Origin of the sequence: Aquimarina pacifica, from assembly GCF_000520955.1 — a bacterium.
Classification (GTDB): domain Bacteria; phylum Bacteroidota; class Bacteroidia; order Flavobacteriales; family Flavobacteriaceae; genus Aquimarina; species Aquimarina pacifica.
Window position 1 is genome coordinate 57672 of record NZ_JACC01000006.1, and the last position, 115343, is coordinate 173014.

Below are 115343 nucleotides of genomic sequence, written 5' to 3' on the forward strand. Positions count from 1 at the left end.
ACGGCTACAAGTAATGTCTCATCGGATCTTTCTATTAAATCCCAGGTCTTTTCTTGTTCCTCTTTAAAAGATTCATTCTCGCTATTATACCTGTCATATTCGCTCCAATGCAAGTAGGGAATGGCGATTATGTTAACATCAATAATCTTTGCTATTTGGGATTTCCCCTGACTGTTATATGTGACTACCTCTGTATTAAGCACACTTTTTATGTTCTCAGGCATATTCTCCTGTTGATAGGTTGCTCTAGCCATAAACTCTCCATAACCCGCTTTTTGATAGCCGATGATATAACCAATATCAGTTGCGTCTGCCTCTATATCCAATAGCATATATCGATTTTCGTACACCAAAAAATGATTATTGATAATACCTGATAAGGCAGTTCCAGAAAACTTGATATAATTATTAATCTTATTTACCTTTAATGCCTCAGCTTGTTTTTGCGCACTTTCTTTCGTTGCGTGTAATACACAATTAATAAACCACCCATTATTAAGGCCTGTATAATCAGAGGAATTTAAAATTTCAGTCTCAAAATCGTAGTTCTCTTTGATTCTTAATGCTTCGGCATAAGTTTTACTTCCAGAAAGAACGACTAACCAAGAATCTGTTCGTTCTTTTTTGACTTTTTTTGTACGGGTTGTGACAATATCACTATGCGTTGTCATCGTATCTGATATGCTATCAATCAAAGTGTTTTGTAACTCTTTTTTTATTTCTGATTTCTTTTCTGTTTGGCATGACATCAGAAATAATGCTACAATTATAATTAGACACCCTATACTTTTCATCATTCATTTATTTTTATAAGTGATCTCAAATCCATCAGTATTATTAGCAAATATTCTAGCTCTTTTCTACTCTTTGAGATAAAATAAACTCGTTTTACACAATAGAAAAATATGTTATAGCGTGCACTAGGGAAATACATTTTCAATAATTTTAACCCTAAATAAACAACAAAGAAAATTATATTATTCCCCCTATAATATTGATTTCAAAAATATTATATAACAAGTAAACATACCTCCCTGAAAACAGTGAACTTGCTTCAGTAAGGTTGTGCCAAGTACATGTAATATTATATGTCCTAGGGTAACTAACTATTTTGAAGCTTTATACTTTATGTGATAAAAAATTTATGACGGATGCAAAAATGGATATCATACTACAAAACTTCATATAACGTGGTTACTATGATTCCTTTATTATCGTCTAAAACAACAGATGCTAATTGTTCTTGTTTTTTTATCCGAAAATTAAACGGAGGTGCCAATATATCGAGACCACTCCTTTTTTTTAATCGAATCCCTTGTCCTGAGATAATATCCTTATTTGCAATAAAATCTCCCTCGGGTACATGCTCGGTTAGAATAACATAATTAAAGACCGATAACTTCTCTATTACTTTCTGAACTTCTGTATTTGACAAATGTTGTAACACTTGTCGTAATAATGCACAATCTCCTGACGGAAAATCATCTACTGCAATATCTAAACAATGAAATTCTAAATTTTCTTCTTTAAATTTTTCTTTATTACGATCAATAAGATCTTCGACGATATCAACAGCAATATATTTTTCGGTATACCGTACTAATTCTTTTCCTATATTAAAATCGCCACAACCTAAATCACATACAGTAATAGGAGTACGAAACGAAGTTAAAAAGGATCGGACAACATCAGTGTATAGCTTAACTATAGTAGGATCATGAGATCCTATGCCCGAATAAAAATCAACATCATTTCCTCCCCAAAGCTTCCTTTCATAAATTTGCTCCATCACTGCTTTGGTAGGCCAGGGTTTTTTATTTTTTTTAGAGGTACTTTCTTTCTTCATAATCGGTATATATGATGTATACTTTTTAGGGTAAACCTAACTTTTTTTTACTAAAACCAACCATCTATTACTTCTATTTGACCACCTGTTACTTTGTATACACAAACAATGCGTATCTCTTGATAACTTAGACCATAAGATTAAAAAAAATAATTAAGAATTAATTTAAAAAAAATAGAAATTATGGCAGGATATGGAGACGATTTTTATACACCTGAGAATATTGTTGGATATACAGGTACCTTAGGAGATCCAGAAAACAGACCCACCGTTTACTTTCGAAAAACAGAGAACGGATTTACCACTTTCGGACATATCACACAGGATTATCATAAGAAAGATAATGTGGGAAGAGAATTAATACGTAAAAGAAAAGAGTATAAACAAGGAAATGAATGGGCTTACGAAGAAACCAAGGATAATTGGATAACGTTGGATAACATTAAGGACACTCTTGTATCTCAAAAAGAAAAAGATGGGGAGCTAATAACAATTGATAAAAGTGGTAAGGAAAGAGTCTTTAAGAATATTCATGTAGAAATATTTAATGGTATGATACAACATCCCAGTCGTAATCAATTTTTTCCGGCTAATGAGGGCAATATAGATGAATTAATGGCCTCCCTTAAAGATGAAAAATTGGAACACTTAAAAACTAGGACAACAGAGAAGGATATAGAAATGGAGACAAAGTTTCGAACATGGGATCTACAAAGTGAATCTCTGGATACAGATGTTGATAACATACTCGGGGCAAGTAAAAATGAGCTAAATATCGAACCATCTACAAACCCTGTAATGGTTGAGGAAACCATTGAATCTCGAAAAACGAAGAAGCCAGATCACTTTAAAAAAAATAACACATCGCAGAAGAAAATATTAAATAAAAAAACTGGTCTCCCGAAAATCGAAGTAGCTAGCAAAAAATTCGCGGAGAAACAAAATAATAACCCTAAAAAACAACCAACAACTGGTCTCCCGAAAATCGAAGTAGCTAGCAAAAAATTCAAGGAGAAACAAAATAACAACCCTAAAAACCAACCAACAACTGGTCTCCCGAAAATCGAAGTAGCTAGCAAAAAATTCAAGGAGAAACAACGTGATAATAAGGAAAATAACACTTTGGATACCTCTAAATTAAGGAATTTAGCAAAAAAACCACCTCAACCAAAAATAGATCGTAGACCTAGTAATGTTGACAATGAAAGAAATGCAAACAAAAAAAAGGGGGCAAAAAATGGAATGGGATGGTAAAATTCCGTAGATATAGTTTATCGTACAAAGACCATTTTAACGGTTTATGTTACCCTATTTTGAGGAATCGTATCATAAAATGTTAAGATTTCTACCCAGACTCTTCTTTCAAAACCTTCAAATAACAACCTATTGCCTCCTTGCAATTTTGAAGTATTTGCAACGGAAATAAAATTAGTTATAAAGTTTTTGACAGAAGAGGTATCATGGTTTTCTATTACTCCTTTTAGTAATCGGTGTCTATCGCCTTCTGCAGAATATCTCCATAATAACACCCCCGAATATCCATTGGTAATTGTCTGATTCATAACCGATCTACAACTTGTTGCTTGTTTTGATTCGTCTAATTCTTCATTTCCCGAATATTTATGACCTATCTCACCGATAATACAGTTTTTATAATAATGATCCTTATTTTCCCATTGTGGTAGTACCCCATGATGGGAATTTTTAGGCGTATTTGGATCATAATATCTATGATAATCAAAAAAATCAATAGCGTTTATAAAATCATCATTTTTAATATCATTGAGCTCATGATGGCCCGAAAAACTTGCAGTACAAGAATAGGGGTACTTTTTATGTATACATCCCAAAATATCAGTCATTGCATGTAATACTGTTGACTTTTGATATCCAGCTTTTCGCCATGTCCAATCAAATTCATTCATCACATCAATCCCAAATACATACTCTTGATAAGGTAACAATGCTTCTAAAAAAGGGGTAAGAATATCATTTTTGAAATTATCTCTTAATTTAGAGGATGTTAACACTAATCGCATTAAAGGAGCGTACCACTGAGGAGGTTTATTTGTCGAAAGTAAGAGTGCCGCATCTAATAGTGTCCAGTATATCTGGATTTCATTTTCTGCCGCTTTGATCATAATCATTTGTACTCGACTAAAAAACTGTTTTTGATCCGTATAGTCAAGTCTATGATCTGCGTTTAATTGATCCGAGGATGTATCATATCCTTCGATATGGATTCCTTCAAATTTTTCGAAAAGCCAAATTCGTACAACATTAATTTTGTATAACGATAGATGATGAAAATATGCGCTGATCAATTCGTCGAACTCATCATCTGTAAGATTCGGAGCTCCTTTACTGTTAAAATAGCTACCTATATCCCAGCCATAAGCTCCCAAAAACCAACCAAAATTAACACCGACATAAAATGTATTTGAATCAAAGGGCATAACAGGGTTTTTCTTTGACTACAATTTAATGATTTTTAAGACGGGATTTATAAATCCCGTCTTATTTTAATCTGATTTCAAAAATCAGATTTCGGGTAGCTAAGATTATCTATTGTATGCATAAAACTATTACTATAGCAAATCTATTACACCCGAAGACTACTTCAAATACTGGCGTTTGTTTCTTATCAAATCCTATGTATAACTCCCTTAAAATATAAACTTCTAAGAGAGTACTATCAATGCTGGATTTCGCTTGCGAGAAACAATTTTAGTCTTGATACGTATCTTGGATACCTATCTTGGCTACTTATCTTCTCCTTACTAATTTTATAGTTTGATGGTCATTGCCTTGAATTATTTCTACCAAATAGACCCCTAATGGTAAATCTACGACAGATATAGATTCATCATTCATCACTTCAATATCTTTTAAAATTTTACCATTGAAATCATAAATAGCCACTTGCGCTTCGCTACTTAATCCTGCGACCCATACCCTGTCATTGACCGGATTAGGATATAAAATAAATTCATCACTCAGGTTTTCATCTACATCTAAAGAGGCATTTACTGTGATTTCAAATACCGTACTGCTCTCATTCTCATCAGAATCTGCGGCAATAAGTGTGACACTATGCGTACCTGCTCCTAATAAAGTTCCTGATATCGGATCTTGTGTAATAGTGACTACTCCTCCAGAATCGCAATTGTCACTGGTAACAACATCAAGAGTAAAGTCTGGGAGTACATATGTATCTTCATCTGTAAAACCTACTTCGATATCTTCTGGTAACGAAGTTATATCAAATACTGGAGCTATGGTATCCTCTACTATAACTGTTGCTATACACGTACTACTATTCCCGTAGTTATCTACTGCGGTTACTACTACTGTATTCTCTCCAATAGTACTACAGTCAAAATCCGCAACATCAATTGTCAAGGATGCAATCCCAGAAATATCGGTGGTTCCATTGTCTAATTGTGTAGCAGTAATACTTGCATTACCCGTTTCATCTAATTGCACAGTAATGTTTTGGCATGTTACAATGGGATCGGTGAGATCTACTACATTCACCGTTCTGATTACTTGGGTTGCAGAACTACCAGACACAGGATTAACTGCATCATAGGTAACGGTATAACTCCCTAATTGATCCGTATTTAGAGATGTTGCATCAATGGTTAACGTTGCACCGTAGGTAACCTCTGCGCCTAGTTCTGTATAAGAGCCTCCTTGCCCTACAGTTTGAGGATTGTCGCCCAGTAATGTAATTACAGGGTCAATACATCCGAGTCCTCCATCATTGATAATCCAATTATATGTAGCACCTGTTAAGGTATTCACTGCATCGACACTTAGACAATGTGCTATGTCTGCATTTAATGTTAAACCCGTAGGGATTTCAGTTTCTCCTCCTTCTAGTGTTGCCCAACCGATTAAGGTGTTGTCATAATTTTCTTGAGTCATTCCTGAGCCTGTAAAGAAATCGTTCATGTATCTAACTTTACTAATGTCCCATGCGGAAAGATCCTGATTGAAAGACGATGCGTTTTTGAATAAATCCGTTGCATCATAAACATGGCTAAAGTCCCAATTACTTAAATCTTGATTAAAACTAGTAGCTCCTTCTAACAAACTACTGATATAGTCTACTGAATTTCCTAGTGTCCAATTGCCAATAGGTTGATTAAATAAAGTCGCATTTTTGAACATGCTATCCATATCTACAACGATAGACATATTCCAGTTTGAGATATCTTGGTTGAATGCAGTTGCATTTTCAAAAGTGCTATAAGTAAAAGCAAGATTTGTAAAAGTCCAGGATCCTATATTTTCATTAAAAATAGTACAGTCTTTAAACATATTCTGGATATAACGAATAGTAGTCATATCCCAATTCCCTATTTGATCCTTTTCATCTTCAAGATTGGTACAGCCTTTAAACATACTATTTACACTAGTTATTTGAGATAAATCTGGTACGTCATCAGCATTCAATTTTAAGTTGACACAATTTAAAAACGCATTATCTAAGCCTAACCATTGTTGCGTTCCCCATTGTTCAATCGTTTGTAAAGGATCTTTTCCTACTTGGTCTACACCGCTGTCAAATACAATCGCTGGATATTCTCCTGTAATAGTTATCGTATAAGTACCTTCATTTGCATACGTATGATATACCTCATCCGTTAGGTTTGCATCTTGTGTTCCATCTCCCCAATCAATATGATATTTATAATCAAAACTTGTATCTACAGGTATTAGAACACCTTGTCCAGCTCCAACGGACCAAGTAGTAATAAACGCATCTTCTGTACAACCTCTTCCTGCATCATTAATCTCCCATTCATAAGGTTCACTTGTTAAGGTATTACGAGCATCTTCCGCTAAACAATAGGTAGCATCTGCATCTAAACGTAAACCTATCGGAATTTGAGTTTCACCATCTTCTAGAGTTGCCCAACCAATTAAAGTAGCATCATAGTTTTCTTGAGACATATTGGTGTCTGAAAACGTATTTCCTATATTAGTTGCTTTACTTAGATCCCAATTCGCTAAATTTTGGTTGAAACTTAAAGCACCTTCTAACATACTGAGCATATAATCGGCATTACTCATATCCCAACCACTTATATCTTGATTGAAAGCTACAGCATCTCTAAACATGTTTGACGTATTTTCCACTGCTGACATATTCCATGCACTAATATCTTGATTAAATGTTTCAGCTTCATCAAACATGCCTGATGTTGTTTTTACTGATAACATATTCCAATTAGAGATATCTTGATTAAACTGTAATGCTTCCTTAAATGCATGATTAGCATTTTCGAGTTGTGTGAATGTCCAATCACCAATATCTTCATTAAATACTGAACATCCGCTAAACATAAACGATATATTAGAAATATTCGATAGGTTCCAATTCCCTATTTGATCTTTTAAATCTTCAAGATTCTCCGAGCCGCTAAACATACTTGACAATGAAGTTACACTGGATAAATTTGGCACATCATCTGCATTTAATTTCAAATTAATACATTGATAAAAAGCAGCTTCTAACCCTAACCACTCTTGTGCCCCCCATTGCTCTATGGTTTGTAGCGCATGTCTTGTTCCTTCATCAACTTTATAATTAAATATAATGGCTGGAAATTCTCCTACAATTGAAACTGTATACGTTCCGGCATCAGTATATGTGTGTACAATTTCTCCTGTTTGATTATTTTCAATAGTTCCATCTCCCCAATCTATCCTATAATCATAGTTGAATTGAGTATCTACAGGAATGGTAATCGATTGACTAGCTTCAACTGCCCATGTAGTTATAAATGCTTCATCAACACAAAATCTTCCTCCGTCAGTAATTGTCCATTTATATGTATCACTTGTCAAGGTATCATGAGCTGCTTCAGCTAAACAATAGGTAGTATCTGCACTAAGTTCCATACCTAGTGGGATTTGGGTTTCACCAGCTTCTAGAGTAGCCCAACCGATTAAGGTGTTGTCATAATTTTCTTGTGACATGGCTGTTCCTACAAAGATTTCTTCGATATATCTAATATTACTAATATCCCAACTAGACAGATCTTGATTGAATCTAGTCGCTCCTAAGAACATATCTTCAATATCTTCTACATTACTAATATCCCAAGTACTTAAATCTTGATTAAAAGAAGTAGCATTTTTAAACATACTGATCATATACTCAACTGTTCCGATGGTCCAAGCACCGATGGGTTGATCAAATGCTTCAGCTCCTTCGAACATGGATTCGAAATCTTCTACGTTACTTACATCCCAATTAGAAACATCTTGATTGAACGTAGTTGCATATCGAAAGGTATAACTACAACCTTTTAAGTTATCAAAAGACCATCCACTAACATCTTCATTAAAAAGAGTACAATACGCAAACATATTATCAATACGTTCTACACCAGATACATCCCAATATTGCATCATATCTTTTAGATCTTCAAAATTGGTACACTTTCTAAACATATCTTCTAAAGAAGTTAACTGAGATAAATCTGGAACATCATCCGCATTGAGTTTTAGATTAGGACAATCTTCAAAACCACTTACCATAGAGACCCATTGCTGTGTACCCCATTGCTCAATGGTTTGCAATCTTGGTTTGGCCTGATTAGCATTATCAAAATAAGGTTGTGGAAAATCTCCGTAAATTTTTACTGTATAGGTTCCTGCAGCAGCATATTCGTGGTTTACTGTGCTTGTTAAATTTCTAGAAATCGTACCATCGCCCCAATCCACACTGAAATTATAAGCAACACTAGAGACAGTAGGTATCCTAATATATTCATTTGCTGCTGTAGTTTGCCAAGTGGTAATAAAAAAATCTGTAGATGCACAAGTGGTGCCTCCATCAGTGATAATCCATTCATAAAGTGTGCTTACAAGTTTACTTTTAGCTTCTATGCCTAAACAAAAGGTGCTTGACCCTGCATTAAAGTTAATACCTGAAGGTATATCATCGATTCCATCATTAAATATACCGCTAGAATCTGTAGCCCAACCTATTAAGGTAGCATCATAATTTGTGGTAGAAAGAGAACTCTGTAAAAACATGTTACTCATATTTGAAACCTTGCTTATATCCCAACTCCCTAGATTTTGATCAAATTGACTATTTTGTGTAAACATGGCTCCCATATTAATGGTTCCACTTACACGTTCTCCAATATTCCAACTAGAAATATCCTGATTAAATGAGCTTTGGTAAAACGTCCCTACAAAATTGATAACACTTCCTACATCCCAAGTACTTAGATTCCCGTTAAAAGAATCAGTTGCGGTAAAGGCAAAATTCATACTGGTCACATTCGACACATCCCAATTTGAAAAATCTTCATCTCTAAAGGCGCGACATACTCTAAAAATATTATTTATGTTCGTTACATTGGAAAGATCCGGAGCATCCGTAGCTGTTATTCTTAGGTTGTTACAATCTCTAAAGGCACTTTCCATGCTGGTCCAGGCAATATTTCCCCATTGCTCGACGGTTAGAATTTTATCAGCATCTGCATTGTTGTTAAAATAAATCCTAGGGAAATCCCCCGTTATTTTCACAGTATGTGTTCCTGCCTCTGCATATTCATGCGGAGCATTTCCGGTAAATCCATTTTCAATAATACTATCTCCCCAGTCTACCGAATAGTTATATCCAGATCCGGTTGTCGGGATAGTAATAGTTTCATTAGCTGTTGTAGTTCGCCAAGTAATAATAAATTCATTTTGGGCAATTAGGATATTAAAAAAACTAACAATAAAAAGTAGGGTAATGTAAAAGTGTTTCATACGGGGCTTTTAAAATTCTTGTAGGTTTGGGGTAACAATATATTCTGAGTAGAATAATCAAAAGAGTATTTAGACTAATCTATTCTTGCTGCAAAATTAGGATAATACCCAGATCAACAAAAGACTAGGGGGGTTGCAAAAGGGTTGCAACCTACTAATTACGGGATATAAACCCGTTTAATTCACATATCCTTTTTTGCATTGAAAACTTATTTTAAAAGTTAAAGCTAAAGACAGAAGTTGTGTTTTACGGATCCTTTTGGGTTATTTTACCGCATTCATAATAAACTCGATAATGTCATCTTTTGAACTCACACCTATTTTTTTTCGAATACGAGAACGGGAAGATTTAATGGCAGAAACTGTCGTGCTTTGCAGCTTACTAATCTCTGTAGAATTGAGCCCTAAGGTCATCAAACATAGAAGTTCTTTTTCTTTATCATTGAGCATAGAAAATTGAGTGTCCAAAATCACTTTAAAATCTAGACGTACTTTATTGAGATAGGATTGTAAATCAGTAGTCGTTCTTTTGGTTGCTTTTTCTGAAAGTAAAGATGCAGATAGCGAATGTAATGCCTGTTTCCGTTCTTGCTCATTTTCTAACCGTATAATTTCTTTAATTTCTCCCAAAGTCTTACTGATTATTTCCTGACGAATAGAACTATCTACCACAACTTTTTGTAATTCTTTTTCTCGGGTTACTAAGGCTAGTTCTGCTTTAACTTTCTCTAGTTGTTCTTGTTTTAATTTATTTTTAGCCAAAGCTATACGATGCTTTGCATTTTTTCTGGTAAGCCAAAAAATAACACCTCCCAAAATTAATGCTGTTGCAAACAAGATAAAATATAACCGTTTCTTTCCTGTTTCACTTTCGAGTATTAATTCGGCAGCTTGCTTTTCTTTATCAAACGTATAGTTCAATTCTAGAGCTGTGATTCGCTTTGCTTTTTCGATATCATTAATAGAATCATTATACATTTTATAGATCTTGTAATCCTGTAATGCTTGCTCATACTCTTTTCTGGTTTCATTCAAGTTACTTTTACTATAATACTGCTTAAGCAATAACCCTTTATTTTTTTGTTCTTTGGCAATAGTAATTGCACTATCTAGGTATGGGACGGCCTTATCATATTCCTTTAGTGCATTGTATAGGACCGCTACATTTAGATAACTAACACTTAGTTCACTTTGATCTCGTATATCTTTAGAAATTATTATATTTTCCTTATAAATCCCAATAGCCTTATCAAATTCTTTATTGCTGTAATGAATTGCGGCCAAACTCCCATTTGCTTTAGCGATCCTTGTTTTAGAACAAGGCAATGCTTTTACTTTTAAAATATGAATCAAAGAAGAATCATTTTGTTTATTAGTATAGTACGTCACTGCTAACATATGGTGCGATACCGCCAAACTTTCTACATCGGTCATTTTTTCTTTAATCGCAATAGCTTTCTTAAAATACTGTTTTGATTTTTTATAATCTTGTTGTCGTCTGTAGAACATTCCCAGATTATGAAACCCCAGTCCTATCGTAGTAGAATCGTTCATGGTTTCACTTATATCCAACGCTTTTAAATACGTAGTTAGGGCTTTTTCGGCATTGCCTTGTTTATTTTCAATGATACCAAGGTAATTGAGTGCTTTTGCTTTATTTTTTTGATAGTATGGTGCAGCCCCCTGTATTTCTTCAATTTGTTTTAAAATATCATTGACAATAATTCTAGACGTGTCTAAATCAAACCGATGTATCTGTTTGACCAGTTCAATTTTGTAACCCATCCGTGCTGAATCGCTGGTTGCTCTTTCGATTTTATATTTTAATGAAGTTGCAATACTATCGTGATACTGAGAATAGCTGCTTAAACTCAATAGAATAACAAACAAATTTACATAGGTAGCCCTCAAAACAAACAAATTTTAATCTTTTACGAACACTTTTCGCCTTCTAGTCAAAAATACAAGATAATATCTTTGTTATTGAAATGATCTTCTTTTGCTATCTTTTTGAGATTACTTTATAAGAAAAACTCATATATCACAATGCTACTTTCTTCGGTACACCTTACTCCCAACAGAAAGATGGTTTTCTTATACCTTATAGATTATAAAGTGAGATATCCCCATTTTGAAAGATTTTGCTTAGATTAAATTAAAAAAATAGTAGCGCCAAAATTACCATGTGTTTTTAAAAGAAAATTATAGTAGAAAAAGACCCTATAAAATGATCCCCTTTTTAAGTTAAAAACCCTAAAAGTACCATGATAAAAGATGTTCAATTCTATAAGAAATCTTTTAAAATACCTTTTAGAACCAACGTATCATTCTCAGTATTCCGAATCATTTTTTTTGCATCATTGCGCTCAAACAAAGCATAGTCAACCTCAATTAGACGCAGTTTTTTATTACTAATAGCTTTCTTTTTAAGCGAATTATAATATTTTATTTGTTCCTTACGTGCTTGTTCTTTCTCATCAACCTCACCAGTTTCAACTTTATTTTTTTCGAAAAACGCTAGTACCAATTTCAAATCTTCGTAATATGCATCTAACGGAAGTTTTGTTCTTCCTTTTCCTCTTTTATGTAAGTTCCCTACCAAGGTATCAAACGTATGTTTTCTTGATGCTTTTTGTTTTAGCAATGAATCGCATAAGCTTACTAGATAATATTCATCACTGTTTTGAACCGCAAGTAGTTTTTGTTCTTTTTTGGTAAGAGGACTTATTGACTCTTTTGGCATGTATTTTTTTCCGGGTCTTACCAAATACCAATAGACTGTGTCTAGTCTTCTTTCTGCATGTACTGTAGGTATTTTTGAAAGATTCGATTCTAGATCCAATTTTCGCAATACTTTACGTATTGGCAATCCTTTTTTTTCATCCTTATTAAAAACTCCTGCCTCAATTAGTTTAGGCATTATTACCTTTACGGGAACCCAATCCACAGAAGTATTTGCGTCAAAAAAATGAGTTATCACTTCATTTATCTTTACTATAGTATCTTCACTCATAACATTTAATCTTACTAATTACTTCTGGAATATTATATAAAAAAAAGCCTCACATATCTGTGATGCTTTATCTACTAACTCCTGATTTCCAGAGTTCAAAATTTTTGTAGCAAATCTATAGGAAATAAGTGACTTATTTGAAATACGAAAGGTTTTTTTAAGACTACCTCTATTTTTATGTTATGATACCTTTTTAAATAGATTTATTTGTTTTTTTTTAGAGAGATATCTTCGTAAAATACCTCCTTTAATATGGTTAACATCATATTCTATTACAAAAGCATCTGAATCAATCTGATCAATAATTTTATTTATTTTTCCAATTTCGATACGATTTATAATCGTATGAATTACTTCAAAATCTTGCCTCTTTCCTTGATTACCATATCCATGAACTCCATTGAACACCGTCATCCCTGATCCCAATTTAGTGGTAATTCCTTCCTTAATCTGGTCGTATTTCTTAGATACAATCATAACTCCAATAAAATTTTCGAATCCTTCTATAGTAAGGTCTGTTATTTTTGCCGTTACCAAAAATGCCAGAATAGAATACATTGCCTTTTCTTTTGAGGCAATGATTGCAGTGATAGCAAAGAGCACAAAATTAAAAAGCAGTGTCACTTTTCCAATGCTAATACCAAAATGCCTATTGAGAAATATTCCTAAAATTTCTGATCCGTCTAAGACCGCGCCATTTTTTATAGTAATACCTATCCCTAAACCCAGAAAAAGTCCACCAAAAATTGAAGTCAATAATTTGTCACTGGTAACAACTTCAAAATTTTCAAAATGAATAAAGACTGCCAAACTAACGATACCCAACAAGGACTTAAAAACCATGTGCGTAGACATGGTAAAATAAGCTAAAATCAAAAATGGAATACTAAGAACTATTAATACCAGAGATATGTTAATATCAAACTGACTATTGAGTAAAATTGCAATCCCTGTAACCCCTCCATCTAAAAACCCATTAGGTAAAAGAAAAGCTTTCAGTCCTACACTTGCTAATAGAATTCCCAAAGCAATTTGAACACATTCATAAACATTATTAATCAACTGACTTCTTGGACTTTTATGTTGAGTTTTAGTCATTCTAATTTTTTATTTAAAATACAGTTATATAATCCGAAATAGCCTCTGATTGCTGTGAATCCATGTGTATGATAGGAATAGAATACAATATGGGCATATTCGAAGGATACATTTTTCTAAGACGCTCATTAAGGTTATTAAATTGTAGTGACCTTATGATTCCAGAAATTAAAGTGCTATTCAATCTATTTGTTTGTTTTTTTGTGCCAATTTTGGCCAGCACACAATTTTCTAACATCATAACTGTCAAAAGATACTTTCCTCTTAATAGGAATTCGGTGATTTCGGCGGCCTGTGATTTACTTTTAGGAATGATATATATTTTTACCATAACTTTTGATTTAAGATTTAAAATAGGAAACCTCTGATTTACTTTTTTTCAAAATAGAGGAAAGTTCTTCTAATGGTATTTCTAGAAAATAATTCCCCGAATATGTAGGGCATACTGTACAATCATCAAAATAGAATTTTATGTACTCAGAATTGATAACAAAATTGTTCTTAGACACTTCAAACTTGTCTTTAGTAAACTCCCAGCAATCCTTAAAAGAATCTTGCCCACCAATACGAGCCTGCAATTCTTGATTTAGTTTAAATAATAAGAAGGTATCACTATTGCTTTCAAATATATCTTGATATGTCACAAAGGTTCCTGTTTTTAGATTATAATTTAGGCCTCTGAACATAAAAGAGTTATGATGCTCTTCATCATAATAGTTTGTTTTGTATAGGAGAATGCTTAGAAATTGATTGTTCTTAGTATAAATTTTATAGTCAATATTCCTTCGCTTTCTTTCTGCATTCTTAAATAGGGGATCACAGGATAGATCCTTATTATGCAATACCTGCTCGATTGATTTGTCTGTTTTTAAATACGTTTTTTCGATATAGGAATTAAAACTACTAAATACAGGATTGTACTCTTCACTAAGATGGGGGTATTTATAATCAAGAACTAATGTGTTTTCTTGCTTATAAAATTTTTGTGTACTGATAAAATCTACTGGTTGCGTATTTTGACTTGCTAACCAATATTTTGACTTGTCATGTGATATTTGTACCCTGTTAGAATCTTGCTCAATCACTCCCAAACTAGAATTATTTGATACGGAATTACAAGATACTAGGATAACAACTAAATAAATATAAATTAGTTTTTTCATCTTTTATGGTTATTTGATATTCGTACTATGTCAATCAAATGTCCATAAAATATTTCATGTATTTTTATTTATAATTTTGATCAATTACATAAACATATTTTATGTAGTCAATTTTCATAAAAATTATTCATCAGAAGCTCTCGAACCTTTTTTCTATTATTGTCCCTTTTTCTTTTTTTAAATGTTCAAGAAAGGCCGTGGCAACTAAAGAGAATTTTTTATCCTTTAGCCAGATCATATGCCAGTTCGATTTAATAGGAAAATCTTTAATAGGGATAATCTGCAAAAGTCCTGTTTTAAGCTCGTTTTGTATCCCGATAAGGGGCATAATAGAATACCCAAGTCCAGCGATTACAGCCTGTTTTACCGCCTCATTAGAAGTAAGTTCCATTTTCTTGCTTACTGGCAAGTTGTTCTTTTCAATAAACCGCTCCATCGTATACCTGGTACCAGATCCTTGCTCTCTGTAAATTAAGGGTAATTTTGTAAAAATAGATTTATCATAGAGATCCTTTTCGAATTTTTCATCCTTGTTCCCGACTAAGTATAGTTGATTCTCCATTAATTCAATTTTATCTATCTGTAATTTATCCGGAAGAACAGATACGAGAGAAAAGTCCACTGTATTTTTCTCTAAACTCTGAATTACCTGTACTTTATTGGTTACATCAAGAATTAGCTCTACGCCCTTATGCTGTTTTATAAAATCAGATAAAAAATAAGGCATAATATACTTACCTGTAGATACAACAGAAATTTTCAATACCCCAGATAGCTGTCCCTGATATGCCAATGTTTTATAATTTATGTCCTTTACTTCCTGCAAAATTTTCTCTGCGGCTATGGCAATTTCTTTCCCAAAGTCTGTTATATATAGCTTTCTCCCAATTACTTCGGTTAAAGGAATAGGAAATTGATTCTGAAAATTTCGCAATTGTATAGATACCGCAGGCTGGGTTAGATATAACTCTTCAGAAGCCTTGGTAATACTCTGCTTTTCAACGATTTTAGAAAAGATCTGCAACTGGTGAAGTGTATAGTGCATAAAATAATTTTATATAATTGATTATAAATATAAATAAAAATATATAAAAGAATACGCACACCTTTGCAAAAAACTAAACAAATGAGATATCCTGATCAAAAGAAAAAAGAAGTACGTAAAGTAAAAGTGGCTCCATTGCATGCTGAAAAAAAAGTACAAGAACCTCGCCCCATTAACTTCGTTATAATTACTGTCCTTTTCCTACTTTTCCTTACACTTTCAATAAGAGCAAGTAATCTTTTTTTTAATGAAATCCTAGTCTGTTCAACTATTATAGGTTTGCTGTGTATTCCTCAATTGATATCAAAAAGTAATAAATAACCAAAGGTTTCTTTTCGAACAAATCATACGAGTAATACATAATAGTACATTAAAAAAAGAGAGATGGATTTACATTTACTGATAGACAATTTAACCAATCCTGCATTGCTTTTCTTCTTCTTGGGGGTGATTGCAGTTCAACTTAAAAGCGACCTTACTATACCCGAAAACTCTTCAAAATTCATTTCACTTTACCTTTTACTTTCAATAGGTTTTAAAGGTGGCCAGGAATTATCACACAGCACCTTTAATGCCGAAATACTTTGGTCATTACTGTTCGGAATATTTCTAGCCATATTCATTCCTTTATATACATATTTCATACTGCGAAGAAAATTTAATATAGAAAATGCAGGAGCTATTGCAGCATCTTATGGTTCTGTGAGTGCGGTAACGTTTGTAACAACTATATCCTTTTTAGAAATAGAACAAATTGCCTTTAGCGGACATATGGTAGCAGTAATGGCATTAATGGAAGCGCCCTCTATAATGGTAGGATTATTATTGATTACAATTTTTAGAAAGAATAAAAAAGAAGATAAAATACCCATGAAAACTGTAATACATCATTCTCTTACTAACGGCAGTGTATTATTGATAATAGGCAGTTTAATTGTAGGACTACTAGCAAGTGAAGCACAAGCTGAAGGAATCAAACCTTTTACAACCGATATATTTAAGGGTTTTTTGGCTGTATTTCTTCTTGATATGGGAATCACAAGCGGACGTAAACTTTCTGATTTTGTCAAAAAAGGGTGGTTTGCATTTCTATTTGCTATCATAATACCCATCATTAATGGATGTATAGTTGCTGTAGTTAGTGGGTTTTTTAGTTCTGGAGAAGGAAACCGATTGTTATTTGCCATACTGGCAGCCAGTGCATCCTACATCGCAGTTCCTGCTGCAATGAAACTAGCGGCTCCCAAAGCGAATCCAAGTCTTTATATTCCTATGGCACTTGCCATCACTTTTCCTTTTAATATCACCCTAGGAATGCCACTATATCTGTGCATTGTTCAAAATACATAACAACTATTTATGATTCAAATAAAATATATAAATAAAAACTTATAATATATTATTTCGATCTTTGTCGAATAAATCTTAACAGAATACATATGGAATCTATAGTGAAAGAACCAAAAACAACGCAGAAAATAAATTTGATTGATGGCCATTTTACCTCATCAGAAGCAGCAGACATTATTAATTCTGTACTGAACGTAAAAATTAATTTTCACAAATTAAATCGGTTATCAATAACCGAAGGAAATGCTACAGATACCTGCGAATATGATAGCGGAAGAATAGATGAATTATTACATGAACAAATCAAAGCTAAAGAATTCTTTGCCCAAGCAAGATTGCAAGGAAAGAAACTTAAGATGAGTAGTACAATACATATTTCTGTTGAAGATTAGATATTAAAACACTCCTATGTTATAGTATTGTTCCTTAATTAATAAAGAACTCAACTTTACTAATACACATTAATTAATTGCACATAGCGACTCCTGATAAGAGTCGCTATTTTTAGTATCAATAAATATCAAATTGTCTAACCAATTCCTTAGCCCTTTTTCTAAGTTAATTTTTTAAAAGCCCCAATAACATATTGCAAAAATTTCTTGTTTAAGAAGAGATACAAAATTGCACAAACACCCCCTTCAAAGGCTTTAAAAATATTTCACTCCTTAAAAAATACAGTATTTACATAAATTATATTTATACAAATCATTATAAATATAAATAAAAATATATGACCAATATTTATTAAATTAGTAAGGACGAAAAATAGTTTTCGAGAAATTAAAAACAATATAAGATGAAAAAGCTATATAACTTATTGATACTTTTCTCTTTTGTCGCTACCATAACATATGGCAATACGCACACTAATAAGGCGACTATAATTTCGAATAACTGTAAAGATTACTATAAACCATTATGCATCTATAAATGTAGTTGTGCATATAGCCTAAACAACAACCTTGTCAGCATCTCTAATTTTCAAAACTATTTTTATTCTCCTCAGAAGGATACTGTCTTTATAGAACAAATTCCTTTGGCACAGCTTAATAATAAAGTGAGTATAGCTATGAATAAACTAAAGATGCAAGAGGATCATCTAAATGACTTATTGAAAAAAAAGCGATCACAATATCAATTGTATAAAGTCAATGTGTTTGGGCAATTGACAAGCCCAGTAAATACCGAAATAAACTATCACAAATCACAACCGCCCAGAACAGAGGGTTTTGGCTTAAGGTTCCGATTTTAAAACTATAATTAATCATGAAAAATTTTAATACTGTAGCAAAACAATTAAAAATAAGAACTATGAATATTAATTTTTTCCTTCTCATTGGGGTATTAGGATTATGTGCTAATTGCGCAGTCATAAGGCCAGGCGAAGCTGGTGTAAAACAAACGCTAGGTAAATTTTCTGACAAAGTATCAACTCAAGGTACAATCGTCTATAATCCTTTGGTCAGTAAAATCATCAAAGAATCGACTCAAACAAATAATATAAAACTCATTCTAAGCTTACCAAGTAAGGAAGGACTTAGTGTAAATTCTGAAATTTCTATTCTATATCGATTAGAAAAAAATAAAATCCCCTCGGTACTAGAGAACTTAGGTCAGGGTTATGAATCAATCATTACCAGTGTATTCAGGTCTGCTTCTTCTGATGTATGTGCGCAGTTTTTTGCCAAAGACATGCATTCTGGAATGCGTGCAAAAATTGAAGAAGAAATTAAAATTAAAATGGAAGAAAATCTCAAAAAGCAAGCTGATGGTATCGAACTTATCGCCGTTTTGATGAAACGAATACAATTACCTAATGGCCTCGCCAGTTCTATAGAACGAAAATTACAAGCCGAACAGGATGCAATGAGGATGGAGTTTGTCTTGCAACAGTCAAAACTAGAGGCCGAAAGAAAAGTAATAAACGCTGAAGGTGAAAGAGATGCTCAAAAAATTCTTTCTGAAGGGTTGACAAAAGAAATCATTAAAATAAGAAGTATAGAGGCATTTAATAAGCTATCCGAATCTCAAAATAGTAAAATAATTATCACTGATGGAAAAACGCCATTGTTGATTAATTCGGACGACTAAATTTAATAGAAGAATCCAAAAATAAGACCATGTACATCATTTAAAAACAGTAACGTTATGGAATTAATAAAAAAAGCATTCGAATTTGAAAAAAGAAGTATGGGTAATATGAGTATTAGTGATCGTGTTTCGGCATCAAGAGAAGCAAAATCGCTAGTATTAGGTATTAACAAAATCTACAAAAAAACCAAAGACCCATCATTGATGGATATCATGAAGCGAATTACTAAGAAAAAGCATAGAATAGATAAAAGATTAAAGCTTGGATCTATTATTTAAAATTTTGCAATGTTAAAAATAGTAGCTAGGGCTTCTTTTCCTTATGTGATGAGTAGTACAATAGCGGTATCTATTTAGAATAAAGTAAACCTAGATAAGTACCTGTAATTCGCATCCTAGAAACTGTTAGTTTCATATGATTTCCTTCGAATGCAAAGCATAATATTAAACATCCTGAACCATTCTTTTAATTCTCAAATATTTGACCAACACTCAACCAAAGCACTGGAAGAAAATAGGCTAAAACATCCTATTCTGATACTTTACCCTATTTTATCTTCTAGTGTATGTAAAGTTCGAACTTTTTGACACAAAAACTTAGAGGAAATAAGTACTTTTTTTACAGCAAAAAAGGTGTTGCACGAGACCTGTTTTGATTAAAAACAGTTGTGATAGATAAAATTATCGAAAATTCAGCTCTTTAATTCAATTAGTTACTTTCCGTGCAACTCCATATTTGGTAGGTCATTAAGATCTTTCACATAAAAATCAAAAAAGCTTTTGGTTTGGGCAAAGAACTCTTTACGAAACTCCCTTATTCTGTGATCAGCTCCTTCAAATAAAATATAACGTACAGGGTGTTTATATTCATACAATTTATTCAACAACTCGAGTGATTCTGAAGCAGGAACACGCCAATCAGAACTACCTTGCATTATTAGTATTGGAGTTGTTTTACACATTTTATCAGCCCAGAACACAGCAGATCGTGCTTTGAGTTCTTTTTCTTTATTCTTATAATAATTCGGAATAAGTTTGGCATATACATTCTCCTCAAAATCGGGTCTATGAACAAGATGTTCAAAAGCGTTGGCAGCCCCCGCAAGGACAACGGCAGCTTTGAATTTACAGCTCTCTTTGAGGGCTAGATATGTCATCATACCTCCCCTGCTTGCTCCCTCTACACCTATTCTTGATGTATCAGCATTATCAATTTCTTCTAGCGTATTAACGAGACTTAATACATCATTCAAATCCTTTCCGCCTCTTTCTTCTTGTCCTTCTCCACCATCATTTCCGCGATATTGACTTGCTACTACCACATATCCCCAGCTGGCGAGTTTCCCTAAAAAGAAGCCCACCCCAATCTCATTCCATTTGCCAAATTCACCAGTTCCTCCGCGATTCGAAATAATACAAGGAAAACTACCTTCCTGAACTGGCTTGGCAACAAAAGCTTTTACCTTAAGAGAATCTGATAGATACGTGATTCGAAAAAACTCAATGTTTTTAAGCCCATGAATCATAGTCGAATCGGCTTCATGAATTTTGGCAATTGTAGCATCACTTAGAATTAACCTTTGTTTTTCGATAATCTTTCCATTCTGAGAATAAGAAAAAGTACACTTTAAAAAAGTTAAAACTATAATTATTGCTTGTTTATATCTCATTATTACATTTTACCTGATGATTTATAACCTGTACGCCGCATCAAAAGGCTTATTTATAATCTCAAAAAATTCTTTTCTAGTATCAGCTTCAACAAATTTGCCTCTATATTCGATGGTAGTAGTAAAACTGCTTTTATCCTTAATCCCTCTAGAGGAAACACATAAATGTTTAGCCTGTATTACCACAATAACATCTTCAGTTCCTAAAGTTTCTTGTAAGTCTTCCAAAATTTGCAGACATAATCTTTCTTGTACCTGAGGACGATGTGCATAATAATCAACTAGTCTATTGATTTTTGATAAACCAATCACTTTACCTTCGGGAATGTATCCTATATGAGCAGTCCCAACAATTGGTAAGAAATGATGCTCACAAGAGGAATCAACATTAATGTTTTGCTCAACTAGGATTTTTTGATATTTGTATTTATTCTCAAAAGTAGAAGTTCTGGGACGATTTTTGGGATCTAAACCATAAAAGAGTTCCTTTACATACATTTTGGCAAACCTGTATGGAGTTCCTGAAAGACTATCATCTGTTAAATCAAGTCCTAATTCCTTCATTATTTCTGCAAAGTGATGTTGTATGTTTTTAATCTTTTCGGTATCAGATGTATCAAAAGCATCTACACGCAAAGGTGTTTCTGTCGAATTAGAAATGTGCGAATCTCCAATTTGTTCTATTTCATTTTGATTTTTGGTACTCATGATAAATTAATTTACACAACATTTTTCACCTTTACAGTGACAGTTTCTTTTATTATAAAAATGTAACCCCACTAATAATATAGATACTACATAAATAGCTTCTTCAGGAAAATAGAATATTGATAATTTTTCATTAATTACAATCAATAACAACGATAACCAAGCAAACCAAAAAGCGTATTTTATTCTTGTGCTTATGGTGGTTTTTGTAGATCGATAAATAGCTATAAAAGAAAGTCCCAAGAAAATAAAATCCAGTGATTTCCACCAAACAGAATATCCACCTTCAAATAAGGCGGGCCCAGTATGCGCTAGAAATAAAAAAGGAGTTGCTATGCAATGTACTAAACATAAACTACTAGCTATTATACCTAATGTATCTGAGTTACTGCGAATGTCTAAAATGTTCAAAATAAAAGTATCTGTATTTAATATCGGCCAAAGATAGTACATATTTTACAAATGCAACTTTGTTGCTTTAGTAATATTTATTTATTTTTGACAAAAATCAATTTATGATCCGAACGACATCGTTAAGGTTTACCTATCAAAATACAAGAGCCCATACTTTTGATTTTCCGGATATAGATTTGTCACCAGAACAAAATGCCTTAATTCTGGGTCCTTCTGGTATTGGCAAGACCACTTTATTGCATCTTATGGCAGGTTTATTAACTCCCAAAAAAGGGAATGTGTTTATCGATAATACTTGTATACAAAAACTTACAAGAAGTCAACTGGATAATTTTAGAGGAGAACATATTGGACTAATTTTTCAAAGAGCATATTTCATTAAGTCATTAACATTATTAGAAAACCTGAGAATGCGGGAGAAACTCTCCAAAAAAACAACCGATCCACTCAGAAGAAAACGATTAATAGAACAATTAGAGTTAACCGAAGTTAGGAACAAAAAGGTACATGAATTAAGTGAAGGTCAGCGGCAACGTCTTTCGGTTGCTCTCGGGATTATACATAAACCCACAGTTATACTAGCAGATGAACCTACCTCTAATTTGGATGATGAGCGTTGTGCAAGAGTCATTTCATTATTAAAAAAAGAGGCTCAAATTTGTAAAAGTAATTTGGTTATGATCACCCATGACCAAAGAGTTAAATCGCATTTCCAAAAACACATAATTCTATAAAATTGTTATACTTAGCTTTCAAAAACATCATTTCAAAGCCTTTGGATACTATCCTTAGTATCTTGCTTTTAACGCTAAGCATTTTGTTGGCTACTTTTGTTTTACAAATAAACAAACAACTTAACCATCATCTAGAGACAAACAGTAAACCATTTGATATGGTAATTGGTGCAAAAGGCAGTCCATTACAACTTGTCTTATCTTCTATCTTACATATTGACAATCCTACTGGAAATATATCATTAAACGAAGTCTTGAAAATTGGAAAAAACCCTTTGGTCAAAGAAATTATACCTGTTTCTTATGGAGATAATTACAAAGGATATAGAATTTTAGGCACATCGCATTCGTATTTGGCAGCCTATGACGCAACTTTACAAGAAGGAGAAATCTATAATAAACCCTTCGAGGCAGTTGTAGGAAATTATGCAGCAAAAAAACTTAACTTACAAACGGGGCATACTTTTGAAAGTTCTCATGGTTTGACCAAAAATGGATTAGAAACCCACAATGAAAAGCCATTTAAAGTAACCGGCATATTGAAACCCACTGGGTCGATTATTGACCATTTGATCATTACCAATCTAGAAAGTATTTGGCATGTACACGAGCATCATGAGGAGCATACTCATCTCGAAGAAAAAGATGAGCAACGAGAAATCACCTCTTTACTGGTAAAATTTAGAAATCCTATTGCGGCATTACAACTTTCTAGGTTTATCAATAAAAAGACTACAATGCAAGCGGCATTTCCTAAATTTGAAATTGAACGATTAATGGGGTTTTTAGGAATTGGTTTTCGAGCAATTAATAGCATTGCTATTGTCATACTTTTGGCAGCAGGACTCAATATTTTTATTAATCTCATAAAAACCATAAGAGAACGAAAACAAGAGTTGGCTCTTTTGCGCACTTATGGAGCAAATACATTTCAATTGGTTAAACTGGTCTTTATCGAATCACTCTTCTTGTCTTTATTTGGAACCATTTTAGGGTGGTTTTTAGGAAGAATAAGCATCTGGTTTTTCTCAGTTTTTACTGAAGATGCATATGGATATCATTTTGTATTTGATGCTCCTACTAGCAAAGAATTATTGCTAGTAGGAGCGGTAGTTTTAACTACTTTTATTGCTGCAATTTTGGCTTCACTATCTATTTTTAAATTAAACGTTTCTAAAATATTAGCAGATGCATAAACTAATTTTTCTTTTTGCGGCATGTATGTGGAGTCCATCAACTCTTTTTTCTCAACAACAATTAACCTGGAATGATTTCGCTGATGTTCGTTTTCATGATATCTATAGCGAAAAATATGATGACTATTTCTTAAAACCAACATTCGGAACAATCATAAATTCTTTTGAAGGGTCCAGCGTTAGTATTAAGGGATATTTTTTAGATTTTTCTTCAAAAGAAGGCTCTTTTTATATGGTCTCTAGAAACCCTATGTCCTCTTGTTTTTTCTGCGGAGGCGCAGGTCCTGAAACTATTGTAGAAGTCATTTTTAAAAACAAACCAAACTATAAAACAGATCAGGTAGTAGAAATTACAGGAATACTAGAGCTAAATGCAGAAGATGTAGATCACTGTAATTATATAGTAAAAGAAGCTACAGCAAGTTTGGTACAGTAAATTAAAATTATACATTAGCTGTAAGAGAAATGACTCATCAATTTTCACAATACATGAATAAAATAACATATCATAATTGCCGCGCACAAAACATAATCCGTAACAGTTTCTTTTTACTTATTATGATCCTCGCTTTCTCTTCTTGTAAGAAAAAAGAGTATCTGGTAAAAGTAGAGGGAGCACGAATTAAAATCAATGATACTATTCCTGATAATTCTGATGTAGAAGCTTTTATAAAACCATATAGGGCACACGTAAATAAGACTTTAGATAGTGCATTGGCTTATGCACCAGAGACCTATTCTAAAAATGATGGAACCCTGAACACCGCAATAGGCAACTTAATGGCCGATATTGTTTTGGAGCAAGCCAATCCTTTTTTTATATCAAAGACCAAAAATGCGATTGATATGGTATTATTGAATCATGGTGGCATACGGGCACCTATACCAAAAGGTACTATTACGGCACGTACCGCCTACCAAATAATGCCTTTTGAGAATAGTATTGTTGTTGTTGAAATGAAAGGCACTCATATCAGGAAACTGATTACCTATTTACAAAAATCTCGAAAAGCCCACCCTATTTCAGGATTAAAATTGACTATTGATAAAAATTTTGATAGTGTAAAAGCCCTGATCAATAATAAAGAAATTAATGATGAGAAAACCTATTTTGTCGCAACTAATGATTACTTGTATCACGGTGGTAGCGAGATGTATTTTTTTGAGCAAGCTGGCAAAGCTCATAAATTAAATTATAAAATTCGAAATGCCATGATCGACTACTTCAAAAAAGCAGATACGATCGCACCGAAAATTGATGATAGATTTTTACAAACCAACTAAATAAACAAGGAAATGAAACGAAGAGAATTTGTAAAACAATCAGCATTAACAGCAGGCTTACTAACAATTGGCGGAGCTAGTCTATCATCTTTTTCTACAGGTAAAACAAAAAAAATAACAATCTTACATACCAATGATGTACATAGCCACATAGATGCATTCGGTCCCAATGATGGTAAAAATTCGAATAAAGGAGGTGTGGCAAGAAGAGCTACAATAATAGAAAACATAAGAAAAGAGAACCCAAACACACTGTTACTAGATGCAGGAGATATTTTTCAGGGAACCCCATATTTTAATTTTTATGGTGGTGAACTAGAATTCAAGTTGATGAGCATGCTTAAATATGATGTGGCTACTATCGGTAATCATGATTTTGATAATGGAATTGAAGGGTTGCACGCGCAACTACCTTATGCAAAATTTAAATTTGTCTCTGCTAACTATGATTTTACCAATACCGTTATGGATACGTTTGTTAAACCCTATGAAATATTCATCAAAGACAACATTAAGATAGGAATATTTGGCCTTGGGATTGCTCTAGAAGGATTAGTCATGAAAGATCTATATAAGGAGACGAGGTATCTTAATCCTATAGAAATTGCTCAGGACATGAGTAACCTATTAAAAAATGAGGAAAAATGTGATTTGGTAATATGCTTATCCCATTTGGGATATGATTACAAAAATGAACCGAATAAAGTAAATGATTTAAGTCTTGCAGGAGCTACAGAAAATATTGATCTTATTATTGGGGGACACACGCACACCTTTCTTGAAGAACCAACTATAGTAAAGAATAGGAAAGGCAATAATGTCCTTGTGAACCAGGTTGGGTGCTACGGTTTGTATCTAGGTAGAATAGATTTTTATTTTGATAGCCAAAAAAATAAAACTTCGTATGGACGTGCTACGTCAATATAAAATTGTATTAGTATTCTTTTATAAAGACAGCTTCTAACAAGTAGATAATTTTTAGCACACTACATATAATATAAACAAATCCGGTAAGCTATTGGCAAACCGGATTGTTCACTATTTCATACATTTATAGATAGCTACATTACATAGCTGACTCTTCATAATTAGGAATGGGCCAATGATCGCTCGAAACAAACTCTCCTTTTTTCCATTGTTCAATCTCTGACTCCGTAAGTAAACAATCATCTAATTGCTTAATGACTAGGTCTACATTTATGTTTTGACCGATAAATACCAATTCGATTTTTCGGTCACCAAAAGTAACATCCCATTCTGATTCGATCATCTTTTGATTATCTATAAACGAGGCATAACTGATTCTTTCGCTAAAAGACATTGAAGCCCACCAAACTCCAGCAGGGTCCGTTTTGAGCGAACCTCCTGCCGATCCCCAAATGAGAGCTTGGTTTGAACGAGAGGCAAGCCAAAATAACCCTTTACTACGAATAATATTTGATGGAAATTGATCTGTTGCAAAATCCAAAAATCGTTGAGGGTGAAAAGGCCTACGCTTTCTATAAACAAAAGAACCGATCCCATATTCTTCGGTCTCGGGGATGTGTTCATTTTCTAGTTCCTGTATCCACCCAGCTGATGCTTCTGCCTCCTCAAAATCAAACAAACCTGTATCAATAACTTCATGTAAAGAAACATGAGAATTTTGTGTGGGAATAACATGAGCATTTGGATTTAATTTATGGATAATATCATATAGATTCCTCAATTCAGCTTCTGTTATCAAATCTACCTTATTCAGCAAAATTACATTCGCAAATTCAACCTGATCAGTCAGTAGGTTAACAATGGTTCGGTCATCTCCCTCAATATTCGTTAGATCTCTATCTGTTAAATATTGTGAACTAGAAAAATCTTTCAAAAAGTTATAACCATCTACAACAGTTACCATGGTATCTACATAACTAAACTGACTTAAATCCAGTTGTCCATCTTCACTGGCAAAACTAAAAGTTTGTGCAACAGGAATAGGTTCAGAAATTCCAGTACTTTCGATAATCAAATAATCAAATCGTTGTTCTTTGGCCAGTTTTTCTACTTCTATCATTAAGTCTTCTCTTAATGTGCAACAGATACAGCCATTAGACATTTCTACAAGTTTTTCTTCAGTTCTAGATAGTGTGTTTTCGTTTTCAACGAGTTGTACATCAATATTGATTTCACTCATATCATTAACTATAACAGCAACTTTTAATCCCTCTTTGTTATGTAAAATATGATTTAACAAGGTTGTTTTTCCTGCACCAAGAAATCCACTTAATACAGTTACAGGTAGTTTTTTCATTGACTTTATTTTTTAATTTTTAAATCTTAATCTTTTAATGTGATTGTACGCGTTACTTTATTAAACGGTCCCGAAATTATATTCCCTGTATCATCAATGAGCTCTAATTGAATAGCAACTTCTCCCATTGGGAGTCCTTTGATAACATGTGGTGTCCACTCATTGATTATAAATTCTTGACCATTAATAGTAGCACGAACTTTATGACCACTTTCTGAAAGTGTTGTATTAAGTACAAAAAAGTCTAATAAAATGTGTGCTGCATCTTTTCCTTTGTATTCGCCTTTTGGTCTGCTATAGATAAGTGTTGGAGCTTTGATATCTAAGCCCAAAGAATCTTTGGGGTCAGCCCCAACAATAAGTTTACGAACAACCACAGAATTCTCATTTTTTACTGATTCGTGAAAGGAACGACTTAAAAAAGCAACCAAATGATGTATGCCACTGGGGATTTCTTTTTTAAATTGTGGTTCATAATGCGCAGAATACGGCTGGTTATCTAGGATAAAATGAATATGTTGCCCTTTTCCTGAGTTCGCTAACTTCTGTGCATTTACCCCTTCGGTTTGGGCACCCAATTCATAATTTTTTACATTAAAAGAAAAATCCATTTCTCCAGATTTTTTTGCAATTATTTCTTCAGAAGTATCTAAAACAAGCGCTGCATCAATATATCCCGGAGAACCTGATAATTTTTCTAAAGTAATTTTGGTGCTAACATCTTCTTCTTTTTCTTCGATATTATTAATTGTAACTCTTTCTTCTTGAGGTGTTTTTTTTTCTTGCTTACATGCTGTAGTAATAAAAAACAATAGAGATAAGACTATGACCAAACGATACGTTTTGTTATTCATTTTAAAGTAATTTTGATTAGTATTCATTGTTTAAGGGTTATTTTTATATAATTCGCCGAAATTCCAAACAGATTTGGTGCCTTGATTAGTAATGGTCAGGTTTCCTAATTGGGTTATTGTATAATCTTTAGTGTTGAGTTGACAGATGATCTGAGTAATTCTACTGTATTCTATGAGATCCGAAGGCTCTATACTTATGGTAACATCGCCTCCTTTTATTTTTAGTGTTTTGCCACTTCTCCTTAAAAGTCTGCATCCCAAATCATGTAACTCCCGAGTTATACGAGCGTAATCATTTAGGGTACAGATAAGCTGTATTTCTTTGATTCCATTAAAAAGTTTTTGGTCCTTATAAATAGATTCTAGAAAAGCTTCTCGCGAATATGAAGAATGATGTTTCCCGTATAGGCTATCCAAAAACACCGGATTATAGAAACCATACCACGTATGTACAGAAGTTCCTGGACTGGGCGTATAGAATGCTTTAAACCAAGTATGCTGATGACCATCAAAAGACATATGTACCGTTTCATTCGCATTAAAAAATTGGCTTTTCTTTGTTTTTAATTTCGGTTCAACACCTAAGTGAAAATGGGTGTCATCGTTTTTTAAAGAGAAACCAATACCACTCTTGCCCACAGGTTCGTTATAACTATTTTTGGGACTTAATATCTCGATGTAATGTTGATGTCCTCTCAAGTAGCAAGTAGTAGCCGAGTGGTTGTTTACAGGAGCAAAATCTGGCAACCCAAAATCTAAAGACCCATACATATCTTTCCACTGATTGTCTCCTGTCAATCGTGAGTAGGTAATACTATCTACCACCAGATACAAATGATCTAATACCACCTTGGACACATCCTTTCGGAAATCAGCATCAATCTTTTCACGGTCAATGACAACAGGCTGTTCTTGTTCTTCTTTTTGTTGCTGACAAGACATCAGAAAGATAGAGCATAACATAAATAAAATAGTACGGGTTAGCATAAGTAGGTTTTTTTGAATGATGTTAAAAAAAATGGTATTCCTAACCATAACATTATCAGAAGAAGCATGAGCCAATACTTTTTGTAAGACTATTGACCAGAATAATTCTGAACTCAGTTGGGACTTGTAAATAATATAAAAGAGTAATTTGTAATACGCTTGCAGACCGAGACCGATCTATGCTAATACAGCTTCTGTATAGAGTTGTAGCTATAAATAAAGGAACTGATTATTATTCGAAAATGAAATCAAAGAATACCATGCAGAATTATTGCAAATCAACATTAAGAGATTTGAATTCTAGACTTTTTAAAGCCAAGAATTAGAATGAAATAAAAACTATAAATACTCCTTTATACAGTAAAACCATATCCGATCTTTGCCGGTGGAGGTTTGTTATGAATACTTTTAGGAAGTGTAATGCTATACCCCCCTGTTTCATAAAAGAAATCAGTTCGATGGTCTTGAGTATCTAATACAGTTTCTTGTACTAGTGCTACAGGTGTATTACTAGCAAAAGGAACAATTTTATGTGATATCGTTATAATATCACATAATTCACAATGTATTTGCTCATCATCATTAGAAAAATGGGAAAAAGCATGAAGGTTAACAATTCTAAGAAGTAGAAAAGTTAAAACGAAAAAAAGAGAAATTATATTTTTATACGTGTTTCTTCCCATTGGCTAAATATAGCAAATAATTGGATTCTTAAATCTTAAGATATCCATAAGAGTTCTTGCTTAAAAAAATACAAAAATTCAGTATTTATATAATCAAGCTTAGAATTAGAAAACGATTACCAATTATACTTATTCACCTTTTGGTTAACATTGAGTTAATTAAAGTTAAAGTTTGTTAAGAAGTAATGTCTTTGATTTCTTGCCATTTTCCTACACTTTTGAGCTGAAGGATTTTTCCTATTAAATACTTTTCAATGTACTGAATTCATTAAAGCAACAAAGTTGCAATTAATTATTGTTTAAAACAAAAATTCCCTCTTAATTTTTGTCTTTCAGTAATTTACCATACGGTTTTCCCATACCATTTATTTTTTTAGAATTTATACTTTTGAGACTAACACAAACTTTAACTCAAATGAAAAAATTTAGTAAACTAGCTGTGGGTACTTTATTCACGGCACTGGCAATTACTTCTTGTCAGAATGAGAAAATTTCTGACGGAGTGGTAGAACCTGTTGTAGAACCTACAAGTGCCGAAGGGAACATTATTCCTGGACAGTACATTGTCGTTTTCAAAAACTCAAAAATTGAACCTTCCTCTAAAATCCTAGAGAAATCTTCATTCTCAAGTAGAACCGCAAAGTCCAAATCGGTTAGAGATATTTCTGAAGCTTCTATTCAGAAAATGAATACCGTGTTATCTGATAATAATTTAGATCAATCTAAGGTTCTAAATTACTATACTACAAAGATTTCTGGTATTACCATTACATTAGGTGATGATGAATTTGAAAAATTATCCAAAGACCCTAATGTAGCTGCTATTGAATTTGATCGCGTTGTAGAATTGCCAAAATTTGAAGTCGAACAAGTTATTTCTGATGATCAATCTCAAAAAATGACGCAACAAACTCCATGTGGAATTTCTCTTGCCGGAGGTGCCACAAATGGTTCTGGTAAAGACACCTGGATTTGGGTAATTGACACAGGGATTGATTTGGACCATCCTGATCTTAATGTAATTACAGATTCTAGATACGCACAATCATTTGTTGGGGGATCTGCTAACGATTGTAACGGACATGGAACTCATGTTGCCGGTACCGCTGCTGCTATTAACAATAGTGTCGGTGTTGTTGGGGTTTCTGCCGGTGCCAGTGTGGTGCCAGTGAGAGTTTTTGGATGTAGTGGTGGGACTACTGCTTCTGCAATACTTTCAGGAATTAATCACGTTGGCCAGTACGATCTTCCTGGTGATACAGTCAACCTAAGCTTAGGAGGATTCTTTGGTTCTGGATGCTCAACTAACTCCTCGTACCGTAGTTCATTATTATCCTTAGCAAACTCAGGAACATTGGTTGCGATTGCCGCCGGTAATAGTAGCGCTAATGCAGCAAATTATCAACCTGCCTGTGTTAATGGAACAAATATCTATACCGTGGCATCAATGACATGCAATGGAGGCTTTTCGTCTTTTTCAAACTATAATATGAACCCTATTGATGTAATTGCTACAGGAAGTAGTGTAACAAGTACTTATTTGAATGGAGGATATGCCACACTAAGTGGGACCTCTATGGCCTCTCCTCATGTTGCAGGAATTATGCATGCTAGAGGAAGTGGACCTGCAACTTCTGGATCCATAAGCAACAGAGGAGAAAATTACCCAATAGCAGTAAGATAAAAATATATTTTATTTTAATTAAGTAGGAGTGTAGTTTCAAAACCACTTGTTGGAGAACAAGTGGTTTTTTCATTTATTTTTTGCATTTATTGCAAATACCGATAACCAAAAACTGTGTTTCCTGAATCGTAAACCCTTCCAAATTAGGGATATGTAGTGTATTGGGTTGACACGTTACTTCTTGGCATACTTGGCATTCAAAATGAATATGATTATGAATTTTATGCGATACACTACAGCCATCACAAAGCGCATAATATGCTTTGCCATTTTTACCCGTTATAAAATGAACTTCTCCTTTTTCTGCAAATCGATCTAAAATCCTATATATCGTTGTTTTGTTTACTTTTATGGGCATGGCATCCATAATGGCTTCTGCAGACATGGTATGCTCGCTTTTAGATAAGATTTCTTTGACGAGATTTTGTTTTTCGGTATTCCGGCTTTTTTTGATTTCCATGATATACATATTCAAACTGCTTTCATTATCGAAATTAATGATTTTTTAGTCATTAAAGATTTTTTTCTAAGAAACAGAAAAATTTATACCTTACACGATGCCTTGTAACAAGTTATTTTTTATTACATAAAAACCCATTTAAAATTAGGTCATAAAAGGAAATAGGGGTTTTTAAAAATTTCAAAAAGCGATATCAAAATAATTTAGTGAAAATTTAGTTTTATATACAATTTAAATCTTAAACCCAATTAACCAAAATTATGAAAACACTTAGTAAATTAACAATAATTGCAACAGTTCTTTTATTTGTATCCTGTAAACAAAACCCGGCTCAAGCACCAGAACATCTAGCAATGGTCGAAAAGCATAAAGAGATGGAGACTTCTCACGAAGCCATGGCCAAAGAACATAGTACGATGAAAGATGGTCATCAAGAAATGATAGCTGCTCATAAAACTATTGAAAATGATTCTATCCATGTCATCACTGAAAAAAAACACATGGCTCTATTAGGAAAACACGGTAAACTTATCGAAGCTCACAAAGCGTTAATAGAAAAACATGCAGCATTAGAAACAAAACATGCTTCAGGAGAGATCACTTTAGAACAAATGACTTCAGAACATGCCTCTATGGAAGAGGAGCATAATAATATGGAAAAAGAACATGAACAAATAGCAGCTGAGCACAAACAAATTACAGAAGAAGATCAAAAAATGATTATTGAAGATCAAGAGAAAGCTACAGAAGAAAATTCTGACCAGTAAAACTTTTAATCATACCATAAAAAAATCCTTGAAATAACATTTCAAGGATTTTTTTTATGTGAAGCAACTGTAACTCTGCACTTTTTACAGCCCTATAAATGTGTGTTAGTATATATAAAAAGGGATTGAATAACCATAACCCAATCATAAATTAGCGTGTACACCTATCTCGAATTACTTATTAATCAAGCCTACAAGGTCTAAAAAGTTCTTTGACTACTTTTTTATCAGATTTGCCTAAATACTTTATGGCATCTTTCCAATACACCCACTTAATTTTTAAAAACTTATGAGGCTCTGCTACTTTAAATGGTTTGTTATCTTCTTTGCAAACAAAATAATGTCTAGAAAGTCGCTTTTTACCGTCTAAATTGACAGTAATAGAACAATAATAATTAAAATCCTCTTTAGAAAGTTGAACGCTAGTTTCTTCATAAGTCTCCCTAATCATGGCTGCTTCAGGAGACTCTCCAGCTTCTAAAAAACCACCAATAAACCCATACTGCAAATCTTTCTGTTTTTTTATCAAAACCAGTAACTCAATCCCTTTAAATACGATCAATCTCGATTTCTCTTTATGTTTTCTAATACGCATATTGGGCGAATTTTTTATTTTGGGACTGACGTTTTATTATAATAATTGTTTAATATAGAGTCCATTTCTTTTTCCCCTTTTCCTATTTTTACTGCTAATTGCCATTGTTCTTCATCCATTAACTGCAGTAGAGGTTGCTTTACTTTTGATAAACACTTAAAAGCTTTTAGTAATTTTTTATCCCAAGACTTATGATATTTAAGCAGATCATCTGGATATACAACTTTTCGTTTTGTTCCTTCTTCAATTCCTTTAAAAGGCTTATCTATATTTAAATATCCATAATCATCGGTTAGCTGTTCTCCTGGATGAATATCCCGAATAGCTAACTCAAAATTATAAGCAGTAGTAAGACAATTAGCATTGAAACTATGATTTACGAATCTTGCATTATCCCAACAGAGAACCATATTCCCCAAGTTATTTTTATAGGCATAGGTTTCTAATATTTTTTTATAGGTTTGTTCTAATCCGATATATTCGTCTGGAGTAAATTCTCGATCAAATTTATCTAACACCCAAGTGATAGTTCCCATAGGAATTAATTCTTTGGCACAAACACCATAACCCACTTCCTCACTAATAAACTTTATTTCTGTTTTAGGATGTATCATCTTTTAAATTTTAGCTTTTTTTCAATCGCTTCTACCATAATATTAGCAATATCCAATCCTGTTGCATTTTCTATCCCTTCTAGTCCCGGAGAAGAATTAACTTCTAACAATAGAGGGCCTTTATTAGATCGAATAATGTCAACTCCTGCCACAGGAAGATTCAGAATTTTTGCAGCTTTTATAGCCAGTTTGCGTTCTTCTGTAGTTATTTTAATTTTAGAAGCTGATCCGCCTTGATGAATATTGGCTCTAAACTCTCCTTTTGCAGCTTGTCTCTGCATCGAGGCTACTACTTTGCCATTCACTACAAAACATCGAATATCCTGACCATTAGCTTCTTTAATAAATTCTTGTACCAAAATATTGGTTTGCACACTCTTAAAAGCATTGATTACACTCTCTGCAGCTTTATTAGTTTCTGCTAACACAACTCCTTTTCCTTGCGTACTTTCTAAGAGTTTAATAATCAGCGGAGCTCCATTTACCATTTTAATAAGATCTTTGGTATCCAAAGGAGATTTTGCAAATCCAGTAATCGGGATATGGATATCATGTTTAGCAAAAAGTTGCGTAGCTAACAGTTTATCCCGAGACTGAGTAATTGCTTCAGCGGTATTTAAACAGTAAGCTCCCATAGAATCAAATTGCCTTATTAGTGCACATGCATAAAAAGTCATTGATGGCTTTATTCTGGGAATAATAGCATCAAATTCATCAATAATATTTCCTCCTCGATACCGTATTTCGGGTGCTATGGCATCTAATTTCATATAGGCTTGCTCAACATTTAGAAATGCCATTTCATGACCTCTTGCCATGCCCGCCTCAACAATACGCTTATTGCTATACAATTCTGGATTACTAGCGAGTAATGCAATCTTTAATCCTGATTTTTCTTTAAAAAATGGCTTGTACTTTATTTGAATTTCTTCATTTGTAAAATTTTGCTGTACCAAACTAACAGACGGATTTATAACGTATCGATTCTTAAGAGCTTCACGTCCTAATAACATTCTAAATTCCATAGCATCTCGATTGGCAAGGGTTAGCTCTATATCAAAGGTTAAATCCCCTAAAGTCACAGGTGTTTTGATCACAAAACGCTGTTCTGAAATACCCGAAGAACTTTTTACCACACGCTTATCATGCAATTTGGTTTCGCATCGAATCATTATACTTCTGTTGTCCTGGATAGGGTTTACCTCAAAACGAACCCATTCTTCAGTTCCTTTATGAATGAGTTTTATGTTATTGGCCTGAATAGAAGAGGTTTTTGCCCCAGAATCTACACGTGCTTTGATTGCAGGAATACTAAATTCTTCAAAGACACACCATTCTTCGCTTCCTATTATTTGTAGGTCTTTTGTTTCCAATATCTTGTTTGTATTTATATTAGTTTTATAATAAACATATCAATGACTTCTACCTGAATTAAAAATGATATTGAACCACTCAATTTTCACCTTCCTGACAGAAACATAATGTCTTTTAATCGCCTGAGTAATCTTTAAACTTAAACCCCACTTTACAATTAATCCTTTTCTAGTCACTAAGTAAATCGACCTCTTTATCTGGGTCATCATTATCATCATCATCATGATCTGCCATTGCACTAACCAGACGTTTACTAACTTTAACCAAGTATAAAGTATCCTCTGTTTTTACTTCTACACATTCTACGATTTCGTTTTGTGCATTTCTAAACGTAATAATATCTTCATCATCATATCCGTCAGGGTACTTATTCACTAATAGGTCAAGAATGATATTGTTTAATTTTTTGTAATCAACTATAACTCTTTTCAGATTTTCGTTTCGTTCTGTTCTCATATTGTTTACATATCTAATAAATAGGCAAATATTAATGGTGCCACAATGGTCGCATCTGATTCAATTATGAACTTAGGAGTATTTATATCGAGTTTACCCCAAGTAATTTTTTCATTAGGCACAGCTCCACTATAAGACCCATAACTTGTAGTTGAGTCACTTATTTGGCAGAAATAATTCCAGAATGGTGTATCCGTACGTTCCATATCCTGATATAACATTGGCACTACGCAAATAGGAAAATCTCCTGCAATACCACCACCTATCTGAAAGAATCCAATTCCATTTTTAGAATTATCAGTATACCAATCAGCAAGAAAGGTCATATACTCAATACCCGATTTTATAGTGTTTGCTTTAAGCTCTCCTTTTAGCACATAACTAGCAAAGATGTTGCCCATGGTGCTATCCTCCCACCCAGGAACTACCATAGGTAAATTGGCTTTTGCAGCGGCATACATCCAACTATCTTTAATATCTATCTCATAATGCTGTTCTAGAACACCAGACAACAATAGTTTGTACATAAACTCATGCGGAAAATAGCGTTCTCCATTTTCTTCAGCATCTTTCCAGATTTTAAAAATATGTTCTTGTAATCTTCTAAAAGCTTCTTCCTCTGGGATGCAAGTATCCGTAACTCGATTAAGTCCCTTTTCTAATAATTCCCATTCCTGTTGCGGAGTCAAATCTCGATAATTCGGCACTCTTTTGTAGTGGCTATGTGCCACCAGATTCATAATATCCTCTTCTAGATTGGCTCCTGTACAAGACACAATGTGTACTTTATCCTGACGAATCATTTCGGCAAAAATTTTACCCAATTCGGCGGTACTCATAGCTCCAGCAAGAGATACCAGCATTTTAGAACCTGTATCAATTTGGGTCTCATATGCTTTGGCAGCATCTACTACAGACGCCGCATTAAAGTGTAGATAATACTTTTCTATAAATTGGGATATAGCCCCTTTATCCTTCGTACTCATCGTCAATAAATTTTAGGTGGTTGGTTTTATGATTTCCTTTAAACACATATAAATTTTCATTCTCATCATCAACATCTTGTTCTTCAAATTTGTAACTCAACATTTTATAGTACAATTTTGCCGCAGCAAAATCAGAGGATTTATCATCTTTATTAGGACATAGTTCTACAATATCAAATCCTACCACATTTTTCTCTCCAAATATTTTCTTAAGAAACTCAAGAGTCTCATACCACAATAACCCTCCTGGTTCTGGTGTGCCTGTCGAAGGCAAAATAGATGGATCTAGAGCATCTAGATCAAAAGTGATATAGACATTATCTGTCATTAATTCGATGGCATTATCCATCCAATAATCATCGGTTGCCATTTCATGTGCGAAAAAGACATTTTCTTGATTCATCACTAACTTTTCTGAAGCATCCATACTTCTGATCCCTATTTGAATAAGGTTTGTATTTTGACTAGCTTCATATAATGCGCAGGCATGATTATACTTAGAACCTTCATATTCTTTTCTTAGATCAGCATGAGCATCAATTTGCACTACCGTTAAGTCTTTAAAACATTCATCAAAAGCACGAATAGCTCCTATAGAAATAGAATGTTCTCCTCCAAAAAGAGTTACAAATTTGTTGCGCTTTATATTCTCTTTTACAGTGTTGTGCACTGCCGAAACCATTACATCGGGGGAGGTATTTTCATTCACAGCATCTGTCAGGTAAATGCCCTGTTTATATACTTCACTATTGGTTTCTATGTCATATAGCTCCATGTTTTCTGAAGCATGTAGAAATGCTGCAGGACCTTTGTCGGCTCCTTTACCCCAAGTACTGGTTCCGTCATAAGGAACAGGGATCAATACTACTTTTGACGTGTCATAGCCAGCATATTGTTCTGGAATTCTGGCATATGTTTTCTTAGTTTCCATTTTAAAAATGTTTGGATTTAATGAATTAGTTAGGATATATTAATGTCTTTTTTTGTGAATATTCTAAAACTTCTTCTTTTGCTGTTTTTTGATAACCAAGGATTGATAATAACTGTTCTGAGGTTTGTTGTGGAGCAAAAACCTCTGTAGTTGCTTTTCCGTTTTCGTCAAGATCTATCAAAATATGTTTAGGTTGCGGGATCAGGCAATGTTGTAATCCACCAAAACCACCAATGGTCTCTTGATATGCTCCGGTATTAAAAAATCCAATGTATAGCGGTTTATCCTTTTTATATTTTGGCAGATAAATAGCATTCATGTGTTGTTCTGAGTTGTAATAATCATCACTATCACAGGTTAACCCCCCTAATAGTACTCGTTCATATTCTTCTTGCCATCTATTTATTGCTAACATTACAAAACGTTTATTGATCGCCCAGGTATCTGGCATTGTTGTGATAAAAGATGAATTGATCATATTCCACTTTTCACGATCGTTTTGCTGTTTTTGATAGAGCACTTCATAAATAGCTCCTCCGCTTTCGCCCACGGTAAAACTCCCAAACTCTGTAAAGATATTAGGAACATCGACCCGTGCTTCTTCACAAGCAATTTGGATTTGATTTACAATTTCATTAATCATGTACTGATAATCATAATCAAAGGCCAAAGAATTTTTAATTGGGAAACCACCGCCAATATTGAGACTATCCAAGGAGGGACATATTTTTTTAAGGTTGATATATACCTTTAAACATTTTAGTAACTCGTTCCAATAGTAGGCGGTATCACGAATACCCGTATTAATAAAGAAGTGAAGCATTTTTAGTTTCACTTTTGGATTTTTCTTGATTTGGTTGTTATAAAAGGATACAATGTTTCGATAGCCAATTCCTAGTCTCGAAGTATAAAACTCAAACTTTGGTTCTTCTTCTGAAGCGATTCGTATACCTACCTGAAAACCCTCATTAATGACATCGCTTAACAGATCTAATTCTTCATAATTATCTATAATAGGAATACAATTATAATGTCCATCGTTAATCAATCGGGCGATATTTTGAACATATTGATTACGTTTAAAACCATTACTAATAATGTAGGTTGCATTATTAATTTTACCTTGAGCTTTTAAGTTCTCTACAATATCAATATCAAAAGCAGAAGAGGTCTCTATATGAATATCATTTTTTAATGCCTCGTTTAATACATGTTGGAAATGTGAGCTTTTAGTACAATAACAATAGTTATAATTGCCTGCATAATTATTCTTTTTGATAGCTTTATCAAACCAGCTTTTTGCTCGATTAATATTTTCTGATATTTTAGGAAGGTATGTAAATTTTAAAGGCGCACCATACTGAGCGATCAACTCCATAAGGTTGATACCATGAAACTGCAGTTCGTTATCTTTAAGTTTAAATTCCTCTTGAGGGAAATGAAAAGTTTGATCGATAAGATCGATATATTTTGTTTTCATCTGTTTTGTTTTTGATTTGCAGATGAAATTCACCATCAGAAACACAGGCTAAACTAGCCCTACAACCTATGGATCATTCCATTATTACGAGATTAAAAAAAATAGACATTGATAAGAGAAATGGCAATACCATTTATATCAATTATCTCATACCCGAATAATAGAAATAGTGTAGGGAACGAATTGTATTCGTTCTAAGAATCTTAGTGCAGTTGCATATTTTTTAGAAGTCAGCCTGAGAATTCGGTTCCCCATCCCTGAGGCAGCTTTTGGAGTAGACTTCTTTATGCTCCTAAGCCCGAATCTGAAAAACGTTTTCATTTATGTAGGCAATGCGTCCCCAATGGACTCATTATTAATTATATTCAAATGTAATAAAAAAGTGATATAAAAACTTTTTTTGAAAAAAATATTTTCAAAATCTTAATGTTTCGATTATCAATTCGATGGTAAGAAGAGAACTGAGTACACTTTTTTTGGTTGAGAATTAAATACTTCTTTACCGAATATAAGAAAGGGCAATTTCATAAAAACATACTGTGACCACAAAAAGTAGTAATTTTTTATTATTTATATGATATATCAATTATATTTATATCATATAAATAATAAAGATGAATATCACACTTCCTCAAAATACAGTTTTTTACCAACTAGAAAAGGCTATTAAAACATATCGAAAACTGGCACAAGACAGGATTAACGCATCTGGGCACGATGTTAGTGTTAACCAATTAATCCTTCTTATAAATTTATCCGAACACCCTAACGCCACACAAGCAGAGCTCTCAGAATATATATTTAAAGATTTTGCCTCGGTAGCTAGGATGGTAGATATTTTAGTAAAGAAAAACTATCTCGAAAGAAGAGAGAATACTGTAGATAGACGTAAAAAAGACTTAAGACCAACGGTTATTGGCGAACGTATGATTAAGGAATTAAGACCTATAATCAAGGAGTATAGGCAAACTGCCCTATTCGGTTTTACCAACGAGAACTTAGATGAAATATCCAGATTATTAAGAGATTTTATAACCAATTGTGAAAAAGGTTTAGCTACTACAAAAAAGTAATATCCCACAACGCTAAATAAGAATTTTTATGAAAACAATACGTATTCAAAAATTAACATTAGCATTATTTATAATATGCTGCTGTACTATTAAATCTAATGCTCAAAAAACGAACCTTACCCAAATACAAAAAGACAGTATAATTAATACTGCAGCCACCTATCTCACTAATTATTATGTTTTTAAAGAACTAGGAGAAAAGACGGCATCATACTTAAAAGATATTAATTCTCAAGGTCATTTTAATGCCTATAACGAATTAGAGTCTTTTGCATCTGAGCTTACTAAAGTAATCTATACTCAAACCTATGATAAACATATTACGGTCGATTTAAAGCCTACAAACCAAATAGCCGATGATGAGTTAAGCCGCTGGATTGAGAGTAGAATGGACGAAAGAAACTATTTCAGAAAAAATAATGGTAATTTTAAAACCATCAAAAAACTACATGGTAATGTAGGCTACCTAGAATTGCGTGGGTTTTATGGTTTGGCCTGGGGCGAAGACTTTGCAAACTACACTATGGAAATGCTCTCTACATCTGATGCAATAATCATTGACCTAAGAAGTAATTATGGAGGAAGAGGAGATATGACTGAGCATTTATTAAGCTATTTCTTTGAGAAGCCTGTTCCGACTTCAAAATCACTAAAAAGAGAAGGAGATGAATTCATAGAAACCCTTAATTATACTAAAGTTAATCCCGAGAATAAAAAAATGTATGACATTCCATTATTCATTTTGACAAGCAAAGCCACCTTTTCTGCGGCAGAAGCTTTCGCCTACCCTTTAAAAATTCATAAAAGAGCCACTATTATTGGCGAGATCACCAGAGGGGGTGGTAATGCGGGAGATATTTATTCTTTGAGCGAGGATTTAAATATATTTATCCCAGATGTTTCGGTCTCACATCCTACAGAAAAAGAAAGTTGGGAAGGTGTTGGTATCGAACCTGATATAAACACTAGAAGTGGAGATGCCTTTGATGTTGCTCTAGCATTAGCACAAAAGGCTGCAGAAAAGTTTAAAGTCGAAAATGATAAAAAAGCAAGAGGCCTTCTCGAAACACTGAGAAACACACTGAGCGATTTTGAAAAAAATCCCGACCCCCAAACAATCATAGATATCTATTTAGCATGCCGTGAACAAAACCTAATTTTTGAAGACTGGGAAATCAATTCTCAGGCCTATCTATATGCTCAGAACGGGAAAACTCTGACCTCAATGGCACTTTTTAAGTCTAATACCATATTGAATCCAGAATCAGCAAGTGTATTTTATTACTACGGTGAGGCATTATTAAAAAATAATGAAATAGCTATGGCCATCACCAACTACAAAAAAGCAGTATCTCTGGGAGAGAAATACAAGCATAGGTCCTTAAGCCGATTTAAGAATAAATTAGAAGAAGTAAGAGAACAGAAATAGGTATAATATACTAACCTATATTGTGACTTGCAAAACGTGTGACACTATTTCTGGATGGGGCAAAAAACACAGTACGTTTCTTATATATATCTTCTTAAAAATGTAATTTTCTATAAACTCTTTACTTTGTACTAGAAACACAGACGACTCGGATATGATAGCGCGGAAATTTTTTCCGTGCCGCGTTTGAGTGAGGAGTAAAAGTAAAGACTAGTTGTAATGATGTAATAGAATATATTAAAACTTTGGACTAGGTGGTATGAAAAATAAAAAAAACATCTTACTTTGTAATGGCCTTAAGGAATGGAAGATTCTCTTTTTAAGTCTATTAGATGGAGTTTTCGCAATAGATGAATTCGAGAATGAAATTTATAACTTAGTCAAATTAGAAAGTTATATTGGCAAAGAATCATATTCGAATTTAATTAGTTTTAATTACAAGGACTCTTCTCAATTCTCAAATATATTTGAATCCGTTAGGGATAATCTGGAGATTTTAGATATTCATAAATGGAATCTATGTAAGATTTTTATAGACGCAGGATTGTCTAAAGAAAATAGTAAACTTATTTATGAAAACAATGCTAATTTAACATTACCATATGTATTATTAGAGATTTATGGAGGGATGAAAATAGGAGATGTAGGACCTGGTCAAGAACAAGCTAAGTCCGATGTTTGCTTTATGAAAATTCCTATTAAATCAGATTTAGATGAATACTGGAAAAATAGTATCGGAGAGGTCATACAAGTGGGGTTTGCGCATCATGAAAATATAATACTCTTTATGAATAACGAGGGTATGATGTATATCTATATTGATCTTACAAATACAATGTATTTGGGAGGAGATTTTGAAACCACAATGATAAAATTGGTTTTTGGTTTAGATTATGGAGATCTAGTAATTCCCGATAGGTCATAGTATGTCGCTGGTTTGAGTTTGTAACGCGGACCTCGACCTCCATACTGATAAGCAATAATAAATAAAACAACTCGTAGGTTGATTTGCAAGAATATTTTTGGGTTTAAAATTAAAGCTTTTAGAACTCAGTTCAGAGGTGTCAAAAATGTAGAATTTTTCCTTTTTAGATTAACCAGAATTTTTGCGTAAACACAACAATTGGCCTTGATCCCTTTTATACCCTACAGTCTTTGATACACAGCATCAGATTTTCGGGTATAAAAAAACCAGTTGTTTTCACAACTGGTTTTCTTCGTAGCGGGAGAGATTGAAATATCTAACCATTCTATTAACAATTTATTTGAATTAGAAGCATTTATAAAAACCCATTCTATATTATTAATAGCTTCTTAAGGGTTACACTCTTATTTACTTTCATTGATACTAAAATTTTATCCTATTTTATGTTCGTTAAGTACTATGGCACATAGGATTGAACGTTTTATATTATGCAATACAAATGTCTTCAACCCTTTTTTACGTTCTAAAAAAATTTAAATGAGTTCAGTATTAGTAATTACGGAAAATCATGGATTCCAGGACTTTCCATTAAGAAACCATGGTACTATTCTTGTCTAATTCTAAAAATCGTTTTACTTCCCATACTTGAAATACTTCTTCTTAGATAAGCTCTATATAGTCCATCAGAATCCCATCAACCCAACTGATATAGAGGTCAACTTGATCCAGAATAATAGAGATCATTGCTTTAAAAAAAAGTAAATTTAAAAATGAACAGGTTATCTTTTTTATTTAAAGAGGTAGGTATCCGGTAGTATAGATATTGCCATATTTTCCGCCATTTTGATAAAGGAGCTTAGCTCAGTGTATCATGGTTAATCTAGTAGATATAAGAATCATAATGTGAATACTTATAAAATTGAATTCATAATGTTTTGATAAGTATCAGAATTAGGGTTTACTTCATAAGCGAATTTAGCAGCTTTTTTGCCCAATGAATCTTTTTTAATTTTTTTAAATTTATAATGATAATGTATTACATCGACTCTTGTTAGTTTATATTCTTTTATTGTTTTCAACACCTTTACTATTTTTGCAATCAAGAACAAACCTTGTTTTAATTTTATATGTTGATTCCAATCATCGAAATGAGGATTTAAAGTTATAAAGTCAAGTCCTCTGTTTGGGTATTGTAGCTGACTATATCCTGTTACAAGGGTATCTCTTTCCCTTTAGCTCCATTGCAAGGCGCATAGCTAACAACTAAATTCTTTGAAAGAAACATCCATCCAGGATAAGTATCTTTAGAAATAACATGTTCCAGGTGTTCATAGTGACCATTAAAATCAATTATTCATCTACAAAAAGCACATCTCTCTTTTTGAAATCTGAAATACAATTTCTTAATGTTTAGCTTAAAATTTACTTGAACATTATTTTGCCTATCCCAATCCCCTTTAACAGCTACATCATCTTCGAAAAAACCCAGATTATCATTATTATAAACATATTTTTTATCTATTAAAGAATATTTAATATCACCTATATTTTCTAATTAGCTTTTCCATTACTTCTCTTAACGGATCTTCTTTAGACAATTTATCTAAGTTCAAATCAATCAACTCTTTAACTTTTGAGTTATAATACTTGAATCATCTTCAAGTTCGCTAATCGCAATTAAATCTAGTACCTCTCCTATTTTGTTAGCAACAAAATAATTTCTGGTTGTGGGAGCTCGAAATACTTCTAATAATAATTGTTCTGCTGACATATTGCACCAAAGAAACTCAAAAACATTCATTTTCAATGATTTATACGCTTTGTCATTTTCTTTAAAGTCATTTCACATCAGTTGATTTCAGCATTTGTTGTACCTATGTTGTACCTAATTTGACTTTCGTACTCAAAACAAGTCAATTATGTCATCAAATGCAAAAATAGTTCTTTGTAAAAAACCGAACAGTTAAGGTCAATATCCATTAGCTATTCGAATTTCAAAAAACCGTCGTTCTACCTATCAATATGTTGGTCATTATATTGATATAGAGGAATGGGACGAAAAAAATCTTAGGGTAAAAAAATCAAATCCAAATGCCAATAGCCTAAACAAGCTATTATCACAACAACTTTCTGATGCCAATAAGGCACTTATTGATTTACAATCCGAATATAAAGATGCCTCAGGGAATTCCTCAACTTTCTTTGAACTGGCGCAAGAGCATCTGGACGAACTGTAAGTTGCCGAAAAGTTAAACTGTCTATCCACGGACAGCGCGTTGATTAGTTATATCGTAAAATATCACAAATCCAAACAACTTTCATTTCAAGAAATTGATGAGCGATTTCTTGAAAAATTGATGATATACCTCAAAGTTAAGCACGGCCTTTCAGAAACTTCAATAATGAATATCCTTGTTTTAATCAGCTTGTTGTTCAACAGAGCTATAAAGCTAAAAATAGTCAGCAGGGAATTGTATCCTTTTGGTGGTGACCAAATTAAAATCAAGTTTCCTGAGATTACAAAAATAGGGTTGAGCATTATTGAAGTAAGAGCCATTAAAGCCTTAGATTATCTAACCCGTAATGAAATTCACACAAGAAATGTTTGGCTATTCAGCTTCAATTTTGCAGGAATGCGGGTTACAGATATACTCTGGACAAAGTGGTCTGACATATATGACAATATGCTTCATAACGGAATGAATAAAAACTCAAAACTACTGTCCTTAAAAATTCCAGATAAAGTTCTAAGAATTTTGGATTTCTACAGAGATGATAAAAGATATGCTACCGATTTTGTTTTCCCTGAATTGAAAAAGGCCAATCTCGATGATGCAAAAGACATTTATAATAAAAGAAAAACGGCAACTAAGAAATTCAACGACAACTTAAAATCTATTGCCAAAAAAGCTAAAATAGACAAGAAGATAACAATGTATATCGCCAGACATACTTTTGGCAATATTGCCGGTGATTCCATTCATCCTTTAATGTTACAAAAACTATATAGACATAGTGATTTGAAAACCGCATTGAATTATCAGGCAAATTTTATCCATAAAGAAGCAGATGATGCTTTAGATAGCGTTGTTAACTTTTGACCTATTCCGAAGTAAACTACTCCCTTTTATGTGTAAACTACTTTTGAGATAGGCTTACTAATTTCTGATTAAAACATTTAACCAACATCTTGTATAATTCAGGATGTTTCTTTTTAAGCAAACCTGGACGTTCAAAAAAAACTCTGAAGCAACGGCAAAGAATTCAACTTGATTAATGTCACCATATTTTCGGATATCAAAGTGGTTATCATTTATCGCTTCCATTTCTTTATGGATTAAATTTAACCAAGGTATTGCGTATTGATGTTCTAATAGCCGTTCTAGCACACCGTCTGTTCTATCGTCCAACTTATCTATTAGATGTACAAATTCGTGTATTCCTGTATTACTTTTATCGGTTGTATTTTTAAAGCCGTGGTACAATGCTTTTTTGGAAAGTATCATCTGTTTCTCGAACCTTCCATTCCCAACGATTCCACCAATATTCCTTGAGTTATCCTTACTTCCAAATTGCATATCCTCATTAAAATTATCTGGATACAAAAGGATGCCACTTAAATTTGTGTAGTACCATTCTTTGAAGCCAAAAACAGTGATTACAGCGCTTGCTGCAATTAAAATCTTGTCCAATTCTTCTAATTCAAACTGCACAGCATCAATATAGACCTCACTTAAAAATAGCATCATTCGTTGCTGAAAAATAAGTTGCCTGTCTTCTGAAAGATTTCGGTAATAGAGAACATTCTCCATTAATAACTTGTGCTAGTGCTCTGAAAATGATTCTAAACTTTTTCTTTTTACTATTGAAAACAAATAAATGATAACAATGACAATCAATAAAAAAAATATAACAAAAAGCATCAAAAAGTAGTTTTCAAAATATAGTTATGTCTAAATTTATCCTTCTGTTAGAATGAGGTTTTAGGATGAAAAAAGATGTTAAAATCTATTTCGAATAATCCTTTAAAAGATAGTTCCAATGTCGCTTTTTGAATAGTCCTATGTACAAATAAAGGTTCAGTTTTTTTGCGTTCAATTTCTTGTTAACTTTTAAAGAAGATGAATTAAAATATGTGATTATACTATAAAGATGATTTATTCCATGTTCTTCTAATAGTTTATAACAATGATGTCTTAAAAAAGGTGCTAAATTTTTTCCTCGATAAGCCTGAAAGGTATAAACATTTAACAAATAACCTTCATTATCTTTAAGTGTAAAAGTCCTCTTTTTAAATACAAAATCCTCCAGTTCAACAAATAATAGAGTGGCAATCTCATTCTCTCGTTTGAGCCCGATGCACAATTGCCCCCTTTTCATATCAAGTTTCAATTGATTGGAATTCAACCCCATGTTGTTATCCATGATCAAAACATCTTCTAATTCAAGATAAACCATTTCATAGTCCTTGAAGCTATCTGGTATTTTCGGTTCGTCACAACCGTTCTTCACTTCCTTGAACCAATAATAAGGTTCTATATCAATTCCAATTCGTAACAATGCATTTCTCAAAGTAAATAAAAATAATCCATGACGAATTCGATACCACAATAACTTGACTTTATAGAATTTACTTTTTTCAACTACTTTCATAAATTATTTATTTAAACTTACTTTGAAAGAACCTTCTTTTTTAAAGCTTGCCAGATTTTAAAGAAAATTAGTTAATCTATTGATTCTGCTTTAAATCCCACTTTTTGCAAAGTCGCCTTTACATCTTCTTCGGTTGCACCATCGCTTTCGATAGTTAGGATTTTATTAGGATTGGCAGTATCTACTTCCCAACTTTCTAAACCTTCTTGTGTGTTTAAAAAAGGGGTTACTTTTGATACACACCCACCACAATTGATATTTGTTTTAAATTTTAAAGTTTTCATTGTATTGATTTTTTTTATTATTAAAGTTTTACTCGTTTAAGTCTTAAGCTATTTGCAACTACAGATACACTACTGAATGCCATTGCTGCACCTGCAATCATCGGGTCTAATAAAAACCCGTTTACAGTATAAAGAACTCCTGCTGCAATTGGAATACCAATGATGTTGTAAATGAATGCCCAAAACAGGTTTTGCCTAATCCCAAGAACGGTTTTCCGGGATAGTTTCAGTGCTTTTGGAATAGACTGCAAATCTGATGTTATCAAGGTCATTTTTGCTACATCCATTGCTATATCCGAACCTTTGCCCATTGCAATACTCACATTGGCCTGCGCCAAAGCGTGCGAATCGTTGATGCCATCACCAACCATTGCGACTATCTTTCCGTCTGCCTGTAATTTTTCAACAAAAGATGCTTTGTCGGAAGGCATTACTTCGCCTCGGTAATTTGTTATTCCTACTTGTTTTGCAACAGCTGATGCGGTTTTATTGTTATCTCCCGTGAGCATATAGACCTCGATGCCCCTTTCTTGAAGCATAGCTATAGCTTTTTTCGAAGTTTCTTTAATCTTGTCTGCAATGGCCAGTATCGCGAGCACTTGATTTTCGTTACCAAAGAATATGACTGTTTTTGCTCTTTCTTCGAGACTTTCTGCTGTTTGCATTAAAGTAGCGTCGATTTGAATATTCTTTTCGACAATTAGTTTATGGTTGCCCACATAATATTTTGAATCATTCTCTGATTGTGCCTTTACACCTTTTCCTGTAATGCTTTCGAAAGAAGAGATTTCTGCTTGTTCAATATTTTCTTCTTTCAAATGATTAACGACCGCTTCTGCCAAAGGATGCTCTGATTGCCCTTCAATAGCCAAGAGAATTTCCTTGTATTCATTTTGATTTTCAAGCTTATCGTTCCAGAGTATGTCGGTTACCAATGGTTTTCCTTCTGTAATTGTCCCTGTTTTATCAAGGATTACTGCATTCACTTTATGGCCAAGCTCTAAACTTTCGGCATCCTTTATCAAAATATTGTTTTCCGCTCCCTTGCCAATACCCACCATTATGGCGGTAGGCGTTGCCAAGCCCAAGGCACAGGGACAAGCGATAACCAACACGGCTACAGAGGTCAATAAAGCTTGTGAAAAGGCATTGTCGCCACCTACTGACATCCAGACGATAAATGTTATAATGGAAATACCCAATACCACAGGAACAAAAATACCGGCAATCTTATCGACCAGTTTTTGAACGGGTGCCTTACTCCCTTGTGCTTGCTGAACCATTTTAATGATTTGGGAAAGCAGGGTTTCTCCACCTACTTTTTTAGCGGTAAATTGAAAACTTCCTTTTTGATTCACCGTACCAGCGAAGACCTTTTCCCCTTGGGATTTCTGAACTGGAACGGGTTCTCCCGTAATCATACTTTCATCTACATACGAGCTACCTTTTGAAACTTTGCCATCCACAGGAATCTTTTCTCCGGGACGTACCAAAATGGTCTGACCCACCTGTACGGATGAAATAGGGGTTTCCCTTTCTTCCCCATTCTCAATGATTTTAAGGGTTTTAGGTTGAAGACCCATTAGTTTTTTGATAGCCGAAGAGGTATTTGATTTTGCCTTTTCCTCCAATAGTTTCCCCAAGGAAATAAATGTAATAATCACAGTAGCCGCTTCGTAATATACGTGAGGCTCGATGCCACGACTTAACCAAAATTCAGGAAAAAAGGTGTTGAACACACTAAAGAGGAAGGCGATTCCGGTACTCAAAGCCACCAAGGTGTCCATATTTGCTTTACCGTGTTTGGCCTGCTTGAAGGCATTGATGAAAAAGCTACGCCCAAACCAAAAAAGAATGGGAAAGGCCAATACCAAAGAAATCCATTTGCCTGGTTCCCATTGCATATAGAACATTCCCAGTACAAAAATGGGTAGCGTAAGTATCGCCGACCAGATAGTACGGTTTTTTATATCCTGATAATGCTTTTGCTGAAGTTCTTGTTGTACTTCCGAAGGGTCTTCGGCATCTATTATAATATCATAACCCACCTCACGAAGTGCGTTTTGAAGTTGATTAGGGTTCAACCCCTCGTCATACTCTACCAGAACAGAACTGTTTGCGAAATTGACGCTTGCATCAAACACACCTTCTGTGTGTTTTAATACAGATTCGACACTTGCTGCACAAGAGGCGCAGGTCATTCCCGTAACAGGAAATGATTCTTTCACACCCTTTTTATGATTCTTATTTTCGGTTTCAAATATACTGAATGCCTCCATAAACCCATTCTTATTTGTATGTTACAAATTTCAGGATTAAAAGAGTGTAATGTATTACGTTATATGCTGAATGATTTGTAGAATTTGCTGAATTCGTTACATTTTAAAAAGAGGTTGTTATTTAGTCAATCCCTTAAAAAATGATAAGTTTAGTTTCAGTACTAATAGATGCTTTGGTTTCTCATTATGAGACTTTAGTTCCAACTCATTCGCTGTAACCTAACAGCATTCAAAATTGCCAATAATGCCACTCCAACGTCTGCAAAAACAGCTTCCCACATTGTTGCTAAACCACCTGCCCCTAAAATCAAGACAACCAATTTAACTCCAAAAGCCAATATGATATTCTGCCATACAATTTTTCGAGTAGAACGACTTATTTTTATAGCTCTAACTACTTTTGACGGTTGGTCGGTTTGAATGATTACGTCTGCAGTTTCAATAGCCACATCACTTCCCAAACCACCCATCGCAATCCCCACGTTACTTGCGGCTAAAACAGGTGCGTCATTGATTCCATCGCCGATAAAGGCCACTTTATTTTCTGGATTTTTCTTCAAAATTTCAACCTCATTTAATTTATCCTCTGGTAATAGGCCGCCTTTTGCTTTTTCAACATTTAATTCTTTTGCAATTTGTTGTGTTATGGAATCTTTATCACCTGAAAGCATTATAATATTTTTAATACCTACTTTGTGTAATGCTGAAATCGTTTCTTTGGCATCTTCTTTTAATTCGTCTGCTATCACCACATAACCAGCGAACTTATTATCTATTGCTACTAATACAATAGATTCTACAATAGATTCGGTTTCAGTTGGAACATCTATAGCATTCGCTATCATTAATGCTTTATTTCCTACTAAAATAGCTCTACCATTTACAACACCTTTTAAGCCTTTACCTGCAATTTCAGAGACTTCCTTTGCTTCAAAGTCTTCACCATTTTCTTTATACTCCATAATGGCTTTTGCAATAGGATGCGTGGATTGTTCCTCCAGAGCCATTAGGTATTTCATAAATTCAGATTCTTCCCAACCTATAGCTTTAATTTCCTTGATTTTGAAAACACCTTTGGTAACTGTTCCTGTTTTGTCCATCACCAAGGTATTTATTTTGGTCATCGCATCTAAAAACGAAGCACCTTTAAATAAAATACCGTTCTTTGAAGCTGCGCCTAATCCACCGAAATAACCCAATGGAATAGAAATCACCAATGCGCAAGGACAAGAAATCACCAAGAATATTAAGGCTCTGTAAAGCCAATCTCTAAACACATAATCATCAACGAAAAAGTAAGGTAGGAAAGTAACTCCAATAGCCAAAAACACAACTATTGGTGTATATATACGAGCAAACTGCCTAATGAATAATTCCGTTTTGGATTTACGTGCCGTAGCGTTTTGAACCAAATCCAATATTCTGGCTATAGAACTATCTTCAAACTTATTAGTTACTTCAACTTCAATGACACTTTCTAAATTGATACTACCTGCATATACTTTGGCTTCTTTTAAAATAGAATCCGGTTTGCTTTCTCCCGTTAAGGCTGCAGTATTTAATGATGCTTTTTCAGATAATAGTAACCCATCCAACGGAATTTTCTCTCCTACCCGAATTTGAATCTTTTCTCCAATATTTACATCTTCTGGCGACACACTAGTGTAATCACCATCACGGAAAACATTAGCTTCTTTTGGGCGAACATCTAACAAGGCTTTGATATTACCCTTTGCTCTTTTAACTGCAGCATTTTGGAATAGTTCACCAACTGCATAAAATAACATTACAGCTACGCCTTCGGGATATTCACCAATTACAAATGCGCCAATAGTAGCAATAGACATTAAAAAGAACTCTGTGAAGAAATCACCTTTTTTTATACTTTCCCACCCTTCTTTCACTACAGGAAATCCAACAGGGATATAGGCTATAACATACCAAAGAATACAAATCCAACCAGAAAAACGTGGAAAGACATCAAAATAATCAATCGCAATTCCAGCAATCAGCATTACAAGACTAAAAATAGAGGGTAAGTACGTTCTAAAATTGAATATTGCATCAGGACTATGATGGTTATGACCGCTATCGTAACTGTGTTTGTCTTGGTGTTCTTTAGGTTTTAAGTCGCGTAAATTTATTTTTTTCTTTTTCATAATCTGTGCAAATAATTAAAAATTGTAGTGCAACGGAAGTGCATTTATTAAGTACTGCATTTCTCGCAAATTCCCTTTAACACTAAATTGGCATCTTCAGCCACATAGCCTTCTGGCAAATTAATATTTGGAATTTTATGTTCGGTAAGACAAACGGTCTCATTACAATTATTGCAATGAAAATGTAAATGCAAATCCTGTTCGAGTTCACAATTGCATCCTGTTTCACAGAGCGCATATTTTTGAACGCCCGTACCATCATCTATTTGGTGCACTACACCTTTCTGTTCAAAAGTTTTTAGGGTTCTGAATAACGTTGTTCTATCTGCTTTCGCAAAAGCGTTCTCAATATCCGTGAGGGCAATGGCAACTTCGCTTTCAGCCATATATTTATAAATCAAAATACGCATTGCCGTTGGGCGAACGCCATTTTCCGTAAGTCTTTGTTCTATTTCTTTCATTATTTAGTCTTATTTATCAATGTCCGTGTTCTTCAGATTCACCTTTTTTCATTTCTGCCATTAAATAGTAAGCATTGTTAAATGCGTATTCTACATTTGATTTTTGTTCTGTTAGAAAGTCAATGGCAATCCATTCTCCATCTTGAGTACTCTTTATAACTTCATAAGGCATAAAAGCCCAATTATCACCTTCCTTTTCAGCTGAAAACACAAAGAACCTGTTGCCATCAGCAGCTATGGCACTCTCGGGCATTGCCAATGTTTTAGTGTTGTCAGTTTGAATGCGTCCCTGGATATACATTCCGGGAATCAGGTTCCCTTCCTTATTTTCAATTTCAGCGTGTACATGTATTGCTTTTGGATTCTGTTCAAAAGTCTTTCCTACGGAATAGATTTCTGCGGTAAGTTCCTTGCCAGGAATGGATTGAACATTGAAAGTGATTTTCTGCCCTTCCTTAACCTTATATACGTCCTTTTCAAAAACCATTAAATCTGCGTGCACGTGATGCGTATCTACAATTTCCATTAGGTCGGTCTGGGGTTCTACATATTGGCCTGTTTTAATTTCTACCTTTTGTACAAAGCCTTCAATAGGACTTCTAAGTGCTACCCGCTGATAAATTGTTCCGTTTCTTACGCCTGAGGCACTAATGCTCAGCTGTTTTAGTTGAGCTTCCAATCCGTTAGCCATACTTCGGGATGCTTGATATTCGGCTTCTGCCTTTTGAAAATTTGCACCGCTGCCAACACCTGCTTCGTACAGGGTTTTTTGCCGTTCATATTCCTTATTGAGAAACTGGCTATTACTATAGGCGTTGAGGTAATCCGTCTGTTTTTGAATGATATTGGGGTGTGATAGATAGGCAACTGTTTGCCCTTTATTGACCTTATCGCCTTCGATAACCTCAATGGAAACTACATTAGCACCAACCACCGTAGTTATAGTAGCTTCGTTTTGTGGTGGGACTTCCAACTGACCATTGGCTTTCACGTACCCACTCATATTTCGCATTGGTAAGGTATCGATTTGTATTTGTAATGCATTAAACTGCTTTTCTGTCAATAGCACTTCCTCGGCCTCACCTTCGGAATGCTCTTCTTTCATTTCAGAATCTGTCTCTTTATTTTCTGCGGCACTACTTTTCGAATCGCCACAAGAGGCAAAGCCTAAAAGCATTGTCAGTAGTCCTATAATTGTGTATTTAGATAGATTTTTCATTATTGTTTGAAATATTGTAGTTCAAAAACTGATTTTAGGTAATTGTCGAGAGCGGCCAGCGCATCCATTTCGGTCTGTATGGCGTCCCTTATGATTTGAGTGAAAGCTGCGTAATCAACTGCACCTTCTCTATAAGCTAATAACGCGCCCCGTCTTTGCTCTCCGGCAAGTGGCAACGCTTTATCTTTATAAAATTGCCAAGATACTTTCCACTTTTGATAGGCTTGTACGGCTTGTCGATATTCTGATTGCAATTGGCGTTTTACAAAGTCCGCATTAGTCTTGGCAATTTCACTGTCTATTTTAGCGGCCTTGGCTTGACTTCGTTTTGTTCCAGAGAATAGGGGAACAGATATTCCTGCTTGATAAGTGTAAAACCCGTTGCTTCCATTTACTTGTTGTAATCCGCCTTGAAGATTTAGATTTGGTAACAAATCAGAACGAGCAGCTTTATAGCCAGCTTCGGCTTCGTCGATTCGCTTTTGTGAAAGTTCCAGTTCGGGATGATTCTTTATACTTGCGGATATTCCCAATACAGCAACTTCACTTTCGTCCAGTGTGTCGGGAACGGTGTAAAAAGTATCGGAAACCAACCAAAGGTTAAGCTTTTGCAGCGCAATGGCATAGTCGCTCTCGGCCTGTTGCAGTTTATTATTGATTTGCAACGCCTGATTGGTTGCAGATGAATATTCCAATCTTGAAATAGCCTCTACCTTATAATTGAGTTCGATTGCTTTTTCAAACTGTGAATAGATAGAATCCAGTTCACGGTAGAGTATAAATTTCTGTCTTTGTTGGTACGCTTGAGACCACGCCTTTTTCACTTCCTGTTCCACTTGCAGTCCAGAAAGGTTGAGCGCAGTTTCTGCCAATGCAATTCGCTTTTGCTGTAAACGCTTCTTTGCACCAATACCAAATAGATTGATATTCTGCTGACCTACACCCACTAAAGTGTAAATACCTTGACCATCGTTTACTTCCTCACCGCCTGTAAAAACTTGGGTGTTCCCTAAGTCATACGCTGTGCCTTTAAGGGCGTTCTGTTTTTGAATTTCCAACTGTTTTGTTTTCAATAGCGGATAATTTTTCTTTGCAATTTCCACTGCTTGTTTAAACGAGATAGCAGGTATTGCATCACTATCTTGAACTTGTTGCGCATTGGCGAAAGCCGAAGTAAGTAGTAAGCACAACATCGCTGTTGCGGTTACGAATTTAGGATTGAGCTTCGTCTTACGTTCAGAACGCTTTTCTACCCATTGATAAAAAATTGGAAGGATAAAAAGGGTCAATAATGTTGAAGTAATTAATCCACCTATAACAACAGTCGCCAATGGTCGCTGTACTTCAGCTCCTGCAGATGCAGAAACGGCCATAGGCAAAAAACCAAGTATATCGGTAAAGGCCGTGAGCATAATAGGCCGTACTCTTCTTTTTGTTCCCTCTACAATACGTTCTTTGAGATCGGTAACACCTTCCTCTTTCAACTCGTTCAGTCCACTAATCATCACCAAACCATTCAGTACAGCAACACCGAATAATACGATAAAGCCGACACCCGCGGAAATGCTAAATGGCATATCCCTAAGCCATAGGGCAAAAACACCACCGATAGTAGCCATCGGTATAGCCAAATAAATCATCAAGGTTTGTGGAAAAGATTTTAATGCAAAGTAAATCAGGATGAATATTAGCAATAATGCAATAGGAACAACGGTCTGCAATCGGTCACTTGCCCTTTCTAGATTCTCGAATGCACCTCCATAGCGTATAAAATACCCTGGTGGTAAATCAAGATTTGCATCCAGTTTATCCTTTATCTCATTGACTAATGATTCTACATCCCGTCCACGGACATTTACACCCACATAGGTTCTACGATTGGTATTATCCCGGCTTATCTGCATCGGTCCTGGTGTGTATTCGATATTTGCCAATTCTTGAAGTGGAATTTGTGAACCGTTTGGTAAATTGATGTATAGATTTCTGATGTCGTTGATATCTGTACGGTTCTGCTCATCGAGTCTAACGACCAAATCGAAACGCTTTTCGCCCTCAAAGATGACACCCGCATAACCCCCTGCAAAAGCAGATTGGACTATCATATTGAGTTGGTCAATGCTCACACCGTATTGCGCTAGTTTATCGCGATTGTACTTTATGGTCATTTGAGGTAATCCCGAAGTAGCTTCCGCCCTCATATCGCCTATACCATTAGTGCCAGCTATGATTTTGGTAATCTCATCCGCTTTGGCAGCAAGTACATCAATATCCTCACCATATATTTTAATAGCAACATCCTCGCGTATGCCTTCCAAAAGTTCATTAAACCTCATTTCAATAGGTTGGGTAAACTCATAATTGACACCTGGGATAATGCTTACCACTTCCTTCATCTTATCTATAAGTTCATCCTTTGAATCAGCTGACACCCATTCGTCCTGTGGTTTCAGTATAACGAATACATCTGCAAAGTCCATCGGCATCGGGTCAGTTGGTACTTCAGCCACACCGATACGACTCACAATTTTTTCCACTTCAGGAAATTCAGCCTTTACAATGCGTTCTACTTTAGTAGTTGTCTCAATGGTTTCGCTGAGCGAACTACCGGGTTTAAGGATGGCGTGGAAGGCAATATCACCCTCATCCAATTGTGGGATAAACTCGCCGCCCATTTTAGAAAATACAAATACGGCTACAGCGAATATGGCAACTGCAATACCCACAACCCACTTTCCTTTTTTCAAGGCTCGCATTAAAAGGGGTTCATACTTATGTTGTACCCATTGCACAAAACGGTCGCCCCAAGATTTTTTTTCCGTTTTGGGTGGTTTTAAAAATAAGGCTGACATCATAGGCACATAGGTTAGACACAGAATCATTGCCCCCATCATCGCAAATATGAATGTTAATGCCATTGGCTGGAACATCTTTCCTTCTACACCTTCCAATGCTAAAATGGGAAGGAATACAATTAGGATTATCAACTGGCCGAAAAAAGCAGCATTCATCATCTTTTTGGATGCATCGGCAGCGATTACGTCTCGGTCTTCCTTTTTTAAAGCTTTCTTTTTAAATATATAACTACCCATAAGAAATACGCTTGCTTCCACAATGATAACCGCGCCATCGACAATGATTCCGAAGTCGATTGCCCCTAAACTCATTAGGTTTGCCCAGACGTTAAAAACATTCATAAGTATAAAAGCGAATAATAAGGATAGCGGTATAGTAGAAGCTACAATCAATCCACCACGCCAGTTACCTAGCAAAAAAACCAAAACAAAAATTACGATGAGTGCACCTTCCAGTAGATTGTTGCGCACTGTACCAGTAGTTTCGTTTATAAGCTTACTTCTATCCAATAAAGGTTGAATGACAACCCCTTCAGGTAAAGATTTCTGTATTTCGGTCATTCTTTCCTTCACTCGGACAATGACCTCATTTGAGTTTGCACCTTTAAGCATCATTACCAATCCACCAACGACTTCACCTTCACCATCCTGTGTCAATGCTCCATAGCGTACGGCAGAACCAAAACGTACATCGGCAACATCACTTACGGTTATTGGTATACCATTTTCATTTTTGATAATGATTTTTTTAATGTCATCAAGGTTGCGTACCAAACCTTCGCCACGGATAAAGTTGGCTTGGTGATTTTTTTCGATATAAGCACCACCTGTATTTTTATTGTTGGCTTCCAAGGCTTCAAAAACATCAGTAATGGCAAGACCGATAGCCTTTAGCTCATTGGGGTCTACGGCTACCTCATACTGTTTTATTTTTCCGCCAATGGCATTGATTTCAACAACCCCTGGAACCATTGCCATTTGTCTTTGAACAATCCAGTCTTGCATCGTACGTAAATCGGACAAAGAATATTTATCCTGAAACTCAGGTTCAACTTTCAGGGTATATTGATATACTTCGCCCAAGCCTGTTGAAATAGGTCCCATAGACGGTTGCCCTAGTTCTTCGGGTATCTGCTCACGAACTTCAGTCAGTTTTTCGGAAACAAGCTGACGTGGTAGATACGTTCCCATATCATCATCAAATACCACCGTAACCACGGAAAGTCCAAATCGTGAAATCGAGCGGATTTCCTTTACATTGGGCAGATTGCTCATAGCAACTTCTATTGGATAGGTAACGAATTGCTCGATATCCTCTGTACCCAGATTGGGCGATTGTGTGATGACTTGCACCTGATTATTAGTAATATCTGGTACGGCGTCAATAGGAACTTGAGTCATACTATAGATACCTGCACCGATGAGTGCCAAGGTTAGCAGACCAATTATAAATTTGTTATTGATTGAAAAATCAATGATTTTGTTAATCATAGAATGAAAAGGGTATTAATTCAGTTTACATTCGCGTTGAACACTTAGAGTACAATGCAACGCACGACCTTGATATATCCAAATTGGGATACATCAGAACAGGACATAGTTATCCTTTAAAACTGAATTAAACCTGTGGTGGCTGTAAAAGGGAAAGGGAAATATCCTTACCTACACTATCAAAATGGTTAAAGTTATCTTGCGAAATTAGTGGTTGCAGGGGCTTAAACACCGCAAGTCCAAAATTTATGGTATGAACGTGGCAACAATGGCACTGGCAAAACGGCGAGCAAAGTTCGCAGTCTTGGTCGTGGTCGCCATCAAAATCAACCATTGTAACAACTTGGGAATCATCAGTAATGTTTCCAGTATCACTACAAGGCACTACATTTAGTGCCAAAAAGTAAATTGATAATATGAATGCGAAATATTTCAAGTTACAAAGATAAAAATATTATGATGCAACTGTGTTGCAAATATGATTAAGGTTAACTCGCACAACAACTCAACTTTGAAACATCTTTTCCAAAAGTGATAGCGGCTAATTTAATTCCTTCACCTAATGTCAAATATGGATAAAAACTTTCAGCTAAATCACTTATAGTGATTCCAAATTTAATAGCCATACTTAATTGTTGTATCAGTTCTCCGCCTTCTGGTGCAACTACTCTTGCGCCAATCAATTTATCGGTTTCTAAGTTACGTATCAGTTTTATAAACCCTCTGGCATCTTGAGCTGCCAATGCTCTTGGAACGTGAATTAAATCAAGTTTACTGACTTCAAAAGGAATTTCCTTTTTTTCTGCTTCTATTTCATCTATACCTGCTCCCGCGATTTGAGGGTCTGTAAATACTACCCAAGGCAATGATGAATAATCAATACTGGTTTTTGATAATGAAAATGCATTATTAACTGCTGCATTGCCTTCGGTTGCTGCTGTATATACAAATGCTGGTGTATTGGTGACATCTCCTGACGCAAAAATATTGGAAATGTTGGTTTCCATTTTCTCGTTGACTATAATATGGCCTCTTTCTGTTAAATTAATATCAATATTTTCAAGTCCTAATTTAGAGGTGTTTGGCTTCGTCCCTGTAGCCACCACAATATGTCCTTTTTCGATGATTTGTGTTGTGGAACCGTCAGGGCATTTACAATGTATAATTGTATTGTCTCCATCCTTTTCAAATTTAAAAGCTCTAAAATTTGGTAAAACCTCAATCCCTTCACTTTTCATTTGTTCTACCAAAACATCTGTAATATCTTTTGTTTGACTGCGTAACGGCCTATCGGTAAATTCAATGATACGCACTTTTACACCTAAACGATTATATGCCATCGCAATTTCCAAACCGATATAACCAGCTCCCATAATGGTCAGACTTTTGGGTTTCTCTTCTAAATCGAATAAGGACACATTGGTTAAATAATCAACCTCATTCAGTCCTTCAATATTTGGGATATTGGTAGTTGCTCCTGTTGCTATTATAATGTTGGTTGCTGTGTAGGTGTCTTTTCTATCTACAAGTATTGTGTTATTATCCACAAACTCTGCCCATCCTTTTAGCATGGTTAAGTTTTCAAAATCACTGACCACATCCAGATATTTTTGTTGCTGAAGTGAAGCAACCAATGCTTTTTTATCTTTTATGATTTGTGCAAAATCAATCTCTGCACCTTTAGGTTTTATACCCTTAAAATTGGAATGCGTAGCGTGACGTACCGTTTCGGCAGCTCTAATAAGATTTTTAGACGGCACACAACCCACGTTCACGCAAGTGCCACCAAAATCCAATCCTGCATTTACCATTAGCGTTGTGAGTCCTAAACCTTCAGCCTTAATCGCTGCTGAAAATGCCGCAGAACCACCACCAATAACTATTAAATCGTATTGATTTTTGCTTTTGGAATTTACAGCTGAAACCTCTTCCTCGTCGACATTATTTATGACCGAATAATCACCAACGCTGTTTACTGCATCTATTACATTTGCCTTACTCATCTTATCAACATCAATAGTAAATTCGCCCTTTCCGGTTCCGTGGTTAACTGTGGAACTTAAAACACCTTCAGTTGCGTTCATATCCTTTTCGATATGTGTTGCACAACCTTCACAGGTCATACCTTCTATTTCCAATGAAATTGTTTCTGTGTTTTGAGGCATTTGGCTTTTCATTTTAGCTGTATTTTTCATTGAAATTGGTACTGTTTACATATTAAAAATTATACCTTCCCTTATATTACCTCGGCTTTGAATCCTTTTTGTTCTATTATAGTTTTTAATGCCTTTACCGTTGTTTTTGAACCATCAAACTCAATAACAGCAATATCTCCTGGATATTCAACCGAATGCTCCAAAACACCATCTACTTCCTTTAATGCATTATAAATAGCATTAGAACAACCAGCACAAGTAATGCCTGTAATTTTAAATTTCACCGTGGTTGCATTGTGTTTCTTTGAAGCTACTTCCACAACTTGATTTGTAACCTCCTTGCTTTGTGATTTAGCCTGAAAAGAAAACAGCATTAAAGCCAAAATAGGCACTATTGATAGTTTTTTCATAATGGGTGATTTTGCGTTTATTTATCTTTTATAACTTTATATCCTGTTGAATTAATTGCCTTTTCAATAGCTACTTTAGAGGTTTTAGACCTATCAAACTCTACCATGGCACTTCCCTTTTCATACGAAGGGGTTACATTTATAATACCGTCCAATTCATTTACAGCGTGTTTTATGCTTTCTTCACAGCCAGCACAAGTCATTCCTTGAACATTAAAGTTTACAGTTTGAATATTTGATTGGTTTACAATGACTACTTCTTTTTTATTATCTGGATAAAAAATGGATGAATAATATGGAAATGCCAGCATTATAATTGCAAATACAGTTACAATTGCCAAAAAGGTTTTTGACTGTATGAATTTTGGTTTCTCGTCCGTATCGCATTCACAGTCGATTTCCTTTTGAGGTTTTAGTTTTTGATACCAAGCAAAGCCGAGCACTAAAATTGTTAGCCCGATTAGATAAGGTCTAAAAGGCTCAATCCAAGAAAATGTTGAGGCAATTCCGTTTGTTCCTGCAATTAGAGCTAAAACGGGTGTAATACAACATAAAGAAGCTGTAATTGCAGTAAGCAAGCCTGTACCAATTAATTTGTTTTCACTTTTCATATCGTTTCTAAGATTTTGTTCTTGTCAAGTATTTCAAAGAATGGATTGAGTATTTTTTCGTATTCCTCTGTTAGTGAATAAAAAATGGTTTGGGCTTCTCTATCGGTTTCCAATAAATTTCTATCCTTCATTTTTCTCAAATGTTGGGAAATAGCAGAAATATTCATTTCGAGAATATCGCTTAAGTCGCAAACGCAAAGTCTTTTTTCTTCAAAGAGTAAATAGAGAATTTTTAACCTGACATCATTTCCCACCATAGCAAGTCCATTTGCTAAATAATCAAATGTTTCGTTTAGTTTTGAAACTGTTTCTTTACAACGGTTTATCTGTTTAATATCCGCCTGTTGTCTTATACAAGAATTATTTTCCATAAGACAAAGTTACTATAATTTATTATTTAAGCAAATACTAAAATACCAACATCACAAGTAACATTTTAAAACAACCCTTCGTTTTTAACGTACTTTAATTAAATCTCATCCAATGATCTCCTGTTTTTAACTATGCTGCTCTTAAACTGTGTGGGTGTCATTCCTGTTACTTTTTTGAATTGAAAAGCTGTCAATTTATTTTCTTTGAAACCACTTTTACAACTTCATTTAAAAGCACTTCTGTATCTAATTCTTTAAATATTTTTAAAGTTTTTGCTGCTTCTGTTTCTAGTATTATAGAAATAAGTTTGTTAGAACCTTATAGCAAATAGATGCTTCTGATGGATGCAGGATATTCTGGATAATTCTTTAGAAGAATGTACTTTTTAAATTCGGCTAAAACACCTACTCGAAAGTATAAACTTCGTTTACAGATTCTGTAACCCTAAAATACCCAAAAGCGTAATTTTCTGGGTTTTCTAGATTTATATAATTACCTCTTAGCCTTGTTGGCAAGGTTGCAAAGGGATCTCCTGCATTATCGCCTTGCTCAATTAATCTATTCAAAAAATCGTAATATTCTTCGGATATACCAAATAAATTAATATCTACTTCATCTCCTGGTAAAATCTCATCTTCTGCATCTGCCTCATCTTCTTCATATAAAAGAGACATTTCATTACCATTTGTAAACTCATCAGACATTATTTCTCTTGTGGGAAGCCGATCTTCTCCTTCTAAAAAGGTAATGTAATAAAAATTCACTTCATTTGCCAGATCGTCAAAATAGATGGTTAGGTCCAGCTCTTCTTCATCTGAACCACCTTCACGAGATTGTTCAATTCTATTTATTTCAGAAACAGAGATTAACGTTTCTTGAGCAGTATATGTTTCGCTGTTGTAAATTACCTCTAAATTGTATGTGTTGTTAATTATAGGCACAAAGTTTGTAGTTGTATAACTACCATCTTGTTGATCATTAAAGATAAAAACGTCTCCATTTGAAGCATTTTCAACTATTACCGATGCTCCACTTACAGGGTTTGGTGCTGTATCGTAATAAGGTGTTGAAAGACTTAGCTTTATGGTCTGATTATTTCCTAAAGTTCCTTTTTTCCAATCTAAAGATGCCTCAATAACTAATCGTGGAGATTCAGTTGGCACAGCTAGGTCTATAGCTTCTGTACAAGAAAAAATAATGACACTTAATCCCATGAGGCTTACAATTTTAATCTTATTTTCTATTTTAAGTATCTTTTTTAAATACATCATGATTTTTAAAATTTAAAGTTATAGGTTACGGAAGGAATAATACCAAATATTGTAGTTCTCAAGGCCTCGTTTACTCCAGTATTATAGTCTTGGTTAAATGATATGGAGGCTGCATTTTGCCTATTGTAAAGATTATAAATACTAAATACCCACTCACCTTTCCACTGTTTATTGGGTTTGCGGTTGGGTTTATAGGTCGCTGAAATGTCTAATCTATGATAGGCAGGTAATCTGTCGGCATTTCTTTCATTAAAAATTACAATAGAGGATCCTTCATATTCAAATTGCCCAACAGGATAGGTTACAGGACGACCGGTTTGGTAAATTGCATTCGCACTAAATGACCATTTATCGGTTAATTTATAGACTCCTGTAATAGAAATATCGTGTGTACGATCAAAAGGTGTATTGTACCAATTGCCATTATTAATTCCAGGACCTCCTGCATTTCCTCCAAAAGAACGCTGCTCGGATTTAGCTAAAGTATATGAAACCCACCCTGTATAGCGACCTTTGTTTTTTCTAAACATTAATTCCAGTCCATAGGCTCTCGCCTCGCCATTTAAAATTTCGGTTTCGATATTATTGTTTCCTATTAAGCTTGCCCCATCAATATAATCAATACGGTTTTGGGTAGTTTTATAATAGGTTTCTGCTTCAAGTGAATATGCGTTATTATTAAATTTTTTATAGTAACCAAAAGCATATTGGTTAGATAATTGCGGTTTTACATATGTTCCGCTAGTTGTCCAAACGTCTAAAGGAGTCACTGAAACTGTATTAGACAGTAAATGCATATATTGTGCTGAGCGAGTGTAACTTCCCTTTATGGACGAGTTGTCTGTTAATACATAGGATAAGCCTAATCTCGGTTCTAAATTTCCAAATTTTTCAATAGTCTGTCCTTTTGAGTAAGCCGTTTCTCCTATGGCTTCTCCTTCTTGGTAAATACCCAACCCTTGATTGTAAATTACAGGTTGATTATTAGCATAATTTGTAATAGATTGCCCTCCTAAGCGGTTAAATGTGCTATAGCGCAAACCATATCTTGCAGTAAGTTTGTCTGTAATTTTATGTTCTGCACTCATGTAAAGCCCTCCTTCAAAAGCCCTTTTTTGGTCTAATATTAATGGATTAATTGGAGAGGTTGGGGTAGATGGTGTAATTTCTCCGGGATTGAGATTATATGAGATGCCACTTGCTCCAAAATCTATTTTTAGTTTATCGCTTGCATAATATCCAAAATCGTATTTTAGGTTATAATTTGTTATGTCAGATATCCAATCTAATTGATCAAAGTCCAGTATTATCTGATAGTCATATTTACTATATATAAGCGATAGGTTAGAAAACAACTTATCATTGAAAACATGATTCCACCTAAGATTTGCAGAGTTGTTTCCGTAATTACTATCTATTAGATTTACAATATTAAAAACATCTCGCCCAAAATAACTTGATAGATATATCTTATTGTTTTCATTAATTTCATAATTGGTTTTTAGGTTTACATCGTAAAAACTAATATTACTATTTCTTAAATCGTCTAATAAACCCGAAAAGAGTTGTGCATAAGTTGTTCTTCCTGCTAATAGAAAAGAGCCTTTCTTTTTAAACAATGGAGCCTCAACAGCGAGCCTACTTGAAATTAGCCCGATACCTCCATTGAGTTCGAGCCTTTTATTGTTTCCATCTTTTTGTCTTACATCTAATACAGAAGCTGTTCTCCCTCCAAATTTTGCGGGTATATCACCTTTGTATAGTTTTACATTTTTAATTGCATCGTTATTAAAAACAGAGAATAGTCCAAAAAAGTGAGATGTATTGTAAATAATAGCTTCGTCTAAAAGCACCAAGTTTTGATCTACTGCTCCGCCTCTTACATTAAACCCGGCAGAACCTTCTCCATTATTTGTAACTCCAGGCAAAAGCTGAATGGTTTTTATAAGATCTACTTCGCCCATTACAGCCGGCGCTATTTTTATTGTTGATGCGCTTAAAGTAGTAACTCCCATTTGAGGTTTTCTAATGTTTAGTTTTTTTGAGTCTTCTGTTGTTGTAATAACAACTTCGTCTAAGGTATTTAAGTCTTCTGTAATTTCAATGCTTAATCTTATATCTTTAACAAGCGATATTTTTTCTTGTACCTCTTTATATCCCAGAGACGAAGTAACCAAAGTATATTCTCCTTTTGGAGCTGTTATAGAGTAAAAACCATACTCGTTTGTTGTGGTTCCTATTGTTGTACCTTTAAGATATACCGCTATACCAAATACGGTTTCACCATTTGCTTTGTCGCTAATAGTTCCTCGTATAGTGTATTCTTCTTGAGCAATTATTATGCTACTGATTAGCATAAAAAAAAGTGATAAAAAAGGTTTGATGTACGATGGCTTAGCTAAGCTACGATAACTAAAACAACCTAATTGGTTTTTGCTATATGTTTGACAGTAATGATTGCTACAAGCCTCAATACATTTTTTTATTTTATTATGATTCATACTATTTAAAAATTAAATTTTTACTATTGATTACTTTATTAATTTTTTTGATTACGTCGTCATTGTAGAACTCATTAATAGATATATTTTTATTATCATAAGGGAAGTGCCAAGTGCAGCAATAGGTAGTGCAACCAAAACAACATCGCCGATTCTTTCTATATTTCGGAATTGTGGTGATTGTTGATTAATTTGTGCTTTCAGTTGTGAAAAACAAAATAGAATGGATATCATAAAAAAAGAAACCTTCATTAAACAGGGTTAGTAATGTTTCCCTAATGAACGTCGCTTTTTTTGGTAAAATACATTGTGTTAGTCCAGAATAAGTAGTTTGGACATATTTACAATCTTTGAGTCAGTGATTTTTTAAATTGAGAAGGTGTTAAGCCCTTGATTTTTTTGAAAGTAGCATTAAATGTTGATTTTGAGTTGAAACCCACCTCATTTGCGAGACCAAAAAGGGTGAATTGACCACTTTGGTCATTTTTTAGGTTTTTTACAAACGCTTCAACCCTATATTCATTTACAAAATCTTGAAAACTCTTACCAAAATGTATATTTAGGACTTCAGAAATATATTGTCTTGGAATGTTTAATTCTTGAGATAATTTGTGAATAGACAATTTCGGGTCTTTATACAATGCTTTACGTTGCATAACATCCAACAACGCTGTTTTGTAGTTTTTAACTTGTTCTTTATTTAATTTTGAACCTTTGTATTCAGTTGGTTTGGATATTGGTAATAATTCTTTAGGCCAAATAATTAAATAATAGGTCATACTATAAAAAAGAAAAGCATATACGAGGAGAAGATAACTTTGGTATTGCACACTTTCTGATACGGCTATTGGTTTAAATTCAGCCAACTCGGCCACTTCATTAAAGTAATTAAATCCCATTAGCAGCACTATTGGTATTGTGAGGTATAAAATCCAATACTTTGATTTATTCTTAAACAAATCAAAAATGATGTAGACTAAATAACCCAAAAATGCAAAATCTATTAATTCTTCAGCAACTTCAACAAACATGGTTTCTTCACCCTCATTTAGTTCTATAGATTCCATAATAAAGTAAAGAATATTTGGTAAAAAAAACCATAAATCTTTTTTGTTGAAATGTGTTTTTTCCGTTTTGTAATACTTAAAGAATAGAAATAAAAAAGTAATGAACAAAGTACTATCAGAAAGAAGCCAGTCTGCTCCTTCTTGAAAAAGATTATTGCTGTCATCACCAATTATGAATAAAAGAATAGAAATAATACTTCCAACAAATAACCAGAATGTTGGTGTCTTATATTTACTACGTTTATGAAATAAAACAAGCAGTATAAAGACCCCTTGTATAACAGCTATTATTTGTACAGTTTTTAACATCTTTAAATAAATATAAAATAATTTAGTTTTGGTTTTTCAAAAAAGTCTAATTTAAAATGCCCTCTATGGCAAAACCACAGAGGGAATTCATTTTGTGGTAAGGAAAAGTGCGACTTAATTCAGATTTACTCGATTGTTACATTAAAGGGTGCTGCAATGTCTGTATTGCCACCTGCATCATCAAGCCCCGTATTTGGTTTAGTAGGCAGATGTCGCAATGTAAAGGTCAATACCCCTGAACTTGCTGCCCCAGCCGTAAGCGTGAATTCTGTACCTAACGGATTACCGTTGACGTCAAAATTGCCATACTCCGTTGTCACTTCGAGACCGCCAGCAGAAGTATAGAAAAACTGATGGTCTACGTCTTCTAGTTCTATTTCATCAGTAATGTTTTCAGGAGGACTCACAGTTTCGTTAAGAATTACAATAGAACCATTGTAGGTAACTCCAGCACTTAGGTTGCCCGAAACGGTAACGACTGGTGGCTCTGGGCCATCGTCATCCAAATCGCGAGTCTGTAAAGTAATGGGTGTACCACCTCCATCCGGTTCAAGTGTTACCGTGAAAGTGGTTAGTGGTTCTTCTTCATTTACTGGTTTTGGCGCATCATCGTCATTTGAACACGATACGAACAAAACGGTTGCAAAAATTGCAGTGGCTAAAAATTTTACGTTTTTCATATGTTTTTGATTTAAAAAATTAATAATTGAGTTTGAGATTTAATAAAAAGTTCCTGCCCAAATCGTCTGCGTAAAAGCGCAGGCGGTTCAGGTAATTTCTATAAGGCGTATTAAATAGGTTTGTAATGCCAAAGCCTATCGTGAGTGTTGATTTTTCCGTAACCTTAAAATCAATACTGGAATTAAAATTGATTAAATGAAATGCATCAGGTGGCGTGCTCACGTCTACAACTTCCATCGTTTGGGTGACTGGTAGGAACACTTCAAAATTGTTATCTGGAAATTCGTTTTGACGAAATACATACTCGCTTTGTAGTGCCAGCCTTATATTCTTAGAGTTTGGGTTTTGATATACAATTTCGTTCTTTGTGTTTATAGGCGGCATGTTTATCAAGGGCTCATCCCTTTTACTGTCGTATCCCTTTACGAGAGAAAATTGGTGGTTTAACCGAAGGTTTTGGGCAAAGGCGTATGAGGCATCAAAATCTACTCCCAAAAGTTGGGCATCTGTCTGTCTGTATTCCCAAACTTGAAAGCTACCTCGTATGGTTTGTTGGATTTCTACAGGTTCTATAATGATAAAGTCTTTGATGATATTTATAAAAGGACTTATTGAAAAACTGAACTTTTCATTTTCACGCTGAAAGGTCAATGCGATTTTATTTCCGATTTCTGAATTGAAACTTAAATCGCCCAACTCAATACGAGAGGCAGATTGATGTAAGCCCTCACTAAAAAGTTCAGAAGGGTTTGGTGGACGAGATGCCAGTGAATAGTTAAAAAATAGCTTATATTCATCGCTAAAAGAGTACGTGGCACCCAGCGTTGCCGAAGCGTTGTAAAAATTAAGTTGTGGATTGGTCAAAATCTGATTTTCCAATTCTTCGACAACAATTTCAGGGAAGAGTTCTCCGTAATTACGGGATTCCCAAAAGGATGTTCGGTAAAATTTGAAAACGTCCATATATGTGAAATCAAAACGTCCACCTGCTTCTAAAAGAAACTTGTCGTTTAAGTTATAATCCGCTATGGCATATATCCCAAAATCATATTTGTCATAATCGGGTATCAACCTGCGCACTCCCGTATTGGGGTCAGCAAAGTTGTTTTGATATCTTACCATTAAACCGGTTTTTAGGTCTACTGCATCGGTTAAGCGTGAATCTAAATCGAGCATCAATGTGTGTGTATCCAATTGTAAATCCAATGAAGCCTTGTCCTTATCTGCACCACGCCTGATATCAAATTCCAAACGGTTATTACGCTGAAAATCATATTGTAGGCTCACTTTTCCGAAACCGTCGAACCTCTTAAAACCTTTTATTCGTACTAAATGGTGTGTGACATCTTGTTTTGGTGCAGCGATATCGTAGGTAAAGTCATTTATTATTAAAGGTCTGTCACTATTTAATGCCATAACTAAGTCTTGAATACCACCCAAATGAGATGCCCTTAAAATGCCAATTTCATTTTTAAAAAGTGAATAATACGCCTCGACGCCATAATCAAATTGATTTAAACCTACCTTCAAAGACAGGTTGCGCTCAAAAGTTCCCGTGTTACTCAGCGCATAGTCAGGTGCCTCAAAATCACCAAAGCGTTTTAATGTTCCCTGCAACGTTGCGTGCCATCCGTTTTGATAGCTTTTGGTCAATTGAGAAGTCAGGGAAGCACCACGACCGTTGCTTGCTCCCGTTAGGAAAGTCTTACCGTAAATACTATCTTTAACGGGAACTTTTGAAGCTTCGACAACTATTACACCTCCCACAGCGTCTCCACTATATTGTAATGCTCCTGCTCCTTTAATCAACGTTAGGTTTCCTACGGAATTGATATCTACATTTGGGGCGTGCTCTGCTCCCCATTCTTGATCTTCCATCCTAACGCCGTTGTTGATGATGACAACACGACTACTGTGAAGTCCATTAATCAAAGGTTTTACAACTGTATTTCCTGTGTTGAGGGAAGATACACCGCTCAAGCTATTTAACGCGTCACCGAGTGTGCCACTGCTATAACGTTCCAATTCATCTTTTGAGATTGTGTTTTCCTGTATTGTTTTCGTCTTATTACCGTAAGCTTTTCCCTCCACGGTAACTTGGTTCAATTCTTCCAAATGATGCTCCAGTTTAAAGTTTTTGACCATGTTGCCAGATACCTTAACGGTAAACACTTTTGTTAGGCAGTAGGGATGTGAAACCTGTATATTATAAGTATCATTGCAGAGATTTCGAATTATAAATTTTCCATCGAGGCTTGTAACCACAGCTTGTTCAGAACCTGCAACAATAAGTGTTGCGCCTACAAGGATAGACCCATCATGAAGGTCTGTTACTGTACCGGAAAGGGTGTTATCACAATTTTGTGAAAAAGATGTAATACTGCTCAATAGCAGTATCAATAATGCAGACTTGCGCATATAAATTCTTAATTAAAATAAAACGTATCAGTTAATTTGTCTATTAAGAAAAAAATGGGGGTGCGCGCAGCTGCTTATTGGTTATTTGAAGGGAATGGAACTGTGATGTCGTGAAGGTTTCATTAACCTTTACAAAAATAATAGGCAATAATAAATCAGGGTATTTGGCTATATCGTAGTTGAGGGATGTAAAAAGAAAACTACATATTTCACATTTTGAAATGGATTTATGAATATGCGTGACCTTTTTTGTACAGGTGATATTTTCGTGGCCTTCGAGTGTATGAAAAAACTGAATGGCAGAAGGTGTCATTAATGCTACAAAGAGCACTAATGCAACTATACTTTTACCAATCTGTTTTTTATAATTCACTGTTCTTTCTTTATGTTATAATGTACAAGTTGTAAATTGTCACGTAAGTTGACCATATATCTTATTCTTTCATAAAAGAATTTATTAAACATCGTCCAAAGATTTTAGGTTTTTGTCCACAGACTTCTTAAACTGTGTAGGTGTCATTCCTGTAACTTTTTTAAACTGATTACTCAAATAGGCTACACTACTATAATGTAGTTGAAAAGCTATCTCACTCAAGGTCAATTCATCGTAAACAATAAGTTCTTTTACACGTTCAATTTTTTGATTGATAATGTATTGCTCAAACGTGATGCTTTCTACTGACGAGAATAGGGAACTTAAATATTTATAATCTAAGTTGAGCTCACCACTTATAATATCTGCCCATTTTTCATTGGTTTCTTCATTGGAATGATGTACTTTTTCAACTACAAGATTCTTCATTTGCTCAATAAGCTGTGATTTACGGTCATTAATTATATTAAAACCAGAATCTTTAAGTTTCCTGGCTAACGCCTCTCTTTGCAATTCGTTAAGTTTTGAAATCAATTCTACTTCACCCAACTTAATAGCCTTGAAGTCCAGATTTAAATCTGACAAAATTTGCGATACTGTCGATATGCATCTCGGACATACCATATTTTTTATGTGAATAATTGAACTCATTTTTTTTAAAATAGATTTACTCCTGCTTTTGAAAGTGAATAATAATATGCGGCTACAGCAGCAATTATAAATATGGTAACTATAGCCAGTATGCAAATGATTTTATCTTTTTGAGAAATATCATTTTTAGACTGTCGCTTGTTCTTTTTAGCTTTTCTTCTATTTCTTCTACTTTCACTCATCGTCATTTCTCTTACCATTACCATTGCAAACTTTTCTTAATGTAGATATTTGATTTAGTTTATAACCTTATTATTCTAAAGTCTCTTTTACTTCACCACAGGTTAACATTGCTTCTCCGTAATATGGGTTACGAATTTCTTTTTCTAAACTCAACCAATAGGCTCCCTTATAATTATCTGCCATAGGGCAAAACTCACTATATACTGTTTGGTTAATCCCAAAAAGCCTTACGCTACTTATCATATGTGCAGAAAGATGTTTAAAATGTCCTCTTTGCGCCGCTATGTTCGAATTTTTCTCAATAGCACTGGCAGAGTTTTTTAATTCTTTTTGTATGGTCATCCAATGGTTATGTGCTTCGTTATCGGACAACAATTTCATATCTACTTTTGCTAAATTCTTTCCTATGTTTTTTGCAACTGTTTGTGCTTCTTCAGAGTTGTCATTAACAAGAGCATCTTTCAATAGAATATAATCATCAAAAACTTCCTTTAATTGATTTTGAAATTTATTGGGAACTTCGATTCTTTTATTCATCTTTGAATGGTTAGTATTTTCCTTCGCGTCTCCTGAACTATTCTCTTGCATACCTAGGTGTCCTTCGTGCCCAGTTGTTGTTTTACCTCCTTCGGTGTTCATCATAGATTTTTTACCCTGTAATTGGGCCGCTGCATCTACTGTAAATGTTCCATTAGTCACCACTTCATCTCCATTTTCAAGACCTTCTAATATTGTATAATTAGTGCCATTGGTATTACCTAAAAGAACTTCTCTCATTTCAAAAACAGACTCATTTGGCTTTGTTTTAATATAAACCACAGAGCGTTCACCTGTCCACATTACAGCAGTAGCAGGAACCGTAACCGTACTTTTAGAACTCGATTGAATCCCTTCAACTTTACCTTCAACAAACATTCCTGGTTTAAACTTATCTTTTTTATTGTTGAGCACTGCTCTTACAACGATAGTTCTGGTTGTTGAATTCAGTAATGGGTCTATGAAAGAAATCTTTGCATCAAAAACCTCATTGCGGTATGCATTTGTAGTAACCTTAATAGATTGACCTTCTTTTAGCAAAGCAATTTGATTTTCATAGGCATCAAATTCTGCCCAAACCGTATTGAAATTGGCTATTTTATAAAGAGGTTGTCCTTGTTTTACGTAGTCACCTTCTTCTACCATTTTATGAGTTACCGTGCCTGAAACTGTTGCAAATACGGGAAAGTACTCTTGTACTTTTCCAGCAGATTCAATAGCGTTTATTTGCTTTTCTGAAAGTTTCCAAAGTTTAAGTTTGTTTCTAACAGCTTTATATAATTCTGGCTGCGATTCTTTTAGGGATGAAGCCGTAAGCAATTCTTGCTGTGCAGCAACTAATTCTGGTGAGTAAATAGTTGCTAGACGCTGTCCAGCACCTACACGTTCTCCCGTAGAATTAACGTATAGTTTTTCAATTCTTCCGCCAAAATAAGTGACTTGTACTGCATTAGACTCTTCATTGGCCTTTATTTTACCTGATAACTTTAAAGAGTTATCTTCCATTTCTCCTTGTCCTACCACGGATGTTTGAATGTTAGCCAATGCTGTCGCATTGTCTGTCATTTTAATCTCATTTGCACTAAGACCATCTGCACCAGTTTCAGCTGGAATTAAATCCATTCCGCAAATGGGGCAATCTCCTGCTTCCGGTTGCATAATTTGCGGATGCATAGAGCAGGTCCACATTTGATTGGAAGCAATTTCTTCTGAATGATTGTGGTTATCCATAACCTCATTTGTTGCACTATCGGCAGAATCTCCACCAAAAATTAGAAAGCCGCCCAACAGGCCAACAATCAACGCAACACCTATATAAATGATGTTTTTATTCATAATATTTATTTTTTATTTTTTTTATTAATTTTTCTAATCGTTGGTGATGACGTATACCAAAGCAAGAATCCACTTAAAACGGTTATCAAACCTAAAAGTGAAAATGCTCTTAAAACAATGGTGTTGAAATTATCTCGTCCCTCATAGTCCATAGTATGCGTCATCCAAAGAAAATCGAACCATCGCCAGCTGCGATGTCTTACGGTTTGAAATTTTCCATCTTTTACAGAAACATATGCCTTTAGAGCGTCATCTGTTTTATAAGATATAACATAAGCAGGCAACAGTTTTTCTCGATACTCGTGATGTTTTCCAGTTTCTGTAATTTCCTCAACAGATTCTACCACCAAGTCGCTTTTCATATAGTTTTTGGCAATATAAAGTGCTTCATCCTTTGTAATACTATTTTTTGGACTTCCATCGATAGCGTTATACAATAGTTTATTGTTTACCCAATAATATGGTGTATTGCCAATATCTCTTAACTCAATAGTATTAACTCCTGCAGATGTTCCTAGTTTTGAAGGACTTATTAAATTATTAAACGTTTTGGGTTGATACTCCAAGTTTTTAAATTGGTCTCCATGTATTTCATCAATATCTGTCCAACTAAAATACAAGCCACTAATAGTCCAAAACAGGAATTGAATCCCTAAAAAGAGACCCAAATACCTGTGGGTTTTTCTAATTTTTAAAGCTGTATGCCTGTTTACCATTTTTTAATTTTTTACTACAAAAGGAAACTCGATTTTTACTTTTTCCCAAGCAAGAGATATAGTGCCTTCCGTTTCATTTTTCTTCGTTACCTCATACTTTAAATGTTCAGTGATTTCCTCTGAAATTGTAGGTGTTACTTTAAATCGAATAACATCATCTTTTTCGTCATATTCATCTTTACCGTGTTGCTCCCAGTTTTTATTAATCATCACTGTCCAGTCGCCTTTTGATGGAATTGTAAAAAAGCCATATTTCCCTTTAGGAATCGTTTCTCCATTTATGATTAAATCTTTATTGGTTTCTATCCAGGTAGCCATATGCGCGCCTGCCTGCCACACTTGGTCATACCCTACCAAACCACCAAAGATGATTCTATCTCTTACTCCTGGTGATGAATAATCAATATGGATATGAGCATCGCCTATCATTGCCATTGTTGATGTATGTGGGCTTAAAGGTTTCTTTTTATTTGGTTGTGTAGAAGTTTCTGAAGCTTTTTCCTCAACAACTACCTCTTTGACATCTTTTGTTTCTTGTTTGCAAGAGACGATTAGAAAAACGATTAGTAATACAGAAAGGTGGATATGTTTTTTCATTAGATTTTACTTTATATTTCTTGATGAAGAATGTGTTTTAATAATTTTCCATTTACCATCTATCTTCTTTAAAATTGATGTTGCCACTCCTTTTTTCTTTATAGTTCTAGAATTGCCCTTATCATCAGGGTTTAGAACGATGGTATAGATGTAGGTTTCTGTTGTAAATGCATAAGGTGCATCTACTTGTACATCGATTTCATAATCTGAAAATGTAAAACTTTTAAAGTGCCCTAATTCTGGACCCAAATGATGCTCTATATAGTGACTGTAAGTTCCTTCTACACCCCCAGATTCAAACACTTTAGAGTCTTTTGTAAATAACTCGAATGTACCTTCTGTAGTAAGGTTTTGTAGTGCGTCTTTATAGGTTTTCATTACAGAGGCGACTGCTTCTGAATCTTTGTTTTGCGACTGAATACTTGTGATAATAAATAAGGTGCATACTATTGTTAATGTTGTTTTTAAGGATTTCATCTTTTTTAATTTTTTTAGTTATTTATTTTACTCCTGTATAGTAGCAATAACTACCTATTTTTGTATTTATATAATCTATTTCTGAAACATTTTTAAACCCTGATTTTTTCATGTATTCTGGCATAAGTCCATTTACATTATCTGATGTTGTTTTAAACCCATCAAGCACTTGAACTATATAAAAAGTAAATCTCATAAACTTTGATTTCGCTTTTCCCCAATCCCCAATTATTATTTTTCCATCCGGTTTTAACACTCTATTGATTTCATTTAAACAAGAAGATTTTGTGTTTTTATCTAATTGATGAAAAACCAACGAGCTAAATACTTTATCAAAAGTATTGTCTGCGTATGGAAAAAGATTACCATCATATAAATCAAGCTTGATTTTCAATCCTTTTTTCTTAAACTTTTCCTCAGCAATATGTTTTACCTTAGGGTCTATATCTAAGCCCACATAATATGTGCTATTGTTTCGATTGTTTGCAATAATTAAATTTTGTCCAGTGCCAAATCCAAATTCAAGAATTGTGTCACTATTCTTAGGATTTAGATAGTCTATTAATCTATTTCTGAATTTGCTTTCAGGCATTGTTAATTTAATCGCCCAATCATATAAGTTTGTTAACCAATTATAGCCTAATGCAGGGATATATTCTTTGCTCATATTTGTTGTCATTTTAAATTGGTTATTTACTTGTTAATTGAATCATTAATGCACTAATAACAATTATAGCAATGATTATATATACTATATAATTGAACCATTTTTTAATAACAGATTTTTCTGCTTTGTTTTGGCAACCGTCCTTGCAACAATCTTTCATTACTTACTTTAGTTAAATTCAATTATAATTTTACTTTGTTATTATTTTCTCTTTAAACAGCACCTGAAAATGAGAGTTAGACGCTATCCATCAATCAAAAAACAGGTTCTTCTCTCAAAATCAAGTGCATTTAATTAAACTTCTCTTTTTCAAAAGCTTATGTTTTGCCTGACAAAGGAAGAGAGATACTATATTATAGGGGGATTATTCTCTCTCCCTTGCACAGGCTGCTATTAACCAAATCAACTTTTCTTTTTCAGAAAATTCATTGTGCCTAATTAAGAGAAAGGGCCTCATAACCAACCAACTAAAAACATGCGCCCTTTCTCTTATTAGGACTTTTATTTTTGCCTGTCACGGGAAGGAACTAACACTAACCATCAACTATTTTCCCTTCCCACGACAGGGCTTCTAACTATTCAGATATCCTTGTCATTTTATCATCTTATGTTAACTAATAAACCAGAAGAATGTATAAAGACATAAGGAAGGGATTATCTATTGAATAGTCTTTTGAACTTTCCCGCACTTAAGCATTTTACTTCCATAATATGGGTTTCTCACCTCTTCTTTTGTACTTAACCAAGCACTACCCTTATCGTACATTGGGCAAAACTGTTCATACAGCGTATTCTTAGTGCCAGTTATAGCTACCATATCCGTAATATCCTTACTTAATGTCTTAAAATGTTCTCTCTGATGGCCTATTTCACTTTTTGTAATATGCTCTGCGTGCTCTGTAGCATCTTCAATAATATCCGTCAATTCTTTTTGCTCTCCTGCGGTGTAATTTGACTTGTCAAATGCCTTTAGTGAAACCGCCAATTTAGAACCTGCCTCAGCTGCTTTTTTAGAATCATCTGCCACCAAAGCATCCTTTAAGCTGAAATAATCACTTAAAATCGCTTCAGATTTCATATTCATCATTTTACCATGGTCCATTTTCATTTTTCCTTTTTCCTGTGCATTGGTAAAGGAAACTGCTAACAATAGCATTGTTGCTATACTCATTTTTATATTTTTCATTTTTTATATTTTAATATTAACTATAAACTGTCTTTTAAATTTTCTATATACTCAACTAGCTGCTGGGTTTCTTCTTCTGAAAACTTTGCGTCTTTATGAATGAAAGTATAGGAACCTAAAGGCATCTCACCACTTTCAATCTGCTTAATCATAGACCTCAGTTTACTTACTTTCCTTCTACTTGAAAGAGAATCCCACTCATTAAAGTTTAACTCTGCTTTTCCTTCTTTGATATGCTCTTCTAGAAACCAGGCTACCGGTTGCACCTTGTTGTACCAAGGATATTTTGTATTGTTACTGTGACAATCATAGCAAGAGACTTGCAATTTGTTCTTGATATCATTTGGGACATCATTTACCAACATAAAGTCGGTTTTTGGAACACCTTCACTTTGGTTGTGGTCTACAGGCACAAATTGTATACCTACAAAAGCAACCAACAAGATTATTGCTATGATTTTTACAATCTTCATTTAATTGATTTCCTTTTGAACTTTTCCGCATTTCAACATTTTACTACCGTAGTACGGATTTTTAATATCTTCACTCATACTCAACCAAGCACTACCACCATCATACATTGGGCAAAACTGTTGGTACAATGTATTTTGTGTACCAGTAATGGCTACCATATCTGTAATATCTTTACTCAATACTTTGAAATGCTCACGCTGGTGTGCAATGTCACTTTCAGAAATATGTTCTGCGTGCTCTACAGCATCCTCAATAATATCTTTTAAATCTGCCTTTTGAGTGTCAGTATATTTTGAAATGTCAAGTTTTCCCAAAGTTGTTGCGAGGGTTGCACCAAGCCCTTTGGCTTTAGCATTATCATCTGCTACCAAGGCATCTTTAAGAATGAAATAGTCATTTAATACAGTTTGTGAATTACCATTTCCACTCATTGCCATTTCCTTTTTATCCACATCGTGGTGGCCATCGGAATTATCGTGGTTCATTTTTGAATGGTCTTCCTCAGTACCGATTTCAGAATTGGTACTGCTTTCTGTTTTAGCATCTTTACAAGACACTACTGTTAAGGTTACAAATGCTATTGCAACCACTCCAAATACTAATTTTAATTTGCTCATTTTTATTTGTTTAAAGTTTATCATTTATAGTTTTAAAATCTGGCTAAAAGGCCACCACCCCAACCATATACATTATTATAATTTCCTTGTATTGAAAAATTTCTTGAAAGGATATAAGAAGCTCCTACCAACCATTGGGTCTCACCTTCATAAGAACTATTATTTTCTAAATCATTGACCCAACCAAAGTCGGCTCTATATTCATATTCCCCTTCCAGAAAAATTCTTGGAAAAATCAATATCTCTCTATCCAACCGTATTCTTGGGCGCAATTGATGGTCAATACTCACATCTACGTTAAATCTGTAAGGCGTGAAATATTTTAAACCTACCAATCCTACGGTATTAAATTCATCATAAGAATTTGGGATTTCGGTTTCAGTATTTACACCTACATAAACACGTACCCAATCATTCAAATACCTGTTATAATTTACTTCTATTTCGGCATTTTGGTCATAATCAAATTCGGCACGTAATCCAAATTCGTTACGAATGTTGCTCGTCGTTAAAAAGAGTTCATTAAAGTTTGAACCTATCCGCGCAGCTCCCCACGAGTAATACAGGTCTGTTTCATCCACTAGCTTTTGAGCTGGAAATTCTTTCATCCTTTCGTCTCTTGGTGTATCATAACTAAATACTCTTGCCATACCACCCATCATATGATATAGTACGTGACAATGAAAAATCCAATCACCAACTTCTTCATTATAGAACTCTATAATCACTTTTTGCATTGGTGGCACGTTAACCGTGTGCTTTAATGGTGAACGCTCCCCATTTTCATTAATCACCCTGAAAAAATGTCCGTGAAGGTGCATTGGGTGATGCATCATTGTTATGTTATTTAAGGTGATTCTTGTAACCTCACCGCCTTTAATTTTAATATTATCGGTTTCTGACAATGGTACGCCATTCATACTCCAAATGTATCGTTGCATATTTCCGGTTAGATTAAGCAGTATCTCATTTACTGGCGCATCTGTCTCAAAAGTGGTATTCTCTTTTGCCTTTAAAAAATCATAGTTGAAATAGGTTTTACGAGTACTGTAATCGAAAACGGAACTGTCTTTTTTCATCTTGGACGTATCATGATTCATATGACCTTTCATTTTGTCCGATGTTTCGTTATGGTTCATTGACATCGAGTCCTTTTTCATCTCCATCGTATTGCCCATATTCATTTTCATCTGCCCATCCTTCATATCCATCTTCATCCCGTACTTTTGCATTAATACTTCTGGCGTTTTTTCCTTTTGATTGCCCACCATTGCAGGTGCACCCATCTTCATATCCATTTTTGCCATTTGCTTCATCATTTCCACTTTGTCTGGTCTGTCTATTACAACTGCGGGAAAAAGTGTTCCTTGTCCTAGATGTAAAGAGGTGTTACCAGAACCATCTTGCGTTGTGGCAGTAATCTCTAAAGTACCTTCCGGGATAGTTACTATCACATCATAGGTTTCGGCTATTCCAAAAAGAAATCGGCTTTTATGCACAGGTTCCACATCTATACCGTCACTCGCAACTATGATTGGGTTGCCTCCACCAAAATCCATCCAATAATAGGTGGATGCTGAAGCATTTATAAAGCGAAGTCTGACCTTTTCACCTGGCTTAAATTCTGGGTATTCCGCTACTTTTTTACCATTGGTCAAAAATGCTGGATAGTAGATATCCGAAATGTCCGCACCTTCCATACGGTCTCGCCAAAACTTAAATTGTGCGCCCAATGCACCTTCTTTAATGACTCTACTCAATGGCACTGATGTACCTTTTTTTACCTGATACCACTCATTACCTCGTTTAAGGTTTCGTAATACATTTAGTGGTTTTTCATTGGTCCAGTCAGACAGCATTACAATCAAATCTTTATCATAATCCAATGTTTTTTCTTTGGGCTGAATGATAATTGAACCAAAAACTCCTTTTTGTTCTTGAAGCATTGTATGGGAATGGTACCAATAGGTACCAGATTGGTTAATAGGGATTCTGTATTGAAACGTCTCTCCAGGTTCAATTGGCGGTGTATTTAAATAAGGAACACCGTCATAGAAATTTGGAAGTATCAACCCGTGCCAATGTACCGAGGTTTCTTCGTCCATTTTATTAGTTACATTGATTATGGCAAGGTCTCCTTCATTAAATTCTAACGTTGGTCCAGGAATACTGCCATTTAAAGTCATTGCCTTAGCGGTGACACCTCCAAGTGTCATTTCCTTTTGCTCTATGGTAAGGTTATACTCCTTAACTGGGCGACTTTCTTCTTTTCTGTCTTCACCATTTGTACCAACTTGGGCAAAAACTGAAGTGGTAAATAGTAATAATGTTATTATATTTATTATTCTCATTTTTATTATGTTAAGTAATTAATCAAGGCATATTGTATATAATAGCCTTTAATAGATTCAATAAGATTGATTTGAAATTTTAACTGTAACTCCTGTACATCTAATACATCATTAAAATCAATAGTACCCGTCTCATAATTTTTTATCAGGATTTGTTCAGCATCATTGGCTTGTTTCAAATTATCTGATTGAATATTGAACTTAATTCTTGTTGTCTCTCTACTATATTGCGCATCTGCAAGTAACGTCTCTAGTTTGTTTAGCCTATCTGCTTTTTGAGATTGTATTTGTAATTGCTTTAATTCATTCTGCTTTGTTACAGACTTATACTTGTTATTGAAAATTGGAATTGAAATAGATAGCATTGGCATTACAATGTCTTTTCCGTTATCACTGAAACTCAAATCAGGACGTTCAGAAACTGGCACATAATCCAAACCAAAACCTATGTTGGGTGCACTTTCTTTCTGATTTAATAACTCTGATTGTTCAACCGATTCGTATAACTTATCATACCTCAGCAGTTCAGGATTTAACTGAAGATTTTCGGTTAATATTAATGCATCCTCCTCTGGAATAAACATCTCCTCAACAACGGTTACCGCAATAGTTTCATCACGATTTAATAGATTGTTGAAAGCTACTTGTTCAGCAAGGTAATCTTGCTCCAGTACATCTTTTTTCTGTACAAGTTCATTTTGTCTTATTTGAAGGCGCAGTACATCCACTGCAGATGCCTTACCAACTTCTACCGAGGTTAGTGCAAGGCGTTCATAAGTTTCTAAAAGCTCAATATTCTCATCTAAAACACGTTGTTTTGCTCTGATGGCATATAGCTTATAATAAGATTGAGATACTGCTAGGGCAAGTTTTCGCTTGGCAATCGCAATATCTACATATTGAGTTTCTGCCATTGAACTTGCGTAATTTTCTCTAGCTGTAATGGTTCCAAACCAAGGCAACATTTGCTTTACTGAAAAACGTGCGCGTTGTGCTCCTGTGCGGGTTTCGGGTTCACTCACAAAATAGCCAGCACTTACTTGAGTATCTGGTAAGGTATTGACCTCATTTACTTTTTCTTCGGCTATGTTATACCGCAATTCAAAAGCCTGAATTTCTGGATTATTCCTTTCAGCTTCCTGAATATAAGACACTAACTCTTGTGCATTTGTTTTCGTGAAAGCGAAAACAACTATTCCTATTAAAATTATATATCTCATTTTGTAGCTCTTTTTAATTGAAACTCGTGTTTCCAGCTAAATAAAACTGGCACAACAAATAAGGTTACTAAGGCAATTAGCATTCCTCCAAAAGAAGGGATGGCCATTGGTATCATTATATCACTACCGCGGCCTGTTGATGTGAGTACAGGCAGTAAAGCAAGAATGGTAGTTGCTGTTGTCATCAAACAAGGTCGAATACGTTTCTCTCCAGCTTCGACCACAGATGCCCTTATTCCTTTTCTGTCTTTAGGTTTGTTTTTGTCAAAGGTTTGCGTTAGATAAGTTGCCATTACTACACCATCATCTGTTGCAATACCAAATAAGGCAATGAATCCCACCCATACAGCAACACTCAAGTTTATGGTATGCATTTGAAAAAGGTCTCGAAGGTTTTCACCAAAGAAGTTAAAATTCAAAAACCAGTCTTGTCCGTAGAACCAAATCATTAAAAATCCACCGGCAAATGCAACTGCGATACCTGTAAATACCATTAATGATGTACCAACAGAACGGAACTGGAAATAGAGAATAAGAAATATTATTGCTAGTGCTAACGGCACAACCACAGACAGGGTTTTTTCAGCGCGCAATTGATTCTCATATGTACCAGTAAATAGGTAGTTAATTCCTTTGGGAACAATTAATTCGCCGCTATCAATTTTTTCTTGAATGAGCGCTTGTGCATTTTCAACAACATCTACTTCAGCATATCCATCTAATTTGTCAAACAGGACATAGCCTACCAAAAATGTGTCCTCACTTTTAATAATCTGTGGACCCTGTTCGTAACGAATAGTAACCAGTTCACTTAATGGAATTGGATTACCTTTTTCTACAGGCACATAAATATCTTTTAAATCACTTGGATTTGCACGTAGCTCTCTCGGATATCGCACACGTATACCATATCGCTCTCTACCCTCAACGGTTTGAGTTAGCACCATTCCACCAACAGATACCTGAATGACTTGCTGTACTTGTTCTATGGAAATTCCATAACGCGCAAGCCGTTCTCTATCAATATCCAAAAGCAGATAAGGTTTCCCTACAATACGGTCGGCAAAAACAGCTTCATCCTTAACACCATCGGCTTGCTTGAGAATATCTTCTAATTGTACTCCAAATGCTTCAATCTCATTCAAATCTTGGCCTTTTACCTTAATTCCCATTGGTGCTCGCATACCTGTTTGTAGCATTACCAAGCGTGTTTCAATAGGTTGCAGTTTTGGCGCTGAAGTAACTCCTGGTAGTTTGGTGGCTTTTACAATCTCTTTCCAAATATCATCTGGGGATTCAATTTCAGGTCGCCAGTTTCTGTAGTATTCACCATCATCATCTGGTATCAGTTGTGAACGACGAACTGAAAATGGGTCTTTGGTTTTTGAAATATCGTAGTCAGCCGCTTCATTTATTTCGCTATTAGGGTTGACAACGAAGCTTCCATCTTTGAGAATGAATAGTCCGTCTTCATCTACTTTAAAACGTTGTCTAGCTCTTTTATCATTTAATATATATTCTGATTTATATTGAATGACATTCTCATACATTGATAATGGTGCAGGATCTAATGCCGATTCTGTACGCCCAGATTTCCCAACTACAGTTTCAATTTCCGGGATACTGGCAACTGCCATATCCAATTGCTGCAACACCCGTTTGTTTTCTTCAACACCGGCGTGTGGCATTGAAGTGGGCATAAGCAGAAAAGAGCCTTCATTAAGGGACGGCATAAATTCTTTACCAGTATTACGCATAATCATTACTCCAAAAATTACAATGGCAGTAGGTACTGAAAGAAATAACAGCTTATTGCGCAATGCCCAATTTAAAATTCGCACATAGTAATTTCTAAATAAGGTAAATACGCCAAGAAGACCAAAACAGATAAGACCAACGAAGATTAAGTTTATAAGAATGCTTCTATCTACTCCCAATGGTCTCCAATACTCTGCCAGTAAAAATATGATAGCGAAAGCCGAAACAAATATGTTAATGATATTAGCACGTTTTGGGGTAATTTTTTCTTTTAGTGAAAGAAAACCAACAACACCAAATGCTATTAATATTAACCCAAGAGGATAGCCAAAAATAATGGAAAGAATACCTAGAATAATCATTGCTCCATTGAGCATATAACTAAAGGAAGTCTTAATGTTTCGCTTTTTAAACAAATATGCTGCAAAGGGTGGTATTAAAAACAAGGCTACAATAAGGGATGCCGTTAATGCAGAAGTTTTGGTAAAAGCCAACGGTCTAAATAATTTTCCTTCCGCACCAATCATCGTGAATACAGGAATGAAACTTATAATAGTTGTCATTACCGCTGTCAATATGGCTCCAGAGACTTCGGCAGTTGCATTATACACAACGGTATTCATTGGTAGGTTTTCATCATTATCATCAATATGCCGTAGCACATTTTCGGATAGAATAACACCTACATCGACCATTGTACCAATAGCAATAGCGATACCTGATAAAGCCACTATATTGGCATCTACATTAAATAGTTTCATTGAAATAAAAACCATTAATACAGCTACAGGCAATAATCCCGAAATAAGCACAGAAGCTCTTAAATTGAATACCATTATTATAATCACGAAAATGGTAATCAAAATCTCTAACGTCAGTGCTTCATCAAGTGTACCCAAGGTTTCTTGTATAAGTTCAGTTCTATCATAAAAGGGAACGATGGTTAACTGCGATGTTCTACCATCACTCAACGTTTTTGATGGTAAACCAGAACTTAATTCACTTATTTTCTCTTTTACATTATTAATAACCGCCATAGGGTTTGCACCATATCGCGCCACAACTACTCCTCCCACAACTTCGGCACCTTCTTTATCTAAAAGTCCTCTCCTGGTTGCAGGACCGTGAGATACTTTTGCAATGTCTTTTAAACGTATTGAAGTAAAATCTTCTGATGTAACTACCGCATTCTCCAAGTCGGAAATGGACTTGACGTATCCTAAACCACGAATAAGATATTCTGCTTGATTGATTTCTAATGTTTGAGCTCCAACATCTCGATTACTTTGTTTAACTGCCTTTACAACTTCATTTAAACCAATTTTATATTGTTTCATCAACTCTGGGTTGACATCTACTTGGTATTCCAAAACGTAACCACCAATTGAAGCCACTTCTGAAACACCGCTTGCGGATGACAGCGCATATTTTACATAGAAATCCTGAATGCTACGCAATTCCTGTAAATCCCAACCACCAGTTACATTTCCATTTTCGTCACGGCCTTCTAGGGTGTACCAATATATCTGTCCAAGACCTGTCGCATCAGGGCCAAGTGCAGGATTAACACCACTGGGTAGCAAACCTGCCGGCAATGAATTTAATTTTTCGAGAATACGACTTCGGCTCCAGTAGAACTCAATATCTTCTTCAAAAATGATGTAGATACTGGAAAAGCCAAACATCGAAGAGCTACGTATGGTTTTAACTCCAGGAATTCCCAGAAGTGATGTGGTTAGTGGATAGGTAATTTGGTCCTCAATATCTTGAGGGGAACGACCATCCCATTTTGTAAATACAATTTGTTGGTTTTCACCTATATCGGGTATGGCGTCTACGGCTACAGGATTACGTGGTAAAGAACCAGTATTCCATTCAAAAGGTGCATTTACAACACCCCATGCCACGAATAAAGCTAGTAACAAAACAGCTACTAATTTATTTTCTATTAAAAATTTGATGCTTTTATTTAGCATAAAAATGAGTTTTTAAGTAATTATAATTTTTGTTTTAAAAAACAAAAGACAAGCAGCTTAGTCCAAACAATTTAATGTTGGACTACAGTACTAATTACTTAAAAATCAAATAAGGAAGGTTTGGTCTAAAACTTGAACGTCCCTGACCAAGGGAGGAGGAGAATAATCTCTAAAAGAAGTGTTTTCTGTTTGTTGTTCAGTAAACAGATTTATGTATGAATAGATGAAAGTAGCAACCAATAACTGTTGTTCCTTATCTAATTTATCGAAAGAAATTTTTAAATTATCTTGCCCATCAACAACCAACTGCTCATCACTACAACAGTTTTTCTTGTTAATAAGGTCACATTCTTTTGAAGATGGTTTCTGCTGAACTTCCATACCACAAGATTCAACTGAACCAAACACAGAAGAATCCACTAAAACATCGCCACAGTAATGACTCTCAATAGTGAAAGACAATGTTGAGACAAACACTAAAAGTGCCATGCAAAAAGATGCTATTTTAAGAAAAATCTTCTTCATTGATTGTGCAAAGCTACAAAAATTTTAACACTTTAATTTTGTTTAACATAATTTTAAATTCCTATTTGGCTGATTGACTCAATTCTATAATATAGTCTACAAGGCCTTTAATCTCTAATGGCGGGTTGCCGTGGTCAAAGCTAGGTGACTCATATAAATCATCTTTGTAAAGAACTTTTAACTTCGAATGAGCAGCGCCATCAAATTTTCGTTTTTCAGACGGAGCTTTTAAAGAAGATAGATTTTTGAGTTTAATTTCATCTACTAATTCTAGTATTTTATTCCATTGTTTATTGTTCAGTTTTACCGTACTGCTCTTTTTTACAGTTCTATCTTCACTAAAAACAAGTGTCTCTTTGTTAACCTTAATTTTCTGATAAAAACCTCGGGTAACAGCTTCATATTCAAAAGCAAATTCATTTATCTTTTCTTGAGATACCATTGATTGTCCAACGATAAGGACTAGGAATATTATCACTAATTTCTTCATGGGAAATACATTTTTGATTAAAAAACTGAATTCACAAATTTAATAAACAGCTTTTTAGCGAAATATGATAAAAATCACATTTATTGTATTTGTCTAGCTATTATCTAGAGATATAAAATATTATTTAGAATAATTATAAATAATACTTGGTTTTTAAAAATATCATTTTATATTTGCCCTTATTTAAAATCATTCTAAATAATTTATAACAAATGAGAACTCTATTTTTCCTACTATTTATCTTACAATTTACAAATATATGGGCGCAAACTAATCCCCCAAAAAAGGATACTGTCCAACAAAAAACGGAACAGTTAAAAGAGGTTATTGTCTCTGGAAATACTATACTCGGTAGTAGATTTGAAGTTAAAAACAAAACTGGCTCTGCAAGTTATATCTCCAAAGAAGAATTAAAAAAATTCTCTTATACTAATATCAATAGGGTTTTACAAACAGTTCCAGGAATTAACATCTATGAAGAAGATGGATTTGGATTACGTCCAAATATAAGTTTAAGAGGAACATCGCCTGAGCGTAGTGCAAAAATCAACTTGATGGAAGACGGCGTACTCATTGCACCAGCCCCTTACAGTGCCCCAGCCGCTTATTATTTTCCAACAATAGCTCGAATGGAAGCCATAGAAATATTAAAAGGAAGTAGTCAAATTCAATACGGACCCAATACTACAGGTGGTGCCATTAATATGATGTCTTCTCAAATCCCGGACAAATTTTCTGGAAAGGCTTCAATTGCTGTAGGAAATTATGATTCCAGAAACACACAATTAGTTATTGGTGATAGCTATAAAAACTTTGGATTTGTAACAGACTATTTCAACTATAATTCCAATGGTTTTAAAGAACTTGATGGCGGTGGCAATACAGGGTTTGACAAATCTGATTATTTGGCCAAGTTTAGGGTCAACTCAAATTTAGATGCAAAAATATATCAGTCGTTAACATTTAAAATCCAATATTCTGAAGAAGAGGCAAACGAAACTTACTTGGGATTGACGGATGAAGATTTTGAGGAAAACCCTTATAGAAGATACAGGGCCTCGTCCGAAGATGTAATGAACGCCGAACATCAACAATACCAGCTAACCCATTTTATACAGGTATCCCCGTCGTTAAATATAAGTACTACCGGTTACCTGAATAAGTTCAAACGGAATTGGTACAAATTGGACGACGTAAATTTAGGCGAAAGGGTGAGCATTAGTGATATTCTGTCATCACCAATGGATTACCCCTTAGAATACCAGTCCATTTTGGGTAATGAAAATACCCAAGACGATGTTATGGGCGTAAAGGCAAACAACAGAACATATACGTCAAATGGTGTTCAGTCCATTGCCAAATTACGATGGGGTTCTGATTGGCTACAAACTCTGGAAGCAGGGATTCGTTACCACGAAGATGACGAGGACCGATTTCAATGGGTGGACAGGTATGCGTTTCAAAATAAAGAATTAATACGGACTACAGTAGGCGAAAAGGGTGCAGATGCCAATCGTATAAGTAGCGCAAAAGCATTGGCGACGCACCTCTTGTACACAATTAAAATTAAGAACCTGACCTTAACACCTGGCTTGCGATATGAAAATATAACCCTTACCCGAACGGATTATGGCACCAATGACCCAAACAGAACTGGTCAGGATTTAGCTATTCGCGAAAACAATGTAGATGTGTGGATTCCAGGCATAGGTGCAAATTACAGATTCAATAACTATATATCGGTTTTCGGTGGGGTACACAAAGGGTTTTCGCCACCAAGCAATACGCCAGGACAAAATGCCGAAGAAAGTATTAATTATGAGCTGGGTTCTCGATTTGGTTTTAAAGGTTTTTCAGGGGAACTTGTCGGGTTCTACAATGATTATAAAAATCTACTGGGAAGTGATTTGGCAGCAACAGGGGGTACCGGAAGCCTTGACCAATTTAATGCAGGTGAAGTTCGCGTAAGCGGCATTGAATTTTTACTAAATTACAATTTGCTATATAATACCTCAGAGAAATTTAAACTTCCTCTATCGATTTCCTATACGCTTACCGATACCGAATTCCTGACCAGTTTTGACAGTAACGAAGATATTTATGGCGTAGTGACCAAAGGGGATGAAATACCATACATTGCAAGAAATCAATTAAATGCAATATTAGGTCTACAGCATAAGAAATTTGAAGTAAACTTGAATTCACGATATACTGGTGCATTTAGAACTAGAGCTGGTTCAGGAGCGATTCCAGAAAATTTCAAAGTGGATTCTAATTTCATTTTTGACTTATCTGCGCACTATTTTCTCAATGAAAATTTTGCACTAACAACAAACGTAATCAACCTGTTTGACACAGAGTACACTGTATCTCGCGTACCAGCAGGTTTACGTCCTGGTCATCCCTTTGGGATTAATTTTGCAGTCAGATATCGATTTTAAGTTAAAATCTAAAATATGATATATATCATATTTCTGTTTAACCTTTAACATTACTTTTGAATAATTAAAATATTGGTTGCAAACATAAATATCTGATTTTTAATGTGTTAAATATATTAATTTGATTTTATCAATTTTTCAAATGTTAAACAAAATTTCTTAACTTTACAATGTGAAAACATTTTTTACTAAAATATTGTCTTTCTTTTTGGCGGCATCTATATTGTTGTCAACTACTTCCTTTACGGTGAACATGCATTTTTGCTGTGACAAATTAGTAGATATGGCATTTTTCAGTAAAGCTAAAGCCTGTAAGGATAAGGTTCAAAAAAAAGATAATCCTTTTAAAAAGTGCTCCACTTTACAAGAAAAAGATTGTTGTGACAATCAGACTATTCTAAAAGAAGCTAGTGATACTTTTAAAAAATCAAATCCCATTTTAGAAGTAGACACTTTAGTTTTCTTAAATACATTTATTTACTCGTATATCAACCTTTTTGAAGGACTAGAAAAAAACACAGTTCCTTTTGAGGCGTATAGGCCGCCCTTACTATCCAAGGAGATACATATTCTACACGAGACTTACTTAATTTGATTTTCTTCCTTGCAGATTGAACGCATCAATCTGCACACTCAATTATAGCCAAAGAATTACTTCTGGCTAAGCGTTGTTGTACTCGTTTTCCAACAACATAATTTATCAAATAAATTAAACCTGTAAGGCCAATGCCTTACAAACTATTGAGCGTAGTGCGCAATGGCAATACCAGTTATATAATGAGTTCGCCAAAAGAATTTTGGATTAAGAATATGGTCTGCAGTAGATGTCTGAAGGTAATAAAGCAGGAGCTGCATGAATTGGGTATTACAGTACTCTCACTAGAGTTAGGAAGGCTATTGGTGGAAGCACCTCATGAAAATGACAATACAATTACCGAAAACGTGGCAAATGTGCTTCACGCTAATGGTTTTGAAATAGTTCAAAGTGAAGAGGAAATGATAGTTGAAAGAATTAAAATTCTTCTAATAGAAGAACTTGCTGAATTACCGTTGCACATAAAAGTAAAGACTTCAGAACTCTTATCCTCAGCGTTACACCGTGACTATAAAATGTTAAGCAAACTATTTTCTGCTAATGAAAAAATAACTATTGAAAAGTTCTTTATCAAATTAAAAATAGAAAAAGTCAAGGAACTCATTCAGCTAAAACAGCATTCATTTTCTGATATAGGCTACTTATTAGACTATAGCAGTGTAAACCACTTGTCAAGACAATTCAAAGCAGAAACAGGAATGAGCATGACAGACTATAAAAATACTGAGGATTGGGAACGAAGCTTCTACGATGAAATTATATAAAAAACAACGAAAGTTATGCAGATATAGGTTTAGTACAACCATTAATTTTAACAAATTAAATCAAACTAAAAATGAAAAAATTTGTCATTACATTACTGCTTATTCCATATTTTGGAATAGCTCAAACTCTAGAAAACTTAGATTATATATCACCTTTTCATAACGAGGTTGCATCTGTAAAAAAAGGAAGCCAATGGGGTTTTATTGACCTAAACGGAAAATTAATCGTTGATTTTAGAGATGATTTGGTACTCACCAAAACAGACAACGCCAACTATCCAATTTTTAAAAACGATAGATGTTTGATTACTCATCAAAAGGATGGGGTTCTATACTACGGATATATAAATAAAAAAGGGGTAACTATTATTAAACCCCAATTCCTTAATGCCATTAATTTTAATGAAGGAAAGGCACTAGCACTAACGGTACATAAAGAGATTATAGGCTATAATGATATTTTTAAAAAAGACGTTGTCAATTATCATTATTTTGAAGTGGTTATAGATAGTATTGGAACTACAATTGACCACTTAAGTCAACTAGCCATACATATTTCCCCGAAATACACAAAAAGGAAAAATCCACCGCCAATAACATCAAAACTTGTTTCTACCAATTTGGTTGCTGTAAAAGGAAACGACGATAAATGGCAGATTAAAAAAATAAACTAAACAACTAACAAAATCAATAATTATGAAAACAAAACAAATCTTAGTGAGTAGCATTTTTGCGAGCTTGATGTATGTCTTGTTTGTAAGTTTTACTCATAATCCCAAAAATGAATACGAAGCTGTACAGCAAAAAAAATGGGTAGCACCTGCTAGTGCAGATAAAATACAAAATCCTTTAAAAGGAGATGCAAAAACTCTAGCCTCAGGTAAGAAAGTGTATAAGATGTTGTGCTTTGTATGCCATGGGCCAAAAGGTAAAGGAGATGGTATGGGCGGAGCAGGGTTAACACCAAAACCAGCGGATTTGACAAGCCCAACTTTTCAGTCGCAGTCAGACGGTGCAATATTTTGGAAAATAGAACAAGGACGATCACCCATGCCCTCTTATAAGACATCGATTCCAGAAAAAAAGCGTTGGGAAATTATTAATTATCTAAGAACTCTTAAACAATGAAAAAGCTAATTCTAATAACAGTAATCATTGTATTTACTCAAATGGCATTTAGCCAAACATATAATGATTTTAATACTGATAGTACAAGAACCTCAGAACCTTTTAAACCAAGTAAAACTCAGTTTATGATTAGAGGTTATGGCCATACAGGTCTGAATACATTAAGTAATGATGAAGAAACCGAATCATCTTATGTAGGGTCTGCCTTTGCACCCATCTTTTTATTCAAACATTCTGATAGGCTTCTGTTCGAGGCAGAGTTAGAGTTTGTATTAGAAGGTAATGAGCTTGAAGTTGGTTTAGAATATGCTGACGTCATGTATGTGCTTAATAAAAACATGACCGTTAGAGCTGGTAAGTTTCTGCTTCCATTTGGTACGTTTATGGAAAGATTACACCCAGCTTGGATAAACAGGCTTCCCACAAGGCCATTGGGTTTTGGACATGATGGTATTGCACCTTCTTCTGGCATTGGCGTAGAACTTCGAGGCGCTTTTGATCTTGGAGGACCAAAATTGAATTATTCTGTGTATTCTACAAATGGTCCAAGACTAAAGGATGGCAGTGAAGAACCTGAAGAAGCAGGAATGCTATTGTTTCAAAATTTTGAAGACAACAATAACAGTAAAGCTTTTGGAGGACGTATTGGGTTATTACCTTTTGCAGATTCTTCAACTGAAATAGGTTTTTCTACATATTCAACAAGTAAAGTTGGCGCTAGAGATTCAGATTACGAAAATGTTGGTGCGTTCTTATATGCAATCGATTTTGCTTTTATAAAACAAATACCTGCTATTAAAGGGTTTATTGATATTAAAGGACAATACAATAATTCTAATATTGATGATGCTACTTTTACCGAAGTTCATGAAGATGGAGATGAAGAGGAATATACCTTCGACAATAAAAGCAACTCGTTCTATGCCCAAATAAGCTATCGTCCAACAATGGCTAGTAGTGATTTCATGAAAAAGTTAGAGCTCGTTGGTAGGTATTCAAATCTCAATACACCGGAAGGCGCTGAATGGGAAGAACAATCTGATCAATATGCCTTTGGGCTAAACTATTGGCTAACCTGGAGGTCAGTTATAAAAGTGGCATACCAGACAACCGACGCTGTTGGTGGTCATGATGGTGGTGGCACAACTAATGGCTTCTTTGTACACTGGGCAATTGGATTCTAATAAACATATAAATACAGAAATCATGAAAACAATATATAAAATAGTTTTAATCGGTTTAATGCTGCTTATAACAGGGGCGGTAATTGTAAGCTGTTCCTCTACAAAGGATAAATATACAGCTGTTACAGATGTTGAAGACGAATTTAAAATTGAAAAATCTGGCGCACAATTATGGGGAGAAACTTGTAACAGGTGTCATTTGGCACCTTCACCAGCAGACTATAATGATACTGATTGGGAGACCATAAGTTTACATATGAGAGTTCGGGCAAATTTAACAGAAAAGGAAAGTAATAAGATATTGGAATTTCTAAAATCTGCCAATTAATAGCTTATAACACATTTCCCTTACCTATAGTTTAAAATGGATTTTGGGAATGTGATTATTAATTACAAATGAATGTTTAACTAAAAACAAATATTATGAAAAAACTAGCAATTATTTTATCTGCGATTGGGCTTTTAAGCTTAAACAGTTGCAGTCAAGAAACTGATGTAAAGGCAATGCTTGAAAATTCTGAAACACGGAGTGAAATCATAAAAACCATTTCAGAAAACCACGATTTCATGACAGAATTCATGGCAACTATGCGAGGCAATAATCACGCCATGCAAATGATGCAGGGCAACAAAAAAATGACGGGAAATATGATGAACAATAATGATGAGGGTTCCCAACCAAATGAAGAAGACCATTCTTCACATCACTAATCTAAAAAAAGAGACAATGAAAAATCACTGGATATGGATGGTCATCGGATGTGGCCTACCACTACTGTTCATCTTTTTAGCGCCATCATTTGGTATAGGAGACGGTTCATCCCTCTTCATTTTCATCATTTTCATGTTCGCCATCCACCTATTTATGCCTCATGGCTCACATGGCCATGGAGGGCATAACCATTCTGAAAAACAGAATAATCATAAACATGGTGAAGGAACATCTTCGGCTGAGACAAAAAAAGAACACAAAGGGCATCAACATCACTAAATACTTAAAACAATGAAGCAAAAATTTCAAATAAACGGTATTAGTTGTGGTGGATGTGTTTCACGCGTCAAGAAAAACTTAGAAGCACATCCCAACATAGAAAAAGCAGAAATTTTTCTAGCACCAAAAGGGGCTACACTCATTAAGATGAAGGAAAACCTTTCAATTGCTGAATTGCAAAAACAGCTCAGCAAACTTAACGGATATACAATAACAGAAATAAATTAATAACAACTAAAAATTAAAGATTATGCATTTTTACGACGGACATTTTGGAGGCATGCACCTAATATGGTGGATTATATGGATAGCATTCATTGCTTGGATATTCTTTATCCCAGCAGACATCCCATATCAAAAAACAAAGAAAGACAGCCCATTGGATATTTTAAAAAAGCGTTTAGCAAAAGGTGAGATATCCAAGGAGGAATATGAAGAGTCAAAAAAGATTTTAAACGCTAACAACTAATTAAAAACTAGAAATTATGAATCGATTTAATGTAAAAAAACTAGGATTTGCCTTCGGTCTTACTGGTGCCTTAATTTATATAGGCTGTATGATTGTAATGGCAACGGCAGGTCAAGAAGGTACAATATCTTTTTTTAATAGCCTTTTACACGGGTTAGATACTACTAGTATTATAAGAATGGATGTACCACTATTGGAAGCGTTCTTTGGTATTGTACAAACATTTATTATAGGATGGCTTATTGGTGCTTGTATTGGAGCCTTTTACAATGCACAAATAAAAGTGAAAAAATAAAAAAGATAAGATGCAATACGTCTGGTTTATATGGTCACTTATAATTCTCGCTCTCTGGGCGGCAATCTATTTGTCAAAAAAAAGACATAGAAAAGAAATGCTCAAAATGAGCCTCATCACTATGCCTTTCGGGTTAACAGAGCCCTTATTTGTTCCAGAATATTGGTTTCCACCTTCGCTGTTCGATTTGACAGAAAAAACAGGTTTCGACATAGAGAGCCTTATTTTTTCTTTTGCTATTGGAGGGATTGGTGCGGTACTTTACAACCTTATTTTTAAGCGAAGCCTCGTTGAAATTCCGCATAGCGAGCGTGGTCAACAAAGACATCGATTGCATATTTATATTCTCTTTATACCAGCGCTTGTATTTCTTACACTTGCCCTATTTACTTCACTTAACCATATTTATTGTGGCATTATAGCCTTATTTATTGGTGGATTGGCAACACTCTATTGTCGCCCAGATTTGAAAGGAAAGATTTGGGTTGGGGGAATCTTGTTTACCATACTGTACTTCATTTATTTCGGAAGTATTCTTCCGTTTTATCCTCAATATGTGGAGCTGTACTGGAATCTCGACAACCTAACCCATATTCTTTTCTTGGGCATTCCAATAGAAGAATTGCTGTTCGCATTCACTTTTGGAATGTACTGGTCGGGATTATTTGAGCATTTGTATTGGCATAAACTAATAAGCATAAATAAAACTTATAATCAATAAAAATGAAACAAATGAAACAAAGATCATTCAAACAAAAGAACCAAAAAACTATAGTATTAACGGCAGAAAACCCAATCGGAAGAATATTAAAACTGTCCATTAGCATTCTAGTCCTACTAGTAGCCTTCTTAATATTTATTTCATGTTCCGACAAGAAAAAACAAAAGGCTGAAACAGCAACACTAACAGTCACAAAAACAAAACCCATTCAAACGAATTCAACTGTTTCTTCTCAAGTAACTTATGAAATCGTACCAAATGAAAAAGTCTGTATGGTAAACGACAGATTTATGGGTGTAAAACAAATACCTATAGATGTAGATGGAACAACTTACTTCGGGTGTTGTCAAGGTTGTGTTGAAAAATTACAGAAAAATATAGATGATGTCCGCTTCGGAAGTAATCCACTCAATGATAAAAAAGTAGATAAAGCTTCGGCAGTTATTGTTCAGGACAAAGGCAACGGAAGTGTTTTTTATTTCGCTTCTAAAGAAGATGCCCAAGATTTTATAAGTAAGAATAAAGCATAATAAACATAATTGATAAAACATTTAAATGATGAAAATAGTGTTAGCAATAGACGGTTCAGAATTTAGCAAAGCTGCTGTAGATGAACTCAATAAAATGACATTACCGTCATATACTGAAATCTACATTATAAATGTATATGAATATCCTAAAACAACCGGTTTGGGGTTGCATACTATGGGCGGAAGGACAGGAAATTACATAGAAGAAATTAGAAGTAACGCTCAAAAATTGGGAAACAAAATCGTTTCAGAAGCTTCCGATAAAATCAAAGCTGAAAACAAGGCACTCACCATAACCACAAATGTTGTTAGTGGACTGCCCAAAAGTGCCATTCTCGAAAAAGCTGAAGATTGGGATGCCGATTTAATCGTAGTTGGCTCTCAAGGGCAGGGAGCATTTTCACGCTTTCTATTAGGCTCTGTTTCCCAGTATTTGGCAACACACGCCAAATGTTCAGTAATGATTGTAAAAGACAAGGGCGTAAAGTAAACTATTGCCAACACCAATAATAAAAAAATAAATATGAATGTCAAACACGCAAATAATAGCACAAATAACTCTAGCTGCAAGGTAATGGATGATATCTGCCTTCCAGATTCTGATCTACCTCGCGTAGTTATCATTGGTGGTGGATTTGCTGGTCTGGCATTGATAGAAAAATTGAAACACAAAGAGGTACAAGTTGTGTTGTTCGATAAAAATAACTTCCATCAATTTCAACCCTTATTCTATCAAGTGGCAACAAGTGCCTTGGAACCTGACAGCATTGTTTTTCCATTTAGAAAACAATTTAAGGGCTATAAAAATGTAGTGTTCCGTTTGGCCGAAGTCGAGGAAATTCAACCCTCATCAAATACACTAATAACTTCAAAAGGAAAAGTTCACTTCGACTATTTGGTACTTGCAACTGGTACGACCACCAATTTTTTCGGAATGGATTCCGTAGCCCAGAACAGTTTGGGAATGAAGGATATTCGCGATTCCCTGAACATTCGTCATATGATGTTGCAAAACCTGGAACAAGCAGCCATTACCTGCGATGATGATGTACGGGATGCCCTAACAAATTTTGTTATCGTTGGAGGTGGTCCCGCTGGCGTAGAAATGGCAGGAGCTTTGGCTGAATTTTGCAAATACATTCTACCGAAGGATTATCCAGAGTACCCTTCTTCCATTATGAACATTTACTTAATAGAAGCTAATGAGGAGTTGTTAAGCACAATGTCAGACAAAGCATCATCAAAAACTTTAAAGTATTTGAAAGACTTGAATGTAAAAGTACTATTCAATGAGTCGGTAAGTGACTATGATGGCTCGCAGGTTACCACAAAAAATGGAAAGAAAATTTTAGCAAAAAACCTAATCTGGACAGCTGGCGTAAAAGGTCAATTCCCAAAAGGTGTAGAAGAAAAACACGTAGTAAAAGGCAACCGGATTAAAACCGATTCCTATTTAAAAGTAGAAGGTTTTGAAAACATTTTTGCCATAGGCGACATAGCGGCTATGATTACAGAAAACACACCAAAAGGGCATCCACAGGTGGCTCAAACAGCGATTCAACAAGGCAAATATCTTGGTGAATCCTTGTTGAGGCTTATGAAAAACAAACACATAGAACCTTTTCACTATAAAGATAAAGGTTCCTTGGCTACTGTAGGAAAGCGTAAGGCAGTCGCTGATTTGGGCAAATTCAAATTTGCAGGTTATTTCGCTTGGCTCTTATGGTCAATTGTACACTTATTATCCATAAGCGGATTTAGAAATAGATTGATGGTTGGTTTTAATTGGGCGGTAAGCTATTTCACTTATGAAAAGAGCAACCGCCTGATTATTAGAAATTTTAAGCCACAAACCGTTAGTCAACAAACAAAACTTAAAATAGATAATAAAGAAGAAGTTGAAAATATAACCCGATAATGTTGAAAACTAAAACATATAGTGGAATTCATAGTGTATTCAATGCTACCTCAAAAGGCTTGAACAACACAGGTATTGTACTTCTCATTGCGGTCATCATTGCAATGGTATGGGCCAATTCACCTTGGCAAGAAATCTACCGCGGTTTAATGAAAACTAACATCTCATTTACCATAGGCCGTTTTGAAATTACTGAACCGCTGTTACTTTGGATTAACGATGGGCTGATGGCATTGTTCTTCCTTCAAGTAGGACTAGAATTAAAAAGAGAAATATTGGGCGGAAAGCTTTCAACTCTTCAAAATGCTGTACTTCCTATTGGGGCTGCCGTAGGTGGCATGGTTTTTCCTGCCTTTATTTATTTTCTATTTAATACCACAGGTGAAGCTTCTCAAGGCTGGGGCATTCCTATGGCAACAGATATTGCATTTTCTTTGGGTGTATTGGCACTTTTTGGAAAGCGTTTACCCGTAGCTCTGCGCGTATTTTTGGTAACGCTTGCAATCGTTGATGACTTGGGAGGTGTCTTGGTGATAGCGCTCTTTTATACATCGGGCATTTCAACAATGGATTTGTTCCACGCACTACTTTTCTTCGGCTTATTGATAATTGGCAATTATGCAGGCGTCAGAAAAACTTGGTTTTATGCCATTATAGGGATAGGTGGTGTATGGTTGGCTTTCTTTTTCTCTGGAGTTCATCCTACTATTGCCGGTATACTGACAGCTATTGCTATTCCAGGACGTGTAAAAATTAAGGAAGATACTTTTCTAAAACGTTTAAGTACGCTTCATTCACGTTTTACGAAAATAAAACCAGTAAAAGGAGCACTCATTTCTAGTGAGCAACTCGAAATACTGGAAGAAATCAAGTCAACAAGTTCCCAAGCAGAAACACCTCTTCAAAAGCTAGAAAAAGCATTAAATCCTATTGTTAGCTTTTTAGTGCTGCCTCTTTTTGCGTTGGCAAATGCAGGGATTCACTTGCACGGTGAAGTTGGTCAGGTTTTACTCAATCCCATTAGTTTAGGTATTGGCGCAGGATTAGTTTTAGGAAAGTCCATTGGCATTGTATCAATTTCAAGGCTACTTGTGGCTTTAAAACTAGCCAAATTACCCGATGCAGTAAATTGGAATCAACTATATGGTGTCGCCTTTCTGGCAGGAATCGGATTCACAATGTCTTTGTTCATCAATGAATTGGCTTTTGTAAATGAAGAATTCATTTATACGGCAAAAATCGGCATTCTGTTTTCCTCTCTTATTGCAGGAATAATCGGTTCAATCATTTTAATTAAAAGTTCAAAAAAAATAATAACAAATAAAATAGTAAAACAATGAAAAAAATAGCAGTAATAGGATATGGTGTCATTGGTAAAAGGGTTGCTGATGCAATTGCACTACAGGATGATATGGAACTAACAGGTGTTTGCGATATCATAAGCGATTGGCGCATACAAAACGCCGTTAGAAAAGAGTATGATATCTACGCAGCCACTGAAGAAGCAGCTGATAAAATGAAGTCTGAAGGAATTTCAGTAAAAGGAAGTATGCAGGAACTTTTGAAAAAAGCTGATTTGGTAGTGGACTGTACGCCAAAAAACATAGCCGCTAAAAATGTAGAAATCTATAAAGCAAAAGGCATAAAATTTATTGTTCAAGGAGGCGAAAAACACAAAACCACAGGGCATTCCTTTAGTGCCGAAAATAATTATCAATCAGCTATAAACTTGGATGCTACAAGAGTTGTTTCTTGTAATACCACGTCTATTTTAAGAACCTTGACCGCTTTAAAAAGAGCTGATTTATTAGACTATGCAAGGGGAACACTTTTAAGAAGGGCTACAGACCCTTGGGAAAGTCATTTGGGCGGTATTATGAACACAATGGTTCCCGAAAGAGATATTCCCAGTCATCAAGGACCCGATGCCCAAACTGTTGATTCTGATTTAGATGTCGTCACTTCTGCAGTAAAAGTACCTGAAACCTTAAGCCATATGCACTATTGGAATGTGAAGTTGAAAAGACAAGCCACAAAAGAGGAAGTGCTTAACGCCCTTAAAACATCTAACCGTATTAAACTAATTCAATATGACCAAGGTCTAGTTTCAAACAATACCATTAAAGAAATGTTCTTGGATATGGGAAGACCGTGGGGCGATATGTACGAAGTGGCTCTTTGGGAAGATATGCTTAAAGTACAGGGAGACGAACTTTTTTATGCATACGTGGTCGATAACCAGGCCATTGTTATCCCTGAAACTATCGATGCTATTAGGGCACTTACAGGAATTGAAACAGATGGGGCTAAATCCATCTTGAAAACAAATCAAAGCTTATCTATTGCATAAAGAAATACGAATGTCCAACAATAGAAAAATAAAAAATCGCTACAACAGAATAGCCAAATATTTTGACTCATTAGAAAGACCAATGGGAACAAGTGGTTTTGCTAAATGGCGAAAGGAGATAGTGTCACAAGCAACTGGTAAAACCTTGGAGGTTGGCGTTGGAACGGGCAAAAACATTCCTTTTTATCCCGAAAATATTGACATAACTGCAATTGATTTTAGTAAAAAAATGCTTGAAAAAGCCAAAGCAAAGTATCAGAATAGTCCGCTCAAAATCAATTTCCTTGAAATGGATGTGCAAAATATGGACTTTGAAGATAACACTTTCGATACCGTGATTACAAGTTGTGTATTCTGTTCTGTTCCAGATCCTGTAAAAGGTTTAAAAGAGATTAAAAGAGTGCTAAAGCCAAATGGCCAGCTTATTATGTTGGAACACGTTAGAAGTAATGGTAAAGTGTTAGGCAAACTAATGGATTGGTTCAATTTCATACCACTAAATATTATGGGCGCTAACATTAATCGTAAAACCAAACAGAATTTAATAAAAGCTGGTTTCAACGATGTTAAGGTAACTGAACTATGGAAGGATATTGTAAAATACTTCTATGTGAAAAATGAAAATTAATATAAGGAAGCTATAAAAAATAGAATTATGAGTACATATGAAAACATAATACAAAACCTTGGTGAAAAAGCTGATTTCTACTTGAATCATATTTGTGAAAAAATAACAAAAGATGAATTGCAGACACCAAGTGATAAAAATCTTGATAAGGTTTTTACAAATAGTAACAGAAATCCACAGGTACTTAGAAGCCTTAACCAATTATACAACCACGGAAATCTTGGTGGCTCAGGCTACTTGAGCATCCTTCCTGTAGACCAAGGCATTGAGCATAGTGCTACTTTCTCATTCTATAAAAATCCGGATTATTTTGACCCGGAAAATATCATAAAACTCGCCATTGAGGCAGGTTGTAATGGTGTGGCTTCCACCTTTGGTGTTTTGGGACTGAATGCGCGAAAATATGCCCATAAAATACCTTTTATCGTAAAGATTAACCATAATGAGCTGCTTACCTATCCCAATAAATATGACCAAACGCTATTCGGAAAGGTAAAATCGGCTTGGGATATGGGAGCAATTGCCGTAGGAGCTACGATTTATTTTGGCTCACAGGAAAGTAACAAACAGCTTAAGGAAATAGCCGAAGCTTTTGAAGAAGCACATAATTTGGGAATGGCCACCATCCTATGGTGCTATACCCGAAATGAAGCTTTTAAAACTAAAAAAGAAGATTATCACGCAGCTGCTGATGTTACAGGGCAAGCAAATCATTTGGGTGTAACTATTCAAGCAGATATCATTAAGCAAAAGTTACCTGTAAACAACTTTGGTTTTAAAGAGATAGGCTTCGGAAAATATGATGATGATATGTATAAAACCCTCACTACCGACCACCCTATTGACCTGTGCAGATTACAAGTCGCAAATTGCTATATGGGTAAAATAGGACTGATAAATTCAGGAGGCGGTTCCAAAGGTGAATCGGATTTAACCGAAGCTATTACAACAGCAGTAGTTAATAAGCGTGCAGGAGGCTCAGGACTAATATTAGGAAGAAAGGCTTTCCAAAGGCCTTTTGGTGAAGGAGTAGAGCTATTGAGGTTGGTACAAAGTGTTTATTTGGATTCAAAAATTAATATTGCTTAACAAAACAAAAAATGTTTGATACGGAGATAAAATCACTTAAATCACTCAATCACTACCTTTTAAAACTGGTAGAAAGTCGTCTATGGCTAAAAGTTATCATTGCCCTATTCTTGGGTGTTGGATTTGGTCTGCTATTGAGTCCACAAAATGGCTGGATAACGAAAGAAACTGCAGATGTTCTAGGTAACTGGTTGGCATTACCTGGTGTCTTATTTCTAAAATTGGTACAGATGATTATGATTCCATTGATTGTGGCTTCCATCATCACAGGAATCGCCAGTAATGATAAGGATAGTCTAAAGAAATTAGGTGGTGGCGTATTATTATATTTTCTGGGCACTACCATAGTTTCGGTTAGTCTCGGAGTTATACTATCACAACTATTCAAACCTGGACGTTTTCTACATCAACAATCTTTAGTAGAACATAACGATGTAACCGCAACCAATAGTGAAAGTGCTGAACTATCCTTCGGAATCGAAACGATTCCAGATGCCATTTCTAACCTGCTTCCTGAAAATCCTCTGGCATCAATGGTAAGTGGTGAAATGTTAAGTATTGTGATTTTCACAATCATTATTGGTGTAGCTGTGCTATCTCTTGAAAATGCTTTACTGCGCCCAGTAAAGCTTCTTTTAAGTGCTATTCAGGAAGTCTGTATGACGGTGGTAAAATGGTCAATGCTTCTAGTGCCTATTGCCGTTTTTGGTCTTATGGCGCAGCTTACCTCTAGTGTTGGTTTGAGTTCTCTATCTGGTCTTACCTACTATGTAGTTGTTGTCCTGCTTGGTCTGTTGTTTTTGGTAATTTTCTATTTAGGGCTGATTGTTCTTCTGGGAAAAGCAAACCCTATGCATTTCCTTAAAAAAATAAGGGATGTTCAATTATTGGCTTTTTCAACCACAAGCTCTGCTGCTGTGATGCCACTTTCTCTTCAAACAGCCGAGGAAGAACTAAAAGTAGACAAGACTATTAGCAATTTTATCATTCCCATAGGCGCCACCGTCAATATGGATGGAACAGCACTCTATCAAACCATAACCACTCTATTCATAGCTCAAGCCTATGGATTGGAAATGAGTTTACTAAACATTATTGTGGTCATCGTTACCATCGTTGCTGCTTCCATTGGCACACCTGCAATTCCAGGAGGTGGTGTGGTGATACTCGCTTCTGTTTTGGGAAGTGTCGGTATACCAGCCGAAGGCATCATCATTATTATTGGTGTAGAAAGATTACTCGGAATGTTCAGGACTGCTGTAAACGTAACGGGTGACCTTACAGCTTGTATGGTTTTTAATAGGTTTTATGGGAAAGCCCCAGTCTTAATTAAGGATAAAACTGATGTTAACTTTAAATAACCAAATATGACATTACTTCTAATATCCATATTGTTCATTTTTCCTGTTGTCGCTATAGCAGGATATCAACATTATAAGATTGTTAAGCACCCAGATTATGATGCCAACAAAACACTCTTAAATTATGAAATAGTAGGTTCTGGAAGAAGTAAACTCGTTTTATTGCACGGTTTAACAGGCTCGCTGAATTATTGGAAACGCAATTTAGAAAGTATTTCAAATACACACACTTTGCTATTAATAGACCTTCTGGGTTTTGGTGATTCACCTAAACCACAAAATGATTATTCGCTTTCAGTTCAACTAAAAGCTTTAGAATTGGTTTTACAAAAAGAAGGATTCAATGATGGAAGAACGATTATAGGAGGGCATTCAATGGGTGCTATAATTTCAATGGCCCTATTGGAAAAACACTCAAATTGGTTCAAAGCAGGCATTTTTATTGGAATACCTGTTTATAAGGATGCAGATGAATTTAAGAAAGTTATGTCCTCACATTCCTTTGTGGATAGGATATCAACAAGCAAATTCTCTAAATACATCTGTATGATTCATCCCATTTTTATGTCGCGTGCATTTAAACCAGACAACCTCACGGATGATGTTTATGAAGATGCAAAAAAACATCATTGGCAGAGCTATTATTATTCGCTTACGAGGGTAATTCTAAAAACAGATTTATACAGGATTGCAAGAAAGATTAGAGATAGAAAAGTGCTTTTCATCCACGGAGCAAAAGACACTACCGCACCACTCAAGAATGCCATAGACTTGTCGAGGGTATTTACAAACGTAAAAACTGCTATCTCTACGGAGGGTGACCATCAGTTCTTTCTAAAAGAAGCAGAATTTGTATGGGATACAATTCAAGATTTTTCTGTTTCAGATAAAAAATTACAAAAAACAATATCAAATGAGCACAAATAAAATAAAACATATAGGTGTATTTACCTCTGGAGGTGATAGTCCGGGAATGAACGCTGCATTATACGCTATTACAAAATCTCCGGAAGTAAATGGTATAAAAGTAAGTGGTTTTCGAAAAGGATATGAAGGATTGATAGACGGTGACTTGGTTCAATTAAAGTCGCACGAATTACAAAAACTGACCCAAAAAGGAGGCACTATCCTAAAGACCGCAAGAAGCAAACGTTTTCTGGAATTGGAAGGTCGAAAAAAAGCCTTGCAAACCCTAAACGCAAACAAAATAGATGCGTTGATTGCCATTGGTGGTGATGGCACATTTAAAGGACTACTCGCTTTTTCAGAAATATGCAACATTCCGTTCATAGGCATTCCTGGCACTATAGATAATGATATCTCAGGTACGGATTATACCCTTGGTTTTGATTCCGCAGTAAACACAGCCATTGAAAATATTGATAAAATAAGGGATACTGCCGAATCTCACAATCGGGTATTTATTGTGGAAGTAATGGGACGGGATTCAGGTTACATCGGCATTCATTCAGGACTAATGGTTGGTGCGGATGCCATACTAATTCCAGAAAGCGATACGGACTTTATGTATCTATTGGATAAAGTAAAAAATTACGACAGTGAGGATGCTTTTCTAATCGTAGTTTCTGAAGGCGATGAAATAGGTGCCGAACTCGTTTCTTCAAAAATAAAGGAAGTCAATCCCAATGTCGATTTACGTATTACCAAGCTTGGCCACGTACAACGAGGTGGAAATCCTTCTGCTTTAGATAGAATGTTGGGCATTAGGCTCGGCGTTGCTGCTGTAAACGCCCTTTTACAAGGTAGAAGCAACGTAATGGCTGGTGTTTTAAACAATCAATTACACTTTACTTCTTTTGAAGAAGTGGTCAAACAGCATGAAGTAAATAAAGAGTTGAAAGAACTTTTAGAACTATTTGGTAAACAAAAACGAGAAAAATGAAAACATACACAGAGGAAAGACCTTGGGGAAACTTTGAACGCTTTACCCATAATGAAATAAGCACCGTAAAAATACTTACGGTCAATCCAAACGAAGAGCTAAGCCTACAGTTTCACCATAACAGGGAGGAATTCTGGAGAGTAATGGATGGAACGGGAAGTTTCGTAATTGGCGACAAAATAAAAGTTGGCCGGAAAGGGGACGATTTTTTTATCCCGAAGGAAACCGTACATCAAATAAAAACATCTGATTCTTCGGTAAGTATCCTTGAAATTTCTTTTGGAAATTTTGATGAAAACGATATTGTCAGGCTAAAGGACAAATACAACAGGGAAGACCCCAAATAAATATTACAATATGGAACATACACATCAAATTAATACCAGAATACCCATAGAGAAAAAAGGGATACTGCTCAGTCCCACTAAATTGAAATTTGAGAGCAATGGGGTTTTAAACCCTGGAATATTTCAAGAAGGTGAAGAGGTGCATATCTTTTACCGTGCGGTGGAAGATGGCAATTACTCCACCATTGGATATGCCAAAACCAATGAGCATTTAGATCTCATAGAAAGGAAATCAAGCCCGTTAATAACTCGTGATTTTGATTATGAAAAACATGGTGTGGAAGATGCTCGTATTGTTAAAATTGAAGATATCTATTATTTAACTTATACAGCTTATGACGGCATCAATGCCATGGGTGCTTTGGCAACTTCAAAAGACCTGAAACATTTTGAGAAAAAGGGGATAATCACACCGTTCATTACCTACAATGAATATAAATACCATTTGGAGCATTGTAATCAGGAAAGATTGAATCCTAAGTATTATTATTACTACAACTTGTTTGCACAAATTGGATTGGTAGATGAAAAACATAGGTATCTGAGGGATAAGGACATTGTCTTATTCCCAAAAAAAATCAATGGTAAATTTGTAATGCTCCACCGTATATGGCCAGGAATACAAATAGTACAGTTTGAAAAATGGGAAGACCTTACCAAAGAGTTTTGGGAAGATCATATAAAGAACCTTCATGATCATATCCTCATGGATCCCCTATTTGATTTTGAAGTGAATTATCTCGGTGCCGGATGCCCTCCCATACAAACAAAAGATGGTTGGCTGATGATATACCACGGAGTTTGTGAAACCCACGTTGGAAAGACCTATCACGCCGCCGCTGCATTACTGGATATTGATGACCCCTCAAAAGTAATTGGACGATTGCCCTATCCCCTATTTTCCCCGGTAGAGGAGTGGGAACTGAAAGGTGTAGTAAACCACGTGGTGTTCCCAACAGGTACGGCATTGTTCGGGGACGACCTCCATATCTATTATGGAGCGGCCGACAAGCATACGGCTGTAGCCAAAGTAAGCCTGAAAGCATTATTAAATGAATTAAAAAAAACAGCTATATCATGAAAAATCATAAAATTTTATTCGTTTGCTCATATCCTCCACGCGAGTGCGGAATTGCTACTTTTTCACAAGATTTAATTACATCCCTAAAAAAAGGCTTTGGTACTACAATGCAAATCGAGGTGTGTGCACTAGAAAATGAGTGCTGCGACGCTAATGATTATCCAGAAGAAGTTACATATAAAATAGATGCCCAAGAGTTAAGTTCCTTTTTCAAAGTAGCTAATAAGTTAAATGAAAGGGACGATATTGGGATGGTTTGTGTACAACACGAGTTTGGGCTGTTTGGAGGTGACTACGGTAGCCATTTAGTGGCTTTCCTTCTTAAGTTAGACATCCCAATCTCTTGTGTGTTTCATACGGTTCTTCCCAATCCTGATAAAAAAAGAACTAAAATAATGCAGGCGTTGGATGATCTTTCCGAGAAACTGATTGTACTCACAAACAAATCCGCAGAAATACTAGAAATTGATTATCATATTGATACTAACAAAATAGCTGTCATACCCCATGGCACCCATATTGTGCTGTGGAAAGAAAAACAACGTCTTAAAAATAAATATGGCTTTCAAAATAAAAATGTGCTATCTACATTTGGTTTATTAAGTGAGAATAAAAATATAGAAACAGCACTCCGTGCATTGCCAAAAATACTCCAAAAATTCCCTAACACAGTTTATCTGGTTTTAGGCAAAACACATCCTGAAATACTAAAGAGAGAAGGCGAAACATATAGAGATACGCTTTTAAAAATAGTCGATAACTTGGGCATTAAGGACCATGTCATTTTTATAAACGAATATTTGGAACTTACCAGGTTGCTGGAATACCTATCCTTATCCGATGTTTACTTATTTTCATCTAAAGACCCCAACCAGGCCGTTAGTGGTACTTTTGCTTACGCCATGAGTTGCGGAAACCCGGTTATATCCACACCTATTCCCCATTCCAAAGAATGTCTTGATCCCAGTACTGGTATTCTATTGAATGATTTTGAAGATCCCATAGAAATTAGTAACGCTGTTATCGATTTGCTGGAACAACCGCTAATAGCAACATCCATGGGAAAAAACGCCTTTCTTAAAATGCGTGCTTTTAGTTGGGAAAATGTAGCCATTTCCTATTCCGATATTTTTCAGGATTATTTGCAACACAATGATTCTTTGGATTTTAGTTTGCCACCCATAAAAACAGACCATATTGAAGACATGACTACTGACTTTGGGATGCTTCAATTTTCAAATTTTAGTGTCCCGGACACGTCTTTTGGTTATACGCTTGATGATAATGCGAGGGCGCTAATAGCAATGCTTATGTATTATAAGCAAAAAAGAACGGACAAAGTCCTGCGACTCATTGAAATTTATATGGATTTCATTGTGTTTTGCCAACAGGACGATGGACTGTTCTATAATTATGTGGATTTTGAAGGGCAATTTACTGTTCAGAATACCGAAGTGAACCTGGAAGATTCCAATGGCAGAGCCATTTGGGCGCTTGGCTATGTGTTGTCTGATACGGAAAACCTACCAAAAAGTTTAGTAGCCAAAGCAGAAAACTGTTTTAAGAACGTCATACAAAATGTAGCAGATTTTAATTCCCCACGAGCCATTAGCTTTATATTAAAAGGACTTTATTATTATCAAGAAAATGAGCCTAAAACCCAATATAATCAGTTAGCAGATACATTGGCCGAAGAGCTCTTGCGCATTTTTAATATTACCAGTGATAAAAAATGGGAATGGTTTGAAGATTACCTGACCTATGCCAATAGTATATTACCAGAAGCACTTTTATATGCGTGGCTTATCACAAAAAATAAAAAATACAAGGACGTTGCCGAAACTACTTTTGACTTTTTATTGTCACAATATTTTATGAAAGGACAAATTAAAGTCATTTCTAATGACGGATGGTTTCACAAAAGAAACAAACGTACCTTTCATGGTGAACAACCCATTGAGGTGGCTTATACCATTCTTTCATTGGACCTGTTTTATAGAGTTACCCATAAAAAGAAATACGCCAAACAGCTTCATACCGCATTTAGTTGGTTTTTAGGCAATAACCATCTCAAACAAATTATGTACAATCCTGTTAATGGCGCTTGTTATGATGGTCTCGAAGAAGATAATATTAATATAAATCAAGGTGCAGAATCCAGTTTGTGCTACTTAATGGCGCGTTTAGTTGTTGAGAATTACCCTTTGGAGGTGGGTCTTAAAGAAACTAAATCAGATTTAAAGTTAAAAGAAGGAATTGGTTTTAAGACATTGTCAAAGATATCGTCCAAGAAAAGCACATCGGTCAAAGTTTAAAAATAACAAGAAATGTATCAAACAGTTAGCGATTTTAACCCTACCAAGCAATAAAAAAGTAGTCATGACAGAGGCCTTTAAAAATATCAACCCTTTTATCATTGGATTACTCATTAGTATGGGTATAGGTCTGATCCTTGGATTGGAACGTGAGTACGACAAGTTGAAAGAGGAAGAAGGTTTTGCAGGCATAAGAACCTTCCCAATTGTGGCAATCATCGGTTTTATATTAGGAAACCTTACCACAGCTTACACACCTTGGTTGGTCATTATTATTGGGGCAGCATTTCTCTTGTTTTTGGCTTTGAGTCATCTTTCTATCGTGCAAAAACACCTAATGACGGGGATAACAACCAATATGGCATTGTTCGCTACGTTAATTTTAGGTGTTATGGTTGCTAATCATTTGCATAAAGAAGCAGTTGCCACCGCAGTTATAGTGGTTACTCTGTTATCGTTAAAAACCACCTTCAATACATTCATAAAGAATATTACTTCAGAAGAGCTTTTTGCCTTTATAAAGTTTTCAATTATCGCGCTTCTTATTTTGCCTTTCTTACCAAATCAAGACTATGGACCCGAAGGTTTATTAAACCCTTTTGAGATTGGAGCAATTATAGTGATTGTCTCTTTTCTGAACTTTATCGGCTACTTTCTTGTAAAATATGTAGGTTCTAAACGTGGTATTTTGCTCACCGCGATTTTAGGCGGATTGATTTCAAGTACTGCTGTAGCTTGGATATATGCTTCCCGAAGTAAGGAATCGCCAGAACTTTCAAAAGAATATGCTGCCGGTATCATTATAGCTTCTGCCATAATGTTTCCCAGACTCGCTATTCTGGCCTATATTTTCAATAGTGCCATACTTTCCTATTTAGTTATTCCATTTACCATTCTTACCCTTATCTGTTTGGTAAGTGCACTCTTATTCATCAAAAAGAATACAGATGTCCCAAAAACAGCTATCAACCTTGGCAATCCTCTCAATATTTGGAACGCCCTTGGGTTTGGTGGTATTTATGTGATTATCCTGTTTGCCGTTTTTTATGGAAATCAATTTTTTGGCGAAAGCGGTTTATACTATTCGGCACTCATTGCGGGATTGGCAGACACCGATGCAATAACTATTAGTATGGCAAAATTTGGGTCTTTGGAAGAAAAACTCGCACTGGCAACCAATGTCATTATAACAGCCACCATAAGTAATATGATTGTAAAACTTGGGATTACCTATTTCAAAGGCTCTAAAAAAACGGGGAAACTCGTGATGCTAATTTTTGGAACTGTTATCCTTGTCGGGATAGTCTACATTTTAATACAATTAGGAATTTAAAAATGAAAATAATGAAAACAACCATATTCAGTACACATAAATTTGAAGAACCTTATTTGATAAAGGCAAATAATAGTAGACACGAATTAAAACTATTGGAAAGCCGTTTGACCAAAGAAACAGCTATTCTCGCAACAGGCTCTGAAGCCGTTAGCCTATTTACAGGTGATGATGCCTCGGCGCATATCGTTGAAAAATTAAGTGCGATTGGTGTTAAGTATATCGCCCTACGTTCAGCAGGGTTCAATCACGTTGATTTAGAAAAAGTAGCTGAAATGAATATGAAAGTGGCTCGTGTTCCTGCTTATTCGCCATACGCTATTGCAGAACACACTCTGGCACTCATCTTAGCCCTAAACCGAAAAATAATTAGAGCACACAATAGAGTTAGAGAACAAAATTTCTCACTGAACGGACTCACAGGATTCGACCTAAATGGTAAAACAGTAGGTGTTATTGGAACAGGAAAAATAGGTGCAGTACTTGTAAAAATACTTCATGGTTTGGGTTGTAAGATATTAGCTCAAGATGTTGCTGAAGATAAGAATCTGATAGATTTATATGATGTCATTTATACCAACTGTACCACTATCTGCAAGCAAGCAGATATAATTAGCCTGCACGTTCCATTGACACCATCAACTCAGCACTTAATAGATAAAGAACATATCGCTTTAATGAAAGAAGGAGTTATGCTCATTAACACAAGCCGAGGTGGTCTTGTGGACACCAAGGCGGTTATTGAAGGATTAAAATCTGGTAAGATTGGGTATTTCGGCATCGATGTGTATGAGGAGGAAGAAGGATTGTTTTTTGAAGACCATTCCGAAGATATATTACAAGACGATGTCATTGCTCGGTTAATGACATTCCCCAATGTTTTGATTACTAGCCACCAGGCTTTCTTAACCGAAACAGCACTAACAAATATTGCAGAAACGACAATATATAATTTGGGTTGTTTTGACAAAGAAATCCCCTCTGGAAATGAAATATCTGTCAATTAATTTAAATAATTAAAACATAAAAAAATGAAAAATATACTAGTACCCACCGATTTCTCTGAAAACTGTGTAAAAGCTGCAAATCTTGGCATCAAAATAGCTAAACGTTACGATGCAGAGATACATTTTTTGCATTTAATGAAAACACCTGTGGACTGGGTTAAATTGGATAAACAAAAAGAAAAGCGATATCCAGAAACATTAAAGAAAATAGGAATTGCCAAGTCCGCTCTAAGAGAATTGGATAAAAAGGCAGAACGTAGTGGACTTAAATGTCGCACTTTTCTTCAATATGATGCTGGACAAGGAGATATTTTAGAACATTCTGGTCATTTTCATCACGATTTCATCATTACCGGCAGTAGCGGAACCAAAGGCGTTATCAGGGAAATAACAGGTAGTAACGTAGAAGAAATCGTTCGAAAAGCAAATGCGCCAGTAATTGTGGTAAAAGATGAAGATGTAACATTCCCGTTCAAAAATATTGTATTTGTTTCAGATTTCGAGGAAGATATAAGTGAGGCTTTTAGTCAGGTAATATCTATTGCAAAAAAATGTGATGCTCGCATTCATTTATTACGAATAAATACCAAGACAGATTTTAACAGCATAAAACTTGGTTTAAATCCTATAGAACAGCTATTGGGCAAGTACCCAGAATTAAATGACTACTCAATGGCAGTTTATAATGAGCCCTCTGTAGAAGCTGGCATTAATACTTTTATAAAGCAAAATCCAATAGACTTAATAGCAATGGTCACTCATGGCAAGACTGGTTTTTTAAGCTTGTTTTCCAAGAGTATTGTTGAAGGTGTCACCAATCATTCAACGTTACCTGTAATGACCATACATCTTTAAAAAAACATATTCATATGTCTGATAGATTAAATAAAATTCGAGAAAAATCATTCTTCAAATTACTCTTTGGAAGAACCGCATTACCTGCATTTATAATCTTTGGGATAGCTCTTGTTTATGTTTTATTAATGTCACTAATCGATCATAGTTCTTTTCCATTTCATATAATTATTGCAACGGCAGCATTTATAAAAACTATAGTAATTACAGTGACCACCCTAAAACAACTTTCAAAACTGATAGATATTTGCCATTCAGTAAAGCAGTTACTATGGGTTTTTGGGGCGATAGTATTTATTAGTATTTTTTCATTTGCAACTGATTACACCTGTCTTTACCAATTCGATCATACGACATTTGAAGGAATTGCTGTTCATTCAAATTCATACATATATAATCTGTACCACTTTTTTTACTTCAGTGTAATTACCTTTTCAACTGTTGGATATGGCGATATTACCCCAGTTTCCGAAGTAGCGAGATTTGTTGTTATGCTCGAAATATTTTTAAGCTTTTTATTAATCGTTTTTGCTTTGGCAAATATCAAAAAAATACACCTTAATGAATGATATAAATATTATAAAAGCAAGTGGAGAAGAAGTCCCTTTTCAAATCGAAAAATTGATAAGTTCGTTGCAAAGAGCAGGCGCTGATAGAGTGATAATTGATCAAATAGTAGAAAATATTGAAGGCACAATTTATAATGGAATTACCACAAAAAAAATCTATCAGAAGGCATTTAAAATGCTCAAGGGTAAATCTCGTGTAAGTGCTTCAAAATACAAACTCAAAAAGGCGATTATGGAATTAGGACCATCAGGATTTCCTTTTGAAAAATTTATTGGTAAGATTTTAGAGATGGAAGGCTTTAGCGCAAATGTAGGAGTTATTGTTCAAGGTAACTGTGTAAAGCACGAAGTTGATGTTATCGCCCAAAAAGAAGACAAACACTATATGATTGAATGCAAATACCACAGCGACCAAGGCAGGTTTTGCAATGTAAAAATCCCATTGTATATCCATTCACGGTTTTTGGACGTGGAAAAGCAATGGGAACACCAAAAAGGTCACGAGGCTAAACTTCATAAAGGAGGGGTTTACACTAATACCCGGTTCACAACAGATGCCATTCAGTACGGGAAATGTGCTGGAATGCTTATGACCAGTTGGGATTATCCAAAAGGAAATGGTCTCAAGGACAGAATAGATAAATCGGGGCTTCATCCCTTAACCGCTTTAACAACACTTAGCAAAGCTGAAAAAACAAAACTACTGGACAAAGGCATTGTACTGTGTAAAGAGCTTCACGAAAAACCTGCATTATTAGAGGAGACAGGAATTGATAAAACACGACATAAAAAGATTTTAGAAGATTCGGAAGCGTTGTGCACAATACATTAAAAGAACAAAAAAATAATTAAATAAACAGTCATTAATTCTAAAAACAATACAGATGAAAACCGAAGAAATGCAAAAAAAGAACAGTATAGATCTTGAGCCATTTTACCAAGCATTGGAAGATGACCCCAAATTACTTGATGAGGCTCTTGAAATATTGCTTGAGATGGTAAATTTTGAGCCTAAATCCATAAAGAAGCTGGCACTTGTAATAAAAGAGGATTCCCGTAACCTATACAATGAAATAGTAGAATTGAGCAAATCGGGGCAAAACAAAGGAAATACACCGTCCTGTTGTGGTGGACATTAAATAAATGCTATAAAGATGAAAAACAACAAAATAAATGTCCATTTTTTAGGAGCTGCAGGCACCGTAACCGGTTCAAAATATCTGGTAGATACAGGAGATAGAAAGATACTGATAGACTGCGGTCTTTTTCAGGGATTGAAAGAATTACGCCTTAAAAACTGGGAGTACCCACCTGTTAATGTTGCTGACATTGATGCTGTTTTGCTTACCCACGGCCATATGGACCATACAGGTTATCTGCCAAGATTGGTAAAGCAAGGGTTTAATGGTCCCATCTATGGCACTAATCCCACCTTGGATATAGCAAAAATCATTTTGAATGATAGTGCTAAAATCCAAGAACAAGAAGCCGAACGTGCCAATAAAGAAGGCTATTCCAAACATAATCCTGCAGAACCACTTTACGATTTAAGCGATGTAGAAAAAACAATCCCTTACTTCAAAGGGGTACCACCCTCGCAATGGCTACCCATTCTCAAAGATGTAAAGGCGAGGTTTCAATACAATGGACATATCCTTGGTGCTACACACATTGAGTTAGATATACGTGGAAAACGTTTTGTGTTTTCAGGTGATATAGGCAGAACAAACGATTTACTGCTTTTTCCACCCTTAAAACCAAAAAAGGCAGATGTATTATTCATTGAATCCACCTATGGAGGAAGGTTTCATCCTGATGAAGTGGAAGCCATTCCGAAGATTGAAAAATTAGTCAACGACACTATAAATAGAGGTGGCAGCCTATTTATCCCAAGTTTTTCGGTAGAACGTGCCCAATTGATGATGCTTATTTTTTGGAGATTACTTAAAGAGAACAAAATACCTAAAGTACAAATGATAATGGATAGCCCTATGGGAGCTAATGTTTTGGAGTTATTTCATCGTACTAGGGATTGGCACAAACTTGAAGAGCACGAATGTGATGAGATGTGCTCTTATTTCACGGTTGTTAGGAGTTATCGCGAAACAATGGAATTAAGAACGGACAACATACCAAAAATCGTGATTGCAGGAAGCGGAATGCTCACAGGAGGACGTATGCTAAACTATCTTGAAACTCAAGCGCAAAACCCAAATAACACTTTGCTTTTTATAGGCTATCAAGCTGAAGGCACTCGTGGAAGAAAATTGTTGAAAGGCGAAAAAGAATTAAAGGTGTATGGAAAATGGGTGCCATTCAAAATGGAAGTTGCAGAAATTGAAGGTCTCTCGGCACACGCTGACCACACAGAACTAATGGATTGGATGAGTAAGATAAAAAATAAACCTGAAAGAATCTTTATCGTTCACGGCGAGAAAGAAGGCGCAGAAGCATTACAAAAGGATATAAAAGATACTTATGGATGGGATTCAGAAATTCCACAATTGTATAGTATCGAAGAAATAGAATAAATCATCATAATTAATAAAAATATGGACCAACACTCAAATATATTAAAATACAAACATCTCGGAATCTACACCCAAAATGAAAACGTGGTGTATATGAGAGAAGATTGCCACGTCTGTATTTCAGAAGGGTTTGAGGCACTGACCCGAATTAGAATATCCAATGCAACAACCTCAATCGTAGCAAGTCTAAATGTTTTAAATTCAGATATTCTGTTGTCAAATGAAATTGGATTATCAGATGCTGCCGCGAAAAAACTTAATGTTACGCAAAATGACACGCTGTACGTTTCCCACTTGGAACCTATTGAATCGTTAAGCTATGTTAGGGCTAAAATCTATAATCAAAAACTAGATTATAAAGCTTACAGCGAAATTATAACCGATATCGTGGAAGGCGATTATTCAAATATTCATCTTTCAGCATTCATAACTGCATGCGCTGGTGACCGAATGGATATTGATGAAATATCCGACCTCACTAAAGCGATGATAGCTTCCGGAAAGCAACTGAATTGGAAAAAAGATATTGTAGTCGATAAGCATTGCATCGGCGGATTGCCTGGCAATAGAACAACGCCATTGGTAGTTGCCATCGTTGCTGCTTATGGGCTTACAATGCCCAAAACATCTTC

The 115343-nt window shown here is 34.9% G+C and carries 110 protein-coding genes and 3 pseudogenes (2 of these 113 cut by a window edge); 54 read left to right on the forward strand and 59 right to left on the reverse strand.

Annotated features, from left to right (window positions below; genetic code table 11):
* Positions 1-797, reverse strand: the 5' portion of a protein-coding gene (locus DZ60_RS0103790; protein WP_152537357.1) for a hypothetical protein. 550 nt of this gene lie to the left of the window's left edge; 797 of the gene's 1347 nt are visible here — the first part of the coding sequence; its start codon is at positions 795-797; its stop codon lies beyond the left edge, outside the window.
* Positions 798-1171: 374 nt separating this feature from the next.
* Entirely contained in the window at positions 1172-1846 is a 675-nt protein-coding gene (locus DZ60_RS0103795) for a class I SAM-dependent methyltransferase (protein ID WP_034228628.1), read from the reverse strand.
* Between the two features lie 183 nt (positions 1847-2029).
* Here DZ60_RS0103795 and DZ60_RS0103800 point away from each other — a divergent pair, with 183 nt between their 5' ends.
* A complete protein-coding gene (locus DZ60_RS0103800; protein ID WP_025740612.1) occupies positions 2030-3100 on the forward strand; it encodes a hypothetical protein in 1071 nt (356 codons plus the stop codon).
* 44 nt (positions 3101-3144) lie between these two features.
* Here DZ60_RS0103800 and DZ60_RS0103805 read toward each other — a convergent pair whose 3' ends face one another.
* From DZ60_RS0103805 to DZ60_RS0103840, 8 genes are all read right to left on the reverse strand, one after another.
* Positions 3145-4302: a hypothetical protein gene (locus DZ60_RS0103805; RefSeq protein ID WP_025740614.1), complete on the reverse strand. Its 1158-nt coding sequence runs from the start codon at positions 4300-4302 to the stop codon at positions 3145-3147.
* A 310-nt stretch (positions 4303-4612) separates the two neighbouring features.
* Entirely contained in the window at positions 4613-9631 is a 5019-nt protein-coding gene (locus DZ60_RS0103810; RefSeq protein WP_025740616.1) for a BspA family leucine-rich repeat surface protein, read from the reverse strand.
* A gap of 264 nt (positions 9632-9895) precedes the next feature.
* A complete protein-coding gene (locus tag DZ60_RS0103815; protein WP_152537358.1) occupies positions 9896-11542 on the reverse strand; it encodes a tetratricopeptide repeat protein in 1647 nt (548 codons plus the stop codon).
* A 373-nt stretch (positions 11543-11915) separates the two neighbouring features.
* The gene (locus tag DZ60_RS0103820; RefSeq protein WP_025740620.1) at positions 11916-12644 is read right to left on the reverse strand and encodes a hypothetical protein; all 729 of its coding nucleotides are present in this window, start codon (positions 12642-12644) and stop codon (positions 11916-11918) included.
* Between the two features lie 180 nt (positions 12645-12824).
* The gene (locus DZ60_RS0103825) at positions 12825-13742 is read right to left on the reverse strand and encodes a YitT family protein (RefSeq protein ID WP_025740622.1); all 918 of its coding nucleotides are present in this window, start codon (positions 13740-13742) and stop codon (positions 12825-12827) included.
* Positions 13743-13755: 13 nt separating this feature from the next.
* On the reverse strand, positions 13756-14073 hold the full coding sequence (locus DZ60_RS0103830; protein ID WP_025740624.1) for a hypothetical protein: 318 nt from the start codon (positions 14071-14073) through the stop codon (positions 13756-13758).
* Between the two features lie 10 nt (positions 14074-14083).
* Positions 14084-14905 (reverse strand): DUF3298 domain-containing protein, encoded by an 822-nt coding sequence (locus tag DZ60_RS0103835; RefSeq protein ID WP_025740625.1) that lies wholly within the window; start codon positions 14903-14905, stop codon positions 14084-14086.
* A gap of 130 nt (positions 14906-15035) precedes the next feature.
* Positions 15036-15950 (reverse strand): LysR family transcriptional regulator, encoded by a 915-nt coding sequence (locus DZ60_RS0103840; RefSeq protein ID WP_025740626.1) that lies wholly within the window; start codon positions 15948-15950, stop codon positions 15036-15038.
* Positions 15951-16031: 81 nt separating this feature from the next.
* Here DZ60_RS0103840 and DZ60_RS0103845 point away from each other — a divergent pair, with 81 nt between their 5' ends.
* The 6 genes from DZ60_RS0103845 (at position 16032) to DZ60_RS0103870 (ending at position 19670) form a co-directional block, all read left to right on the forward strand.
* Complete coding sequence (locus tag DZ60_RS0103845) at positions 16032-16271, forward strand: hypothetical protein (protein WP_025740628.1); 240 nt, start codon at positions 16032-16034, stop codon at positions 16269-16271.
* A gap of 63 nt (positions 16272-16334) precedes the next feature.
* Positions 16335-17300, forward strand: a complete 966-nt coding sequence (locus tag DZ60_RS0103850; RefSeq protein WP_025740630.1) for a sodium-dependent bicarbonate transport family permease — start codon at positions 16335-16337, stop codon at positions 17298-17300.
* Positions 17301-17389: 89 nt separating this feature from the next.
* Positions 17390-17692 (forward strand): hypothetical protein, encoded by a 303-nt coding sequence (locus DZ60_RS0103855; protein ID WP_025740632.1) that lies wholly within the window; start codon positions 17390-17392, stop codon positions 17690-17692.
* Between the two features lie 404 nt (positions 17693-18096).
* Complete coding sequence (locus DZ60_RS0103860) at positions 18097-18552, forward strand: hypothetical protein (protein ID WP_025740634.1); 456 nt, start codon at positions 18097-18099, stop codon at positions 18550-18552.
* A 59-nt stretch (positions 18553-18611) separates the two neighbouring features.
* Complete coding sequence (locus tag DZ60_RS0103865; RefSeq protein WP_025740635.1) at positions 18612-19391, forward strand: prohibitin family protein; 780 nt, start codon at positions 18612-18614, stop codon at positions 19389-19391.
* 57 nt (positions 19392-19448) lie between these two features.
* Positions 19449-19670, forward strand: coding sequence for a hypothetical protein (locus tag DZ60_RS0103870; protein WP_025740636.1), 222 nt, complete (start codon positions 19449-19451; stop codon positions 19668-19670).
* Positions 19671-20104: 434 nt separating this feature from the next.
* Here the strand turns inward: DZ60_RS0103870 and DZ60_RS22440 are convergent, their stop codons facing one another.
* From DZ60_RS22440 to DZ60_RS0103885, 3 genes are read right to left on the reverse strand one after another with little or no spacing between them, the layout of a single operon-like run.
* A complete protein-coding gene (locus DZ60_RS22440; protein WP_025740638.1) occupies positions 20105-21061 on the reverse strand; it encodes an alpha/beta hydrolase family protein in 957 nt (318 codons plus the stop codon).
* Positions 21062-21082: 21 nt separating this feature from the next.
* On the reverse strand, positions 21083-21769 hold the full coding sequence (folE, locus tag DZ60_RS0103880) for a GTP cyclohydrolase I FolE (RefSeq protein ID WP_025740640.1): 687 nt from the start codon (positions 21767-21769) through the stop codon (positions 21083-21085).
* A gap of 6 nt (positions 21770-21775) precedes the next feature.
* Positions 21776-22222, reverse strand: a complete 447-nt coding sequence (locus DZ60_RS0103885; protein ID WP_081740385.1) for a MerC domain-containing protein — start codon at positions 22220-22222, stop codon at positions 21776-21778.
* A gap of 62 nt (positions 22223-22284) precedes the next feature.
* On the opposite strand from DZ60_RS0103885, the gene DZ60_RS0103890 reads away from it, so the two are divergent.
* Genes DZ60_RS0103890 through DZ60_RS0103910 form a run of 5 tightly spaced genes read left to right on the forward strand, consistent with a single transcriptional unit; the run spans position 22285 to position 26324 of the window.
* Positions 22285-22917 carry an ABC transporter ATP-binding protein gene (locus DZ60_RS0103890; RefSeq protein WP_025740643.1) on the forward strand — a complete coding sequence of 211 codons (633 nt, stop codon included), beginning with the start codon at positions 22285-22287 and terminating at the stop codon, positions 22915-22917.
* 2 nt (positions 22918-22919) lie between these two features.
* Positions 22920-24113 carry an ABC transporter permease gene (locus DZ60_RS0103895; protein WP_081740387.1) on the forward strand — a complete coding sequence of 398 codons (1194 nt, stop codon included), beginning with the start codon at positions 22920-22922 and terminating at the stop codon, positions 24111-24113.
* A complete protein-coding gene (locus tag DZ60_RS0103900) occupies positions 24106-24549 on the forward strand; it encodes a hypothetical protein (RefSeq protein ID WP_025740645.1) in 444 nt (147 codons plus the stop codon). The genes DZ60_RS0103895 and DZ60_RS0103900 overlap by 8 nt, the downstream gene beginning before the upstream one ends.
* 53 nt (positions 24550-24602) lie before the next feature.
* A complete protein-coding gene (locus tag DZ60_RS0103905) occupies positions 24603-25397 on the forward strand; it encodes a 5'-nucleotidase C-terminal domain-containing protein (RefSeq protein WP_081740389.1) in 795 nt (264 codons plus the stop codon).
* Between the two features lie 12 nt (positions 25398-25409).
* Positions 25410-26324, forward strand: a complete 915-nt coding sequence (locus tag DZ60_RS0103910) for a bifunctional metallophosphatase/5'-nucleotidase (protein ID WP_025740649.1) — start codon at positions 25410-25412, stop codon at positions 26322-26324.
* A gap of 139 nt (positions 26325-26463) precedes the next feature.
* On the opposite strand, the gene DZ60_RS0103915 is transcribed toward DZ60_RS0103910, so the two are convergent.
* From DZ60_RS0103915 to DZ60_RS0103930, 4 genes are all read right to left on the reverse strand, one after another.
* A complete protein-coding gene (locus DZ60_RS0103915; RefSeq protein ID WP_025740651.1) occupies positions 26464-27681 on the reverse strand; it encodes a GTP-binding protein in 1218 nt (405 codons plus the stop codon).
* Between the two features lie 26 nt (positions 27682-27707).
* On the reverse strand, positions 27708-28535 hold the full coding sequence (locus DZ60_RS0103920) for a hypothetical protein (RefSeq protein ID WP_025740653.1): 828 nt from the start codon (positions 28533-28535) through the stop codon (positions 27708-27710).
* A gap of 30 nt (positions 28536-28565) precedes the next feature.
* Entirely contained in the window at positions 28566-29522 is a 957-nt protein-coding gene (locus DZ60_RS0103925) for a DUF5829 family protein (protein ID WP_152537360.1), read from the reverse strand.
* Between the two features lie 353 nt (positions 29523-29875).
* On the reverse strand, positions 29876-30205 hold the full coding sequence (locus DZ60_RS0103930; RefSeq protein WP_025740655.1) for a hypothetical protein: 330 nt from the start codon (positions 30203-30205) through the stop codon (positions 29876-29878).
* A 415-nt stretch (positions 30206-30620) separates the two neighbouring features.
* Here DZ60_RS0103930 and DZ60_RS0103935 point away from each other — a divergent pair, with 415 nt between their 5' ends.
* Complete coding sequence (locus DZ60_RS0103935) at positions 30621-31889, forward strand: S8 family serine peptidase (protein ID WP_025740656.1); 1269 nt, start codon at positions 30621-30623, stop codon at positions 31887-31889.
* A 73-nt stretch (positions 31890-31962) separates the two neighbouring features.
* Here DZ60_RS0103935 and DZ60_RS22445 read toward each other — a convergent pair whose 3' ends face one another.
* Positions 31963-32349 carry a Fur family transcriptional regulator gene (locus DZ60_RS22445; protein WP_051477566.1) on the reverse strand — a complete coding sequence of 129 codons (387 nt, stop codon included), beginning with the start codon at positions 32347-32349 and terminating at the stop codon, positions 31963-31965.
* A 260-nt stretch (positions 32350-32609) separates the two neighbouring features.
* On the opposite strand from DZ60_RS22445, the gene DZ60_RS0103945 reads away from it, so the two are divergent.
* On the forward strand, positions 32610-33116 hold the full coding sequence (locus tag DZ60_RS0103945; RefSeq protein WP_025740658.1) for a hypothetical protein: 507 nt from the start codon (positions 32610-32612) through the stop codon (positions 33114-33116).
* Positions 33117-33297: 181 nt separating this feature from the next.
* On the opposite strand, the gene DZ60_RS0103950 is transcribed toward DZ60_RS0103945, so the two are convergent.
* The 7 genes from DZ60_RS0103950 to DZ60_RS0103980 all read right to left on the reverse strand — a co-directional run bounded on the left by DZ60_RS0103950 (position 33298) and on the right by DZ60_RS0103980 (position 39552).
* On the reverse strand, positions 33298-33711 hold the full coding sequence (locus DZ60_RS0103950; protein ID WP_025740659.1) for an NUDIX hydrolase: 414 nt from the start codon (positions 33709-33711) through the stop codon (positions 33298-33300).
* A gap of 14 nt (positions 33712-33725) precedes the next feature.
* Positions 33726-34325: an SET domain-containing protein gene (locus DZ60_RS0103955; protein WP_025740661.1), complete on the reverse strand. Its 600-nt coding sequence runs from the start codon at positions 34323-34325 to the stop codon at positions 33726-33728.
* Entirely contained in the window at positions 34322-35698 is a 1377-nt protein-coding gene (gene rimK / locus DZ60_RS0103960) for a 30S ribosomal protein S6--L-glutamate ligase (RefSeq protein ID WP_025740662.1), read from the reverse strand. Before rimK ends, DZ60_RS0103955 begins: the two co-directional genes overlap by 4 nt.
* Before the next feature lie 169 nt (positions 35699-35867).
* Complete coding sequence (locus DZ60_RS22450; protein WP_241448708.1) at positions 35868-36155, reverse strand: hypothetical protein; 288 nt, start codon at positions 36153-36155, stop codon at positions 35868-35870.
* A gap of 5 nt (positions 36156-36160) precedes the next feature.
* Positions 36161-37141 carry a deoxyhypusine synthase family protein gene (locus DZ60_RS0103970; protein WP_025740663.1) on the reverse strand — a complete coding sequence of 327 codons (981 nt, stop codon included), beginning with the start codon at positions 37139-37141 and terminating at the stop codon, positions 36161-36163.
* Positions 37125-38072, reverse strand: a complete 948-nt coding sequence (gene speB, locus DZ60_RS0103975) for an agmatinase (RefSeq protein ID WP_025740665.1) — start codon at positions 38070-38072, stop codon at positions 37125-37127. Before speB ends, DZ60_RS0103970 begins: the two co-directional genes overlap by 17 nt.
* A gap of 25 nt (positions 38073-38097) precedes the next feature.
* Positions 38098-39552, reverse strand: coding sequence for an arginine decarboxylase (locus DZ60_RS0103980; RefSeq protein WP_025740667.1), 1455 nt, complete (start codon positions 39550-39552; stop codon positions 38098-38100).
* A gap of 614 nt (positions 39553-40166) precedes the next feature.
* On the opposite strand from DZ60_RS0103980, the gene DZ60_RS0103985 reads away from it, so the two are divergent.
* The 3 genes from DZ60_RS0103985 (at position 40167) to DZ60_RS0103995 (ending at position 42979) form a co-directional block, all read left to right on the forward strand.
* Positions 40167-40625, forward strand: a complete 459-nt coding sequence (locus tag DZ60_RS0103985) for a MarR family winged helix-turn-helix transcriptional regulator (protein ID WP_025740669.1) — start codon at positions 40167-40169, stop codon at positions 40623-40625.
* A gap of 28 nt (positions 40626-40653) precedes the next feature.
* Positions 40654-42054 carry a S41 family peptidase gene (locus DZ60_RS0103990; RefSeq protein ID WP_025740671.1) on the forward strand — a complete coding sequence of 467 codons (1401 nt, stop codon included), beginning with the start codon at positions 40654-40656 and terminating at the stop codon, positions 42052-42054.
* 259 nt (positions 42055-42313) lie between these two features.
* Positions 42314-42979, forward strand: coding sequence for an SUKH-3 domain-containing protein (locus DZ60_RS0103995; protein WP_025740672.1), 666 nt, complete (start codon positions 42314-42316; stop codon positions 42977-42979).
* A 1618-nt stretch (positions 42980-44597) separates the two neighbouring features.
* On the opposite strand, the gene DZ60_RS24825 is transcribed toward DZ60_RS0103995, so the two are convergent.
* Positions 44598-44780: a hypothetical protein gene (locus DZ60_RS24825; RefSeq protein ID WP_025740674.1), complete on the reverse strand. Its 183-nt coding sequence runs from the start codon at positions 44778-44780 to the stop codon at positions 44598-44600.
* Between the two features lie 178 nt (positions 44781-44958).
* Between DZ60_RS24825 and DZ60_RS25540 the strand changes: the two are divergent.
* The 3 genes and pseudogenes from DZ60_RS25540 to DZ60_RS22455 all read left to right on the forward strand — a co-directional run.
* A pseudogene (locus DZ60_RS25540) lies at positions 44959-45216 on the forward strand (Arm DNA-binding domain-containing protein); the annotation flags it as partial.
* 36 nt (positions 45217-45252) lie between these two features.
* Positions 45253-45456 (forward strand): annotated as a pseudogene (locus DZ60_RS25710) (phage integrase SAM-like domain-containing protein); the annotation flags it as partial.
* The gene (locus DZ60_RS22455) at positions 45451-46080 is read left to right on the forward strand and encodes a tyrosine-type recombinase/integrase (RefSeq protein WP_342667699.1); all 630 of its coding nucleotides are present in this window, start codon (positions 45451-45453) and stop codon (positions 46078-46080) included. The pseudogene DZ60_RS25710 and the gene DZ60_RS22455, both read left to right, overlap by 6 nt.
* Before the next feature lie 37 nt (positions 46081-46117).
* On the opposite strand, the pseudogene DZ60_RS22460 reads toward DZ60_RS22455, so the two are convergent.
* From DZ60_RS22460 to DZ60_RS0104175, 33 genes and pseudogenes are all read right to left on the reverse strand, one after another.
* A pseudogene (locus DZ60_RS22460) lies at positions 46118-46902 on the reverse strand (M90 family metallopeptidase).
* A gap of 85 nt (positions 46903-46987) precedes the next feature.
* A complete protein-coding gene (locus DZ60_RS0104020; RefSeq protein ID WP_025740675.1) occupies positions 46988-47632 on the reverse strand; it encodes a hypothetical protein in 645 nt (214 codons plus the stop codon).
* A gap of 71 nt (positions 47633-47703) precedes the next feature.
* Complete coding sequence (locus DZ60_RS0104025) at positions 47704-47916, reverse strand: heavy-metal-associated domain-containing protein (RefSeq protein ID WP_025740677.1); 213 nt, start codon at positions 47914-47916, stop codon at positions 47704-47706.
* A 20-nt stretch (positions 47917-47936) separates the two neighbouring features.
* Positions 47937-50195: a heavy metal translocating P-type ATPase gene (locus DZ60_RS0104030; RefSeq protein ID WP_025740679.1), complete on the reverse strand. Its 2259-nt coding sequence runs from the start codon at positions 50193-50195 to the stop codon at positions 47937-47939.
* Between the two features lie 194 nt (positions 50196-50389).
* Complete coding sequence (locus tag DZ60_RS0104035) at positions 50390-52354, reverse strand: heavy metal translocating P-type ATPase (protein WP_025740681.1); 1965 nt, start codon at positions 52352-52354, stop codon at positions 50390-50392.
* A gap of 47 nt (positions 52355-52401) precedes the next feature.
* Positions 52402-52815 carry a Fur family transcriptional regulator gene (locus tag DZ60_RS0104040; protein WP_025740682.1) on the reverse strand — a complete coding sequence of 138 codons (414 nt, stop codon included), beginning with the start codon at positions 52813-52815 and terminating at the stop codon, positions 52402-52404.
* A 16-nt stretch (positions 52816-52831) separates the two neighbouring features.
* Positions 52832-54034, reverse strand: a complete 1203-nt coding sequence (locus tag DZ60_RS0104045) for an efflux RND transporter periplasmic adaptor subunit (RefSeq protein ID WP_025740683.1) — start codon at positions 54032-54034, stop codon at positions 52832-52834.
* On the reverse strand, positions 54034-58377 hold the full coding sequence (locus DZ60_RS0104050; protein ID WP_025740685.1) for a CusA/CzcA family heavy metal efflux RND transporter: 4344 nt from the start codon (positions 58375-58377) through the stop codon (positions 54034-54036). The genes DZ60_RS0104045 and DZ60_RS0104050 overlap by 1 nt, the downstream gene beginning before the upstream one ends.
* A gap of 127 nt (positions 58378-58504) precedes the next feature.
* Entirely contained in the window at positions 58505-58813 is a 309-nt protein-coding gene (locus tag DZ60_RS25715; RefSeq protein ID WP_081415677.1) for a DUF6660 family protein, read from the reverse strand.
* Between the two features lie 52 nt (positions 58814-58865).
* Positions 58866-60572, reverse strand: a complete 1707-nt coding sequence (merA, locus tag DZ60_RS0104055; RefSeq protein ID WP_025740687.1) for a mercury(II) reductase — start codon at positions 60570-60572, stop codon at positions 58866-58868.
* Positions 60573-60613: 41 nt separating this feature from the next.
* On the reverse strand, positions 60614-60943 hold the full coding sequence (locus tag DZ60_RS0104060) for a heavy-metal-associated domain-containing protein (RefSeq protein ID WP_025740688.1): 330 nt from the start codon (positions 60941-60943) through the stop codon (positions 60614-60616).
* 17 nt (positions 60944-60960) lie between these two features.
* Positions 60961-61554 carry a mercuric transport protein MerTP gene (gene merTP, locus DZ60_RS0104065; protein ID WP_025740690.1) on the reverse strand — a complete coding sequence of 198 codons (594 nt, stop codon included), beginning with the start codon at positions 61552-61554 and terminating at the stop codon, positions 60961-60963.
* Positions 61551-61925 carry an ArsR/SmtB family transcription factor gene (locus tag DZ60_RS0104070; RefSeq protein ID WP_025740692.1) on the reverse strand — a complete coding sequence of 125 codons (375 nt, stop codon included), beginning with the start codon at positions 61923-61925 and terminating at the stop codon, positions 61551-61553. The genes merTP and DZ60_RS0104070 overlap by 4 nt, the downstream gene beginning before the upstream one ends.
* A 405-nt stretch (positions 61926-62330) precedes the next feature.
* On the reverse strand, positions 62331-63197 hold the full coding sequence (locus DZ60_RS0104075; RefSeq protein WP_241448710.1) for a DUF4249 family protein: 867 nt from the start codon (positions 63195-63197) through the stop codon (positions 62331-62333).
* A 5-nt stretch (positions 63198-63202) separates the two neighbouring features.
* Positions 63203-65554: a TonB-dependent receptor gene (locus DZ60_RS0104080; RefSeq protein WP_025740694.1), complete on the reverse strand. Its 2352-nt coding sequence runs from the start codon at positions 65552-65554 to the stop codon at positions 63203-63205.
* Positions 65555-66039: 485 nt separating this feature from the next.
* Positions 66040-67074, reverse strand: a complete 1035-nt coding sequence (locus tag DZ60_RS0104090) for a helix-turn-helix domain-containing protein (protein ID WP_025740697.1) — start codon at positions 67072-67074, stop codon at positions 66040-66042.
* A gap of 125 nt (positions 67075-67199) precedes the next feature.
* Positions 67200-67754, reverse strand: a complete 555-nt coding sequence (locus DZ60_RS0104095) for a hypothetical protein (protein WP_025740699.1) — start codon at positions 67752-67754, stop codon at positions 67200-67202.
* Positions 67755-67773: 19 nt separating this feature from the next.
* Positions 67774-70173: a TonB-dependent receptor gene (locus DZ60_RS0104100; protein WP_025740700.1), complete on the reverse strand. Its 2400-nt coding sequence runs from the start codon at positions 70171-70173 to the stop codon at positions 67774-67776.
* A 457-nt stretch (positions 70174-70630) separates the two neighbouring features.
* A complete protein-coding gene (locus DZ60_RS0104105; protein WP_025740701.1) occupies positions 70631-71197 on the reverse strand; it encodes a helix-turn-helix domain-containing protein in 567 nt (188 codons plus the stop codon).
* A gap of 5 nt (positions 71198-71202) precedes the next feature.
* Positions 71203-71403 (reverse strand): hypothetical protein, encoded by a 201-nt coding sequence (locus tag DZ60_RS25410; RefSeq protein WP_034228641.1) that lies wholly within the window; start codon positions 71401-71403, stop codon positions 71203-71205.
* 46 nt (positions 71404-71449) lie between these two features.
* Positions 71450-73252, reverse strand: a complete 1803-nt coding sequence (locus tag DZ60_RS0104115) for an efflux RND transporter periplasmic adaptor subunit (RefSeq protein WP_025740703.1) — start codon at positions 73250-73252, stop codon at positions 71450-71452.
* Between the two features lie 5 nt (positions 73253-73257).
* Entirely contained in the window at positions 73258-73968 is a 711-nt protein-coding gene (locus tag DZ60_RS0104120; RefSeq protein WP_025740705.1) for a PepSY domain-containing protein, read from the reverse strand.
* 3 nt (positions 73969-73971) lie between these two features.
* Positions 73972-74565, reverse strand: coding sequence for a DUF2911 domain-containing protein (locus DZ60_RS0104125; RefSeq protein WP_025740706.1), 594 nt, complete (start codon positions 74563-74565; stop codon positions 73972-73974).
* A 6-nt stretch (positions 74566-74571) separates the two neighbouring features.
* Positions 74572-75042 (reverse strand): YybH family protein, encoded by a 471-nt coding sequence (locus tag DZ60_RS0104130; RefSeq protein WP_025740708.1) that lies wholly within the window; start codon positions 75040-75042, stop codon positions 74572-74574.
* A gap of 22 nt (positions 75043-75064) precedes the next feature.
* Positions 75065-75709 (reverse strand): class I SAM-dependent methyltransferase, encoded by a 645-nt coding sequence (locus tag DZ60_RS0104135; protein WP_025740710.1) that lies wholly within the window; start codon positions 75707-75709, stop codon positions 75065-75067.
* Between the two features lie 658 nt (positions 75710-76367).
* Positions 76368-76895 carry a DUF3347 domain-containing protein gene (locus tag DZ60_RS0104140; RefSeq protein ID WP_025740711.1) on the reverse strand — a complete coding sequence of 176 codons (528 nt, stop codon included), beginning with the start codon at positions 76893-76895 and terminating at the stop codon, positions 76368-76370.
* 20 nt (positions 76896-76915) lie between these two features.
* On the reverse strand, positions 76916-77368 hold the full coding sequence (locus DZ60_RS0104145; protein WP_025740713.1) for a heme-binding domain-containing protein: 453 nt from the start codon (positions 77366-77368) through the stop codon (positions 76916-76918).
* The gene (locus DZ60_RS0104150) at positions 77369-77986 is read right to left on the reverse strand and encodes a DUF3347 domain-containing protein (protein ID WP_025740715.1); all 618 of its coding nucleotides are present in this window, start codon (positions 77984-77986) and stop codon (positions 77369-77371) included.
* 32 nt (positions 77987-78018) lie between these two features.
* Positions 78019-80337 carry a multicopper oxidase domain-containing protein gene (locus DZ60_RS0104155; RefSeq protein ID WP_025740717.1) on the reverse strand — a complete coding sequence of 773 codons (2319 nt, stop codon included), beginning with the start codon at positions 80335-80337 and terminating at the stop codon, positions 78019-78021.
* A 5-nt stretch (positions 80338-80342) separates the two neighbouring features.
* Complete coding sequence (locus tag DZ60_RS0104160) at positions 80343-81557, reverse strand: TolC family protein (RefSeq protein WP_025740719.1); 1215 nt, start codon at positions 81555-81557, stop codon at positions 80343-80345.
* Positions 81554-85291, reverse strand: coding sequence for an efflux RND transporter permease subunit (locus DZ60_RS0104165; RefSeq protein WP_025740720.1), 3738 nt, complete (start codon positions 85289-85291; stop codon positions 81554-81556). The genes DZ60_RS0104160 and DZ60_RS0104165 overlap by 4 nt, the downstream gene beginning before the upstream one ends.
* Before the next feature lie 105 nt (positions 85292-85396).
* Positions 85397-85816 carry an HYC_CC_PP family protein gene (locus DZ60_RS0104170; protein ID WP_025740722.1) on the reverse strand — a complete coding sequence of 140 codons (420 nt, stop codon included), beginning with the start codon at positions 85814-85816 and terminating at the stop codon, positions 85397-85399.
* 61 nt (positions 85817-85877) lie between these two features.
* On the reverse strand, positions 85878-86306 hold the full coding sequence (locus tag DZ60_RS0104175; RefSeq protein WP_025740724.1) for a hypothetical protein: 429 nt from the start codon (positions 86304-86306) through the stop codon (positions 85878-85880).
* Between the two features lie 212 nt (positions 86307-86518).
* On the opposite strand from DZ60_RS0104175, the gene DZ60_RS0104180 reads away from it, so the two are divergent.
* The 34 genes from DZ60_RS0104180 to DZ60_RS0104345 form a co-directional block, all read left to right on the forward strand.
* Entirely contained in the window at positions 86519-88747 is a 2229-nt protein-coding gene (locus DZ60_RS0104180; protein WP_025740726.1) for a TonB-dependent receptor family protein, read from the forward strand.
* A gap of 172 nt (positions 88748-88919) precedes the next feature.
* Complete coding sequence (locus DZ60_RS0104185) at positions 88920-89342, forward strand: HYC_CC_PP family protein (RefSeq protein WP_025740728.1); 423 nt, start codon at positions 88920-88922, stop codon at positions 89340-89342.
* A gap of 182 nt (positions 89343-89524) precedes the next feature.
* Positions 89525-90106 (forward strand): helix-turn-helix domain-containing protein, encoded by a 582-nt coding sequence (locus DZ60_RS0104190; RefSeq protein ID WP_025740730.1) that lies wholly within the window; start codon positions 89525-89527, stop codon positions 90104-90106.
* Positions 90107-90177: 71 nt separating this feature from the next.
* Entirely contained in the window at positions 90178-90780 is a 603-nt protein-coding gene (locus DZ60_RS0104195) for a WG repeat-containing protein (protein ID WP_025740732.1), read from the forward strand.
* A gap of 22 nt (positions 90781-90802) precedes the next feature.
* Positions 90803-91234, forward strand: coding sequence for a c-type cytochrome (locus DZ60_RS0104200; RefSeq protein ID WP_025740733.1), 432 nt, complete (start codon positions 90803-90805; stop codon positions 91232-91234).
* The gene (locus tag DZ60_RS0104205) at positions 91231-92418 is read left to right on the forward strand and encodes a porin family protein (protein WP_025740734.1); all 1188 of its coding nucleotides are present in this window, start codon (positions 91231-91233) and stop codon (positions 92416-92418) included. The genes DZ60_RS0104200 and DZ60_RS0104205 overlap by 4 nt, the downstream gene beginning before the upstream one ends.
* 22 nt (positions 92419-92440) lie before the next feature.
* Positions 92441-92746: a hypothetical protein gene (locus DZ60_RS0104210; protein ID WP_034228690.1), complete on the forward strand. Its 306-nt coding sequence runs from the start codon at positions 92441-92443 to the stop codon at positions 92744-92746.
* A 95-nt stretch (positions 92747-92841) separates the two neighbouring features.
* Positions 92842-93129 (forward strand): hypothetical protein, encoded by a 288-nt coding sequence (locus DZ60_RS0104215; RefSeq protein ID WP_025740738.1) that lies wholly within the window; start codon positions 92842-92844, stop codon positions 93127-93129.
* A complete protein-coding gene (locus DZ60_RS0104220; RefSeq protein ID WP_241448711.1) occupies positions 93101-93409 on the forward strand; it encodes a hypothetical protein in 309 nt (102 codons plus the stop codon). Before DZ60_RS0104215 ends, DZ60_RS0104220 begins: the two co-directional genes overlap by 29 nt.
* A 12-nt stretch (positions 93410-93421) precedes the next feature.
* Positions 93422-93637 (forward strand): heavy-metal-associated domain-containing protein, encoded by a 216-nt coding sequence (locus DZ60_RS0104225; protein ID WP_025740741.1) that lies wholly within the window; start codon positions 93422-93424, stop codon positions 93635-93637.
* 22 nt (positions 93638-93659) lie between these two features.
* Entirely contained in the window at positions 93660-93878 is a 219-nt protein-coding gene (locus tag DZ60_RS0104230; RefSeq protein WP_025740743.1) for an SHOCT domain-containing protein, read from the forward strand.
* Between the two features lie 16 nt (positions 93879-93894).
* Positions 93895-94173, forward strand: a complete 279-nt coding sequence (locus tag DZ60_RS0104235) for a DUF5676 family membrane protein (RefSeq protein WP_025740745.1) — start codon at positions 93895-93897, stop codon at positions 94171-94173.
* 121 nt (positions 94174-94294) lie between these two features.
* A complete protein-coding gene (locus DZ60_RS0104240) occupies positions 94295-94894 on the forward strand; it encodes a lycopene cyclase domain-containing protein (RefSeq protein WP_241448712.1) in 600 nt (199 codons plus the stop codon).
* 11 nt (positions 94895-94905) lie between these two features.
* Positions 94906-95424 carry a hypothetical protein gene (locus tag DZ60_RS24005; protein ID WP_152537361.1) on the forward strand — a complete coding sequence of 173 codons (519 nt, stop codon included), beginning with the start codon at positions 94906-94908 and terminating at the stop codon, positions 95422-95424.
* A gap of 28 nt (positions 95425-95452) precedes the next feature.
* Positions 95453-95914, forward strand: a complete 462-nt coding sequence (locus tag DZ60_RS0104250; RefSeq protein WP_025740751.1) for a universal stress protein — start codon at positions 95453-95455, stop codon at positions 95912-95914.
* Between the two features lie 33 nt (positions 95915-95947).
* Entirely contained in the window at positions 95948-97342 is a 1395-nt protein-coding gene (locus tag DZ60_RS0104255) for an NAD(P)/FAD-dependent oxidoreductase (RefSeq protein WP_025740753.1), read from the forward strand.
* Complete coding sequence (gene nhaA, locus DZ60_RS0104260; RefSeq protein ID WP_034228643.1) at positions 97342-98682, forward strand: Na+/H+ antiporter NhaA; 1341 nt, start codon at positions 97342-97344, stop codon at positions 98680-98682. Before DZ60_RS0104255 ends, nhaA begins: the two co-directional genes overlap by 1 nt.
* On the forward strand, positions 98679-99692 hold the full coding sequence (locus DZ60_RS0104265) for a type II glyceraldehyde-3-phosphate dehydrogenase (RefSeq protein WP_025740756.1): 1014 nt from the start codon (positions 98679-98681) through the stop codon (positions 99690-99692). The genes nhaA and DZ60_RS0104265 overlap by 4 nt, the downstream gene beginning before the upstream one ends.
* Before the next feature lie 10 nt (positions 99693-99702).
* Positions 99703-100320, forward strand: coding sequence for a class I SAM-dependent methyltransferase (locus DZ60_RS0104270; protein WP_025740757.1), 618 nt, complete (start codon positions 99703-99705; stop codon positions 100318-100320).
* 27 nt (positions 100321-100347) lie between these two features.
* Complete coding sequence (locus DZ60_RS0104275) at positions 100348-101409, forward strand: class I fructose-bisphosphate aldolase (RefSeq protein ID WP_025740758.1); 1062 nt, start codon at positions 100348-100350, stop codon at positions 101407-101409.
* An 11-nt stretch (positions 101410-101420) separates the two neighbouring features.
* On the forward strand, positions 101421-102770 hold the full coding sequence (locus DZ60_RS0104280; protein ID WP_025740760.1) for a dicarboxylate/amino acid:cation symporter: 1350 nt from the start codon (positions 101421-101423) through the stop codon (positions 102768-102770).
* A 6-nt stretch (positions 102771-102776) separates the two neighbouring features.
* Positions 102777-103697 (forward strand): alpha/beta fold hydrolase, encoded by a 921-nt coding sequence (locus DZ60_RS0104285; protein ID WP_025740762.1) that lies wholly within the window; start codon positions 102777-102779, stop codon positions 103695-103697.
* Complete coding sequence (locus tag DZ60_RS0104290; RefSeq protein ID WP_025740764.1) at positions 103684-104673, forward strand: ATP-dependent 6-phosphofructokinase; 990 nt, start codon at positions 103684-103686, stop codon at positions 104671-104673. Before DZ60_RS0104285 ends, DZ60_RS0104290 begins: the two co-directional genes overlap by 14 nt.
* A complete protein-coding gene (locus DZ60_RS0104295) occupies positions 104670-105020 on the forward strand; it encodes a phosphomannose isomerase type II C-terminal cupin domain (RefSeq protein ID WP_025740765.1) in 351 nt (116 codons plus the stop codon). The genes DZ60_RS0104290 and DZ60_RS0104295 overlap by 4 nt, the downstream gene beginning before the upstream one ends.
* 10 nt (positions 105021-105030) lie before the next feature.
* Positions 105031-106101: a glycoside hydrolase family 130 protein gene (locus tag DZ60_RS0104300; protein WP_034228646.1), complete on the forward strand. Its 1071-nt coding sequence runs from the start codon at positions 105031-105033 to the stop codon at positions 106099-106101.
* Entirely contained in the window at positions 106098-108416 is a 2319-nt protein-coding gene (locus DZ60_RS0104305; RefSeq protein ID WP_025740768.1) for a glycosyltransferase, read from the forward strand. Before DZ60_RS0104300 ends, DZ60_RS0104305 begins: the two co-directional genes overlap by 4 nt.
* Positions 108417-108480: 64 nt before the next feature.
* Positions 108481-109749 (forward strand): MgtC/SapB family protein, encoded by a 1269-nt coding sequence (locus DZ60_RS0104310; RefSeq protein ID WP_025740770.1) that lies wholly within the window; start codon positions 108481-108483, stop codon positions 109747-109749.
* An 11-nt stretch (positions 109750-109760) separates the two neighbouring features.
* The gene (locus DZ60_RS0104315; protein WP_025740772.1) at positions 109761-110756 is read left to right on the forward strand and encodes a 2-hydroxyacid dehydrogenase; all 996 of its coding nucleotides are present in this window, start codon (positions 109761-109763) and stop codon (positions 110754-110756) included.
* A gap of 24 nt (positions 110757-110780) precedes the next feature.
* Positions 110781-111611, forward strand: coding sequence for a universal stress protein (locus DZ60_RS0104320; protein ID WP_025740773.1), 831 nt, complete (start codon positions 110781-110783; stop codon positions 111609-111611).
* 14 nt (positions 111612-111625) lie between these two features.
* Positions 111626-112180, forward strand: a complete 555-nt coding sequence (locus DZ60_RS0104325; RefSeq protein ID WP_025740774.1) for an ion channel — start codon at positions 111626-111628, stop codon at positions 112178-112180.
* Complete coding sequence (locus tag DZ60_RS0104330) at positions 112173-113012, forward strand: ATP cone domain-containing protein (protein ID WP_025740776.1); 840 nt, start codon at positions 112173-112175, stop codon at positions 113010-113012. The genes DZ60_RS0104325 and DZ60_RS0104330 overlap by 8 nt, the downstream gene beginning before the upstream one ends.
* Positions 113013-113064: 52 nt before the next feature.
* The gene (locus DZ60_RS0104335; protein ID WP_025740777.1) at positions 113065-113319 is read left to right on the forward strand and encodes a hypothetical protein; all 255 of its coding nucleotides are present in this window, start codon (positions 113065-113067) and stop codon (positions 113317-113319) included.
* A 15-nt stretch (positions 113320-113334) separates the two neighbouring features.
* A complete protein-coding gene (locus tag DZ60_RS0104340) occupies positions 113335-114711 on the forward strand; it encodes an MBL fold metallo-hydrolase RNA specificity domain-containing protein (protein WP_025740779.1) in 1377 nt (458 codons plus the stop codon).
* 21 nt (positions 114712-114732) lie between these two features.
* On the forward strand, positions 114733-115343 hold the 5' portion of the coding sequence (locus DZ60_RS0104345) for a thymidine phosphorylase family protein (RefSeq protein WP_025740782.1). 892 nt of this gene lie beyond the right edge of the window; 611 of the gene's 1503 nt are visible here — the first part of the coding sequence; the start codon lies at positions 114733-114735; its stop codon lies beyond the right edge, outside the window.

Excerpts from the sequence above, each read along its gene's own strand:
- DZ60_RS0103840 (WP_025740626.1), bottom strand. The coding sequence starts at position 15,950 with ATGCACTATACACTTCACCAGTTGCAGATCTTTTCTAAAATCGTTGAA.
- DZ60_RS0104050 (WP_025740685.1), bottom strand. The coding sequence starts at position 58,377 with ATGATTAACAAAATCATTGATTTTTCAATCAATAACAAATTTATAATT.
- DZ60_RS0104145 (WP_025740713.1), bottom strand. The coding sequence starts at position 77,368 with ATGAAGATTGTAAAAATCATAGCAATAATCTTGTTGGTTGCTTTTGTA.
- DZ60_RS0104040 (WP_025740682.1), bottom strand. The coding sequence starts at position 52,815 with ATGAAAGAAATAGAACAAAGACTTACGGAAAATGGCGTTCGCCCAACG.
- nhaA (WP_034228643.1), top strand. The coding sequence starts at position 97,342 with ATGTTGAAAACTAAAACATATAGTGGAATTCATAGTGTATTCAATGCT.
- DZ60_RS0103980 (WP_025740667.1), bottom strand. The coding sequence starts at position 39,552 with ATGAAAACAAAATATATCGATCTTATCGATCAAACTTTTCATTTCCCT.
- DZ60_RS0103805 (WP_025740614.1), bottom strand. The coding sequence starts at position 4,302 with ATGCCCTTTGATTCAAATACATTTTATGTCGGTGTTAATTTTGGTTGG.
- DZ60_RS0104255 (WP_025740753.1), top strand. The coding sequence starts at position 95,948 with ATGAATGTCAAACACGCAAATAATAGCACAAATAACTCTAGCTGCAAG.
- merA (WP_025740687.1), bottom strand. The coding sequence starts at position 60,572 with ATGAAAAATACAGCTAAAATGAAAAGCCAAATGCCTCAAAACACAGAA.
- DZ60_RS0103800 (WP_025740612.1), top strand. The coding sequence starts at position 2,030 with ATGGCAGGATATGGAGACGATTTTTATACACCTGAGAATATTGTTGGA.
- DZ60_RS0104330 (WP_025740776.1), top strand. The coding sequence starts at position 112,173 with ATGAATGATATAAATATTATAAAAGCAAGTGGAGAAGAAGTCCCTTTT.
- DZ60_RS0103995 (WP_025740672.1), top strand. The coding sequence starts at position 42,314 with ATGAAAAATAAAAAAAACATCTTACTTTGTAATGGCCTTAAGGAATGG.
- DZ60_RS0104225 (WP_025740741.1), top strand. The coding sequence starts at position 93,422 with ATGAAGCAAAAATTTCAAATAAACGGTATTAGTTGTGGTGGATGTGTT.
- DZ60_RS0104030 (WP_025740679.1), bottom strand. The coding sequence starts at position 50,195 with ATGGAGGCATTCAGTATATTTGAAACCGAAAATAAGAATCATAAAAAG.
- DZ60_RS0103810 (WP_025740616.1), bottom strand. The coding sequence starts at position 9,631 with ATGAAACACTTTTACATTACCCTACTTTTTATTGTTAGTTTTTTTAAT.
- DZ60_RS0103860 (WP_025740634.1), top strand. The coding sequence starts at position 18,097 with ATGAAAAAGCTATATAACTTATTGATACTTTTCTCTTTTGTCGCTACC.
- DZ60_RS0103795 (WP_034228628.1), bottom strand. The coding sequence starts at position 1,846 with ATGAAGAAAGAAAGTACCTCTAAAAAAAATAAAAAACCCTGGCCTACC.
- DZ60_RS0103950 (WP_025740659.1), bottom strand. The coding sequence starts at position 33,711 with ATGCGTATTAGAAAACATAAAGAGAAATCGAGATTGATCGTATTTAAA.
- DZ60_RS0103990 (WP_025740671.1), top strand. The coding sequence starts at position 40,654 with ATGAAAACAATACGTATTCAAAAATTAACATTAGCATTATTTATAATA.
- DZ60_RS0104200 (WP_025740733.1), top strand. The coding sequence starts at position 90,803 with ATGAAAACAAAACAAATCTTAGTGAGTAGCATTTTTGCGAGCTTGATG.
- DZ60_RS0104270 (WP_025740757.1), top strand. The coding sequence starts at position 99,703 with ATGTCCAACAATAGAAAAATAAAAAATCGCTACAACAGAATAGCCAAA.
- DZ60_RS22450 (WP_241448708.1), bottom strand. The coding sequence starts at position 36,155 with ATGAGAACAGAACGAAACGAAAATCTGAAAAGAGTTATAGTTGATTAC.
- DZ60_RS0104140 (WP_025740711.1), bottom strand. The coding sequence starts at position 76,895 with ATGAAAAATATAAAAATGAGTATAGCAACAATGCTATTGTTAGCAGTT.
- DZ60_RS0104195 (WP_025740732.1), top strand. The coding sequence starts at position 90,178 with ATGAAAAAATTTGTCATTACATTACTGCTTATTCCATATTTTGGAATA.
- DZ60_RS0103910 (WP_025740649.1), top strand. The coding sequence starts at position 25,410 with ATGAAACGAAGAGAATTTGTAAAACAATCAGCATTAACAGCAGGCTTA.
- DZ60_RS0104300 (WP_034228646.1), top strand. The coding sequence starts at position 105,031 with ATGGAACATACACATCAAATTAATACCAGAATACCCATAGAGAAAAAA.
- DZ60_RS0103970 (WP_025740663.1), bottom strand. The coding sequence starts at position 37,141 with ATGAGTACGAAGGATAAAGGGGCTATATCCCAATTTATAGAAAAGTAT.
- DZ60_RS0103850 (WP_025740630.1), top strand. The coding sequence starts at position 16,335 with ATGGATTTACATTTACTGATAGACAATTTAACCAATCCTGCATTGCTT.
- DZ60_RS0104310 (WP_025740770.1), top strand. The coding sequence starts at position 108,481 with ATGACAGAGGCCTTTAAAAATATCAACCCTTTTATCATTGGATTACTC.
- DZ60_RS22440 (WP_025740638.1), bottom strand. The coding sequence starts at position 21,061 with ATGAGATATAAACAAGCAATAATTATAGTTTTAACTTTTTTAAAGTGT.
- DZ60_RS0104295 (WP_025740765.1), top strand. The coding sequence starts at position 104,670 with ATGAAAACATACACAGAGGAAAGACCTTGGGGAAACTTTGAACGCTTT.
- DZ60_RS0103955 (WP_025740661.1), bottom strand. The coding sequence starts at position 34,325 with ATGATACATCCTAAAACAGAAATAAAGTTTATTAGTGAGGAAGTGGGT.
- DZ60_RS0104070 (WP_025740692.1), bottom strand. The coding sequence starts at position 61,925 with ATGGAAAATAATTCTTGTATAAGACAACAGGCGGATATTAAACAGATA.
- DZ60_RS0103900 (WP_025740645.1), top strand. The coding sequence starts at position 24,106 with ATGCATAAACTAATTTTTCTTTTTGCGGCATGTATGTGGAGTCCATCA.
- DZ60_RS25410 (WP_034228641.1), bottom strand. The coding sequence starts at position 71,403 with ATGGTAATGGTAAGAGAAATGACGATGAGTGAAAGTAGAAGAAATAGA.
- DZ60_RS0104305 (WP_025740768.1), top strand. The coding sequence starts at position 106,098 with ATGAAAAATCATAAAATTTTATTCGTTTGCTCATATCCTCCACGCGAG.
- DZ60_RS0103835 (WP_025740625.1), bottom strand. The coding sequence starts at position 14,905 with ATGAAAAAACTAATTTATATTTATTTAGTTGTTATCCTAGTATCTTGT.
- DZ60_RS0104320 (WP_025740773.1), top strand. The coding sequence starts at position 110,781 with ATGAAAAATATACTAGTACCCACCGATTTCTCTGAAAACTGTGTAAAA.
- DZ60_RS0104285 (WP_025740762.1), top strand. The coding sequence starts at position 102,777 with ATGACATTACTTCTAATATCCATATTGTTCATTTTTCCTGTTGTCGCT.
- DZ60_RS0104175 (WP_025740724.1), bottom strand. The coding sequence starts at position 86,306 with ATGAAGAAATTAGTGATAATATTCCTAGTCCTTATCGTTGGACAATCA.
- DZ60_RS0103855 (WP_025740632.1), top strand. The coding sequence starts at position 17,390 with ATGGAATCTATAGTGAAAGAACCAAAAACAACGCAGAAAATAAATTTG.
- DZ60_RS0104325 (WP_025740774.1), top strand. The coding sequence starts at position 111,626 with ATGTCTGATAGATTAAATAAAATTCGAGAAAAATCATTCTTCAAATTA.
- DZ60_RS0103915 (WP_025740651.1), bottom strand. The coding sequence starts at position 27,681 with ATGAAAAAACTACCTGTAACTGTATTAAGTGGATTTCTTGGTGCAGGA.
- DZ60_RS0104150 (WP_025740715.1), bottom strand. The coding sequence starts at position 77,986 with ATGAGCAAATTAAAATTAGTATTTGGAGTGGTTGCAATAGCATTTGTA.
- DZ60_RS24825 (WP_025740674.1), bottom strand. The coding sequence starts at position 44,780 with ATGAATGTTTTTGAGTTTCTTTGGTGCAATATGTCAGCAGAACAATTA.
- DZ60_RS0104340 (WP_025740779.1), top strand. The coding sequence starts at position 113,335 with ATGAAAAACAACAAAATAAATGTCCATTTTTTAGGAGCTGCAGGCACC.
- DZ60_RS0104120 (WP_025740705.1), bottom strand. The coding sequence starts at position 73,968 with ATGGTAAACAGGCATACAGCTTTAAAAATTAGAAAAACCCACAGGTAT.
- DZ60_RS0104180 (WP_025740726.1), top strand. The coding sequence starts at position 86,519 with ATGAGAACTCTATTTTTCCTACTATTTATCTTACAATTTACAAATATA.
- DZ60_RS0104130 (WP_025740708.1), bottom strand. The coding sequence starts at position 75,042 with ATGAAATCCTTAAAAACAACATTAACAATAGTATGCACCTTATTTATT.
- speB (WP_025740665.1), bottom strand. The coding sequence starts at position 38,072 with ATGGAAACTAAGAAAACATATGCCAGAATTCCAGAACAATATGCTGGC.
- DZ60_RS0104020 (WP_025740675.1), bottom strand. The coding sequence starts at position 47,632 with ATGAAAGTAGTTGAAAAAAGTAAATTCTATAAAGTCAAGTTATTGTGG.
- DZ60_RS0104250 (WP_025740751.1), top strand. The coding sequence starts at position 95,453 with ATGAAAATAGTGTTAGCAATAGACGGTTCAGAATTTAGCAAAGCTGCT.
- DZ60_RS24005 (WP_152537361.1), top strand. The coding sequence starts at position 94,906 with ATGAAACAAAGATCATTCAAACAAAAGAACCAAAAAACTATAGTATTA.
- DZ60_RS0103830 (WP_025740624.1), bottom strand. The coding sequence starts at position 14,073 with ATGGTAAAAATATATATCATTCCTAAAAGTAAATCACAGGCCGCCGAA.
- DZ60_RS0104170 (WP_025740722.1), bottom strand. The coding sequence starts at position 85,816 with ATGAAGAAGATTTTTCTTAAAATAGCATCTTTTTGCATGGCACTTTTA.
- DZ60_RS0103865 (WP_025740635.1), top strand. The coding sequence starts at position 18,612 with ATGAATATTAATTTTTTCCTTCTCATTGGGGTATTAGGATTATGTGCT.
- DZ60_RS0104075 (WP_241448710.1), bottom strand. The coding sequence starts at position 63,197 with ATGATGTATTTAAAAAAGATACTTAAAATAGAAAATAAGATTAAAATT.
- DZ60_RS0103825 (WP_025740622.1), bottom strand. The coding sequence starts at position 13,742 with ATGACTAAAACTCAACATAAAAGTCCAAGAAGTCAGTTGATTAATAAT.
- DZ60_RS0104035 (WP_025740681.1), bottom strand. The coding sequence starts at position 52,354 with ATGAAAAAGAAAAAAATAAATTTACGCGACTTAAAACCTAAAGAACAC.
- DZ60_RS0104235 (WP_025740745.1), top strand. The coding sequence starts at position 93,895 with ATGAATCGATTTAATGTAAAAAAACTAGGATTTGCCTTCGGTCTTACT.
- DZ60_RS0103820 (WP_025740620.1), bottom strand. The coding sequence starts at position 12,644 with ATGAGTGAAGATACTATAGTAAAGATAAATGAAGTGATAACTCATTTT.
- DZ60_RS0104230 (WP_025740743.1), top strand. The coding sequence starts at position 93,660 with ATGCATTTTTACGACGGACATTTTGGAGGCATGCACCTAATATGGTGG.
- DZ60_RS0104155 (WP_025740717.1), bottom strand. The coding sequence starts at position 80,337 with ATGAGAATAATAAATATAATAACATTATTACTATTTACCACTTCAGTT.
- DZ60_RS0103885 (WP_081740385.1), bottom strand. The coding sequence starts at position 22,222 with ATGTACTATCTTTGGCCGATATTAAATACAGATACTTTTATTTTGAAC.
- DZ60_RS0103930 (WP_025740655.1), bottom strand. The coding sequence starts at position 30,205 with ATGGGAAGAAACACGTATAAAAATATAATTTCTCTTTTTTTCGTTTTA.
- DZ60_RS0104210 (WP_034228690.1), top strand. The coding sequence starts at position 92,441 with ATGAAAACAATATATAAAATAGTTTTAATCGGTTTAATGCTGCTTATA.
- DZ60_RS0103870 (WP_025740636.1), top strand. The coding sequence starts at position 19,449 with ATGGAATTAATAAAAAAAGCATTCGAATTTGAAAAAAGAAGTATGGGT.
- folE (WP_025740640.1), bottom strand. The coding sequence starts at position 21,769 with ATGAGTACCAAAAATCAAAATGAAATAGAACAAATTGGAGATTCGCAC.
- DZ60_RS0104335 (WP_025740777.1), top strand. The coding sequence starts at position 113,065 with ATGAAAACCGAAGAAATGCAAAAAAAGAACAGTATAGATCTTGAGCCA.
- DZ60_RS0104115 (WP_025740703.1), bottom strand. The coding sequence starts at position 73,252 with ATGAATAAAAACATCATTTATATAGGTGTTGCGTTGATTGTTGGCCTG.
- DZ60_RS0104315 (WP_025740772.1), top strand. The coding sequence starts at position 109,761 with ATGAAAACAACCATATTCAGTACACATAAATTTGAAGAACCTTATTTG.
- DZ60_RS0104160 (WP_025740719.1), bottom strand. The coding sequence starts at position 81,557 with ATGAGATATATAATTTTAATAGGAATAGTTGTTTTCGCTTTCACGAAA.
- DZ60_RS0104125 (WP_025740706.1), bottom strand. The coding sequence starts at position 74,565 with ATGAAAAAACATATCCACCTTTCTGTATTACTAATCGTTTTTCTAATC.
- DZ60_RS0104095 (WP_025740699.1), bottom strand. The coding sequence starts at position 67,754 with ATGAAAAACGTAAAATTTTTAGCCACTGCAATTTTTGCAACCGTTTTG.
- DZ60_RS0103985 (WP_025740669.1), top strand. The coding sequence starts at position 40,167 with ATGAATATCACACTTCCTCAAAATACAGTTTTTTACCAACTAGAAAAG.
- DZ60_RS0104215 (WP_025740738.1), top strand. The coding sequence starts at position 92,842 with ATGAAAAAACTAGCAATTATTTTATCTGCGATTGGGCTTTTAAGCTTA.
- DZ60_RS0104290 (WP_025740764.1), top strand. The coding sequence starts at position 103,684 with ATGAGCACAAATAAAATAAAACATATAGGTGTATTTACCTCTGGAGGT.
- DZ60_RS0103890 (WP_025740643.1), top strand. The coding sequence starts at position 22,285 with ATGATCCGAACGACATCGTTAAGGTTTACCTATCAAAATACAAGAGCC.
- DZ60_RS0104025 (WP_025740677.1), bottom strand. The coding sequence starts at position 47,916 with ATGAAAACTTTAAAATTTAAAACAAATATCAATTGTGGTGGGTGTGTA.
- DZ60_RS0104275 (WP_025740758.1), top strand. The coding sequence starts at position 100,348 with ATGAGTACATATGAAAACATAATACAAAACCTTGGTGAAAAAGCTGAT.
- DZ60_RS0104060 (WP_025740688.1), bottom strand. The coding sequence starts at position 60,943 with ATGAAAAAACTATCAATAGTGCCTATTTTGGCTTTAATGCTGTTTTCT.
- DZ60_RS0104045 (WP_025740683.1), bottom strand. The coding sequence starts at position 54,034 with ATGAAAAATCTATCTAAATACACAATTATAGGACTACTGACAATGCTT.
- DZ60_RS0103905 (WP_081740389.1), top strand. The coding sequence starts at position 24,603 with ATGAATAAAATAACATATCATAATTGCCGCGCACAAAACATAATCCGT.
- DZ60_RS0104090 (WP_025740697.1), bottom strand. The coding sequence starts at position 67,074 with ATGTTAAAAACTGTACAAATAATAGCTGTTATACAAGGGGTCTTTATA.
- DZ60_RS0104265 (WP_025740756.1), top strand. The coding sequence starts at position 98,679 with ATGAAAAAAATAGCAGTAATAGGATATGGTGTCATTGGTAAAAGGGTT.
- DZ60_RS0103945 (WP_025740658.1), top strand. The coding sequence starts at position 32,610 with ATGAAAACACTTAGTAAATTAACAATAATTGCAACAGTTCTTTTATTT.
- DZ60_RS0104240 (WP_241448712.1), top strand. The coding sequence starts at position 94,295 with ATGCCTTTCGGGTTAACAGAGCCCTTATTTGTTCCAGAATATTGGTTT.
- DZ60_RS0104080 (WP_025740694.1), bottom strand. The coding sequence starts at position 65,554 with ATGCTAATCAGTAGCATAATAATTGCTCAAGAAGAATACACTATACGA.
- DZ60_RS0104220 (WP_241448711.1), top strand. The coding sequence starts at position 93,101 with ATGAAGAAGACCATTCTTCACATCACTAATCTAAAAAAAGAGACAATG.
- DZ60_RS0104280 (WP_025740760.1), top strand. The coding sequence starts at position 101,421 with ATGTTTGATACGGAGATAAAATCACTTAAATCACTCAATCACTACCTT.
- DZ60_RS0104190 (WP_025740730.1), top strand. The coding sequence starts at position 89,525 with ATGAGTTCGCCAAAAGAATTTTGGATTAAGAATATGGTCTGCAGTAGA.
- DZ60_RS0104165 (WP_025740720.1), bottom strand. The coding sequence starts at position 85,291 with ATGCTAAATAAAAGCATCAAATTTTTAATAGAAAATAAATTAGTAGCT.
- DZ60_RS0103920 (WP_025740653.1), bottom strand. The coding sequence starts at position 28,535 with ATGAATAACAAAACGTATCGTTTGGTCATAGTCTTATCTCTATTGTTT.
- DZ60_RS0103925 (WP_152537360.1), bottom strand. The coding sequence starts at position 29,522 with ATGCTAACCCGTACTATTTTATTTATGTTATGCTCTATCTTTCTGATG.
- DZ60_RS0104100 (WP_025740700.1), bottom strand. The coding sequence starts at position 70,173 with ATGCGCAAGTCTGCATTATTGATACTGCTATTGAGCAGTATTACATCT.
- DZ60_RS0104205 (WP_025740734.1), top strand. The coding sequence starts at position 91,231 with ATGAAAAAGCTAATTCTAATAACAGTAATCATTGTATTTACTCAAATG.
- DZ60_RS0104135 (WP_025740710.1), bottom strand. The coding sequence starts at position 75,709 with ATGAGCAAAGAATATATCCCTGCATTAGGCTATAATTGGTTAACAAAC.
- DZ60_RS0103845 (WP_025740628.1), top strand. The coding sequence starts at position 16,032 with ATGAGATATCCTGATCAAAAGAAAAAAGAAGTACGTAAAGTAAAAGTG.
- DZ60_RS22445 (WP_051477566.1), bottom strand. The coding sequence starts at position 32,349 with ATGGAAATCAAAAAAAGCCGGAATACCGAAAAACAAAATCTCGTCAAA.
- merTP (WP_025740690.1), bottom strand. The coding sequence starts at position 61,554 with ATGAAAAGTGAAAACAAATTAATTGGTACAGGCTTGCTTACTGCAATT.
- DZ60_RS0103935 (WP_025740656.1), top strand. The coding sequence starts at position 30,621 with ATGAAAAAATTTAGTAAACTAGCTGTGGGTACTTTATTCACGGCACTG.
- DZ60_RS0104105 (WP_025740701.1), bottom strand. The coding sequence starts at position 71,197 with ATGAGTTCAATTATTCACATAAAAAATATGGTATGTCCGAGATGCATA.